105 protein-coding genes, 1 tRNA gene and 1 pseudogene (2 of these 107 running past the window's edge) are annotated in these 115,343 nt (G+C 62.7%); 65 read left to right on the top strand and 42 right to left on the bottom strand.

Annotated features, from left to right (window positions below):
• Both purH and AC1D75_RS26105 read left to right on the top strand, forming a co-directional pair.
• Window positions 1-1,029, top strand: the 3' portion of a protein-coding gene (purH, locus tag AC1D75_RS26110; RefSeq protein ID WP_495518210.1) for a bifunctional phosphoribosylaminoimidazolecarboxamide formyltransferase/IMP cyclohydrolase. Its footprint begins 537 nt before the window's first position; the window shows 1,029 of its 1,566 coding nt (coding positions 538-1,566); the start codon falls outside the window, past its left edge; it ends in the stop codon at window positions 1,027-1,029.
• 110 nt (window positions 1,030-1,139) lie between these two features.
• On the top strand, window positions 1,140-1,868 hold the full coding sequence (locus AC1D75_RS26105; protein ID WP_495518209.1) for a sulfite exporter TauE/SafE family protein: 729 nt from the start codon (window positions 1,140-1,142) through the stop codon (window positions 1,866-1,868).
• 94 nt (window positions 1,869-1,962) lie between these two features.
• Here the strand turns inward: AC1D75_RS26105 and AC1D75_RS26100 are convergent, their stop codons facing one another.
• Window positions 1,963-3,216: a CaiB/BaiF CoA transferase family protein gene (locus AC1D75_RS26100; RefSeq protein ID WP_495518208.1), complete on the bottom strand. Its 1,254-nt coding sequence runs from the start codon at window positions 3,214-3,216 to the stop codon at window positions 1,963-1,965.
• Window positions 3,217-3,369: 153 nt separating this feature from the next.
• Here AC1D75_RS26100 and AC1D75_RS26095 point away from each other — a divergent pair, with 153 nt between their 5' ends.
• The gene (locus tag AC1D75_RS26095; protein ID WP_495518207.1) at window positions 3,370-4,785 is read left to right on the top strand and encodes a sigma 54-interacting transcriptional regulator; all 1,416 of its coding nucleotides are present in this window, start codon (window positions 3,370-3,372) and stop codon (window positions 4,783-4,785) included.
• A gap of 16 nt (window positions 4,786-4,801) precedes the next feature.
• Window positions 4,802-6,805, top strand: coding sequence for a vWA domain-containing protein (locus AC1D75_RS26090; protein WP_495518206.1), 2,004 nt, complete (start codon window positions 4,802-4,804; stop codon window positions 6,803-6,805).
• Here AC1D75_RS26090 and AC1D75_RS26085 read toward each other — a convergent pair.
• Window positions 6,802-7,470, bottom strand: coding sequence for a response regulator (locus AC1D75_RS26085; protein WP_495518205.1), 669 nt, complete (start codon window positions 7,468-7,470; stop codon window positions 6,802-6,804). The two genes, AC1D75_RS26090 and AC1D75_RS26085, sit on opposite strands and share 4 nt — an antisense overlap.
• A gap of 139 nt (window positions 7,471-7,609) precedes the next feature.
• On the opposite strand from AC1D75_RS26085, the gene AC1D75_RS26080 reads away from it, so the two are divergent.
• Window positions 7,610-8,863 (top strand): sensor histidine kinase, encoded by a 1,254-nt coding sequence (locus tag AC1D75_RS26080; protein ID WP_495518204.1) that lies wholly within the window; start codon window positions 7,610-7,612, stop codon window positions 8,861-8,863.
• Here AC1D75_RS26080 and AC1D75_RS26075 read toward each other — a convergent pair.
• Complete coding sequence (locus tag AC1D75_RS26075) at window positions 8,818-10,650, bottom strand: NHL repeat-containing protein (protein ID WP_495518203.1); 1,833 nt, start codon at window positions 10,648-10,650, stop codon at window positions 8,818-8,820. The genes AC1D75_RS26080 and AC1D75_RS26075 overlap by 46 nt on opposite strands.
• Before the next feature lie 693 nt (window positions 10,651-11,343).
• Between AC1D75_RS26075 and AC1D75_RS26070 the strand changes: the two genes are divergently transcribed.
• Window positions 11,344-13,482: an MMPL family transporter gene (locus AC1D75_RS26070; protein ID WP_495518202.1), complete on the top strand. Its 2,139-nt coding sequence runs from the start codon at window positions 11,344-11,346 to the stop codon at window positions 13,480-13,482.
• A gap of 10 nt (window positions 13,483-13,492) precedes the next feature.
• On the opposite strand, the gene AC1D75_RS26065 is transcribed toward AC1D75_RS26070, so the two are convergent.
• The 3 genes from AC1D75_RS26065 to AC1D75_RS26055 form a co-directional block, all read right to left on the bottom strand.
• The gene (locus AC1D75_RS26065) at window positions 13,493-14,152 is read right to left on the bottom strand and encodes a DUF1707 SHOCT-like domain-containing protein (RefSeq protein WP_495518201.1); all 660 of its coding nucleotides are present in this window, start codon (window positions 14,150-14,152) and stop codon (window positions 13,493-13,495) included.
• Between the two features lie 71 nt (window positions 14,153-14,223).
• The gene (locus AC1D75_RS26060) at window positions 14,224-14,523 is read right to left on the bottom strand and encodes a transcriptional regulator (RefSeq protein ID WP_495518200.1); all 300 of its coding nucleotides are present in this window, start codon (window positions 14,521-14,523) and stop codon (window positions 14,224-14,226) included.
• Window positions 14,520-14,984: a hypothetical protein gene (locus tag AC1D75_RS26055; protein WP_495518199.1), complete on the bottom strand. Its 465-nt coding sequence runs from the start codon at window positions 14,982-14,984 to the stop codon at window positions 14,520-14,522. Before AC1D75_RS26055 ends, AC1D75_RS26060 begins: the two co-directional genes overlap by 4 nt.
• A 283-nt stretch (window positions 14,985-15,267) precedes the next feature.
• Between AC1D75_RS26055 and rpmF the strand changes: the two genes are divergently transcribed.
• The 8 genes from rpmF to AC1D75_RS26015 all read left to right on the top strand — a co-directional run bounded on the left by rpmF (window position 15,268) and on the right by AC1D75_RS26015 (window position 22,799).
• On the top strand, window positions 15,268-15,441 hold the full coding sequence (gene rpmF / locus AC1D75_RS26050) for a 50S ribosomal protein L32 (protein WP_482137664.1): 174 nt from the start codon (window positions 15,268-15,270) through the stop codon (window positions 15,439-15,441).
• 91 nt (window positions 15,442-15,532) lie between these two features.
• The gene (locus tag AC1D75_RS26045) at window positions 15,533-16,147 is read left to right on the top strand and encodes a trimeric intracellular cation channel family protein (protein WP_495518198.1); all 615 of its coding nucleotides are present in this window, start codon (window positions 15,533-15,535) and stop codon (window positions 16,145-16,147) included.
• A 114-nt stretch (window positions 16,148-16,261) separates the two neighbouring features.
• Window positions 16,262-16,948, top strand: a complete 687-nt coding sequence (locus tag AC1D75_RS26040) for a response regulator transcription factor (protein WP_482137668.1) — start codon at window positions 16,262-16,264, stop codon at window positions 16,946-16,948.
• A gap of 56 nt (window positions 16,949-17,004) precedes the next feature.
• Entirely contained in the window at window positions 17,005-18,462 is a 1,458-nt protein-coding gene (locus AC1D75_RS26035) for an ATP-binding protein (protein ID WP_495518428.1), read from the top strand.
• A gap of 227 nt (window positions 18,463-18,689) precedes the next feature.
• Entirely contained in the window at window positions 18,690-20,159 is a 1,470-nt protein-coding gene (locus tag AC1D75_RS26030) for a trypsin-like peptidase domain-containing protein (protein ID WP_495518197.1), read from the top strand.
• 76 nt (window positions 20,160-20,235) lie between these two features.
• Complete coding sequence (locus AC1D75_RS26025) at window positions 20,236-20,883, top strand: MogA/MoaB family molybdenum cofactor biosynthesis protein (protein WP_495518427.1); 648 nt, start codon at window positions 20,236-20,238, stop codon at window positions 20,881-20,883.
• A gap of 580 nt (window positions 20,884-21,463) precedes the next feature.
• A complete protein-coding gene (locus tag AC1D75_RS26020) occupies window positions 21,464-22,069 on the top strand; it encodes an MspA family porin (protein ID WP_495518196.1) in 606 nt (201 codons plus the stop codon).
• Between the two features lie 79 nt (window positions 22,070-22,148).
• Window positions 22,149-22,799, top strand: a complete 651-nt coding sequence (locus AC1D75_RS26015; RefSeq protein WP_495518195.1) for an MspA family porin — start codon at window positions 22,149-22,151, stop codon at window positions 22,797-22,799.
• Window positions 22,800-23,100: 301 nt separating this feature from the next.
• Here the strand turns inward: AC1D75_RS26015 and mscL are convergent, their stop codons facing one another.
• From mscL to AC1D75_RS25995, 4 genes are all read right to left on the bottom strand, one after another.
• Complete coding sequence (gene mscL / locus AC1D75_RS26010; protein WP_495518194.1) at window positions 23,101-23,982, bottom strand: large conductance mechanosensitive channel protein MscL; 882 nt, start codon at window positions 23,980-23,982, stop codon at window positions 23,101-23,103.
• A 98-nt stretch (window positions 23,983-24,080) separates the two neighbouring features.
• A complete protein-coding gene (locus AC1D75_RS26005) occupies window positions 24,081-24,752 on the bottom strand; it encodes an SAF domain-containing protein (protein ID WP_495518193.1) in 672 nt (223 codons plus the stop codon).
• 100 nt (window positions 24,753-24,852) lie between these two features.
• Complete coding sequence (locus AC1D75_RS26000; RefSeq protein ID WP_495518192.1) at window positions 24,853-25,179, bottom strand: FmdB family zinc ribbon protein; 327 nt, start codon at window positions 25,177-25,179, stop codon at window positions 24,853-24,855.
• Between the two features lie 81 nt (window positions 25,180-25,260).
• Window positions 25,261-25,839, bottom strand: a complete 579-nt coding sequence (locus tag AC1D75_RS25995) for a 5-formyltetrahydrofolate cyclo-ligase (RefSeq protein ID WP_495518191.1) — start codon at window positions 25,837-25,839, stop codon at window positions 25,261-25,263.
• A gap of 114 nt (window positions 25,840-25,953) precedes the next feature.
• Between AC1D75_RS25995 and AC1D75_RS25990 the strand changes: the two genes are divergently transcribed.
• From AC1D75_RS25990 to AC1D75_RS25980, 3 genes are all read left to right on the top strand, one after another.
• Window positions 25,954-26,886, top strand: a complete 933-nt coding sequence (locus tag AC1D75_RS25990) for a UTP--glucose-1-phosphate uridylyltransferase (protein WP_495518190.1) — start codon at window positions 25,954-25,956, stop codon at window positions 26,884-26,886.
• Between the two features lie 153 nt (window positions 26,887-27,039).
• Window positions 27,040-28,305, top strand: a complete 1,266-nt coding sequence (gene glp / locus AC1D75_RS25985; protein WP_482137687.1) for a molybdotransferase-like divisome protein Glp — start codon at window positions 27,040-27,042, stop codon at window positions 28,303-28,305.
• Window positions 28,306-28,366: 61 nt separating this feature from the next.
• The gene (locus AC1D75_RS25980; RefSeq protein ID WP_495518189.1) at window positions 28,367-28,969 is read left to right on the top strand and encodes a GNAT family N-acetyltransferase; all 603 of its coding nucleotides are present in this window, start codon (window positions 28,367-28,369) and stop codon (window positions 28,967-28,969) included.
• A gap of 22 nt (window positions 28,970-28,991) precedes the next feature.
• On the opposite strand, the gene AC1D75_RS25975 is transcribed toward AC1D75_RS25980, so the two are convergent.
• Complete coding sequence (locus AC1D75_RS25975; protein ID WP_495518188.1) at window positions 28,992-29,582, bottom strand: dihydrofolate reductase family protein; 591 nt, start codon at window positions 29,580-29,582, stop codon at window positions 28,992-28,994.
• Between the two features lie 267 nt (window positions 29,583-29,849).
• Here AC1D75_RS25975 and sepX point away from each other — a divergent pair, with 267 nt between their 5' ends.
• The gene (sepX, locus tag AC1D75_RS25970) at window positions 29,850-31,034 is read left to right on the top strand and encodes a divisome protein SepX/GlpR (protein WP_495518187.1); all 1,185 of its coding nucleotides are present in this window, start codon (window positions 29,850-29,852) and stop codon (window positions 31,032-31,034) included.
• A 44-nt stretch (window positions 31,035-31,078) separates the two neighbouring features.
• Window positions 31,079-31,151, top strand: a tRNA-Ala gene (locus AC1D75_RS25965).
• A 370-nt stretch (window positions 31,152-31,521) separates the two neighbouring features.
• On the opposite strand, the gene AC1D75_RS25960 is transcribed toward AC1D75_RS25965, so the two are convergent.
• Both AC1D75_RS25960 and AC1D75_RS25955 read right to left on the bottom strand, forming a co-directional pair.
• Complete coding sequence (locus tag AC1D75_RS25960) at window positions 31,522-31,662, bottom strand: hypothetical protein (RefSeq protein WP_495518186.1); 141 nt, start codon at window positions 31,660-31,662, stop codon at window positions 31,522-31,524.
• A 515-nt stretch (window positions 31,663-32,177) separates the two neighbouring features.
• Entirely contained in the window at window positions 32,178-32,861 is a 684-nt protein-coding gene (locus AC1D75_RS25955; RefSeq protein WP_495518185.1) for a TetR/AcrR family transcriptional regulator, read from the bottom strand.
• A gap of 101 nt (window positions 32,862-32,962) precedes the next feature.
• On the opposite strand from AC1D75_RS25955, the gene AC1D75_RS25950 reads away from it, so the two are divergent.
• Window positions 32,963-34,564 carry an MFS transporter gene (locus AC1D75_RS25950; RefSeq protein WP_482137716.1) on the top strand — a complete coding sequence of 534 codons (1,602 nt, stop codon included), beginning with the start codon at window positions 32,963-32,965 and terminating at the stop codon, window positions 34,562-34,564.
• Window positions 34,565-34,684: 120 nt separating this feature from the next.
• Here the strand turns inward: AC1D75_RS25950 and AC1D75_RS25945 are convergent, their stop codons facing one another.
• Window positions 34,685-35,167, bottom strand: coding sequence for a DUF4188 domain-containing protein (locus tag AC1D75_RS25945; protein ID WP_495518184.1), 483 nt, complete (start codon window positions 35,165-35,167; stop codon window positions 34,685-34,687).
• Between the two features lie 1,399 nt (window positions 35,168-36,566).
• Here AC1D75_RS25945 and AC1D75_RS25940 point away from each other — a divergent pair.
• A complete protein-coding gene (locus AC1D75_RS25940) occupies window positions 36,567-37,967 on the top strand; it encodes an aminotransferase class V-fold PLP-dependent enzyme (RefSeq protein ID WP_495518183.1) in 1,401 nt (466 codons plus the stop codon).
• Window positions 37,968-38,189: 222 nt separating this feature from the next.
• On the opposite strand, the gene AC1D75_RS25935 is transcribed toward AC1D75_RS25940, so the two are convergent.
• Together AC1D75_RS25935 and AC1D75_RS25930 are read right to left on the bottom strand one after the other, a co-directional pair.
• Complete coding sequence (locus AC1D75_RS25935; RefSeq protein ID WP_495518182.1) at window positions 38,190-38,420, bottom strand: hypothetical protein; 231 nt, start codon at window positions 38,418-38,420, stop codon at window positions 38,190-38,192.
• On the bottom strand, window positions 38,413-39,066 hold the full coding sequence (locus tag AC1D75_RS25930; protein ID WP_495518181.1) for a TetR family transcriptional regulator: 654 nt from the start codon (window positions 39,064-39,066) through the stop codon (window positions 38,413-38,415). The genes AC1D75_RS25935 and AC1D75_RS25930 overlap by 8 nt, the downstream gene beginning before the upstream one ends.
• Before the next feature lie 122 nt (window positions 39,067-39,188).
• On the opposite strand from AC1D75_RS25930, the gene AC1D75_RS25925 reads away from it, so the two are divergent.
• The 3 genes from AC1D75_RS25925 to AC1D75_RS25915 are packed head-to-tail and all read left to right on the top strand — an operon-like array spanning window position 39,189 to window position 42,153.
• Complete coding sequence (locus tag AC1D75_RS25925; RefSeq protein ID WP_495518180.1) at window positions 39,189-39,356, top strand: hypothetical protein; 168 nt, start codon at window positions 39,189-39,191, stop codon at window positions 39,354-39,356.
• Entirely contained in the window at window positions 39,353-41,281 is a 1,929-nt protein-coding gene (locus AC1D75_RS25920) for a linalool dehydratase/isomerase domain-containing protein (protein ID WP_495518179.1), read from the top strand. The genes AC1D75_RS25925 and AC1D75_RS25920 overlap by 4 nt, the downstream gene beginning before the upstream one ends.
• Window positions 41,278-42,153 carry an oxygenase MpaB family protein gene (locus AC1D75_RS25915; protein ID WP_495518178.1) on the top strand — a complete coding sequence of 292 codons (876 nt, stop codon included), beginning with the start codon at window positions 41,278-41,280 and terminating at the stop codon, window positions 42,151-42,153. Before AC1D75_RS25920 ends, AC1D75_RS25915 begins: the two co-directional genes overlap by 4 nt.
• Before the next feature lie 142 nt (window positions 42,154-42,295).
• Here the strand turns inward: AC1D75_RS25915 and AC1D75_RS25910 are convergent, their stop codons facing one another.
• From AC1D75_RS25910 to AC1D75_RS25900, 3 genes and pseudogenes are all read right to left on the bottom strand, one after another.
• On the bottom strand, window positions 42,296-43,072 hold the full coding sequence (locus AC1D75_RS25910; protein ID WP_495518177.1) for a glucose 1-dehydrogenase: 777 nt from the start codon (window positions 43,070-43,072) through the stop codon (window positions 42,296-42,298).
• A 10-nt stretch (window positions 43,073-43,082) separates the two neighbouring features.
• Window positions 43,083-43,235, bottom strand: a pseudogene (locus tag AC1D75_RS25905) (nuclear transport factor 2 family protein); the annotation flags it as partial.
• A 50-nt stretch (window positions 43,236-43,285) separates the two neighbouring features.
• Entirely contained in the window at window positions 43,286-45,283 is a 1,998-nt protein-coding gene (locus AC1D75_RS25900; RefSeq protein ID WP_495518176.1) for a flavin-containing monooxygenase, read from the bottom strand.
• A 277-nt stretch (window positions 45,284-45,560) separates the two neighbouring features.
• Between AC1D75_RS25900 and AC1D75_RS25895 the strand changes: the two genes are divergently transcribed.
• The 6 genes from AC1D75_RS25895 (at window position 45,561) to AC1D75_RS25870 (ending at window position 51,519) form a co-directional block, all read left to right on the top strand.
• Window positions 45,561-46,481, top strand: coding sequence for an alpha/beta hydrolase (locus AC1D75_RS25895; RefSeq protein ID WP_495518175.1), 921 nt, complete (start codon window positions 45,561-45,563; stop codon window positions 46,479-46,481).
• Between the two features lie 268 nt (window positions 46,482-46,749).
• Window positions 46,750-47,700 (top strand): SMP-30/gluconolactonase/LRE family protein, encoded by a 951-nt coding sequence (locus AC1D75_RS25890; protein ID WP_495518174.1) that lies wholly within the window; start codon window positions 46,750-46,752, stop codon window positions 47,698-47,700.
• 37 nt (window positions 47,701-47,737) lie between these two features.
• On the top strand, window positions 47,738-48,643 hold the full coding sequence (locus AC1D75_RS25885) for an SDR family NAD(P)-dependent oxidoreductase (protein ID WP_495518173.1): 906 nt from the start codon (window positions 47,738-47,740) through the stop codon (window positions 48,641-48,643).
• A gap of 29 nt (window positions 48,644-48,672) precedes the next feature.
• Window positions 48,673-49,905: a cytochrome P450 gene (locus AC1D75_RS25880; RefSeq protein ID WP_495518172.1), complete on the top strand. Its 1,233-nt coding sequence runs from the start codon at window positions 48,673-48,675 to the stop codon at window positions 49,903-49,905.
• A gap of 8 nt (window positions 49,906-49,913) precedes the next feature.
• Window positions 49,914-50,234, top strand: a complete 321-nt coding sequence (locus AC1D75_RS25875; protein WP_495518171.1) for a 2Fe-2S iron-sulfur cluster-binding protein — start codon at window positions 49,914-49,916, stop codon at window positions 50,232-50,234.
• Window positions 50,235-50,289: 55 nt separating this feature from the next.
• Window positions 50,290-51,519: an NAD(P)/FAD-dependent oxidoreductase gene (locus AC1D75_RS25870; RefSeq protein WP_495518170.1), complete on the top strand. Its 1,230-nt coding sequence runs from the start codon at window positions 50,290-50,292 to the stop codon at window positions 51,517-51,519.
• Here AC1D75_RS25870 and AC1D75_RS25865 read toward each other — a convergent pair.
• The 6 genes from AC1D75_RS25865 to AC1D75_RS25840 all read right to left on the bottom strand — a co-directional run bounded on the left by AC1D75_RS25865 (window position 51,516) and on the right by AC1D75_RS25840 (window position 57,588).
• On the bottom strand, window positions 51,516-52,517 hold the full coding sequence (locus AC1D75_RS25865; RefSeq protein ID WP_495518169.1) for an alpha/beta hydrolase: 1,002 nt from the start codon (window positions 52,515-52,517) through the stop codon (window positions 51,516-51,518). The two genes, AC1D75_RS25870 and AC1D75_RS25865, sit on opposite strands and share 4 nt — an antisense overlap.
• Before the next feature lie 11 nt (window positions 52,518-52,528).
• A complete protein-coding gene (locus AC1D75_RS25860) occupies window positions 52,529-53,218 on the bottom strand; it encodes a GntR family transcriptional regulator (protein WP_495518168.1) in 690 nt (229 codons plus the stop codon).
• A 62-nt stretch (window positions 53,219-53,280) separates the two neighbouring features.
• On the bottom strand, window positions 53,281-54,543 hold the full coding sequence (locus AC1D75_RS25855; RefSeq protein ID WP_495518426.1) for a CaiB/BaiF CoA transferase family protein: 1,263 nt from the start codon (window positions 54,541-54,543) through the stop codon (window positions 53,281-53,283).
• Between the two features lie 14 nt (window positions 54,544-54,557).
• Window positions 54,558-55,634 carry an acyl-CoA dehydrogenase family protein gene (locus tag AC1D75_RS25850; protein ID WP_495518167.1) on the bottom strand — a complete coding sequence of 359 codons (1,077 nt, stop codon included), beginning with the start codon at window positions 55,632-55,634 and terminating at the stop codon, window positions 54,558-54,560.
• The gene (locus AC1D75_RS25845; RefSeq protein WP_495518166.1) at window positions 55,631-56,794 is read right to left on the bottom strand and encodes an acyl-CoA dehydrogenase family protein; all 1,164 of its coding nucleotides are present in this window, start codon (window positions 56,792-56,794) and stop codon (window positions 55,631-55,633) included. The genes AC1D75_RS25850 and AC1D75_RS25845 overlap by 4 nt, the downstream gene beginning before the upstream one ends.
• Window positions 56,791-57,588 (bottom strand): enoyl-CoA hydratase-related protein, encoded by a 798-nt coding sequence (locus AC1D75_RS25840; RefSeq protein WP_495518165.1) that lies wholly within the window; start codon window positions 57,586-57,588, stop codon window positions 56,791-56,793. Before AC1D75_RS25840 ends, AC1D75_RS25845 begins: the two co-directional genes overlap by 4 nt.
• A 129-nt stretch (window positions 57,589-57,717) precedes the next feature.
• Between AC1D75_RS25840 and AC1D75_RS25835 the strand changes: the two genes are divergently transcribed.
• The 3 genes from AC1D75_RS25835 (at window position 57,718) to AC1D75_RS25825 (ending at window position 60,543) form a co-directional block, all read left to right on the top strand.
• Window positions 57,718-58,476, top strand: a complete 759-nt coding sequence (locus tag AC1D75_RS25835) for an SDR family NAD(P)-dependent oxidoreductase (RefSeq protein ID WP_495518164.1) — start codon at window positions 57,718-57,720, stop codon at window positions 58,474-58,476.
• Window positions 58,477-58,505: 29 nt separating this feature from the next.
• Complete coding sequence (locus AC1D75_RS25830; protein WP_495518163.1) at window positions 58,506-58,895, top strand: VOC family protein; 390 nt, start codon at window positions 58,506-58,508, stop codon at window positions 58,893-58,895.
• 85 nt (window positions 58,896-58,980) lie between these two features.
• Window positions 58,981-60,543: an FAD-dependent oxidoreductase gene (locus tag AC1D75_RS25825; protein ID WP_495518162.1), complete on the top strand. Its 1,563-nt coding sequence runs from the start codon at window positions 58,981-58,983 to the stop codon at window positions 60,541-60,543.
• A gap of 75 nt (window positions 60,544-60,618) precedes the next feature.
• Here the strand turns inward: AC1D75_RS25825 and AC1D75_RS25820 are convergent, their stop codons facing one another.
• Window positions 60,619-61,410: an IclR family transcriptional regulator gene (locus AC1D75_RS25820; RefSeq protein ID WP_495518425.1), complete on the bottom strand. Its 792-nt coding sequence runs from the start codon at window positions 61,408-61,410 to the stop codon at window positions 60,619-60,621.
• A gap of 648 nt (window positions 61,411-62,058) precedes the next feature.
• On the opposite strand from AC1D75_RS25820, the gene AC1D75_RS25815 reads away from it, so the two are divergent.
• The 11 genes from AC1D75_RS25815 (at window position 62,059) to AC1D75_RS25765 (ending at window position 73,699) form a co-directional block, all read left to right on the top strand.
• Window positions 62,059-63,258: a 3-ketosteroid-9-alpha-monooxygenase, oxygenase component gene (locus AC1D75_RS25815; RefSeq protein WP_495518424.1), complete on the top strand. Its 1,200-nt coding sequence runs from the start codon at window positions 62,059-62,061 to the stop codon at window positions 63,256-63,258.
• A 54-nt stretch (window positions 63,259-63,312) separates the two neighbouring features.
• The gene (locus AC1D75_RS25810) at window positions 63,313-64,497 is read left to right on the top strand and encodes an acyl-CoA dehydrogenase family protein (protein WP_482137788.1); all 1,185 of its coding nucleotides are present in this window, start codon (window positions 63,313-63,315) and stop codon (window positions 64,495-64,497) included.
• A 53-nt stretch (window positions 64,498-64,550) separates the two neighbouring features.
• Window positions 64,551-65,537 carry a VOC family protein gene (locus AC1D75_RS25805; protein ID WP_495518161.1) on the top strand — a complete coding sequence of 329 codons (987 nt, stop codon included), beginning with the start codon at window positions 64,551-64,553 and terminating at the stop codon, window positions 65,535-65,537.
• Window positions 65,538-65,612: 75 nt separating this feature from the next.
• Window positions 65,613-67,238, top strand: a complete 1,626-nt coding sequence (locus AC1D75_RS25800; RefSeq protein WP_495518160.1) for a flavin-containing monooxygenase — start codon at window positions 65,613-65,615, stop codon at window positions 67,236-67,238.
• Window positions 67,239-67,282: 44 nt separating this feature from the next.
• On the top strand, window positions 67,283-68,209 hold the full coding sequence (locus AC1D75_RS25795; RefSeq protein ID WP_495518423.1) for an alpha/beta hydrolase: 927 nt from the start codon (window positions 67,283-67,285) through the stop codon (window positions 68,207-68,209).
• Window positions 68,206-69,093 carry an SDR family NAD(P)-dependent oxidoreductase gene (locus AC1D75_RS25790; protein ID WP_495518159.1) on the top strand — a complete coding sequence of 296 codons (888 nt, stop codon included), beginning with the start codon at window positions 68,206-68,208 and terminating at the stop codon, window positions 69,091-69,093. Before AC1D75_RS25795 ends, AC1D75_RS25790 begins: the two co-directional genes overlap by 4 nt.
• A 77-nt stretch (window positions 69,094-69,170) precedes the next feature.
• Complete coding sequence (locus AC1D75_RS25785) at window positions 69,171-70,052, top strand: SDR family NAD(P)-dependent oxidoreductase (RefSeq protein WP_495518158.1); 882 nt, start codon at window positions 69,171-69,173, stop codon at window positions 70,050-70,052.
• The gene (locus AC1D75_RS25780) at window positions 70,052-71,737 is read left to right on the top strand and encodes a 3-ketosteroid-delta-1-dehydrogenase (RefSeq protein ID WP_495518157.1); all 1,686 of its coding nucleotides are present in this window, start codon (window positions 70,052-70,054) and stop codon (window positions 71,735-71,737) included. Before AC1D75_RS25785 ends, AC1D75_RS25780 begins: the two co-directional genes overlap by 1 nt.
• A gap of 267 nt (window positions 71,738-72,004) precedes the next feature.
• Entirely contained in the window at window positions 72,005-72,481 is a 477-nt protein-coding gene (locus AC1D75_RS25775) for a flavin reductase family protein (RefSeq protein ID WP_495518422.1), read from the top strand.
• Window positions 72,481-72,741: a hypothetical protein gene (locus tag AC1D75_RS25770; RefSeq protein ID WP_495518156.1), complete on the top strand. Its 261-nt coding sequence runs from the start codon at window positions 72,481-72,483 to the stop codon at window positions 72,739-72,741. The genes AC1D75_RS25775 and AC1D75_RS25770 overlap by 1 nt, the downstream gene beginning before the upstream one ends.
• A gap of 91 nt (window positions 72,742-72,832) precedes the next feature.
• Window positions 72,833-73,699 (top strand): alpha/beta fold hydrolase, encoded by an 867-nt coding sequence (locus AC1D75_RS25765; RefSeq protein WP_482144549.1) that lies wholly within the window; start codon window positions 72,833-72,835, stop codon window positions 73,697-73,699.
• On the opposite strand, the gene AC1D75_RS25760 is transcribed toward AC1D75_RS25765, so the two are convergent.
• On the bottom strand, window positions 73,679-74,374 hold the full coding sequence (locus AC1D75_RS25760; protein WP_495518155.1) for a Dabb family protein: 696 nt from the start codon (window positions 74,372-74,374) through the stop codon (window positions 73,679-73,681). The two genes, AC1D75_RS25765 and AC1D75_RS25760, sit on opposite strands and share 21 nt — an antisense overlap.
• Entirely contained in the window at window positions 74,367-74,714 is a 348-nt protein-coding gene (locus tag AC1D75_RS25755) for a hypothetical protein (protein WP_482137803.1), read from the bottom strand. The genes AC1D75_RS25760 and AC1D75_RS25755 overlap by 8 nt, the downstream gene beginning before the upstream one ends.
• Window positions 74,715-74,821: 107 nt before the next feature.
• Between AC1D75_RS25755 and AC1D75_RS25750 the strand changes: the two genes are divergently transcribed.
• Window positions 74,822-75,493, top strand: a complete 672-nt coding sequence (locus tag AC1D75_RS25750) for a PadR family transcriptional regulator (RefSeq protein WP_482137805.1) — start codon at window positions 74,822-74,824, stop codon at window positions 75,491-75,493.
• A gap of 27 nt (window positions 75,494-75,520) precedes the next feature.
• On the opposite strand, the gene AC1D75_RS25745 is transcribed toward AC1D75_RS25750, so the two are convergent.
• From AC1D75_RS25745 to AC1D75_RS25735, 3 genes are all read right to left on the bottom strand, one after another.
• On the bottom strand, window positions 75,521-76,297 hold the full coding sequence (locus AC1D75_RS25745) for an IclR family transcriptional regulator (RefSeq protein WP_482137807.1): 777 nt from the start codon (window positions 76,295-76,297) through the stop codon (window positions 75,521-75,523).
• Window positions 76,298-76,423: 126 nt separating this feature from the next.
• Entirely contained in the window at window positions 76,424-77,623 is a 1,200-nt protein-coding gene (locus AC1D75_RS25740; protein WP_495518154.1) for an NADH:flavin oxidoreductase, read from the bottom strand.
• Window positions 77,624-77,695: 72 nt separating this feature from the next.
• Window positions 77,696-78,328, bottom strand: coding sequence for a TetR/AcrR family transcriptional regulator (locus AC1D75_RS25735; RefSeq protein ID WP_495518153.1), 633 nt, complete (start codon window positions 78,326-78,328; stop codon window positions 77,696-77,698).
• Window positions 78,329-78,406: 78 nt separating this feature from the next.
• On the opposite strand from AC1D75_RS25735, the gene AC1D75_RS25730 reads away from it, so the two are divergent.
• The 4 genes from AC1D75_RS25730 to AC1D75_RS25715 all read left to right on the top strand — a co-directional run bounded on the left by AC1D75_RS25730 (window position 78,407) and on the right by AC1D75_RS25715 (window position 84,229).
• Window positions 78,407-79,270 carry an SDR family oxidoreductase gene (locus AC1D75_RS25730; protein WP_482137811.1) on the top strand — a complete coding sequence of 288 codons (864 nt, stop codon included), beginning with the start codon at window positions 78,407-78,409 and terminating at the stop codon, window positions 79,268-79,270.
• Window positions 79,271-79,431: 161 nt separating this feature from the next.
• On the top strand, window positions 79,432-80,673 hold the full coding sequence (locus tag AC1D75_RS25725; protein ID WP_482137813.1) for an ABC transporter substrate-binding protein: 1,242 nt from the start codon (window positions 79,432-79,434) through the stop codon (window positions 80,671-80,673).
• Window positions 80,674-80,705: 32 nt separating this feature from the next.
• Window positions 80,706-83,501, top strand: coding sequence for an ABC transporter permease subunit (locus AC1D75_RS25720; RefSeq protein WP_495518152.1), 2,796 nt, complete (start codon window positions 80,706-80,708; stop codon window positions 83,499-83,501).
• A complete protein-coding gene (locus AC1D75_RS25715; RefSeq protein ID WP_495518151.1) occupies window positions 83,498-84,229 on the top strand; it encodes an ABC transporter ATP-binding protein in 732 nt (243 codons plus the stop codon). The genes AC1D75_RS25720 and AC1D75_RS25715 overlap by 4 nt, the downstream gene beginning before the upstream one ends.
• 89 nt (window positions 84,230-84,318) lie before the next feature.
• Here AC1D75_RS25715 and AC1D75_RS25710 read toward each other — a convergent pair whose 3' ends face one another.
• Entirely contained in the window at window positions 84,319-84,840 is a 522-nt protein-coding gene (locus AC1D75_RS25710) for a nuclear transport factor 2 family protein (protein ID WP_495518150.1), read from the bottom strand.
• 214 nt (window positions 84,841-85,054) lie between these two features.
• On the opposite strand from AC1D75_RS25710, the gene AC1D75_RS25705 reads away from it, so the two are divergent.
• A complete protein-coding gene (locus AC1D75_RS25705; protein ID WP_495518149.1) occupies window positions 85,055-86,104 on the top strand; it encodes a hypothetical protein in 1,050 nt (349 codons plus the stop codon).
• 88 nt (window positions 86,105-86,192) lie between these two features.
• Here AC1D75_RS25705 and AC1D75_RS25700 read toward each other — a convergent pair whose 3' ends face one another.
• On the bottom strand, window positions 86,193-87,668 hold the full coding sequence (locus AC1D75_RS25700) for an FAD-dependent oxidoreductase (RefSeq protein WP_495518148.1): 1,476 nt from the start codon (window positions 87,666-87,668) through the stop codon (window positions 86,193-86,195).
• 202 nt (window positions 87,669-87,870) lie between these two features.
• Here AC1D75_RS25700 and AC1D75_RS25695 point away from each other — a divergent pair, with 202 nt between their 5' ends.
• Together AC1D75_RS25695 and AC1D75_RS25690 are read left to right on the top strand one after the other, a co-directional pair.
• Window positions 87,871-88,365 carry a hypothetical protein gene (locus tag AC1D75_RS25695; protein ID WP_495518147.1) on the top strand — a complete coding sequence of 165 codons (495 nt, stop codon included), beginning with the start codon at window positions 87,871-87,873 and terminating at the stop codon, window positions 88,363-88,365.
• Between the two features lie 126 nt (window positions 88,366-88,491).
• Window positions 88,492-89,283 carry an SDR family NAD(P)-dependent oxidoreductase gene (locus tag AC1D75_RS25690; RefSeq protein WP_495518146.1) on the top strand — a complete coding sequence of 264 codons (792 nt, stop codon included), beginning with the start codon at window positions 88,492-88,494 and terminating at the stop codon, window positions 89,281-89,283.
• Between the two features lie 24 nt (window positions 89,284-89,307).
• On the opposite strand, the gene AC1D75_RS25685 is transcribed toward AC1D75_RS25690, so the two are convergent.
• The 6 genes from AC1D75_RS25685 to AC1D75_RS25660 form a co-directional block, all read right to left on the bottom strand.
• Complete coding sequence (locus tag AC1D75_RS25685) at window positions 89,308-90,453, bottom strand: zinc-binding dehydrogenase (RefSeq protein WP_495518145.1); 1,146 nt, start codon at window positions 90,451-90,453, stop codon at window positions 89,308-89,310.
• Window positions 90,454-90,465: 12 nt separating this feature from the next.
• Window positions 90,466-91,584 carry a PDR/VanB family oxidoreductase gene (locus tag AC1D75_RS25680; RefSeq protein ID WP_495518144.1) on the bottom strand — a complete coding sequence of 373 codons (1,119 nt, stop codon included), beginning with the start codon at window positions 91,582-91,584 and terminating at the stop codon, window positions 90,466-90,468.
• A complete protein-coding gene (locus AC1D75_RS25675) occupies window positions 91,581-92,498 on the bottom strand; it encodes a metal-dependent hydrolase (protein WP_495518143.1) in 918 nt (305 codons plus the stop codon). Before AC1D75_RS25675 ends, AC1D75_RS25680 begins: the two co-directional genes overlap by 4 nt.
• Window positions 92,489-93,451, bottom strand: coding sequence for an alpha/beta fold hydrolase (locus tag AC1D75_RS25670; RefSeq protein WP_495518142.1), 963 nt, complete (start codon window positions 93,449-93,451; stop codon window positions 92,489-92,491). Before AC1D75_RS25670 ends, AC1D75_RS25675 begins: the two co-directional genes overlap by 10 nt.
• On the bottom strand, window positions 93,448-94,995 hold the full coding sequence (locus tag AC1D75_RS25665) for a flavin-containing monooxygenase (RefSeq protein ID WP_495518141.1): 1,548 nt from the start codon (window positions 94,993-94,995) through the stop codon (window positions 93,448-93,450). Before AC1D75_RS25665 ends, AC1D75_RS25670 begins: the two co-directional genes overlap by 4 nt.
• Window positions 94,996-95,147: 152 nt before the next feature.
• Window positions 95,148-96,164, bottom strand: a complete 1,017-nt coding sequence (locus AC1D75_RS25660; RefSeq protein ID WP_495518140.1) for an AraC family transcriptional regulator — start codon at window positions 96,162-96,164, stop codon at window positions 95,148-95,150.
• A 170-nt stretch (window positions 96,165-96,334) separates the two neighbouring features.
• On the opposite strand from AC1D75_RS25660, the gene AC1D75_RS25655 reads away from it, so the two are divergent.
• From AC1D75_RS25655 to AC1D75_RS25640, 4 genes are all read left to right on the top strand, one after another.
• Window positions 96,335-97,120 carry a thioesterase family protein gene (locus AC1D75_RS25655; RefSeq protein WP_495518139.1) on the top strand — a complete coding sequence of 262 codons (786 nt, stop codon included), beginning with the start codon at window positions 96,335-96,337 and terminating at the stop codon, window positions 97,118-97,120.
• Window positions 97,121-97,204: 84 nt separating this feature from the next.
• Window positions 97,205-97,801 carry a TetR/AcrR family transcriptional regulator gene (locus AC1D75_RS25650; protein ID WP_495518138.1) on the top strand — a complete coding sequence of 199 codons (597 nt, stop codon included), beginning with the start codon at window positions 97,205-97,207 and terminating at the stop codon, window positions 97,799-97,801.
• 102 nt (window positions 97,802-97,903) lie between these two features.
• On the top strand, window positions 97,904-99,232 hold the full coding sequence (locus tag AC1D75_RS25645) for an NtaA/DmoA family FMN-dependent monooxygenase (protein ID WP_495518137.1): 1,329 nt from the start codon (window positions 97,904-97,906) through the stop codon (window positions 99,230-99,232).
• A gap of 25 nt (window positions 99,233-99,257) precedes the next feature.
• Window positions 99,258-99,974, top strand: a complete 717-nt coding sequence (locus AC1D75_RS25640; protein ID WP_495518136.1) for an NADPH-dependent F420 reductase — start codon at window positions 99,258-99,260, stop codon at window positions 99,972-99,974.
• Between the two features lie 107 nt (window positions 99,975-100,081).
• Here AC1D75_RS25640 and AC1D75_RS25635 read toward each other — a convergent pair whose 3' ends face one another.
• On the bottom strand, window positions 100,082-101,146 hold the full coding sequence (locus tag AC1D75_RS25635; RefSeq protein WP_495518135.1) for an NAD-dependent epimerase/dehydratase family protein: 1,065 nt from the start codon (window positions 101,144-101,146) through the stop codon (window positions 100,082-100,084).
• 182 nt (window positions 101,147-101,328) lie between these two features.
• On the opposite strand from AC1D75_RS25635, the gene AC1D75_RS25630 reads away from it, so the two are divergent.
• Window positions 101,329-101,871 (top strand): hypothetical protein, encoded by a 543-nt coding sequence (locus AC1D75_RS25630; RefSeq protein ID WP_495518134.1) that lies wholly within the window; start codon window positions 101,329-101,331, stop codon window positions 101,869-101,871.
• Window positions 101,871-103,040, top strand: coding sequence for a zinc-dependent alcohol dehydrogenase (locus AC1D75_RS25625; RefSeq protein WP_495518133.1), 1,170 nt, complete (start codon window positions 101,871-101,873; stop codon window positions 103,038-103,040). The genes AC1D75_RS25630 and AC1D75_RS25625 overlap by 1 nt, the downstream gene beginning before the upstream one ends.
• Window positions 103,041-103,106: 66 nt before the next feature.
• Here the strand turns inward: AC1D75_RS25625 and AC1D75_RS25620 are convergent, their stop codons facing one another.
• A complete protein-coding gene (locus AC1D75_RS25620) occupies window positions 103,107-104,573 on the bottom strand; it encodes a lipocalin-like domain-containing protein (RefSeq protein ID WP_495518132.1) in 1,467 nt (488 codons plus the stop codon).
• Window positions 104,574-104,713: 140 nt separating this feature from the next.
• Window positions 104,714-105,223 carry a hypothetical protein gene (locus tag AC1D75_RS25615; protein ID WP_495518131.1) on the bottom strand — a complete coding sequence of 170 codons (510 nt, stop codon included), beginning with the start codon at window positions 105,221-105,223 and terminating at the stop codon, window positions 104,714-104,716.
• Window positions 105,224-105,788: 565 nt separating this feature from the next.
• Here AC1D75_RS25615 and AC1D75_RS25610 point away from each other — a divergent pair.
• The 7 genes from AC1D75_RS25610 to AC1D75_RS25580 form a co-directional block, all read left to right on the top strand.
• On the top strand, window positions 105,789-109,028 hold the full coding sequence (locus AC1D75_RS25610; RefSeq protein WP_495518130.1) for an ATP-binding protein: 3,240 nt from the start codon (window positions 105,789-105,791) through the stop codon (window positions 109,026-109,028).
• A 192-nt stretch (window positions 109,029-109,220) separates the two neighbouring features.
• Window positions 109,221-109,688: a hypothetical protein gene (locus AC1D75_RS25605; protein ID WP_495518129.1), complete on the top strand. Its 468-nt coding sequence runs from the start codon at window positions 109,221-109,223 to the stop codon at window positions 109,686-109,688.
• Window positions 109,681-111,141, top strand: a complete 1,461-nt coding sequence (locus tag AC1D75_RS25600; RefSeq protein WP_495518128.1) for a multicopper oxidase family protein — start codon at window positions 109,681-109,683, stop codon at window positions 111,139-111,141. The genes AC1D75_RS25605 and AC1D75_RS25600 overlap by 8 nt, the downstream gene beginning before the upstream one ends.
• A 673-nt stretch (window positions 111,142-111,814) precedes the next feature.
• Window positions 111,815-112,687, top strand: a complete 873-nt coding sequence (locus tag AC1D75_RS25595) for a universal stress protein (protein ID WP_495518127.1) — start codon at window positions 111,815-111,817, stop codon at window positions 112,685-112,687.
• 216 nt (window positions 112,688-112,903) lie between these two features.
• On the top strand, window positions 112,904-113,950 hold the full coding sequence (locus AC1D75_RS25590; protein WP_495518126.1) for an ABC transporter substrate-binding protein: 1,047 nt from the start codon (window positions 112,904-112,906) through the stop codon (window positions 113,948-113,950).
• 53 nt (window positions 113,951-114,003) lie between these two features.
• Window positions 114,004-115,008 (top strand): FecCD family ABC transporter permease, encoded by a 1,005-nt coding sequence (locus AC1D75_RS25585; protein ID WP_495518421.1) that lies wholly within the window; start codon window positions 114,004-114,006, stop codon window positions 115,006-115,008.
• Window positions 115,005-115,343: the start of an ABC transporter ATP-binding protein gene (locus tag AC1D75_RS25580; protein WP_495518125.1), read on the top strand. Its footprint extends 447 nt past the window's final position; the window shows 339 of its 786 coding nt (coding positions 1-339); it begins with the start codon at window positions 115,005-115,007; its stop codon lies beyond the right edge, outside the window. Before AC1D75_RS25585 ends, AC1D75_RS25580 begins: the two co-directional genes overlap by 4 nt.

The raw sequence follows: 115,343 nt of genomic DNA, 5'->3' as shown, positions 1-115,343 counted from the left end.
AAGGCATTCCGTCACACCGCCGACTACGACATCGCGGTCGCTGAGTGGATGGGTCGCGTTGTCGCGCCCGAGCCCGACAGCGAGTTCCCCGTCTGGGCGGGCAAGAGCTGGGAGCGCTCGTCGGTGTTGCGCTACGGCGAGAACCCGCATCAGCCCGCAGCGCTCTACGTCAGCAGCACCGAGGCACCGGGCCTGGCCCAGGCCGAGCAGCTGCACGGCAAGGAGATGAGCTACAACAACTACACCGACGCCGACGCGGCCTGGCGTGCCGCCTACGACTTCACCGACGCCGCGGTGGCGATCATCAAGCACGCCAACCCCTGTGGCATCGCAACCTCGGAGAACATCGCCGAGGCGCACCGCAAGGCGCACGCGTGCGATCCGGTCAGTGCCTACGGTGGAGTCATCGCCGCGAACCGGCCGGTGAGCCTGCAGATGGCCGAGCAGATCGCGGAGATCTTCACCGAGGTCGTCGTCGCCCCTGGATTCGACGACGGTGCGCTCTCGGTCCTGACCCGCAAGAAGAACGTCCGGGTGTTGCTTGCGCAGCCCCCGCGCCGCGATGCCGTGGAACTGAAGCCGGTGAGCGGTGGGGTACTGGTTCAGCACCGCGACATCCTCGACGCCGAGGGTGACTCGCCGGAAAACTGGCAGCTGGCGGCAGGCGAGGCCGCTGATGCGGCAACCCTGGCCGATCTCGAGTTCGCCTGGCGGGCCTGCCGCTCGGTGAAGTCCAATGCGATCCTGCTGGCGTCGGATCGGGCGTCGGTCGGTGTCGGTATGGGTCAGGTCAATCGCGTCGACTCCGCGCATCTCGCGGTGACGCGTGCCGGTGACCGGGCTCGCGGCAGTGTCGGTGCCTCCGATGCGTTCTTCCCGTTCCCGGACGGACTGCAGGTGCTCATCGACGGCGGCGTGAAAGCAGTTGTGCAGCCCGGTGGTTCGATTCGCGACAACGAGGTGATCGCGGCCGCCAACGAGGCAGGCATCACCCTCTACCTGACCGGGGCCCGGCACTTCGCCCACTAGCCCGCCGCAAACGCTCCATCAATACGAGGACGCTCCACAAATATGTGGAGCGTCTTCGTATTTCCGGAGCGTTTGCGGGGGGAGCGGGGGTAGTGAGGTAGGTTGCGGCGGTGGCGGAACTGGCGTTCTTGATTGCCGCCGGCTTCCTTGCCGGTGTGGTGGGTTACGTGACCGGACTTGCGTCTCTTGTCAGTTATCCGGCCCTGTTGCTGGCGGGCCTACCGCCGATCACCGCCAATGTCACCAATACGGTGGCGCTGATCCCGGTCGGTATCGGCAGTGCGACGTCGGCGCGGGCATCCATCTCGTTCGACCGACGTCTGTTCGCGTTGCTCGGTTGTGCCGGTGCCGGTGGTCTTGTCGGCGCGGTGGTCCTGTTGCTGACGTCGGCGAGCACGTTCGAGGCGGTGGTCCCGTATCTGGTGGCGGTCGCGGCCCTTGCGGTGTTGTGCCAGCCGATGATTCGCCGGATGTCCGGCCACCGCGACATACCCGCGATACTGCCCATCGCTGTGTTCGTCATCGCCATCTACGGTGGCTATTTCGGTGCCGGCGCGGGGATCATCTTCCTGGCCGTCTCACTGATCACCACGACGCAGACGATATGGCAGGCAACGCTGTTCAAGTCGGTGTTGCTGGCCGCGTCGAATGCTGTTGCCGCCCTGGTCTTCGTGTTCTTCGGATCAATCGACTGGGGTGCCGCGGCCGCGATGGGTGTCGGATGCCTGGCAGGCGGCTGGGTCGGACCACCGGTGGTGGCCCGGATCCCGGCGACACCGCTGCGAATTGCCATCGCATTCGCCGGTTTTGGGCTGGCGATCTGGTTGGCCTTCCGCTGACCCAAACCCGCAAACGCTCCGGATATACGAGGATGCTCCACAAATATGTGGAGCATCCTCGTAAATCCGGAGCGTTTGGGTGACAGCGGGTGGGTCAGAGGACGCCGTCGTCCTTCAACGCCTTGATCTCCTCGTCGTCGAGGTGCAGCAGTTCGCTCAAGACCTCGGTGTTGTGACGACCAGGGACCGACGGTCCCGCGTTGCGGATCCGGCCCGGGGTACCGGTCAGTTTGGGCACGATGCCCGGCCCGAGGACGTCTTCGCCGATTCGTTCGTCGAAGTGCGGGGTGATCATGTCCCGGGCCAGCAGTTGGGGATCGGTGACCACCTCGGCGACGGTGTTGATCGGCCCGACAACCACACCGGCCTCTTTGAGCAGCGCGATGAGATGGTCTTTGGGCTGTTCGGCGGTCCACTTGGCGATGATCTCGTCGATCTCGTCCTGGTTCTCTCCGCGGGCCCCGTGATCGGCGAATCGGGGATCGGTGGCCAATTCCGGTTTGCCCATCGCCGCGCACAGGCGTCGGAAGACGGTGTCCTGATTGGCGCCGATGACAACCATGCTGCCGTCACCGGTGGGGTAGATGTTCGACGGCGCGATGCCGGCGAGCCGGGTGCCGGAAGGTCCGCGGACCACTCCGCCCTGGTCGTAGTCGGGGATGGTCGATTCCTGAACCGCCAGGCAGGCTTCGTTCAGTGCCACGTCGACGATCTGGCCCTCACCGGTGACCGTCCGGCGGTACAGCGCGGCGAGCGCTCCGTGCACGGCGAACATCCCGGCGAGCGTGTCGCCGAGCGAGAGTGCGATGCGTGGCGGCGGCTGGTCGGGATAGCCGTTGAGATGCCGTAGTCCGCTTTCGGCTTCGGCAACCGACGCGTAGCCGGCGCGGCCGGCATCAGGTCCGGTCTGCCCGTATCCCGACACGCGGACCAGGATGATGCCCCGATTGCGTTCGCGGAGTACGTCGTAGCCGATGTCGAGTTTTTCAAGGGTGCCGGGACGAAAGTTCTCGACGATCATGTCGGCCTGCTCCACCAGCTCGAGAAAGATCTCGCGGCCGCGTTCGCTGCGCAGGTTCAGCGTGATGGCTCGCTTGTTGCGGGCGTAGACGGTCCACAGGAAGTGGTGTCCGTCACGTTCGGCCTGGCCCCAACCGCGCAACGGGTCGGGGGAGTTCGGCGCCTCGATCTTGATCACGTCGGCCCCGAGATCACCCAGCAGACGGGCACCGAAGGGGCCGGCGATCAGCGAACCCAGCTCGAGCACCCGGATCCCGTCGAGTGCCCCGGTGGGGACCGCCGGCTCGGATCCCGATGCCCCTGCTTGAGACGTTGTGGTGCTTGTCATCTCCTCAGTTTGTCGAATCGTCGACTGCAGGCGGCAATCGGGCTCGGCCGGGCGCGTCGCGAAGGCTACTCGGGATGGCTTCGGAAGGTGTCAGGAGTTCCTCTGCGGGCGTAACAAGTGCGCTTCCGAGCGCGGCCTCGTAGCGTAGAGGAGGTGAGCACACCCCACACGACGACAACCCGCTCGGCACACCCTTCTCCACGGACCCTCGGCGAACTTCGTGCCTCGGGTCATGTGCAGCGAAGCGTGAAGGACGAGATCCGTAACAACCTGCTGACCGCACTGCGGTCGGGCGTCGACCCGTGGCCCGGGATCCTGGGTTTCGAGACCACCGTGATCCCACACCTCGAGCGGGCCCTGCTCGCCGGGCATGACGTGGTGATGCTGGGTGAACGCGGACAGGGCAAGACCCGTTTGCTGCGGACCATAGTCGGCCTGCTCGACGAATGGACCCCGGTCATCGAGGGTTCTGAACTCGACGAGCACCCGTTCGAACCGATCACCCCGGCGTCGATCCGCAAAGCCGCGAACCTGCTGGACGATCTGCCGATCGGCTGGCGGCACCGCAGCGAGCGTTACTCCGAGAAGCTCGCCACCCCCGACACCTCGGTGGGTGACCTGGTGGGCGATGTCGATCCGATGAAGGTCGCCGAGGGACGGAGCCTGGGAGATCCGGAGACCATCCACTTCGGGCTCATCCCGCGGGCGCACCGCGGCATCCTCGCGATCAACGAGCTGCCCGACCTCGCCGAGCGCATCCAGGTCGCCATGCTCAACGTGATGGAGGAGCGCGACATCCAGGTTCGCGGCTACAGCCTCCGGTTGCCGCTCGACGTGGTGTTGATGGCCAGCGCCAACCCCGAGGACTACACCAACCGCGGCCGGATCATCTCCCCCCTCAAGGACCGTTTCGGTGCGGAGATCCGCACCCACTATCCGCTCGAACTCGAGGACGAAATCGCGGTCATCGAGCAGGAAGCCGACCTGACGGCGACCGTGCCGACGTTCCTCATCGAGATCATCGCGAGGTTCACCCGGTACGTCCGGGACAACCCGGCGATCGATCAGCGATCCGGCGTCTCGGCCCGGTTTGCCATCGCCGGTGCCGAAACCGTTGCCGCCGCGGCACTGCACCGCGCGGCGGTGCTCGGTGAGGACCTCGCGGTGGCACGCGTTGTCGACCTCTCGTCGGTGATCGAGGTGCTCCGCGGCAAGGTCGAGTTCGAATCGGGTGAAGAGGGCCGCGAGGTCGAGATCCTCGAGCATCTCCTTCGCAAGTCGACCGCCGACACCGTGCGAGAGCATCTCGGTGGCGTCGATCTGGCGACGCTGGTCACCGCGCTCGAGGCCAGTGAGCCGGTGGTGACCGGTGATCGGGTCTCCGCCAACGATCTGCTGACGTCGATGCCGGAGGGCACCGAGCCGGTGGTGAACAAGATCGCCGAGCGACTGGATGTCATCGACGACGGAGAACGTGCCAGTGCCCTCGAGTTGGCGCTCGAAGGTCTGTTCCTGGCCCGGCGGATCGGCAAAGAAGCCGACGGCTCCGGCCAGACCGTGTACGGCTGAACCGAGAGAAATCGACATGCCCCGCAATAATTTTCACCGCTCACGCTATCTGCGGTACACCGGTGGCCCCGACCCGTTGGCGCCACCGGTGGATCTGCGCGAAGCGCTCGACGCCATCGGCGACGACGTGATGGCCGGTGGATCCCCACAGTCCGCGATGCGGGAGTACCTGCGCCGCGGCAGCAAGAACATGCGGGGACTCGACGAACTGCGGGAGATGGCCAACAAGCGTCGCGAGCAGATCCTCAAGTCCCGCAACCTGAACGGGACCTTCGAGGAGATCCGCAAGCTGCTCGACGAGGCCGTGCTCGACGAGCGCAAGCAACTCGCGCGCGACCTCGATGACGACGCCCGGTTTGCCGAGATGCAGATCGAGAACCTTCCGCCGTCGACCGCGCAGGCGGTCCAGGATCTGTCCGACTACAACTGGCGCAGTCCGGAGGCGAAGGAGAAGTACGACAAGATCTCCGATCTGCTGGGTCGGGAACTGCTCGATCAGCGTTTCGCGGGGATGAAGGAAGCCCTCGAAGGGGCGACCGAGGAAGACCGGCAGCGCATCACGGACATGCTCAAGGACCTCAACGAACTGCTTGCCGCGCACAACCGTGGTGAGGACACCACCGAGCAATTCGATGAGTTCATGGACAAGCACGGGGACTTCTTTCCCGAGAACCCGAGCAACACCGAAGAGCTGATCGATTCGCTGGCGGCCCGCAGCGCCGCTGCGCAGCAGTTCTACAACTCGTTGTCGCCCGAACAGCGGGCCGAGCTCGAGCAGTTGTCACAGCAGGCGTTCGGTTCACCGGATCTGATGGGGCAGCTCTCGCAGATGGATTCGCAACTGCGGCAGGCTCGTCCGGGTATGGGCTGGGACGATGGCCAGAGCTTCGAAGGCCAGCAGGGGATGGGGATGGGCGAAGGTGCCGGCGCCCTGCAGGATCTTGCCGAACTCGAGTCCTTGTCGGATCAACTCTCCCAACAGTATTCGGGTGCACAACTCGATGACGTCGACCTCGATGCCCTGGCCCGCCAGCTCGGGGAAGACGCGGCGGTGGACGCCCGGACACTTGCCGAACTCGAAAAGGCCCTCAAGGAGGAGGGACTCCTCGAACGCGGCAGTGACGGCCAGCTGAAGCTCTCACCCAAGGCGATGCGTCAACTGGGGCAGTCGATCTTCCGGGATGTGGCCGAACAACTCTCGGGACGTCACGGTGACCGGCAGACCCGCCGAGCCGGATTGGCCGGCGAGCCGACGGGTTCGTCGCGGGAATGGGAGTTCGGTGATACCGAACCGTGGGATGTCACCCGGACCGTGTCGAACGCGGTGCTGCGCACCATGACCGAAGACCGTGACAAACGGCATGCCGGCAACGCGATGATCCGCGATGGTGTGCGGATCGACGTCCGCGACGTCGAGGTCGCCGAAACCGAAGCCCGCAGCCAGGCGGCGGTCGCACTGCTCGTGGACACGTCGTTTTCGATGTGGCTGGAGAATCGCTGGACACCGATGAAGCGGACGGCGATGGCGCTCAACCATCTGATCTCCACCCGGTTCCGCAGCGATGAACTGCAACTGATCTCGTTCGGTCACTACGCCCGGACCCTCGAGATGAGCGAACTCATCGGCCTGGACGGTATGCGCCAACAGGGTACGAATCTTCATCACGCGCTCCTGCTCGCGCAGCGGCACTTTCGTCGTCATCCCAACGCCCAGCCGGTCGTACTGATCGTCACCGACGGTGAGCCGACCGCGCATCTGTTGCCCGGCGGCGAGCCGTTCTTCTACTACCCGCCGCATCCGGCGACGCTCGGTGCCACCGTCCGCGAACTCGACAACGTCGGGCGGATGGGCGCTCAGGTCAGCTTCTTCCGGCTCGGCGACGACCCCGGGCTGGTCCACTTCGTGGATCAGATGGCACGCAGGGTGTCGGGACGCGTCGTGGCGCCCGACCTCGACGGTCTCGGTGCTGCCGTGGTTGGCGACTACCTCGGCGGAAAGCGACGCCGCAACAACCGTTAGCCCGGGCGACCGGGCCGGACCATGCCCTCCTGATACGCGGCGATCACCAACTGCGCGCGATCGCGTACCCCGAGTTTGGTCATGGCGCGGTTGACGTGTGTCTTCGCGGTCAGGGTGCTGATCCCGAGTTGTCCGGCGAGTTCGCTGTTCGACAGTCCGGTTGCCACCAGCATCACCACTTCCCGTTCGCGGGGCGTGAGCACGTCGAACGCACCGCGACCGCTGCCAACGGTGGGGTGTGAGAGGAATTGGGAGATCAGCAGTTTCGTGGCCGATGGTGACAGCAGGGCATCGCCGCGCGCGACGGTCCGGATCGCGGCGAGCAGGGCGGCCGGTGCGAGGTCTTTGCCGACGAATCCGCTGGCACCCGCTCGGAGCGCGAGCATCACGTACTCGTCCTGCTCGAATGTGGTGAGGATGAGGATGCGGCACTCGCGCAGGCGGGGGTCGTCGACGATCGCCTTGGTGGCCTGCAGACCATCGATACCGGGCATCCGGATGTCCATGACAATGACGTCGGGGATGTGATTTCGGGCCGCCCGCACCGCCTCTGCACCGTCTGAGGCCTCCGCCACCACCTGCAGTCCGGCTTCGCTGTTGATCAACAGGGTGACGGTACTGCGGAACAGCGCCTGATCGTCGGCGACGACGACACGGATCGTCATGGGCGGTCGCCGTCATCTGCCCGGCGCCCATTGGATTTCACGCCTTCAAGTTAGCGCGATCGTTGGGGTTGTGCATCAATTCGGTTGCCCCCGTCGCCGATCCGGATGATCCGTGGACTCTGCGAGGTATCGTTCGCGCGTGGATGTAGTCGAGCGGTGGGATCGCTTTCGCAGCGGTTGTCCCCGCGTGGCGCGAGTGATCGTGTGTCTGTTGGTGTTTGCGTTCGTGGTGTGGGCGCTGCCGTACGACCAACGCGCCGGCCGGGGCGGGGACGCCTCGCTCATCGGTGTGCTGTTCGCCGCCGCCGGCAGTGTGTTCGTCTACTGGCGGACCGATCGTCAGTGGCTTGCGCTGTGTGGAACCACTGCGATCGCCGCGGCGTACATGACTTTTGGTGATGTGTTCAATCCTGCGCTCGAGATACCGATCACGGTCTGCGGCGCTGCGATCGCCGCCACCCGGTCGGCGGCGGTGACGATTGTCGCGCTGATGGTGCCGTGCGGTGTGGTGCTTGTGGTCTCGCTCTTTGCGGCCTCGCCGTGGATGGATGTGGAGCGGATCGGCGCCGTGGGCTGGATCGGTATCGGTTTCCTGTTCGGAGTCCTGAGCCGGATCAGGAGGCGATACGTTGCAGCGGTCGAGTATCGGGCGGCGGCAGCCGAACTGATGCGAGACGCCGAGGCGCACACCAGGGTGATCGAAGAACGGATTCGCATCGCGCGCGACCTGCACGATGTGGCGGCGCATCATCTGACGTCGCTGAACATGCAGATCGGCGCAGCGGTCCACCTGATGTCGGTCGATCCGGAATTGGCCAAAACTGCCCTGACACATGTCCATCAGACCACCGAGACGGCGTTGAAGGACATCAAGGCCACCGTCGGAATGCTGCGGGAGGGGGCCGATGAGCCTGCGCTGCATCCGGTACCGGGGATCGCGGATCTCGACGACCTGCTCACGGACTTTCGCAGTCGTGGGATGTCCATCGACGTCATCCGCCAGGGTCGTACGCGATCGTTGGCACCGGGCACCGACCTGACCGCATATCGGATTGTTCAAGAATCACTCACCAATGCCGCAAAGCATGCCCGCGGTGAATCGGTGCGGCTGCGGCTGCGCTACGGCGTGGACACGTTGCTGATCGAGGTGGTCAACCGTGCGCCTGCCATCGGTGATTCGGCTTCACCTGGCTACGGACTGATCGGGATGACCGAGCGCGCCAACGTGGTTGGCGGGACGCTGCGATCGATCCGGGGATCCTCGGCTTTTCAGGTGCTGGTGGAGCTACCGATCGCAGCCGACGACGACAGTGCGATCACCGAGCGCACCGAAATTCCCGCCAATGATCAGCGTGGTGCAGGAATCGAGACCGGCGCAGCCATCCCCAGGTAGACGACGATGTGTTCGCCACCCGGATTGGCCTCCAACGGAACGTCTTTCCAGTTGTTGGTCACCCAGACGTTGCCCGATTGATCCACCGCGATCCCGGTGCTGCGTTCGAGACCGTCGAAGAAGTAACCGAGGCCGTCCGGTGAGAGCGCGTCGCCGGTCGACGATCCGGGCGGACAGGTCGAGGTATCGACGCCGCAGAAGCTCGAGATCCGCTTGCCTGCGAAGTTGGCCACCCACACATTTCCATCGCCGTCGGTGGTCAGACCCCAGGGCACCGTGACGCCGCCACCCTGCAGCGGACCGACGAGCATCTGGCCGTCTGGTCCGAGTGCGGCGACCGAACCGCTGCCACCGGTTCCGGTTGGGCGGTCGGGGCAGGGGAGTGTGATCACACCGGAGTTCGCAATCCACACATTGCCTGCGTTGTCGGTGGCCAGGCCCATCGGATGGTCCAGATGCGGTCCGCTGACCGGAGAGTTGGCACGCGGCTTGCCGTCGCCACTCAGAATCGCGATATTGTCGCTGACGATGCCGGAGACAAAGATGTTCTTGCCGTTGTCGACGATGTCGAATGGCTGATTCAGTCCGAGACCATTGAAGTTCTGGGCCTGATCCGGATTGCCGCCGCGGTACACGGTGACGCTGTTGTCGGCGCAGTTGGTCACCCACACATCGTCATTGGCAGAGACCTCCATGCCCTGCGGCCAGGTGACACCGCCCTGGGTGAATCCGGTGTCGTTCGGGGACAGCGGTGTTCCGTCCGGGGTGAACTTCGACAGCGAATTGTGCGGCGGTTGATCTTCGGTGGCGCAACCGGGTTCGGGTGCGGCGAAGCCGTAGTTGCTGACCCAGACATTGCCGCTGTTGTCGAGATCGATCCCGAAGCCGGCACCGCTCAGGCCACCGCCGGTGAACGGGGCTCCGTCGACGAGCTGGCCGGTGGGTCCGAACTTGAACAGCAGGTCGCTGCCACAGACCGGGGCTTGCGGGTCCGCGTTGAACTGATAGTTGTTGTCGACCCAGATGTTGCCGAGATGGTCGATCGCGAAGTTTCCAGGGCCGGAGAGCAATCCACCGCCACCATCGAATCGCAGGGCAAGTGTCCATGCCACCGGGGGAAGAGTCAGGACTGGCGTGTTCGGCGCGGTCACGTATTTGGAGAGGGCGAACAGTGGCAGTACGGAATCCGAAGGGCTCCGGGCGATCTGGGAGAATGCCCGGAGGGTGTCGGCGGGGCGGGCCGAACCGGCAACCGCGGACTCGGAGATGAGTTCGACGCAACGCCCGTGGTCGATCGAGCATGCGGCGTGCATGTCGGTGAGGCTGTTGAAGGTGGCGAGTGTGGACGTCTGAGATCCGTTGGGGGAGGTGGTCAGCACCCGGCCGAGTTTTCCGGTCGCCGGATCGACCAGGTTCGTGATCATCGCGGCGGAGTTGGAGATGCCCGGATCTGTTCCGTTGATCCCGGTGTTGTCGATGAACTGCGCCATCGCATATCCGGTTGCGACTGTGGTTCGTTCGCTCAGCACCACAAACGGTGATGATCCGACGCCTGCGACAGAGGCGAGGGTGGGCGCGGTGCCGTTGCTGGCCTTGGCGGGGCGGGCCAGCAGATAGAGGACCGAGCCCTTCGGTGGCTGTTCACTGACGCTCATCGCGAAGCCGCCGTCGGTGCCACTGACGGTGGTACCCACCTGTGCAGGTGCGCGCTGTCCTTCGACGCCCGAGATCCAGGCCGTGACATCCCAGTTGGCGTTACCGGCCGCCGATCGGACCTCGCCGTTCACTGTTTCGCCGATAACGGGCGTGGGCGCGGCCGTGACCGATGCCGAACCGGCAACAACTAGTAGGAGACAGCTGAAGACAATCGTCAGCGAACGAAAGGCATTGCGAGACAAAACGGACCACCTCATCACAGGATCCCGTGCGGACATGCCGGCACAGATCGAACAGGGGCCAACCTTAGCGCCCGGACGCGGATACCTGAGTCGGCTCAGCCGGTGCTCATGCAGCCCGGAGTCGTCCCCGGCTCAGAGCGTGCACGCAGAAAATGCCTGGCCCCGGCGCAAATTGCGGCTTCCGCCACGGTGATCGGGTCACCGGGGCTACTTCACATCGACCATTGCGCACATACTGCGACTGCAGTAGTGCGCCGGCCCTGTCTCTTCGTCGTGCTTGCGATTCGGTGGTGGGTGCACAACGCGGAATCGGTTGCCCTCGATCGCCGAACGCCCCTGTTCACGGGCTGAAAATGACAGTCGTCGAAGAGATGGTGTGAAAGTCTTGCTGTGAGGCGATCGATGACACCGGGCACTCGGTGGGGGGTCGATTCTGCTGCGCCGGAGCACAAAAGGATGTTGTCGTGACCTGCCGGATCGGTAAGCTGCTGTCGCCCTGGGTATTCACCGCGCAATCGCGAGGTGGCCCTTGTTCAGATGGGCTTCGCCGCTTCGCGGTCGGTACTCCAGGAGGATTCCAGAATGTTCGCGTTTATCGCCCGCTACGTGGTCACTCATCCTTGGCGGGTGGTGGCCGGGTGGCTGGTCGCCGTGGTCGCCATCATCGTGCTGTCGCCGAGTCTGGAGAGTTACACCAACGGCAACCAGCAAACCTTCCTTCCGGGATCCTTCGAATCGGTTCAGGCCCAAGACATCGCGAACACGGCCTTCCCCGGCTCGTCCGGTGCCTCGGGCTCTCTGGTGGTCACCCGCGACGACGGAGCATCACTGTCATCCGACGACCAGCAGACGGTCACGGGCCTTGCCGCGACACTGCAGTCCGACGCGATAGCCGGTGTCACGGGCGTCAATGCATCGCCGCAGTCGCTGTCCCAGGACGGCAAGGCCATGGCGCTTTCGGTCACGTTCGCCGGACAGCCCGGCGATGAAGCCGTCAACGATGCTGTCCCAGAGGTGCGTTCGGCTGCTGAGGCGCAACTCGAGGGAACCGGCCTGACGTCGGGTCTGACCGGCAACGCGGCCATCCTCGTCGACACCAACACTGCCTATGACGGTGCGGAGAAGATCATCACGATCGCAACCATCGTGGTGATCGTCGTGTTGCTCGGCCTGGTCTTCCGCAGCCCCATCGTCGCGATTCTCCCGGTGATCATCATCGGCCTGGTCTACCGCGCGGCGCAGGGCCTCACTGCCCTGGCCGCCGACCTCTTCGAGTTCGAGGTGAGCACCTCCCTGGATGCGATCCTGGTGGTGGTCCTGTTCGGTGTGGGCACCGATTACGTTGTCTTCCTTCTGTTCCGCTACCGGGAAGAGTTGCGTCGCGGTACCGAGACGATGGCAGGTCTCATCACGTCGGCATCGGTGGTCGGAAAGGTGGTCGCGTCGTCGGCGTTGACGGTGATCGGTGCCTTTGCTGCCCTGTTCCTCGCGAAGTTGGGGTCGCTGACGACCCTGGCGCCGGGTTTGATCATCGGCGTGGCAACGATGTTGCTGACCGCGCTGACGCTTGTTCCGGCCCGGTTCGCCATTCTGGGTGACCACTTGTTCTGGCCGCTGGGCCCTGGCAAGGATCCGAAACAGTCCGCATTCGGTGCCGTCGGTTCGCTGGTCGCGCGCCGGCCTGCGGCGGTGGTCGCGGTGGTGATCGTGGCGCTGGCCACGCTGGCCGTGTTCGCCACCGGATACAAGGCGACGTACAACACGCTCGAGGAATTGCCCTCGGACACAGCGTCACAGCAGACGTTCAACACCATGGCCGAATCGTTCCCCTCTGGCGCGCTCAGCCCCACCCAGATCCTGGTGAAGGCACCCGGACCGGTGCCGCAGGATCAGTTGTCGGCGATGATCTCGACGCTGGGTGCCGTTGACGGAGTGGCGTCGGTGGGCCAGCCGCGTATCAGCCAGGACGGCACCGCGGCGATGGTGAACGTCGTCCTCGGTGACGATCCCTATTCCACAGCGTCGCTGGATCTGGTCGAGGGACCGGTCCGCGATGCCGCCCACGCGTCGATCACCGACGCGGAGGTGTTTGTCGGTGGACAGACCTCGATGCTGGTCGACGTCCGGGCACAGCTTGATTCGGATACCAAACATGTGTTCCCGGTGGCGTTTGCGATCGTTGCGGTGATCCTCGGACTCCTGTTGCTCTCGGTGCCGGCGCCTTTGGGCTTGCTGGCGTGTGTGGCCCTGACCTTCGCGGCGACCCTCGGCGCGCTCGTGCTGGTGTTCTTGAAGGGCGCGGGTCTGGACGGCATCGACTTCTCGACCCCGATTGTGTTGTACCTGTTCGTCGTTGCGATCGGCACCGACTACAACATCCTGATCGCGGCACGTCTGCGCGAGGAGTTCAAGAACGGGTACTCGCCGCGCAAGGCGGCGAAGATCGCGATCGCCAATGATGCCCCGACCGTGGTCGCGGCCGGCACCGTGCTGGCGTTGACGTTCGCCTCGCTGGCCCTGACCGGGTTGAACAACCTGCAAGAACTCGGTGTCGGGGTGGCTGTCGGTGTCTTGTTGGCGTCGCTCGTGATGGCCCCGGTCCTGGTGCCGGCGCTGTCGATTCTGCTCGGCCGGTATTTCTGGTGGCCGTCGAAAGCGGGCACACCCACGTCGGACAGCGCAGGCGGAGTCGATCAGGCGAAGGAGTCGACCTCGGTCTGAGCGCCGCGGATCAGTCTTTCTTCAGCGACGGCGGGCTCTGGCCGGGCCGAGGGCGGCGAGCCACGCCGACACCGCCCAGGATTGCCAGCCCACTGATGGTGATGATCGGCGCGCCGGGGGATCCCTGTCCCTCGGCGCCGTCGTGGTCGCCGCCGAAGCCGCCCATGATTCCGATGCCGTTGATCCGGACGGTGGCATCGTGCGGGACGACGATTTCTATGCCACCCATGATGGCGGTGGCCCGGATCGTCAGCGTCGGAGACGTGAACACTGCGTCGCGGAGGTCGATCTCGACGCCACCCATGAGAGCAAAGGCGTTCAGGTGCTCACCGACCGCCGCCCGGCCTTTGAGCTCGGAGCCGCTCATGACGGCGATCCGGTTGAGGGTCACCTCGACGTCGGTGGGGTGGGTGGTGGGCTGTGCGGTCGGCGCCGTCGGCGGCCTGAGCTGATTGGTCGGCAGATCGTCGGTGAGGGCGTCGAGTTCACCGAAGGTTTTCGCCGCGATCGCCTTGTCGGCGCGTTCTTCGTACTCCGCCGGACTCAGGTGTCCCCGGGTCATCGCCAACGAGAGGATGTCGATCGCCAGACGGCGGTCTGCGTCGCCGGCTCGGACGTTGCTCAGGCTGGTGGCGGGTTCGGAATCTCCCGTGGGTGTCAGATCGCTCACCCGCTCACCGTAGTGGATGTTGTGTTGTTTTGGCGGAGCCGACCTGGACTTTCTCTCGCCAAAACAGCACATCATCGGGGGTCGGGGGCGCCGTCGAGCAGGATCTGTAGTGCGGTTCTGTGGGCGAGGTAGGCGCGTCTGCCGGACGCAGTGATCCGGTAAGTGGTGCTGCTGCCCCGGCCGTGGCCGACTTTCGATGGCGTGACGTAACCGGCCGACTCGAGGGCCGACATCTGCTTGGACAGGTCCGAGTCGGTGAGGTCCAGGTGTTCCTTGAGGAATTTGAACGACGCAGTGGTGCTGTTGGCCAGAATCGCCATGGCGGCGAGCCGTTTCGGGGCATGGATCACCGGGTCGAGACCGTCGATCATGCGAGCCGCACCCGAACCGCCGCCGCTGCCTTGGCGTAGCGCCGTTCATAGATCATCAGCCCGACGGTGATGACCACAAAGGCGACCACCGCTGCCGGCACAACGCCGGCGAGCCACCACACCAGGACGATCAACCCGACAACAATCGGCAGGGCCAGGAAGTAGCGATTCCACTCCACCCGGATCTCGGCCGGTGGCGTGCCCTTGCCTGGCATGGGAAAGGCGCCGTGCCGCCTGCTCATCCATCCGACGAACACGAACTCGACAACGATCAGAGTGGCAAGTGCTGCGAAGAACAGGGCCTTGTGTTCGTGCACCCAGGTGAAGACCCCGATCATCGCCGCCGCCCAGCCACCGACTGCGGGGTAGTACCACCACGGTGTCGGTGGATAGTCGACATAAGGTGCAGCTTCGGCGCGTTCGGCGATTCTCAGGAGTTCACGCGCGTCATCACTTTCCATACCGGAAAGCTTAGGAATAACTTTCCACTTCTGCAAGTAAAGGTGGGATCAACGGGCACGAAGTTCCTGGTCGGGCCCTGCATTCGGACTCGCTTTGGATTGGGAGGGGGGTAACCGGTACCCTCTAGAGGTTGTCGATGTCCGCTCCGACTCGCACCCACTATCCACCGGGTGCGCATCGGGTACCAGGCACCGCAGGACGAGTGCAGAAGTCCGAACGCCGAAACGGTGAACGGACACGCACAAACCCCGATACGTAAACGAAGAAATGAAGGGCTGAATCATGGCTGTACCGAAGCGCCGGATGTCGCGGTCGAATACTCGTAGCCGCCGCTCGCAGTGGAAGGCCGACAACCCGGTCTTGCAAGAGGTCAAGGTTGGTGGCGTCGCTCATCGCGTGCCCCGTCGCCTGGTCAAAGCTGTGAAGCTGGGCCTCGTCGATCTCGATCGTCGCTGATCTAGCCCCAAGGCTCAACACTTCAGGCTGGCCGTCGAACTGACGGTCAGCCTTTTGTTGTGCCCGGACCCCGAGGCGGGAAAGGCCTGCGGTGTTGCAGGACGTACTGAATTACGCGGGCATCGCGGTATTCGCATGCTCGGGTGCGCTGGTCGGCATCCGAAAAGACTTTGACCTGTTCGGGATCTTGTCGATGGGGGCGGCCACGGGGGTCGGTGGCGGAGTGATCCGGGACCTACTGCTCGGGATCACGCCACCCACATCCGTGCAGCACTGGCCCAATCTGACCATCGCGTTGATTGCCGGACTGGTCACCTATTTCTTCCATCCGGCTTTCAACAAGTTGTTCCGGGCGATCCTGTTCCTCGACGCGATCGGCATGGCCGTGTTCGCGGTCACCGGCGCATCTTTTGCCCTCGACCACGACGCGAGTGCGATGGCTGCCGTCCTCCTCGGTATCACCACGGCGATCGGTGGCGGTGTCCTCCGCGACATCCTCGCCAATGAGGTGCCGTTGCTGCTGCGCCCGACCGACCTCTACGCGGTGCCGGCGATGTGCGGGGCGCTGGTGGTCGTGATCGTCATCGGGCTCGATTGGCCGGAGTGGACGGGCCTGGTCGGCGGCGCAGTCGCGGCGGCCACGTTGCGGATGGCGAGTCTGCAGTTCAAGTGGCATCTGCCGACGGCTCCGCGGCGCCAGTCCTGACCCAGTGTCGGGATCGCGACCAGGTCCGTCGCAACGCGCTACCGAGGCGATGAAACGAGGCGCGCCGGGGGGATTACTCAGCGCTCTCTCAGCAGGTCACGTAAGACTGTTGTCATGCGCATTCTTGTTGTGGACGACGATCGCGCCGTTCGCGAATCTCTGCGCCGGTCCCTGACGTTCAACGGGTACACGGTGGTCACTGCCGGAGACGGTGTGGAAGCTCTGGAAAAAATCAGCAGCGAACGCCCCGATGCGGTGGTGCTCGATGTGATGATGCCGCGGCTGGACGGGTTGGAGGTCTGTCGTCGACTCCGCAGCACCGGCGACGATCTTCCGATCCTGGTCCTGACCGCACGTGACTCCGTGTCCGAACGCGTGGCAGGTCTCGATGCCGGTGCCGATGATTATCTGCCCAAGCCGTTTGCCCTCGAAGAACTCCTGGCGCGACTGCGGGCCCTGATGCGCCGCGCGACAACCGAAGCTCCTCCCGACTCGGAGGCGATGACCTTCGAAGACCTCACGATGGACCCGGTCACGCGAGACGTCACCCGCAACGAGCGGCCGATCAGCCTGACGCGCACCGAGTTTGCGCTTCTGGAGATGCTGATGGCCAACCCGCGGCGTGTTCTGACCCGTAGTCGCATCCTGGAAGAGGTGTGGGGCTACGACTTTCCGACGTCGGGTAACGCTCTCGAGGTCTATGTGGGCTATCTGCGTCGTAAGACCGAAGCCGAGGGCGAGATCAGACTCATCCACACCGTGCGGGGCGTCGGCTACGTCCTGCGGGAGACCCCGCCGTAGATCGTGAGCTGTGAACCGTGAGCCTTTACCATCGGCAGTCGTCCCCGACCGAGCCGATCACACCGCAACGTCCGACGAACCTGGTCCCGGCCAATGAATTGCCGAGGCAGATGCGTAAGCCGATGCCGCTGACCCGCACCATCTCTCTGCGGTGGCGCATCACCATCCTGGCCGCCACCGTCGTCGGTATCGCGGTGGCCGTCATGGCTGCTGCCGCTTTTGCGGTGGTGTACCGGGCGATGTACGCCGATGTCGATTCGCAGCTGACGAACCGGGCCAACGGGATGACCGAGTTGGCCCGCATCGGCGTCCTCGACGATTCGCCGGAGTCCCTGGTGGCCGGCACGGTGTACTCCACCGACATGTCCGTGGCGTTGGTCATGCCCGGCGGTCGGGGCTTCCAGATCGGGAGTGTGCCGTACGGCGACGCCGAGCAAGAGGTGGTCGATGGTGAATCCGAGTCGTCGTTGCGGACCTCGAACAACCAGCGGGTGCTCGCGCGCAAGCTCGTTGACGGCAACACCCTGATCATCTCGCAGAGCCTCGGTGACACCGACGATGTGCTCGGGCGGCTGGCCTGGGTGCTCGGGGTGATCGGCGGTTGCGGCATCATCCTGGCGGCGGTGGCCGGAACCACCGTTGCCAGAGCGGGTTTGAGGCCGGTGGCGCGTTTGACACGCGCTGCCGAACGGGTGGCCAGAACCGACGATCTGACACCGATACCGGTGATCGGCAACGACGAGTTGGCAAGACTCACCGAGAGTTTCAACCTGATGCTGCGCGCGCTGGCCGAATCGCGCGACCGGCAATCGCGGTTGGTCGCCGACGCCGGCCACGAGCTGCGCACGCCGCTGACGTCACTGCGGACCAACCTCGAACTGCTGATCGCGTCGTCCGAGCCCGGTGCCCGTGCCGTACCCGACTCGGACATGGCCGAGCTACGCGCCGACCTGATGGCGCAGATCGAGGAGCTCTCCACATTGGTCGGCGACCTCGTCGACCTCGCCCGCGAGGACGCCCCGGAGGTGGTCCACGAGGAGATCGACCTCGCGGAGGTGATCGATCGTTGCCTGGAACGGGTGCGTCGGCGCCGCAGTGATGTGGATTTCGATGTTCACGTCAGCCCCTGGTTCGTGTTCGGGGAGAGCGCGGGCCTCTCGCGTGCGGTACTCAACGTCCTCGACAACGCGGCCAAGTGGAGTCCCCCCGGATGTCCGGTGGTGGTCAAACTGGTCCAGGTTGCGCCCGATCGTGCCGAACTGACCGTCGCCGACGCCGGACCGGGCATTCCGCCGGAAGACCGGCAGCTGATCTTCGAACGCTTCTACCGCTCGACCGCGGCCCGGTCGATGCCGGGTTCGGGGCTCGGTCTGGCGATCGTCCGTCAGGTGGTGGTCCGGCACGGTGGCACTGTGGTCGCCGGACAATCCGAGGCCGGTGGCGCCCTGTTGACCATCACCTTGCCCGGTTCACCGACCGCAGCCGAGATCGCTCCACGCGTCGTTCAGCAGTAGACGGGCCGCGGTGCCGTGCGCAGGCGTGTCTTGCTTGGTCCGCGCTCACCGTCATTCGAGGGGCCGAACCGCTGATTGCCGACTCGAACGAGTGCGAGAATTGAGGGGCAAACCAACAGCGGCGTCTCAGCGACATCTCAGGCCGACGTAGCAGGGTATGTATCAGTGCCGGGTTTTGAGCGGCAACCGAGCGCAGCGGTGCGCGTGGCAGAAAGCAAGCGTGGGACATGGGCGGCAACGACGACAACGAACGCGAATCCGGCACCCCCGAGGGTGGCGGATTCCCGAATCAACCAGACGCCGGTGGTCCCACCGGGTCGGCGGGATGGGGGCCGGGCGGCAACGACCCCTACGGCCGCACCACATCGTTTGATCCCCGATCTGCGCAGCCGCCTTCGCCTTACGGGCAACAGACCGGCAATCCCTATGGCCCGCAACCAGATCCGCACCCGCAGGGCGCACATGCCGGACAGCAGTCGCCGTACCCCGGATTTGGATCACACAACCCGACAAGCCAATTCGGCGCTCCGGGAGATCCTCGCTCGGCCGGTCCGCAGTCGTATCCACCGGGGTCGGCGCCGGCCTCCAGGCCTGGCGGCCGGTCGGGTGGATTCAAGACCGGGATCGCCATCGCTGCGGTGGCCGTGGCATTGGTCGCCGGTGGTGTGGGAGGTGTGGTCGGGGCGAACATCGCCGATGACTCATCGGGCTCTTCGAGCAGCGAAGGCATTCTCGGTGGCGATCGAGACAATACGCAACCGGTAGCCGCTCCTGAAGGGTCCGTACAGGAGGTGGCGCAGAAAGTGCTCCCGTCGGTGGTGTCCATCAAGGTGATCGGCAGCCAGTCGGCAGGTTCGGGCTCCGGTGTGGTGCTCACCGAGGACGGCACGATCATGACCAACAATCATGTGGTCTCCGGTGCCGGTTCCAACCCTGAGGTCATTGTGGTCTTCAATGACGAAAGCACGGCCAGCGCAACGATTGTCGGGGCCGACACCATCTCCGACATCGCGGTGATCAAGGTCGACAAAACCGGACTCACCCCGATCCAGATCGGCACCTCGGACAATTTGGCGGTCGGCCAGGAAGTCATCGCGATCGGTGCACCTTTGGGTCTGGACGGCACGGTGACCACGGGCATCATCAGTGCCTTGAACCGGCCGGTGTCGACACAGGGCGCGGAAAGCGGTCAGGCATCGGTGATGGATGCGATCCAGACCGACGCGGCGATCAACCCGGGCAATTCCGGCGGTGCGCTGGTGAATGCGAACGGGGCACTGATCGGTATCAATACGGCCATCGCCAGTCTCTCCGAGGGCGAGACGGGTGGCAGCATCGGCCTCGGCTTCGCCATTCCCGTCGACCAGGCGATCCGGGTCGCAAACGAGCTCGAGAAGACAGGCAAGGCCACCCAGGCAGGACTGGGGGTGTCGGTGCGTTCGGGTTCGCCGTCGGCCGACGAGCCCGGTGCGTTGATCAGCGAGGTGCAGCCAGGTAGTGCAGCGGCGGATGCCGGCATCCCGAACGGGGCATTGGTCACCAGGGTAGACGACCGGGTCATCTCCTCGGGCGACGCCCTGATCGCTGCTGTTCGGTCATACGCACCCGGCGACAAGGTCAAAATCACCTACGAGGTGAATGGGCAGAGCAAAACAGTCGACGTAACCCTTGACACCCTGAATACCGGAGGCGGATAGCATCGTGAAATTCCCTGACCTGACAATCAGCGATCCGAAATCGACTGACACTGCGGTGGGCGGACGACTCCAATCGGTGTCGATCATCCCGACCGATAGAGTTCCACTCGGAGATAGTGACATCTCCGACCTGGGGATCGGCGAGGCCGATGTGGTTGCGGCCGATGCCGCGGCTGCGCGGCTTGCCGCCCAGGCGGGAGTGATCGAGGCGGAAGGAATTCAGATGAGGTCGTTGAACTTGGCCGAAGAGGATCTGGGACGGGCTCTGGTGGTCATCGTCGACGATCGCGCCGCGCACGGTGAAGATCAAGCCCTGATCGGGCCGTTGGTCGGAGAATTGCTCGAAGAGGCCGGTTTTCACGTGGACGCAGTCGTGGCCGTCGAATCTGACGAGGTCGAGATTCGTAACGCGCTCAACACCGCGGTGATCGGTGGCGTCGACTTGGTGATCTCCGTCGGCGCGGTCGGTGTCGGTGGACGAGATGTGGCTCCGGAAGCGACCGCAGACCTGCTCGACCGCAAGCTGCCGGGCATCGAAGAGGCCTTGCGTAGTTCGGGTCTGGCGGCGGGCGCGATGGACGCCGGTTTGTCGCGGGGATTGGCCGGCATCTCCGGGCAGACGATCGTTGTCAATCTCGCCAACTCCCGGGCCGCCGTCCGCGACGGGATGGCCACCATCACGCCGATGGCCAAACATCTCATCGCCTCGATCTCTGACTTCTGAATCAGGTTGTCGTGGCGGAGAAATCGGAAGGCAAACGCTCATTGTCGCGTGCGGAGTTGGACAAAATCTTCGGCGACGAACTGCCTGCGACCACCCGCGACGAGCGCTCCGACGGCGGGTGTGACGAAGCTCACAGGGGCGCGAACAGGCAGTCTGACGATTGGTTTATCGCCAATCGGCCGCCACATCACGAGTGAATAGCGTTTTAATCACAGCCCGGTCCTGCGGTTTAACGGATTGGTAACCGAATTTCATCCAGTATTGACAACTACCGCTGCACGCCAGCGAATCCCGGTGTTTAGGACACGCTTACTGCTAACTGTTGCTTGCATTCGCCCAGCGCACTAACGTTCCGCTCGATACGTCCAGTACCAGTGCGGGGGCTGGAAGTGTCCCGCGATGCGCCCCCGAGGGTGTTCGTGGAAGGACTGAAACGTACGGCTGGAATTAACTTCTGGGAAACGTTGGGCATGCCGCCCGTTAACGCATCCCGTGGATTATTCCGACCAACCGTCAGGTCACTTCAGGCTCACGATTTGGTTGAGTTTGGATTACACAGCAATCCTGTGAGAGGGAACGAATGAGCAAGTTCAGCATGTTCGGTCTACGCCGCATTGTCGGCGCTGGAGCCATTACCGCGGTTGCTGCCATCGGCTTGGCCAGCATGGGCGCCGGAAACGCCGCCGCAGGCCCGCTGGCTTCGGGCAGCAAGGTCACTGAAGGCATCGATGGCACCGTGATCAAGATCGAGCGCACCGGCGAGAGCGCTTACCCGGTTCCGTCGGTGGCCAACAACGGCGCAGGCCGCGCCGCAGAGGTCAACGGCAAGGTCAAGGTCTACTCGGGCGGCTCGGCGGGAACGCTGACCACCGGCTACATCGTGGGCTGCCAGGTCGACATCACCGGATTCTCGGGCGGTCTCGGGGCTAACCTGAACGTTCTAGCGTTGTCCGGTGGTGTCTCAGGTTCGTTGTCGATCCCGCTGAATCCGGGCCAGGCTGTTTTCGTGTCGCTGGGCAGCAAGGACTTCGACGGAACTGACGCGTCGATCCAGTACAAGAACCAGAGCATCGATGTGCAGCAGTGCGGTGGATACGCCCAGGCACGCGCCTTCTCGACCGTCGTCACCAGCGGTGACTTCGTTGTGAAGTCGACCCTCTACGGCCAGCCGTTCAGCCTCAACTGATCGTCGGCAGATAATCCCGCCCAAGTTTTGAAACACTTTTATCTGCCGCAAGCAGATTGATATTTCCGTAAGGGGAATCATGAAGAACACAACTTCGCGTCGTATCGCGGCGGCCGCCGGTATCGCCGGTGTCTCCGCTGTGGCGCTCGCCTCGATGGGCGTCGGCGCCGCTTCCGCCGGACCGCTTCCCGGTGGCAAAACCACCCAGACCCTCGACGACGGCACCTCGGTGACGGTCAGCCTGTTCGGCGAGAATGTCAGTTACACCCCGTCGATGGCTGCTGTCCCGACCAGTCGCAACGTATGGATGGACGGCAAGATTGCCGTCAACGTCTCCGGTGGTGCCGAAGGCGGCACCATTGAAGCTGGTTACCTTGTTGGCTGCCAGCTCCAGTTCGGTGCCTCCGCTGGGGCCAAGGGTGGCATTGGTGGAGCTTTCCCGGAGACCCCGGGTGGATCTTTCAACGTTGCACCTGACGAAGGCAAGGGCGACGCAGGTTTCACGCTTGCGCCCGGTGAAGCCAAGTCGTACCCATTCTTCGATGAGAGCAACGGCAGCGGCTTCGAATTCGAAGGTGCATCAGGTGGTCTGGTTTATAGCCAGGAGACCATCGGAATTCCCAGCTGCGCCGGATTTGCTGAGGCCAAGGCCTACGTGAAGGTGACCGTCGAGACCGAATCGACCACCGGCATCGTCACCCTGTGGGGCAAGCCGTTCAGCATCGGCTGATAGCAAGCCTGCTCGACAACTGAATATCAACGAAAGCCGGGACGCCACAAGGTGTCCCGGCTTTTGTTGTTCCATGCTGGGTTTGGTGTTCCGTTTCGAATGGCCTCGTTGGCGCTGAATCGTGAGTGCGAGCGGAGTTTCGTACTCGCGCCGCATTCTTGTACTGGCTTACACAGTTCTTCGTGTCGCCGGTGCAGTTGTGGCCGTGAAATCGGTCAGCGGCGTGAGACAGGTCGGGAAGAACAAACCGCCCGCACATAGAATGTGCGGGCGGTTTGTTTGTCGTTATGGGGGAAGCGAATTATTGGCTGTGCCGTCCCGGGCCGTCTTCGGGGCGCTCGGGCGGTGGCCCGTAGCCCGGGGGAGGGCCGGTCAGCGGATCGGGTCGGTAGCCGGGGTTCTGTGGACCGTAATCGGGTGGCCCGTACTGGGGTGGTCCCGGACGCTGTGGCGGCTGATTCGGGTTGTAACCGGGAGGTGGGCCTGTCGGTGGTTGGTAGCCCGGTTGGTAGCCGGGCGGAGGACCGCTCAGCGGATCATTCGTAGGCGGTCCCGCCGGTGGCTGGTGGGCAGGCGGAGGGTTCTGCGAGTACGACGGCGGACGACCGGCCTGTTCGGGCTGCTGGGCCGAGAACTTCTGGGTGCCTGCCTCCGATGCGCCGAGACCGCCGGCAGCTCCGGCAGCGCCCACCAGGGGCGCCGACGCGTGGCCCTCGTGGGCCCGCTCGATGTAGGCGTCGTCCTTATCGGTCTGTGTGCTCTTGGCCGCAGCGATCTTGGCCTTCTCCTCCGACGGATCTTTGCCTTGCAGAATATCGCGGATCTCGGTGAGTAATTCGGATTCAGACAAAGCGACCGCGTCGTCGCCGTCCTTGGCCGCGAACGCCTTCAATTTTTCGTAAGGCATCACAATAACGAAATACACAATTGCGGCGATGATCACGAAGTTGATGATTGCGGTGATCAATCCGCCGATATCTACAAACGTCTCGGAGTTGCCGTCGCGAATGGTGAATCCGAGGCCCTCTGCCGCATCTGTCCCTCCGAGTGAATTGATCAGAGGTTCAATGATGTTGGTGGTGAACGCAGTCACAATTGCGGTGAATGCTGTACCGACAACAACGGCGGTGGCCAGGTCGACGACGTTTCCCCGCATGAGGAAGTCTTTGAAACCCTTTAACATGTCATGGTCCTTCCCACCTGGGAAAACGCGCATATACGTGGGTACATTTTTCGATCTTAACCATCTATCGACCTCGATCGTGGATGGAACATGCGGATTCAATGAAAGACCACGGTGATCGGCGCGGCGAGCGTTGCGACCGCGACGCGGTGCGCATCCCGCTCGGGCATGGCCAAAATCGTCGGTCGGGTATCTCGGCCGGATCGCACTGTGCTGGGTGCGAATACAAGCGCCACCACGGCGTTCTTCACCAGAACCGTTGGAGTTGAGGGTGCTTCGCCATCGTTCGACTCGTCGATGCTCAGGACGTCCACCACGTCGCCCTCGCGGAGAAGGTCCACGATGGACGAGTCGGACAAGGTGACCGGGACGAGGCGGGCGTCGTCGCGACCCAGCAGGGCAGCGGGCAGGCGACTCGACAGCACGCGGGTGTCGGTGAATATCTCACCGGGATGAACAGGGCCGGTGACTGTTTGTTCGACCAGGTGCGAGGGATCGGTGATCGCGCCGACGGGGATCGCGGCCGCGTCGACTCGGCGGACCTCGAGGTCCGCGGAGGTCAGATGGATGCCGGGTGCGATCTCGCGGGCGGCAACGACGACCGACTGCAGCTCTTTGTCGCGCTGGGCGCTCAGGGCGGCCACGATCGCGATCACCACCAAAGCCGCGGCGCAGATCCGTCGGAGCAGGAGAGCGCGCGTCCAGCCGGGGCGAAGTGCATGCCTCAGGCGGTCGAGAGCGGTGGGTTGAAGCGGGTTGCGGTCGGCCATTGGCCGAACGCTAGGTCACTGCCGGTGGCGAAATCCGGTGCGTGCGCGCCTGCCCGGTCGAACTGTGGGCAGGCGCCGCCACTGTGGACAAACGCCGGTGTCAGGAGGCTGTTGCGGCCGGGGTGCTGGGGGCCGAAGAGCTGGTGGACGAGCTGCTGCCCGAGTCGCTCGACGATGACGATGACGACGACGAGGTCGATTCCTTCTTGCTGGAGGAGTCGCTGGAGCTCGCTTCGCTGCTGGTCGACGTCGACCGGCTGTCGTTGCGGTAGAAGCCGCTGCCCTTGAAGACAATGCCGACGCTGTTGAACAGTTTGCGCAGCTTACCGGCACATTGTGGGCATTCGGTCAGCGAATCGTCGCTGAACGACTGCACGATGTCGAAGCGGTTATCGCACTGTGTACAAGCATACGAATAAGTGGGCACCGAGGACCTCCGGAAGTATTTAGCCGAGAACTTTGTGGATTCTACAGCGCAGTTGGCACTCTAGGTTAACGAGTGCCAGGGTCAAGTTGTTCCGAGGCGGCGAAAGCCGTCTGACGGCGTCAGGCTCCAGCCCATCGGCACGTCCAGATCGTCTGCGGGGATCTCGTCGAGGACCTCATCGTCGTAGACGACGGCCACCAGGCGTTCGGTGTCGACCGACGGGATCGTCCGGTCGTAATAGCCCGCGCCCCGACCGAGGCGGACACCGCTGCGGTCCACGGCCAGCGCCGGGACCAGGACCAGATGGGCGGTGTTGATGATCTCGCTCGGCAAGGTGGCACCGGCGGGTTCCAGCAGGCCGAACCGACCGGTTGTCAATGAGTCAGGACCGTCGTAGTCCGACCAGCCCAGCGGTGCCGGCCGACCGGGGCTGACCACGGGGAGCAAGACCCGGTGGCCCTGCTCGCGAAGGGCGTCGAGCATGGCGACGGATCCGGGTTCGGTGCCGACCGGGACGTAGGCGGCAATCGTGGTGACTTTTTCGTCGGCCAACTGGCCGGTGTCGTCCAGATGGGCGATCCATGTCACAAGCCGGGCGTCCGCCGCCCGTTTAACCTGCGGTGACATATTCTCGCGAACCCTCTGTAGGTGTTTTCGCAAAGTAATCTTCGTAAAATTGATGGGTGCAGCCTCTCATCCGAAGCGTTCTGCCGATAGGTTTATCCCTGGATGCCGTTATTAAGCAAAGTAGGGTGGAAAATGATTGATGCGAAGATGAGTCCGACTGACGAGATGGAATACGAATCGGTCCCCGGAACACCCCCTATTCCGAGGACCGCAATAGTGCCTGCCGCCGGTTTGGGAACACGCTTTCTGCCCGCGACCAAAACGGTCCCGAAAGAGCTTCTCCCGGTTGTTGATACCCCGGGCATCGAGCTCGTGGCCGAAGAAGCCAAGGCGGCCGGCGCCGAACGCCTGCTGATCATCACCTCGCCGGGCAAGGATGGCGTCGTCGCCCACTTCGTCGAGGACCTCGTTCTCGAGCACACCCTGGAGTCGCGCGGCAAAGACAAGATGCTGGCGAAGGTCCGCAACGCGCCGTCGTTGCTGGAGGTCGCCTCGGTGATCCAGGAAAAGCCACTGGGCCTCGGCCACGCGGTCGGCTGCGTCGAAGCGCAACTCGACGACGATGAGGATGCAGTCGCGGTGCTGCTGCCCGACGACCTCGTGATGCCCTCGGGTGTGCTCGAAGTGATGGCGCGGACCCGCGCGCGGCGTGGCGGCACCGTGCTGTGCGCGATCGAGGTCCCCACCGACAAGCTCAGCGCCTACGGTGTCTTCGATGTCGAGGAACTGCCCGACGCCATCAATCCGAATGTCATGAAGCTCAAGGGCATGGTCGAGAAGCCGAAGGCCGAAGATGCGCCGTCGAACTATGCGGCAGCCGGTCGGTACATCCTCGACCGCGCGATCTTCGATGCACTTCGTCGCATCAAGCCGGGTGCGGGCGGCGAGTTGCAGCTCACCGACGCGATCGCGCTGCTGATCGAAGAGGGCCACCCGGTCCACGTGGTCGTGCACCGCGGCACCCGTCACGATCTCGGCAACCCTGGCGGTTACCTGAAGGCCTCGGTTGATCTCGCCCTCGACCGCGACGACTACGGTCCCGAACTTCGGGAGTGGCTCGTTCAGCGCCTTGGTGTCTAAGGTCCGCCTGAGAATTTTCGACAACGCGCCCGAACTGCCGGGCCGGTGAACCGATTCGGCCGTCGAAACCCGCTAACGTCATGTCTTGCGTGTGTGCAGACTCCCGTGCCATACCGGCTCACGTGGTCAGGGCGGGGTGAGAGGAGATGATCGGTGCGTTCGGTGGAGGATCAGCTGAGTCGGGTGACCGCTGCAGCGGTGGCACCTCGGCCGGTGCGGGTGGCGATCTCCGAATCGCAAGGTCTTCTCTGTGCCGAGGATGTGACGGCTGATCGGCCGCTTCCCGGTTTTGATCAGTCGGCCATCGACGGTTACGCGGTGCGCAGTGTCGATGTCGCCGAAGCCGGCAGTATCGCCGGCGACGACTCCGAGTCGCCGGGGGATCACGTGATCGTGGTCCTGCCGGTGGTCGGGGAACTCAAGGCCGGGTCGCGTACGCCGACACGGCTGCAACCGCGGCAGGCGGTCCGGGTGGAAACGGGCGCTCCGCTGCCGACCCTCGCGGATGCTGTGGTCCCGCGCCGCTGGACCGACGGCGGTCTTCCGAAGGTGCGTGTCGGTCATGCGGTACGCAGCGGCCAGTACGTCCGTCATGAGGGCGCCGATGTGCAGCCCGGTGATGTCGCCGTGCGGGCCGGGACGATCATCGGTCCGGCCCAGGTGGGTTTGCTCGCCGCGGTCGGATGCGAGCGGGTTCTGGTGCACCCCCGGCCCCGGCTGTCGGTGATCTCGATCGGTGGCGAACTGGTCGACATCGATCGCACCGCAGGCGGCGGGCAGGTCTATGACGTCAACAGCTATGCGATCGCGGCGGCCGCACGTGATGCCGGTGCGGACGTGAACCGGGTCGGCATCGCCGACAGCGAACCGACGCAGCTGCGCGAAATCGTTGAAGGACAACTGATTCGGTCCGAGATCGTTGTCATCACCGGTCCGGTCGGTGGCGCTGCTTCGGAAACGATCAGGGAAGCCCTTGCCGAACTCGGCGAACTCGAGATCACCAGAATTGCGATGTATCCGGCGTCGGTCCAGGGTTTCGGACAGCTCGGACGGGACGAGGTCCCGACATTTCTGCTGCCGGCGAACCCGGTCAGCGCGCTGGTGGCCTTCGAGGTCATGGTGCGGCCACTGATCCGGATCGCGATGGGCAAGCGTCAGCCGATGCGCCGGGTGGTGCGCGCGCGGACCGTGGGTGCGATCACCTCGGTCGAAGGTCGTCGCGGATATCTGCGAGGGCAGCTGATGCGCGACGAACAGACCGGCGAGTATCTCGCGCAGGTGATTTCCGCACCCGATGGCGGTTCGCATCTTCTGGCCGGGCTGGCCGAGGCGAATTGTCTGGTGATCATCGAACCCGAGGATGTGGAGTTGCGGCCCGGCGACGAGGTTGATGTGGCTTTCCTGGCTCAGCGCGGGTAGGACTGCAACTGTGCGTTCCTGGACCAGGGGGGATACGTCGCGGCGAGGGTGGCCGGCAAAGTTGGGACCGATCGGCGTGGCGGGTGGCACCGTCACGGTGCGGCCGGTCCGGCTGCGTGACGCGCGGGCGTGGAGTCGGCTGCGGATCGAGAATCAGAACTCGCTGATGCCGTGGGAGCCCACCGGTAGCGGGTTGTGGTCGGCGCGGCACAACCCGGCGGCCTGGCCCGGATTGCATTCCGTGCTCCGGGCCGAGGCAAGAGCCGGGAACATGCTGCCGATGGTCATCGAGCTCAACGGCGAATATTGCGGACAACTCACGGTTGGCAACATTCAGCGCGGTGCGCTGCGCAACGCCTGGATCGGCTATTGGGTCGATGCTGCGGTCACCGGTCGTGGTGTGGCCACCGGTGCCCTTGCCCTGGGCGTCGACCACTGTTTCTCGACCGTGGGAATGCACCGGCTCGAAGCGACCGTTCAGCCGGACAATGCCGCGTCGCTGTCGGTGCTACACAAAGTGGGGTTCCGCGACGAGGGGTTACTCAAGCGCTACATGGATGTCAACGGATCGTGGCGCGACCACATCCTCTTGGCATTGACCATCGAAGAACTGCCCGGCGGTGCCGTCGAAACGCTTGTGCGCGACGGGAGAGCAACGCGCTGACCTCGCCGGACCAGTGCTCTGGTCAGTCGAGGAAGTTGGATGTTTTCTGGCGGTACGTCGACACGATGTGGCCACCTGAAAAGGTCTGGACGTCTTCGAGGGCGAACTGCGTCGGGTTGAACCGTGTGTCGAACGCGGGACGCCCCGCACCGGCGACCACGGGGTACGTCTTGACCACCAGCACATCGATCTGGGGGAGTAGCTGACCGGCGAGATTTCCGCCACCGGCCAGGTAGATGTCCAGGTCGGAATCCGCGTATTTGAGCATGTCGACAGAGGCGGCGGGATCACCTCGGATCACCGTGATGGCTGGATCGTCCACGCGCAGCTCCCGGGACACCACATATTGGTTGAGGTGCGGGTACGGGCTCGTGATGTTCTGGGCCAACGCCGGATCGTAGGTGCGACGTCCCATGATGATGCTGTCGAATCTGGTCAATGGTCTGTCGGCGATACCGGCCTGCGCACGTACATGTCCTGGCAGAGCGTCTCCGAACTCGTCCAGCATCCACTGCATGTAGTCGTCGGAGATCGGATAGAAGTCCACCTCGTCGTCGGGTCCGGCGATGTAGCCGTCGATCGAAATCCCGATGTAGTACACAAGCTTCGGCATACGCTCCACTTTCGATCGATCTGGGCTACCGCTGACGTTAGTGGACTCGGCACGGCGTGTTCGACTGAATTCGACGATGCCTATCACGAGCTGATCCAGTCGCTGCACACTCTGTGCTCAGTCTCGACAAATCGAGGGGTTGTCGGCGCGTCTTCGCTGCTTGAACAGGCTATGGCCATAGCCTGGCTTGGAGCGCTTGTTACTGGTGTGACAAACGCGCACTCGACTGATTGGTCGAGCGAGGTTGCCGAAGGGAAGGAGCTGCCCATGCCGAACTCGCTGTTGTGGGTGTGTCTGGTGGCGATCTGGCTGTTTGTTTTGGTGCCGATGGTCGTGAAGTCGCGGCCGACCGTGCGCAAGACATCTGATGCAGCGCTGGCAACGCGCGTGCTCCACCGCGGTGGCCGGACCATTGCGAAGACCAAACGACGCATGGCCTCTGGCCGGCATCCGCACGACGCCGAATGGGAACCGCCGGTTCGCGAATACCGCAAGGTTGTTGCGAAGGGTGGAACCGGCACGGCCGTCAAAGAAGCCGACGTTGATGTCACCGAGGTCGACGAGGACGTTGACGTCGTCGACACCGAGGCTCCTGAGGTCGACAAGACCCCGGTGATGAAAAAGGTTGCCGTCGAAGCCGATTCTGCCGCTGATGTCGTTGATGCCGAGGTCGAGGACGACGCCGATACCGACATCGAGGCGAAAGCCGACGATGAGGCAGAGGTCGATGCTGACGTTGTCGACGAGGCTGACGATGTCGAGACCGCCGCAGCCGACGAGGACGATTCCGTCGCTGAGGTAGAAGACGACATCGAGGCCGAGATCGACGAGGACTCCGAAGAAGCCGAACTCGAAGACGGCGGGCTCGACGAGGCCGACCTCGAAGACGCTGAGTACGACGACGATGAGTTCGAGGACGACGCCGAATACGACGACCACGAAGATGACGACGCCGACGAGGAAGTGGCCGAAGACAATTCGGCCCGCCGAGCCCGCCGCGGCGGCTTCGACCCGGAAGCCGATCGTGAACGCAGCGACAAGCGCTACCGGTTCCGTCAGCGTGTGATGGCACTGCTGGGTGTCTTGGCTCTGGTCAGCATGCTCGCGGGCGTGATGGTCGGAACTGCCGGCTGGGTCGTGGCAGGCCTGTTGGTCGCCGGGCTCGTCGGCTACATGTTCTTCCTGCGCCGCGCAGTGCGCAACGAGCAGCGGATCTACCAGCAGCGGATGCGTCGTCTGGCCCGTGCCCGGCGTGAGGAAGAACAGCGTCGCGCACACCCGGAAATCGACCCGCGCGCCAGCATTCCCGCCCGCCTGCGCCGGCCCGGAGCGATCGTTCTGGAGATCGACGACGAAGATCCGATCTTCGATCATCTGCCCCGCTACGTGCCTGCCGCGCGCCTCGAAGACATCGACCGCGACCATTCCTACCGTCGGGTTGTGGGCCAGTAACGACCCAGTGTTAACCTGTTCAAGTTGCTCGCGAGGGCAACGAAGGGGCTATAGCGCAGTTGGTAGCGCGTCTCGTTCGCATCGAGAAGGTCAGGGGTTCGATTCCCCTTAGCTCCACTCTATCTTTGCAGTTCAGGTGCCATTTTAGCCTACTGTTGTTAGTTTTCCGTTTGGCTTACCGTCCGCAGTTTGTCCGCAGAATTTCTCGTCGGCGCCGGTTGTGGCCTTGTTTGGTGTCTAATTCGTCTCGAGACTTAGCCTGACAGATCACCGCGGACGCGCGGATCGTGAAGGGTTTTCCGTGCTCAGGCTGGATATGTCGATCTGAAATTATGCCGGTCGACGCGATTGTTTGGTTCTGACATCGTGAGGTGCGATTAACGGCGCCGTGTGGACATTCTCGTGTTCTCCTGAGACGTCGGCCAAGGTGTCGAATTGATAGTTCGGGACCCGGAGTAGCCCGGCGCGGCCGGCGGTTGTTCCAGGTTCATTTCGCGATGAGTGCGGTGATTTCGTCGACGGGCAGGCAGAAGTGCGCAGCGTGGCGCTCGTGATCTTCCGGGTTGCCCCACACCACGCCGTTGGCGTCGGTGACCGCGCGGTTGATGTTGACTAGCCGTCGGGTCATGTCGAAGCTGTGTGGGCATAGTGCGGCCATCTCGGCCAATCGGGAGTCCGGTGTGCGAGGGGAAACAGGATAACGATGGGCATCCAATCCCGATTGCGTCGGCTAGTGCGGGTATCTACGAACGACGCAGTGGGGGAGCGGTATTCGTGTTTGCCCCGGTGGATGACTATGCGCGGTTTCGGCGCTGCGTAACCTCTGCGTACCGAGTTACGTGCAGACTCCGCCTCGGTCGAAATCGGAGAATCCGCCACTCAAAGTGCTTGACCCCTAGAGGACTCGCGGGTGTGGTTGATAACCGCGCTTTCCGGCGCCTGCGCTAAATCCAATTAGCGCAGACGCCCAGCCACTCACCTGGCTCGATGCGTGACCGATGCGGGTGGTGCAACCCGTTAGCTTGATCCGACCTCTCACATAGGCCGGGCGTGGGACCCGAACGGTTTGTCTCCGGGCAGGGACTTGCAATCTGCGCCCTGACTGTGCGCCTCGTATCTGCACCTGGCGCCATCAAATCTCGGCTATTGCTGTGACCACCACAGCATGGCCCGTTCAGCGCTCGCTTCGGCGCGGGCGCGTTCGTCGCCCATGCCGACGAAGAGGTTGACCGCCAGGGGACGCAGCACCATCGCTACCGGGTCGGCGAAGTGAGCGAAGTGACCGGCGATTTCTAGGGTGACGAAACCGTGTACAGCGCTCCATAACTCGGCCGCGATCTGGCTGCTGTGGATGGGCGAGACCCGACCCGACTGTGCCAATCGCTCGCAGGCGTCAGCGAGCACTGCGTACGCGGTCGCGAATCCGTTGGCGGTCTTGTGTTCGGGGGATCCGACGTATCGATAGGTGCCTCGGGTCGACAAGCCGAACATCATGTCGTAGAGGTGGGCGTTGCTTTGGGCCACGCTGCGGGTGGACAGGGCGATGGCGAACAGCTGCACCCCGGGATCCGCGTCGGCGTGGGAGGCGGCCTCCATGGCTGCTGCCAGATCTGCATACCCGTGGGCCACCACATCCTGCAGGAGTTCTTTCAACCCGCCGAAATGGTGGTAGACGGCGATGGTGGAGATCCCGGCGGCGTCGGTGATCGTCCGAACTTTTAACTGCTCAGGGCCGAACTGAGCCAGCAGATCTACGGTCGACCGGATCAGGCGTTCACGTACCGAGTCGTCGGGCTCGGATTGGTGTCGCTCCTGCGCGCTTGCCACCAGGACATGGTTTCACACCGTCGGCGATGGGCCTTCTCGGCTAAGCGACCCCGGCCTCGGTGGCAGTGTCAATCCTGCTGTCGCCGTGTTATAACTTCATTATGCTGACCCTGCGCCAGTCCTCGACCAGGTCTGTCAACAAAACGGCCGTACTGATCACACTGTGCTTGGCGGTGTTCGTCGTGAACGTCTCGACGACGATCATCAACATCGCGCTGCCGACGTTGGCCACCGAGATCGGTGCGTCGACTCGGGATCTGCTGTGGATTGTCGATGCGTTCAACCTGGCGTTCGCGGCACTGGTTCTGGCGGGCGGTTCGTTGAGTGATCGATTCGGCCGCCGGCCGCTGCTGCTCATCGGTTTGGGGGTGTTCCTGATCGCGTCGATGGGGGGTGCGCTGAGCAGCGATTCCACGACGCTCATCGTGTGGCGGGCGGTGGCCGGTGTCGCCGCGGCGATGGTGTACCCGGTGACCCTGTCGATCCTGGCCAACGTGTTCACCGAGCGCTCTGAACGGGTCAAGGCGCTCGGTTTGTGGGGCGCTGCCACGGGCCTGTCCGTCGCGGTCGGACCGGTGGTCGGAGGTGCGCTGCTCGAATCATTTTGGTGGGGTTCGATTCTCGTGTTCAACGGCGCGGCCGCAGCGGTTACGCTGCTGTTCGCTCTGCGCTTCGTGCCTGATTCCCGCGACCCGGCTACCCCTCCGCTCGACTACGTGGGGCTGGTCTTGTCGACCGTTGCGCTCGGGACGCTGGTCTACTCGATCATCGAGGCGCCCGATCGTGGGTGGGCGTCGGTCCCGACCCTGGTTGGATTCGCGGTCGCCGCAATTGTCCTGATCGTGTTCGTGCTGCACGAGATCCGGGTGGAGCATCCGATGCTCGACGTGCGACTGTTCACGAACCTGCGCTTCACCGCGGCGAGCGGCGCCGTCACGAGTGCGTTCTTTGCGCTCTTCGGCTTCATTTTCCTGGTGACGCAGTACTTTCAGTCGGTGCGCGACTACGGGGCGCTCGAGACGGGTGTGCGGATGTTGCCCGTTGCCGGGTCGATCGCGGTCGCCTCGATGCTCGGCCCTCGTATCGCGGTCGTCATCGGCTCGAAAGTTGTTGTTGCGCTCGGTCTGGTGTCGCTCAGCGCTGCCTTCGGGTGGGCGTCGACGCTGTCCATCGACACCGGGTATTGGAGCATCGTTGGGCAGATGGTGTTGCTGGGTGCGGGTATCGGATTGACGAGTACGCCTGCAACAGAGGCGATCATGGGTGTCGTGTCGCCGGAGAAGGCGGGGATGGGCTCGGCGGTCAACGACGCCACCCGCGAATTGGGTGGGACGCTGGGTGTCGCGGTCATCGGGTCGGTGGCGCTTTCGGTGTACCGCGACCACCTGCACACCGGGTCACTTCCAGAGCAGCTACAGGAACCGGCACGCGAGTCGGTGGGAGCGGCCCTCGCAGCGTCCGAACAGGCCGCAGCGACGCTCGGACAACTCGGCGCCGACGTGGGAGCACGCTTGGCCGACACCGCGCGCCTGAGTTTCGTGGATGGCTTCACCACCGGTTGCGTGGTCGCGGGCGTGGTGACGGCCGTCGCGGCAGTGCTCACTCTGATCTACCTGCCTGCCCATCCCACTGCACCGGTTGGTGGCGACCCCGACAACAACAACGCGAAGGCGCCGGAGAACCCGTCAATGGTAGACGGATAGCCCCACACTTCGCGCGGGATCAATTATCGTGCAACGTGTTTCGTGTCGTTTGGATGCCATTGTTGATGGCGCCGGACGGACGGCCTGTGGAAGGGGCTCACGACGACCGGGAACACGACGTTACCGAGTGAATCTGCGTGAACCCAGGCGCTGCCTGGCGCGCATCGTGTCTTTGGTGATCGGTACCTGGCCGAGGGCTTTGGCAAGCCCGATCGGTGGCATGTCGCCGTAGATGGTTTCGCTGGCGGCGACCTCATAGGTCTCGTGCCAGATACCTACTGCGGCAACGGCCTTCTTCTCGCGTCGAAAGAACGCCTTCTGCGCCGGTCGGTGCAGGCGTGCCGCATCGGCTGCGTACGCGTATAGCGACTCGGTGTCCCGCCAGTACTGGATGGACGTCCCTCCGTCCTTGCCGAACACGGTGCGGTAGCCGAGTAGGCCGGAGTCCGGGTCACGCGAGAGTTCTTTCACCATGCGGTACTGCCCGACAAGAACAGGCAGCCACGCATCAACACGCCAGATCTTGTTCATGCGCATTCCCAGGAGAAACACGACCACGTTGTCGCCAGACGTACGATCGTGGGTCGTTTTAACAACCGTCATTTCACGCTCCAGTCTCGATAGTCGAACCCGATCCATCGACTATAACTTCGTTACATCAAAGCGCGCGGGTGATTTGGAGACTTGAGTTGTGTGTAGACACCGTGAGACGGGATGTGCGTGCTCCGACGGACGGATTCCATGTGGTCGGCATTTACCTGTGGTTAGCGGTCGTTCCTACTAGGAAAAGTGGACATGTGGCGAATGGCTGTACTGATAGCGGCGATTGCTCTTGTAGGGGTCGGATGCTCATCAGAGGACAGAACCAAGAGCTCGTCTCCTCCGTCGACTCCGAGCTCGACAACGACGACGACATCTGCAGCGCCATCCACGACGACGACGTTCCCGCCTCTGCCGACCCCCGCTCCCGAGCAGGCAGTTGCAGAGCCGACATACGAGGCTCCGGCCACCGTCGAACCGGAGCTCGCTGTTCAACCGGTGATTCTCGGTGACTACTACTCAACCCGGGGTGCTTCGGCGCCGACTACAGACGGGTTGACGGCGTTCTGCGCGCCTGGCCGGGACGGACGCATACGTGGGTCCCCGACACCGGGGTAGCGTCAAACCCGAATGCGCGGGAACAGCTGTCGGGCAATCCGCTGATTGCGCCGGGCGATATCTGTTACGACTTGTCCGCGACCGCCACTGATTCGCAGGGCCAGATGTTGTACTGCAATCCATTTTCCGATGAGGAAGGCGCCGTCAACGTCCTGCGCTGGAATCTGACGCCCTGACCTAGGTCGTTGGATCTCGCGTCAGGCCACTCTTACCGAATTCTCACAAAAAGCGTGCTACTAAAACCCTCCCAGCAATCTTTGAACTGTTTTCACGTTGGCCCCGGCGGACACCGCAATGCTGCCATTTCGCCCCACCGCAAAGCGGTGTAGGCCAGGAAACGAATAACCTCGGTGTTGCGCAAGGCCGCAAGCCTTGTGTGCAGCGGTATTCGGGCGCCGCCGTCGAGTTTGGGGAGCCGGCACCACAATCGTTCAATGTGACCTTCGATGGCTACTTCGCCACTGTAAGCCACCACGGGCGCCGGCCTCTGAGGTGAGGATGCCCGATTTGACGAGCGGTTGACGTCGCTTCTTCAGAGATTCGGGAGGCAGGTCGAATACCTCGGGCGCGGCGTCTGATCGACAACGGTGCGACGGCTTCCGGCCACCTCAGTCACGGGCAGTAATGCGGTCCCCACTCGAGACCTTCACCCATACGCATAAAGGGGATAGTGCACATCCCGGTAGGGGTGGTCGATGGGCTGCGGTTGTGCGGATGGGCCGGCGTGCAGGTCGTTCGACAGGGTGGGCAGACAACGAACACTGTGTCTTCACATGCAGTTGGGTTCGTGGTCATTTGTCTGTCACAAGAAAAGGTTACTTTGCAATCCTAATAAGTTGATTGTGTGTTGCGTACTTTGTCAACCGATGAATTGGAGTTCGAAATCAGTAGGTCGCATGGTGTGTCGAGAAGGGGCTTCTTGGGAGCCGTTGGGGTTGTGGGTATTGCCGGTGCTGCGTCCGCGTGCGCTGGGTCCAGCGCTGGGGAAATTCCAGATGCAGGCGGTTGGACGCCTGGAAGTCCGCGTCCGTTTTCTATTCCGAACCGACCCACGGAAAACCTGAAGGAACTTGCTTCCAACGAAGGGTTCTGGGATGCCGTCCGGGGCAACTACAAAATCGATGGCAGCATTGTCAATTTGGAATATGGGTTCTTTGGGCGAGCCGCGAACTATATCGAGGACACATTCTTTGACAAGTCGCTATTGATCAACACGTCGAACTCGAACTACATGAGGAGTTCGTACCCTGATGACGCCGAAGCTGTGCGCGCCCGGGTTGCGAGCGTCGCCGGAGTTGGTGTCGATGAGATCGCCCTGACCAGGGGAGCAACAGAGTCACTGCAACTGCTCATCACGAACTACAAGAACCTTCGACCGGGCGACGAAGTCCTCTATGCCGACCTCGACTACGACTCGATGCAGTATGCGATGAATTGGCTGCAGGACCGTCGCGGAGTCCTCGTGCGGACCATGAACATCCCCGAACCTGCGACACATGACTCGGTCATGGACGCCTATCGAGCCGCACTGATACAGTATCCGGCCGTGAAACTGGTTCTCGCGACCCATATCTCGCATCGAACCGGGCTGGTCATGCCGATCGCGGAGATCACGGAATTGGCCGAATCCCATGGTGCAGATGTCATTGTCGACGCGGCACACTCATGGGGCCAGATCCCCTTCGACCTGCCGGACCTCAAGGCGCCATTTGTCGGCCTCAACCTGCACAAGTGGATGGGTGCACCGCTGGGTTGTGGTGCGATGTTCATCCGCAAAGACCGGCTGGGCGACATCGATCGCGACCTTGCCGACGAGGACAACGGCCCGGATGATATCCGCTCCAGGGTGCACACGGGGACCGCCAACTCGGCGAACTATCTGGCGGTTCCGGCCGCGCTCGAGGTCCACGAAGCCATCGGAGCGGATGCCAAACAGGCTCGTGTCCAATATCTTCGGGACTTGTGGGTGAACGAGGTCGCCGGCCTGAACCGTATGCAGGTGCTGACTCCCGACGACCCGTCCATGTATGGGTCGTTGACGTCCTTCCGCATCGAGGGAAACACCACCAGGGAACAATCCACGGCTATCGTCTCGTGGCTGCGTGATGAAAAGGGCATCCTCACGGTGCGCCGTGGTGGCGTCGACAAGGGTGACGTCATTCGTGTGACGGTCGCCCCGTGGACCACCCCCGACCAGTGCGAGCAGTTATCGTCGGCGCTCAAGGAGGCGGTGACGATCTTCTGATGCATCGTGACGCCACGTCACTTCGCGTCTTCGTCGAGAATCGGTGCCATGGTTGCGGGGTGTAGTAGTTCAGGCCGCTGTGTCGGTGTTCGGTGGCGTAGGTGGGGAGAAACTGGGTGGTCCAGGTGCGGCGATGTGGTAGAAGGTGCGTTGCGAACATCCGATCACACCTTGGTCGAAGGCAAGCCAATAGGTTTGTACCGCAGACAGATTGGTATTCTTCTATTCGTCTAGGACAGCTGCGATGCGTTCGCGTTCGGCGGGCGATTGTGCTGCGGGTTGGTGGCGCTGGTTCTGCGGTATCGGTGCGGTGACCGGCCGATAGTTCTGGTAGCTGCGGGTGATGCGGTAGAACGTGGAGCGGGCCAATCCGGTCAGAGCGCAGTCACCCGATTGAGCCCACGGCGTTCGCCGGGCTCTCGCCCGGCGAGCGGTCCACAGCGACTCAGGCAAGCTCGTCAGGTTGCGGGTTCAGTTCGAGAATGCGGTCGACTGCGTCGTTGCCGAGGGTGACGAGTGTGGCCACCAGCTCGGCACGTTCGAGCTTCACGTCGCCGCGCAGCCAGAGCGCCACCCCCTCGGTGGTACCTCCGACCAGCACGCGGGCGATGAGTTGGGCTCGCGGATCGTCGGCCCGGTTGCCTGCGAGCAGGGTCAGCAGCTGGGTGACGAAACGGGCCACCGCGTGATCTCGTGCTGCGCGGAGCCCGCGGTTGCCGGGGGCCTCGAGATACAGACGTGCGACCCGTGGATCGTCGAATGCGGTGAGGATTTCTTCGACGGCGACTTCGATCAGTCGGGCTCTCGGTGCGTCCCTGTCGAGTTCCGCGGATGCTGCTGCGATGCGGTCGGCTACCTGCGCGAGCACGTCGGTCAGGGTTTCGCCGGTGAGGTCGTCGAGATTGGAGAAGCTCAGGTAGAGGTGCCGTTTGGAGACTGATGCACGCTCGCAGATCGCCCCCACACTCAGCGATTCGATGCCACTCTCGTAGTTGAGGTCGAGGACGGCCTCGGTCAGCCGGTGTCGGCGCGATAGGCGTCGCTCTGTGGCGCTTTGTCCACCGTAGGGCCGCCCAGCGGGCTCGGTCGTTGGCGTCACCTGCTCATAGTGCCATTGCGGGCGTCGACTGTTCCAGGTGCAGGTCCACACGTTGACGAAGAAACAGTGTGCGATCTACCCTAAGTGAAACCGAAACGATACGGTTTCAGAATGGAGTCCGGATGCTGTGCTGCACGATCTTGCTGCTGCTGATGGTTGGTCTGCGCAAAGTCTTCCTCGTAGCCGGTTCGTGGGCGGGGCGGGAGGTCTCGCAGGTTGCCGCGATGCCGCCGGCCGCACGGCGGGTCGTTACGCCGGAGCTGCCGGTGTCAGTGGCGGTCCAGCGATGAGCGCAACGCCGGCCTTGCGGACCGGTCGGTGGGTTCCGGCGCGTCTGTTGCCGCCGTCGCGGCCGCTGCTGTCGCCGGTGACCCGTGGCAAGTTCCGCAGAGTTGCTGCGGTGTACGCCCTTCTGTGGACTGGCGGATTACTGGTCGCAGCCATGGGCAACCATGTGGCCGGCGTCGCGGCCATGGGGTTGCTGTTCCCCGGCGGCGGTCACCTGGCATCGGGTCATGTCGCGCACGCGGCGATGGCGTTGGCCGCATTCGGGCTCGCCGTTCTGGTGTGGTGGATGATTGGTGCGGTCATCGCCCCGATCATCGTATGGCTGGCGTTCCTACTCGAAGCGGCAGTCACTCATTCTCATGCCCACTTGTCGATCACCTGGATCGCGATCACCGCCGGCCTGGTTCCGGGTGTGGTCGTGGTTGCGTTCGGTGTGCACGTCCTGCGTCACCGCCATCAGGTGGCGATCGCGCGGTCTCTGAACACCGAACTGGCAGATGTCACGTATTTTCAAACCGCGGTGCCGTCGTCTCCCGAACCGCCAGTCGGTGAAGCCTCGGCGGACGACTTGGCGCATCTCCGCTTTGCGCTCGACCTTGCGTTGCAACCGTTGTCGGAGTTCGCCGGTTTTGATCGCCGCGACCAGTTCCGTGAGGCGGCTCTTCGTTATCAGCTCAGCGTCTTGGGCTACGCGCTGTCGATGTACCGCTACACGCGGACCCCGGCGTTTTCCGGGTATCTGGCCGAAGCGCAGGAGAGGTCGATCCTGAAAATGGGGGACAAGCGGGTCTGGGGCTACTGGGCGCTGGAAAATGCCTGGGGGCGACTGTCTCTAGGTCGAGATCCGGTCAACAACAACGACAACGTGATGCTGACCGGGTGGCAGGGCGCCGCAGTCGGAATGTACGAGAGTTTCGGCGACAGCAGGTTCTCGCGTCCAGGAGGGCTGACCTACACCTGGTCCGACGGACAGCAGTATCGGCACGACTTTCACGACCTCGCTGAGTCCATCCACCGCAATATGCACCGGTCGGCGTACACACTGTTCTCCTGCGAACCCCGCTGGATCTACCCCGTATGCAACACCTTTGGGGTGAATGCCCTCATCGCCCATGACCGACTACACGGTACGAGTTTTCATGCCGACCTCGACGAGGCCATCGCGCGTGCGTACGAAGACGAATTCGCGCGCCCGGACGGAAAACTCATCGGTGTTCGTAACGAGAGCCTGGGGCTGTCATGGAACATCTGGGCGAGCGAAGGTGTCAGTCTCCCCACGACCTATTGGATGAACGCCTTTCTGCCCGATCAGGCCCATCGGGCGTGGTGGCTGACGAAACGGGATTCGTTGGAATTCGACGGGGAGCGTTTTCTCCTCCCGCGGACAGCGGCCAACCGATGCGATGCCGGCAATTACTCCTTCGGTAGTGACTCGTTCTCCCAAACCTTTCTCTCGCTGACAGCGCGCGAGATGGGAGACAACGAGATCGCCGACACCGCATTCGCTTACGTCGATGAGAAGGAACACGTCGAATGCCACGCCGGCGTCGCGCGGTATGCAGGATTGTCCACGCAGGGCAACCTGTACTCGCTGCTCTCACGGTTCGCGCGGCCGTCGGCCAATCGCGACTTGATCGGCGCGGGCCTACCCGGCCATTGGCTTTCGGGCCCCCGTCTCGCCAGCGCAGCGTACCCGGACGTTCTCGTCGCCCGCGCCGTCACCGATGGCCGGGCACTGGACCTTGTTCTCTATCCCGGCAATGGCGGCACTCGCGCAACGCTGGTGGTCGATCAACTCCAGCCGCACCGCCGGTATACGGTGCCGGGATCGCTCGAAGCGACAGTCGATGCAGACCACAACGGCTGCGCCCGAATAGATCTAGACGTCGAGGGACGCACCGTCGTCCGAATCGAGCCGACCTCATGACACTGCGCCCCGGCTACCTCGTGTCTCGGCAGATCGAAGAAATGGATCCGGTCGCCGATGCTGACGAAATCGCAAGGCTGTCGCTGGTGACACTGCACGGCAATCCCGCACTGACCTATGCCTTGTTCACCGTCGCGTTTATGAAACAGGTCGCGGTACCGACCATGGCTCGAATTCTGCACCGCCGCGGAGGTGGGGACATCATGCAGTTCCCGGCCCAACGCAACGACGACACCCTGCTGTTCTTCGGGCAACTGCTCGATCACGGACCGACTTCCCCGACCGGACGAGCGTGGATCGATCGCCTCAACCAGATTCACGCACATTTCCCGATCCGCAACGACGACTCGCTGTACACGCTCTCGACCCTTGCTCTCGATCCCCACCGGATCACCTCCGACCTCGCGCATTCGCCCTTCACTCCAACAGAATTGGAGGCGCAGTGGCACTTCTGGCGGTCGGTGGCCGAGCTGCAAGGACTCCACGGCGTGCCCGAAACACGCGACGGACTTCAAAAATGGGCATCGTCCTACGAGCAGCGCGAGTTTGCATCGAGTAGTGAAGGGCGCGCCGTCGCGAGATCTCTCATCGACGCCTTTGGGGACCGTGTTCTGCCCGGGTTCCTGCGGAAGCATGCGGATCAGATCATCGCGGCCTTCTGTCCACCGAATCTTCGCGACGTCCACGACTTGCCCCACCCCTCGCGGGCATTGCAACTCGCGACGCGAGTGGCAGTCGCCGGCTATGCGCGGTCCACTCCGATACGTCTGGTCGACCTCGACCGATCCATGGTCGAGACCTTTGGTGTCCGGAAATACGGCGAGCGAAAGCCGTCAGAAGTTGGCTACCGACGGTCGACGCGCGGCAGTTGACGGTAGCGACGGTGCCGCTGCTGCCAGTTGAAGGATGGCCAGCCCTCGCCGGACAAGATGTTCGGTGAGGGCTTGCCGGTGTCAGCAGCCGATTCTTCACTCGCTATGTCGATTTTCGACCGGTCGATTGTCAGAGCTGGTTTCAGAGCTCCGGACCGCCGGGTAGGCCGGCATGGTAGTGCCCGGCGGTCCAACCGCCGTCGACTGCGATTTCGGCGCCGCTCATGTAGCTGGCTTCATCGCTCGCGACAAACGCGGTTACGCGTGCCACCTCTGGCGGTTCGCCGATGCGGCGCAACGGAACCCGGGCGTAAGCGGCAATGAGCGTGTCTCCGGTTTCGCCGGTCGGGTTACCCATCGGTGTGTTGATTCCGCCAGGGTGCACGGAGACCACTCGGATCACCGGTCCCAACTCCAGGGCCTGCGCTTTCGTCAGACCGCGAACCGCCCATTTGCTGGCCACATAAGGACTCATCCCGTTGGTGCCTCGCAAACCGTCCAGCGACGAAATATTGACGACGACACCTGAACCGGATTCCCGCATGGTGGAGGCGACAGTCTTCACCCCCAACATCGAACCCATGATGTTGATCGAGAACAATCGCAAAATCTGTTCGGGAACAACGTCTTCGACGCCGACGAAATATTGGATTCCGGCGTTGTTCACGAGAACATTTACCTTCCCGTGCGACTGCAGAGTATGCGAAAGTGTCCTTTGCCAGTCGGATTCGTTGCTGACGTCCAAGCTGCAGTACGACGCTGCATCACCCATCTCGGCGGCGAGAGTTCGACCCGCATCTTCGGCAACATCGGCGATGACGACCTGGGCACCCTGTTCGATCATCACCCGGACTGTGGCCGCCCCCATGCCCTGTGCGCCACCGGTGACAATAGCGACTTTTCCTTCTAACCTGTTCACTTCGTGTTCCTTTCACTGTCTGACGGTGAGCGCCCTCGAGCTCGCCGGTACCCAGATGCATGTCGGCCACGTAACTCCGACTCGTCGCGGTATCACCGGTGACATCGATGAGCACATTCCCGATCAAGTGCTGGCTTGGCCCGCATTCGTCGAGGAACCCACGCTGCTGTCGGTGAACATCAACCTGGCTCCCTCACAATCAGAATGTTCCTATCAATTCGATGCGCGGCGGGTGAACTGCAAGTCCTCCGGGTGCGGTTCCCGAAGCATCGTCCAGTAGTCCACGAGACGCCACGGACATGGGACAATGGGACGGCCCTGGCTGTTTCGGTAGTAGCCGGTCGCGTCTTTGCCCGGATGTGCCCACACTGTCTTGTCCAGCGCTTCGTCGACTCGATGGTTGTACTCCGCAAGCGCTTCCGGTTTGACGTCCATTGCTGCATAGCCGTTTTCAACCAGATACTGCAGACATTCGACGATGTAGTGGACGTGCTCTTCGCTGGTGATGTTATGGCCGGCACCGTGATTCGGTGCTGCGTTTGGTCCTGCGGTTACGAACAAGTTGGGAAATCCGTCGATCTGAATGCCCATATAGGCACGGGGATCGTCGCCGTCTTTCCACCTGTCGGCCAACCGTTCTCCATGACGGCCGGTGATGTCGATGTACGAGGCGTACTCCACCTTGAATCCGGTGGCAAGGATGATGACATCTGCGGCTATGAACTCACCATTGCTGAGCGTCATACCGTCCCGGTGTACTTGGCGCGGAGACGTCCGGTGCAGCGAAACATTGTCTCTCTTCAAAGATTCCAGGAATCCAGGGTCTTTGACAATCCTCTTGGAATAGGGCCGGATGTCCGGCGTCAGTTTCTCACGCAGGTCTGGTCGATCCGGGAACGACTGTTCGAGATACGCAAGAGAGACCTGCATGACCAGGTCGTTCTTGGGTGACACCGATAGGTGAGTCGCGGCCCACTCCGGATCGATCCGCGCATTCATGTACAAATTGTCCGAAACGAACCAGTAAGCCCTCAGTCGAAACCAGTTCTGAAAGAACGGGAGATGGCGCATAGCCCACCTCTCGGCCGGTGGCACCTCGTTGACGACGGTCTTTTCCGGCACTATCCAATGGGGACTGCGGACGACGGCAGTCAATTGAGCAACGTCGTCGACGATGTTCGGAATGACCTGCACTGCAGTGCAACCCGTGCCGATTACAACGACGTTTTTGCCCTTGAGGTCGAGCTCTGGATCCCATTCCGCGGTATGGATGACGGTGCCGTCGAACTCAGTGAGTCCCGGGATATCGGGAATGTTCGGGGAGTTGAGAACGCCCAAGGCAGTGACAACTGCGGCAGCCGTATGTGTCTCCGGGGCAGCGTTGGCTGACTGGGTGACGACCGTCCATCGCTGGCAGGATTCATCCCATTGTGCCGACAGCACTCTCGTCGACAGGCGGATGTTCGGTAACAGGTCGTACTTCTCGGCGACCGCGTGCATGTAGTCGAGGTACTCCGGACCCGCGGGGTAGTAGCGGGTCCAGTCCGGATTCAGTTCGAATGAGTATGAGTAGTAGTGGCTGGGGGTGTCGACCGCGGCGCCGGGATAGATATTCCGTGACCACGTGCCACCGATGTCGTCGCGGGCTTCGAATACGGTGTAGCCGAATCCGGCTTCGCCCAGTTTGATCGCCGCATTCAGCCCAACCATCCCCGCGCCAAAGACGATGACGTCGAAGTCGGTGGGGGGTGTTTTGGTGACGGGCACATGACGGCGGTCCAGCTCGAAACCTGCCTGTTCCATCAAGAGGGGGATGAACTCGTCGTCCACCGGGCCGGCCGTGCACAAAGACGCCATCCGCGCGAACAGCTCGGAGTCGGGGACTCCGAGCGTCGCTGACAGATCTGTGGTGAGTACTTGCCTGGCGCGCGCGCGTATCTCGTCGGCGACCTCGGCCGGATACTGTCCAGGGGCCAACGCCGCGGGCCCCGCACCCGCACCGTGTTGGGCCTGCGATCGGGTTGCTTCCTCCTTTAGTGCCGTCTGCGCCTTCGCCAGTTTGTCCTCGAACTCATCGAGCAACGACAGATCGCCGGTTACGTGCACCATCGACATCAACAGCGGGGCGGGCTCGGCTTCATCGATTGCAGACATCAGCGCATCGTGGGTGATCTCCGCGGATGTGGAGACCTCGCTGGGAGTCGTTGTCATCAGGGTCCTTTCGATTGATCACCGCGACGAATCGGATCTGGAATCGCGAGCTGAAACAGCTGACTCGGCACACCGCACGAAGCGGGCCGAGGTTAGAGGTGCACGACCCTGGGCGGGTCGCGTTACTGCCCAGTTGTACGGGTTCGTCGGTTCGCCGGGGGATCCATCTCCCGCTGGACGGGAACGTTTGGACCGCTACTCCGGTGCGGGTTGTCATGCTTCACAGGTATCCGGTGAAACACGGAAAGCGTCCTCGTCGACAGAATCGGAGCGAGCCATGCCATTGTCGCCTGAAGCCCAGCAGATCGTAGATGCGGCCGCGACGCGGTTTCCCGGTGGAATGAGCGCCATGTCGGTGGCAGCCTTGCGCACAGCGCTGGATGTCGGCGCCGTTGTGCCCTCGACAACGATCCATGAGCGCTTTGACCTCCGTGTCCCCAGCGCGAGCGGCGGTGTGCCCGTCCGGGTATATCGACCGTCGTCTGAGGCCGAACTGCCTGTTGTGCAGTGGATGCACAGCGGGGGATTCGTGATCGGAGGCCTCGACCAGAACGACGAGTATCTGCGTCGGCTGTGCAATGCGGCAAATGTGGTGGTCGTTTCGGTCGATTACCGGTTGGCACCGGAACACCCGTATCCGGCTGCGATCGAGGATGTCCGCGCAGTCTGGGAATGGGTCATGACCAGTCCCGTCGAACTCTGTGATCGCGTCAAGTCGATCGCGATCGCCGGCGAAAGTGCCGGGGGCACACTCACGCTGGCGCTGGGGCAGCAGCTAAAGGATGAGAACAGATCTCTGCCGCATGCGCAGATCTGTTTCTACGGAACTGCCGAGACCAGGATATCCAATCCGGACCTTTCGACGAGCCTGCTCAGTCCAGAGGACTGTGAATGGTTCTGGGATCAATACGTGCCCTTGGCAGCGGATCGCAGGAACCCGTACGTCAGCCCCGCCTGCGCTACGGATTTGTCCGGTCTTCCGCCGACACTTGTGGCGACCGCAGAGATCGACGCGACCAGAGACGCAACGGAATACCATGCTCGACGCCTCGAGGCCGCCGGCGTGCAGGTTCAACTGGTGCGGTACGACGGAATGATGCATGGTTTCGCGACCATGCTGACGACCTTGGAACCTGCCGCGAGGTTGTTTGATCGGACGGTGGACTTCCTGCAGCGGAACCTCCACGACCGAGTCTGACCACCCACACCGGCGCAACGGTTCGAGACAGTGTCGAGCAGGTGGTTGGCTTCCATTGAATGGGATGACTTGGTTTCGCACCTCACAGCTGAGCTTATGGTCATCCATGAAGCAAGTGTGACCCACTTCACGACGAAGCGGGCGCCCAAGTTGAAACCGTCTCACGGCGAGTGTCGATCAACGGCGAAAACTGTTGGTGTGTAGGTGATCAACGTTGATGCCCCGTCCGGGTCCTTCGGGGCCCGTTTTCCTCGAAAGGTCTTTCACCATGACCAATGCTGTCGGCGAAACCGTTGCTGCCGCCATCGCAGATGCCAAGGCACGCCTGTTTGAGCCTCGGAAGATCTCGAGCGGGTACTCCTGGCCCGAATGCCCACGGTGGCATAGCAACACCTTCTGGTTCACGGATATGTACACCGGCACAATCAAGAAGCTCGATGCCGATGGGCGGGCGACGGTGGTCATCGACGCCAACGGTCGCGCCGCAAACACCGCTGTACCAATCGTTCTCGGTGGCTTCGGATGGCTCCCCGATGGCAGGCTCATCGTGAACTCGATGCACGAGAAGCTCGTTCTGGTCCATGGAGGTGGCGCACCTGATGATCTGTCTGTCTATGCAGATGTCTCGGAGTTGTCACTCGCGGCCACCAACGACATGGTGGTGGACGCCGACGGCCGCGCCTACATCACCCAACTCGGATTCGACCTCTTCAAGGGCGATGAGCCGGTGGCCTCACCGCTGATAGTCGTGGAGCCGGATGGTTCGGCGACAACGCCGGCTGGTGTGGGGCCGCTCATGTGTGCCAACGGGATTGCCCTGAGCGCAGACGGCACGAAGTTGTACACCGCGGAGGTGATGGCCAACAAGATCACCGTGATAGACCGATCACCTGATGGAACTCTTGGAAATGCAAGAGATTTCGCCTCCTGCCCGTTCCTCCCGGACGGAATCGGACTCGACGACGAGGGTGGGGTGTGGGCGGCCATGCCGGGTAGTGGTCACGTCGTTCGTTTCACCGAGGATGGCATCACCGATGCAATCGAGTTGCCCCTCGCGGAGGGTGTTGCGTCGGCATGCCTCTTGGGTGGACCCGACCGCAGCACGCTGTACATGACCGTGGGGGTCGAGGTCTACGACTTCGAGAAGTCTGCACGTGAAGCGCAAGGAACCATCTGGGTGGCCGACGTCAGGAATCGCGGCGGCGATACCCGTCCCTGAATTCAATCTCCAACGGCAGAAAGTCAAGGAAATCAGCATGGAAACATTGGACTTTGCGCAGAGAGTTGTGATCGTCACCGGAGCGGGCCGAGGCATCGGCCGGGCGCACGCACTACTGCTGGCATCACGCGGTGCATCGGTGGTCGTCGGAGACCTCGGTGCCTGCACTGACGGCTCGGGTACCGATGGTGACGATCCGGCAGCTGAGGTGGTCGCAGAGATCATCGCGGCCGGTGGCAGAGCAGTGGGGTGCACGGGCGACGTCTCTACCGATGAGGGCGCATCCGAACTCGTGCAAACCGCGATCTCGTCGTTCGGGCATCTCGACGCGGTCATCAACAACGCCGGAATCGTACGCACCGCAGCCTTTCGGGACGTCCCCGACACGGAGTACCAGCGCCACCTCGACGTCCACTACTTCGGGACGTTGCGCGTGTGCCGCGCAGCCTGGCCGTATCTGGAGGCGTCGGGGTCAGGGCGGGTGGTCAACACGATCTCGCAGGCGATGTTGGGCAACCCGGGAATGGCCCACTACGGCGGATCCAAGGGCGCCGTGTTCGGATTGACCCGCAACCTGGCGATCGAGGGATACGAAGCGGGCATCCGGGTGAATGCGATTGCACCCGGCGCAGGCACCCGTATGGCCGAGGCCTCCGCTGACACGTTGTCACCGGAGATCATGGAGTACATGCGGACGGCTCTGCTGCCGGAACACGTTGCACCGGTGGCGGCTTATCTCGCCCACGCATCGTGTGAGGTGACCGGGGAGGTCTTCAACGTGGCCGGAGGAACCGTCAATCGTCTTGCGCTGCTGAACACCGTGGGCATTCACGAACCGGGACTGACGGTCGAGACGGTTGCCGAGAGGATCGACCAGATCATGGCCATCACTCCCGACGCCGTGCCCCAAATCGTCATTCCGGCGCAGTTGCCGGTGTCCTGATTCATTTTCCAGCCTGATCGGAGTCACCCATGAGCACAACGGAAGCCACCGCCCCACAGACTGAATATCCATTCGGACCGGTCACCGCGGATGACGCGGTCGATCGGTATCGTGCGATCGCAGCCGATCGGCCGATGACCAAGATGACCATGCCCATCGGAGGTGACGTCTGGGTGCTTCACCGCAACAATGCCGCCCGAAAGATGCTCAGTGACCCCCGCTTTGTGCGCGAACCGTTCCGGACCGGCGAACGTCAGATCCCTTACTTCGTGGAGTTTCCCGACTTTCTGAAGAGCACCATCCAATTCGAGGATCCGCCGCATCACACCAAATTGCGCAAGCTCGTCCAGCGGGCGATCTCACCCAAGCGTGTGAAGGCGATGCGCGACTCGGCCGTCGAGTTCGCAAATCAACTGATCGACGAGATGGTCGCCAAGGGTGCGGCAGCTAATCTCGTCGCGGATTATGCAGTGGCGCTTCCCATCCAGATGATTTGCAATCTGCTCGGGGTGCCGCCGGAGGATCGGGCAAAATTTCAGAAGTGGAGTTCGTCGACCCTCGCCACGGCGAACATGCCCGAAGAAGAGGTCACCGCGAACATGACCGAGTTGGTCGTGTACATGATGGCATTGATCGACGAGCGCCGGCGCGAGCCCCGTGAGGATCTCTTGAGCGACCTCGCCAACGCTCGGGACAAGGACGACAGCCTCACCGACGGCGAGATCTTGCCGATCGCGCTGATCCTCATCATCGCGGGATTCGACAACACGGCCAACTTCATCTGCGCCGGAGCGCTTTCCTTGCTGCGCAATCCCGACCAGTTGGCGATTTTCCTGGAAGATCCGGACGGTGTCGCGCCGACAGCGGTCGAGGAAGTCCTTCGTCACGGACGCATGGCGCTGGGGGAGACGGTCACCGGTGGAGGTGGTCTCGTGCCGTTCGTCGCCACCGAGGACGTCGAGATCGACGGCATGGTGATCGCGAAAGGTGAAGCGGTTCTGGTCGACCCGGCTGCGGTCAACCACGACGGCATCTCGTTCGAGCATGACGAGAAGTTCGACATCCAGCGCAGCCACAACCCGCACCTGACCCTGAGCTACGGGCTGCATCATTGCCTGGGCGCGCCACTGGCACGTATGGAGATGCAGGTAGGGCTGGCAGAACTGTTCAAACGTCTGCCGGGTCTTGAGCTCTCCGGTGATGCGGTCATCGATCAGGACAACCTGACGCTTCCGATCACCGACATGCCGGTGACCTGGTAGGAGAGCTGATGCCCAAAGTGTTTTACGTCGAGCCGGATGGCTCCGAGCGGGTCATCGACGGCGTGGTGGGTGACTCGGTGATGTCGACCGCAGTCCGAAATGGTGTGCGTGGCATTGTCGGCCAATGCGGTGGCACACTGTCCTGCGCCACCTGTCACGTGTATCTCGCACCCGACGATCAACAATATTTCGGGGGACCCGGCGAAGACGAGGAAGACATGCTCGAGTGCACCGCGGCCGATCGCGGGGACACATCACGGCTCTCATGCCAGCTCGAACTTCGCGATGGCATCGATATCCACGTGACGATTCCCGACGAGCAGGTCTGAGAGCGTGCCCGACACACATCCTGGGGAGGGTTTTTCTGCGAATGATGTTGTGGTGGTGGGTGCGTCACACGCAGCAGTGCATTTCGCCGACCGTCTTCGAGCCGGCGGCCACGACGGAGCGATCACGCTGGTGTCGCAGGAGTCTCACCTGCCTTACCAGCGCCCACCGCTGTCGAAGTCCTGGTTGAAAGGCGAGGCCACCGAGGAGAGCATTGTCCTGCGTAGTGCGGATTACTACGCGGACAACAATATTGAGCTCATCACCTCCTGCCGGGTGCATCGCATGACTCGCACCCGCAGCGGTGGGGTGATGCTTGCTATGCGGTACGCGGACGGAAGAGCGACCGAACGCAGGTTCGGCCGTCTCGTACTCGCCACGGGTGCCGGTGCCCGTCGGCTGGCGCTGACCGGCGCCGATCATCCGGATGTTGTCGTTCTTCGAGACCTCGATGACGCCCGCCACCTGGCCGCGCGTATTCCGGCTGGACCGCTGGTGGTTATCGGTGGTGGCTTCGTCGGACTCGAGGTCGCTGCGACAATGCAAGCTCTCGGGGCCGATGTGACCGTCGTGGAGGTGGGCCCTCGCTTGATGGGACGTGCGGTTGGCGCCGGGACCGCCGAATTCATGCGTCAAGCGCACCGCGACATGGGCGTTCAGGTGTTACTCGGCACCCAACCTGCCGAGATCTTGACCGGGCCAGACGGCATCCATGCGGTGCGCTTGTCCGACGGCACTGAACTTCCGGCGTCCACGGTACTCGTCGGAATCGGTGCCGTACCGCGCACTGAACTCGCCACTCAACTCGGCCTGGCCTGCGACAACGGCATCGTCGTCGACGAGCGATGCCTGACCTCCGACGGTTCGACCTTGGCGATCGGGGACTGCACGATGCAGATCTCCTCCGACGGAACCCGGACCCGGCTGGAGTCGGTGGACAATGCGATCGAGCAGGCCAACGCAGCGGCGAGGACGGTACTCGCCGCCGCCCGGCACACCCGACCGGCACCGTGGTTCTGGTCTGATCAGGGGGACTGGAAGATCCAGATGGTGGGCAACGCGACGGGGCACACTTCGGTGGTCACCCGTACAGACCCGGCGAAGCCGCGACGATTGGTCACCTTGTATTTCACCGGCGATTCGTTGACCGGAGCCGAGTGTGTGAACGCGCCCGCCGATTTTGTTGCCCTGCGCTCGGCGTTGAGCCGGGGACACTACCCGACGCGGGAAGTGCTGGCGGACAGCATGATACCGCTGAAGACGCTCTTGACCGCCGCGAACAGCTAAGCAACGTCCGGTGCACTGAGCTGCCGAAAACGGGCGGCGACGATCGCGCCGACCTCGCTCACAGCGTGTCGGGCACGCGCGACGCTCGCGGTCTGCATCGCGAAGCCGTGACCGACGCCCGGGTAGCGCAGTAGTGCGGTCGGCACGCTCGCTTCGCGTAGGCGGTGACCGTAGTCCTCGACCCCATCGCGCAGTGGATCGCCGTGGCCCACAGCGATGACTGCCTGGGGTAGTCCCGTCAGGGATGTCGCCGTTGCCGGAACTCCGTAACAGTCGTCCTCGGCCGGATCGTCGCCGAGGTACAGGTTCTTCATCCAATCGATGTCCTTGGCGCTGAGAAAGGGACTGTCACCGAATTGGTGCATGGAGGGGCGATCGGTGCGCCGTTCGACACCGGGGTAGAACAGGACCTGCTGAAAGACGTCTGGTCCTCCCGCGTCCCGGCTGCGTAGCGCGGTCGCGGCGGCGAGTCCGCCGCCGGCGCTGTCGCCGCCGACACCGATGCGGCGCGCGTCGACACCCCATTGTTTCGATGTGTCGTGCAACCAGGCCAAGGCGGCAAAGGCTTCGTCGTTGGCCACCGGATACGTATGCTCGGGCGCGAGCCGGTAGTCCACATTCACCAGCACTGCCGCGGTCGCGTCGGCGACCTCGCGGGCGAGCCGGTCGAATGAGTCGAGCGATCCCATGATCATGCCTCCGCCGTGGTACCAGACCAGTGCCGGAGCGTGCGTCTGCGGGGCCGACCAGGGGTGATAGACCCGGACCGGCAGTAGGCCGTGGGGCCCATCGATGGTGGCGTCGGCGACTGTTCGCATCGACGGTCCTGGCGGTCTGACGATGGATTCCAGTGTTTGCCGGGCGGCGACGACGCCCACGACGTGCATCGGCCGCGACCCTGCCTCACGCATGCGGCGGACGATCGCCGCGACGTCGGGATCCCAAACGCCTTGATCCGGGTCGTCGGTGTTCGGCAAATCGGTGGTGTGCGCGCTCATGGGGGTCCTGTTCAGAGTTCGGGCCGGGCTGGGCCGGTGGGTGTGGACCCGGTCGCCCGGAGCATGTTCCCGGTGCTGGCCTCGCCGCCTCGGCGATGTTCGTTCATTAGCTCGATGAGTCGTTTGTTGTCGTGCTTTGCCAACGCTTCGATCATCTCGTCGTGCTCGGCCACCACGCGGCGGCGAACCTCGGGATCGTAAAGGTAGGCAGCGTGATACGGCATGGCCATCGTCCACAGTCTGCGCAACTCGGCGATGACGAGATTGAGCGGTGACTGCTCGAAAATTGTGAAATGAAATGCCTGATTCTGTAGGCGCATGTCCAAGATGTCGCCTCGATCGGCGGCCTCGGTGACCTTGTCGCCTTGCGTACGGATATGGGTGAGCGTGGCGTCGTCGAGGTGTCCGATGGTCGCGATGACCTCGCGTTCGAGGGCCGCTCGCATGAGGTAGATCTGATCAAAATCGGTCTGCTGCAGCCTCGCGACCGTATATCCGACGTTGTGGACATGCTGCACAAGGCCTTCTGCGCTGAGTTGACGCAGTGCCTCGCGAATCGGGAGGCGGCTGACACCGAGGCGCTCGGCCATCTCCTCCTGACGGATCGGTTGGCCGGGCAGCAATTCGCCGGTGACGATCAACTTCTCGAGGGCGTCGACCACCCGCTGTGCGGCCCGAGTGACTTCTTTTCGCTCAGGCATGACGTGTTGGCGGTGTCAATCGATACAACAGAACGTCTCCGGTCGGTGGGGGTTGTGCGCGATCATCCGAAGATACCCGCCGATCGGAGCTCGGCGAGATGGTCCGGGGTGTAACCCATCGCAGTGAGGATGTCATCGGTGTCTGCGCCGAGAGGTCGCGCCGGCCGAGGAGAACGATGTGGTGACCTGCTCAGCGAGATCGGAACGCCCACGCCCCGGAATTCCTCGGTGTCGACGAACAGGCCTCGATGCGTCACCTGAGGTGACCGTAGTGCCTCGTCGACGGTGTTGACGGGGCTGGCCGCGACCCCCGCAACCTCCAATCGGGACGCCAGCTCGCTACGGTCGTGGCGGGCGATTCGCGCAGCCAACAGCTCCACGAGGGCATCCCGGTTGGCGTGCCGTTGGCCGTTGTTCCGGAATCGGGGATCGGTTGCCAGTTCGGGGATTCCGAGCACCTCGGTCAAGGCTTGGAACTGGCGGTTGTTGGCCGCGCTCACGAATAGATCCCCGTCCTTTGCGCGAAAGACCTGGTAGGGCACCACAGTGGGATGGAAGTCGCCGGTGCGCCGCGGGATTTTTCCGCTCTCGGCCCAGTTCGCTGCATGTGGATGCAAAAGTGAGATGACCGAGTCGAGCAACGTCATATCGACGAGTTGACCGAGCCCGCTGCGCTGACGTTCGAGCATTGCGAGCAGAATTCCGCTCACCGCCAGGTTTGCGGCGACGATATCTACGATCGGTACTCCGACTCGGAGCGGACCACCGTCGGCGTAACCGTTGACACTCATCAGGCCACCGAACGACTGGAGTACGGCGTCATATCCGGGTAGCCCACCCATCGGTCCGTCGACACCAAAACCGGTGATCCGACAGTAGATCAGCGCCGGGTTCGCCTGGGCGAGCACAGTTTCGTAGTCGAATCCCCACCGGGCCATGGTGCCGGCCTTGAAGTTTTCCACGATGACATCGGCGCCGGCGAGCAGGTGGCCGAGCAGTTCGCGACCCTCGTCGGTGCTCAGGTCGACGCAGATGTTCTCCTTGCTGTGGTTGAGGCTTGCGTAGTAGGCGCTGCTGGTGTTCGAGTCCACGAAAGGTGGCCCCCATCCGCGTGTCTCGTCACCGGTCGGCGCTTCGACTTTGATCACCTCGGCGCCGTGGTCGGCAAGTGTTTGCGCGGTGTAGGGGCCGGCCAGGACCCGGCTCAGGTCCAATACGCGGACGCCACTGAGGACACCGTTGTCCTCATGCGAATCTGCGGTCCGCCAGGCGGACCTGCCGCAGACCGCGGGCCATTCGACAGCACTCGCGGTGTTGCCTGAGATCTTCGTGGTGGGCTTCACTGCGGCTTCTCCTCTGCGGTCGATTCCAGGCCAACCACCGCATCCCACAGGTCGACCTGATTGTCGAGAACCTGTGCTGCAATGTATTCCGCCCATCGGCGTTCAGAACCATGTCGATCACGCCACGTCCACAGGGACGTCGTGAACCTACCAAGGCGATGCTCGGAGGTGAATCCGATCGCGCCATGGATTTGGTGGCCGGCCGCGGCAACCTCGCGGGCTGACGATGATGTGATGAGCTTGGCGACGGCAATCGCCATCGAGGCGTTGCCGGATCCCTTTGTCTCGACCGCTGACGCGGTTGCGGTGTCGACGAAGGCGGTGAGAGCTACCAAGCCTGCCAGTCGCTGTTGGATGGCTTGGAACTTGGCCAGTGGCCGTCCGAACTGTGTGCGTTCGGTTGCGTAGCGGCATGTTTCGTCGCGGATTGCACGCGTCACCGCACCCAGCGCGACAGCATAGGCGAGCGCAGCTCGTTGATCGAACTCCGTACGATCGATCGGTGACGGCGCGTGAAACAGTGTGGGGGTCGCGGCGAAGGTGACCGTACCCACCGAAGCTCCGAGCAGGTCCGTCCCTGGCGCCACGGTGAGGCGGTCATTCGACAGATCAATGACGGCTACGGAGGGGTGGTCGCCGGCTCCCTTGCCGGTGAGGAGCAGAACGAGGGTGTCGGCCGCCCCGACGTGGACGACGTCGGTGACGACACCGTCGAGTACAACTCCGGTGCCGGACTCGCGGGCGAGGCAACGATCGGCTGCCACCGCCACAGTCGCGGTACCCCCCGTGAGTAGGTGACCGGCTGTAGCTGCCAACCAGGACGCAAGGATGGTGTGCTCCAGGTATGGTGTCAGCGCGCCCTTTTCGGTTATCGCCGAGAGCACTGCCAGGGCGTCGGCCAGATCACCGCCGCTCCCGCCGGACTCTTCGGGTATGCCGATAACGGTGAAACCCGCATCGGTCAGTGCTGCCCAGAGCGCGATGTCCACCTGTCCGGGTGAACGGGTGTCAATACCGAGACGATCCACCATTGCGTTTGCCGCAGAGACCAATTCGGCAGTCAACTCAGTCATCGGACCCCCAGTCCTCGGGCGACGATACCCCGCAGGATCTCGTTGGTGCCTCCACGTAGCGTGAAAGCTGGTGTGTGCAGGACGCTGGTCGCCAGAAGATGGGCGAATGGAGTGCCGCCCACACGCATGGCGGTTGGTGCACCCGATGACCGGATGGCCTCGACGAGGTCGCCTTCGAAGGTGGAACCGAGATCCTTGACCATCGCGGCCAGCGTGTCGGGCTTGCCGCCGGCAGCCAACTCGGCGGCCACCGCCAGGGACATGCGGCGCAGCGCCCATGCACGCGCGGTCAGAGTGCCCAGCGTCACCCGTTGTTCGTCTGTCGCGCCGTCTCGACGCAGGAGTTCTGACCACGACCGCAGGAGCGGCATCGTGGACAGGTAGCGTTCGGGACCCGAACGCTCAAAAGCGAGTTCGCTCATCACCTGCTGCCACCCGCCGCCGCGCCGGCCGAGTAGCGCATCGGATCCAACTTGGGCATCGTGAAAGATGACCTCGTTGAAATGTGTAGCGCCATCGATACTTTGGAGTGGACGGATCTCGATGTCCGGGTTTGGTAGGTCGACGACGAACTGAGATAGCCCTTCGTGGCGGTCTCCTGCTTCTCCATCGCTACGCGCCAGCAGCACCATTGCGTGGGCGAGGTGGGCACCTGTGGTCCAGACCTTGGTCCCGCTGATCGACCATGAACCGTCCGCATGACCCGTCGCCCGTGTCCGGACGGCTGCCAGATCCGATCCCGCGTCGGGTTCGCTCATGCCGATGGCAAAGAAGAGCCGCCCCTGCGCGATACCGGGTAGGTAACGCTCTTTCTGCGTCGCGGAGCCGTTTGCCAGAATCCCCGGAGCCATCTGGCGATCGGCGATCCAGTGCGCGGCAACGGGGGCCCCGTGGGCCAGCAGCTCTTCGGTCACTACGAATCGTTCGAGTGCACTGCGACCGTGGCCTCCGTGGACGGCCGGGATGGTCATACCGAGCAAGCCGTGTTGCCCTAAGCGCCTACTGAAGGCAGCGTCGAATCCGGTCATCCAACTGTCCGTGGTGGGAGTGAACGCTCCAGAGTCGAGTTCTGCTCTGAGGAATGCCCGGACCTCGCGCCGTAGACCTTCGAGCTCCGCATCGGTGATGGTGGCCGTCGACGTTGCTGGTGTCGTGGTCATGAATGCCGGGGTCCTCGTGAAGACCAATTGCTCTGACCCTTGCGGGACATCGACCACATCTGGACGCCGCGCTCGATCTCGAGTGCCGATGACCAGCTGACTCCGGGTGGGCCGAGTTCCAGTCGGGCACTGATCATCACGCGTCGGGTCAATTCAGGATCCGCGGCCGCCGGGCCGGTCAGTTCACCGATGTAGGAGTCGATCTCGTCGTCTGGAACAGCCGCGTGCGCCAACCCGCGTTGCACGGCCTGTTCGCCGGTGAGGGAGTGTCCGCAGGCGGCCATCGCGACGGTCTCCGACCAACCGACCGCACGCCCGAGCAAGGCGAGGTGACCGCCTCCAGGGTGGATGCTGCGCGCCAGGAAACCACTTTCGAGAACGGCATCGGGAGTGATCACCATCAGGTCGGCGGCCATGGCCAGGTTCAAGCCGGCTCCGACGGCGCCTCCTGTCACCCGGGCAATTGTCGGTACCGGCAGGTTGCCGACCCGCACGAATGCGCCGTAGACGGCAGACGTGCGCGCGACCGCGTCCGGTGATGCCGGATCCGATGAGGAGGCCGCGAGATCACGGGTGTCGGCGCCACTGCAGAAGTATTCTCCCGCAGCGCTCACCACCACCGCACCTATGTCCGTGTCGCGTTCCACCTGATCGCAGAATTCGCCTATCAGCGCGGCCATCTCGAGCGTGATCGCATTTTTGCGCCGTGGATTGTTCAGGGTGAGGTGAGCGACACCGGCGGAGACCGCGGTGAGAATCGGAGCCGCGACCACCGCGGGTTTCTCGGTTGTCATGTCGGCCACGCTAACAGATTGGATACTAAATAGAATCCAATATTGATTGACAATTATGCGCCGCTCCAGTGAACTGGAGCACATTCGTTCGAGACGACGAGCCGCTCGCGGCCGCGACAAGGAGTGCATGTGTTCAGCTTGGAAGGTCAGATCGCGTTGGTGTCCGGTGCGGGGCAAAGTGTTGGCGAGGGGATCGCGAAAGTACTTGCGCGCCAAGGAGCCACGGTCATCGTCAATGACTTGTATGCGGATCGGGCGGAGAAGGTGGTGGCGGAGATCATTGCAGAGGGTAACGCTGCGATCGCCGCCCCGTTCGACGTGACCGACCTGGACGCGGTCACCGAGTCGGTCCGCGGCGCCGAGAAAGAGCTGGGTGGCCACGTCAGCATCCTGGTGAACAACGCCGGCGTCGCAGAAGGGCGTAACCACAGTCCTTTTCGGGAGCTCTCGCCGCAGCAGTGGGCACCTTCGATCGATCTCAACATCTACGGTGCGATGAACTGCATCAAGAGCGTCATCGATGGAATGTGCGATGGGGGATGGGGTCGTATCGTGCAGATCTCTTCGGGCTCCGCCCGCACCGGGCAGAACATCAATGTATCGATGTATGCCACCGGTAAGAGTGGGATCGAGGGGTTCATCCGGCACCTCGCCGCTGAGATCGGGCAGTTCGGTGTCACCGCGAACATCGTGGCACTCGGCCATCAGAAGAACCTGGAGGAGAAGATGTCCGCGGAGGCGATCGAGAACATCCTTGCCACCATCCCGATCGGACGTCTGGGAGACCCGATCGAAGTAGGGGCCTTCTGCGCGTATCTGTCGTCCAATGAGGCGGGCGGCCTGACCGGCCAGACGCTGGACTTCAACGGAGGGTCACAGACCCGATGATCACGAGCGTTGATCCTGTTCCGAATATATTGTCACTCACCGCTATCCGGGTTTCTGACCTGTCGAGTTCGCTCGATTTCTACACGGCTGGTTGCGGCTTCGTACGCGGAGCAGAGTTCGGCACCCCGGAGTATGAGGTCGTGGTCGTCCGGGCTGGAGCAGCCGGGATGGAACTGATGGCGGCCCGAGACGGACAACCGATCGCCGAGGCCGATCACGGCAACATGTTCGTCAAGGTGGTCGTCAACACCGCAGACACGGCGGCGCAGGTTGCGTGCGCGGTGGCGCACGGCGGCACCGTGGAAGTGCCTGTCACCGTGTTGGAAGAATACGGGGGAATGGTGATCGCGATGGTCCGTGACCCGGACGGATACCTGGTCGAGTTCACTCAGAAACCACGAGCCGACCAGGACCACTGAGTGGGAACCTCCACGTCGCAATCGTGCTGCCGCGCTTAAGGTCACGCAAATCTCAACGAAGCGCAGCGACAGGGAGTATTTGACGATGGACTGGGACAAGTCGTACGACGTGGTGGTGGTGGGTTCGGGCGGAGCTGCCCTGGCAGGCGCTCTGGCGGCGGTTGCTCGTGGACTGTCGACCTGCGTGATCGAGAAGACCCACCTGTTCGGTGGGACCTCGGCATATTCCGGGGGAAGCGTTTGGCTGCCCGGGAATCATGTCCTGGCCCGCGATGGTGTCGATGATTCGATCGAGAAAGGCCTGACCTACTTCAGCGCGGTGGTCGGTGGCCACACTGCACCAGAGGTGCAACGGGCATTCGTCGAGACCGGTCCTCAGGTTGTCGAGTTCCTCGAGAGCTCGGTCGGAATCCCCATGGAACACCGGCCTTTTCCCGATTACTTCGATGCTCCCGGGCGCAGTGCGAACGGGCGCAGCATCTTTGCGAAGTCGATTTCGGCACTGGAGTTGGGCGACCGATTGGCAGACATTCGTCCGACGGTGGCGCAGGATCAGTTCGGTGCCGAGGTCGACCGCTCGGTGCTGGACGGGGGCCAGGCCTGGATCGCTCGTATGGTGCAGGCCTTGGACAACTCGGATAACGCCGATCTGCGACTCGAGACCGCCGCGCAGCACCTCCTGCAGGATGAGTCGAAGCGCGTGATCGGAGTTAATGTACAGACAAGTGACGGCCCGAAGCAATTCCGTGCGCGGGCGGGTGTCCTCCTCGCAGCGGGTGGCTTTGAACGCTCCGCGACGTTGCGCGCAACACACCAGCAGATGCCAACCGCCGATTGGACGTCCTCGCACCCGGCAACCGGTGGCGGTGACGCCCTCGAGATGATCCAGGAAGTCGGTGCGGCCACGGCGTTCCTCGACCAATCGTGGTGGTGCCCGGCGACACTGTTCCCGAACGGGCATGCCGCATTCACGCTGGGTCTGCGGGCGGGAATCGTCGTCGACTCGACGGGTGAGCGGTTCGCAAACGAGATGCTCCCGTATGACCAGATGGGTCGGGCGATGCGCAGCCGGATGGAGCACGGTCAGGGTGATGCATTCTGGTTCATCTTTGACAACCGGTTCGGTGATGACCTGCCCGCCATCTGCATGCCGATGCCCGAGCCGGCGGCGTTCGAGGAGGCCGGACTCTGGCACACGGCCCCAACCGTCGGTGCTCTCGCCGAGAAGCTGGGTCTGGACCCGGTCACGCTGGTCACGGCGGTCGATCGCTTCAACAGTCAGGCTCGCGCCGGGCGTGACGAGGACTTCCGTCGCGGCGAGGACCCGTTCGGTCAGTTCTTTGTGGGCGCCAACTCGGCTGGTCCCTGTCTGCAGCAGTTGGACGGCTCGCGCTTCCACGCGGTGCGCCTGGTGCTCGGCGATCTCGGCACCAAAGGCGGCGCAGTCATCAACATTGACGGTGCAGTGATGCGGGAGGACGGTTCGACCGTTGCAGGGCTGTTCGCCGCGGGGAACTCGTCGGCGTCCATCTCGGGTGCGGCATATCCTGCCCCGGGGGTACCGCTCGGCACGGGCATGGTCATGGCATACCGCGCCGTTGCGGTGATGGCCGGCGCAGTCAACGCTGCTACCGCGACGTCGGAGTAGTGCAGGCCCGGACCGCGGTGGTGCCGTTGTGCCAGCCGCGTCCGGGAACCGCGCAGACGGGACAGAAGTCTCGACTCAGTGCGTGGCGAGGTCCGCCGCCACACAACTTTCCCAGATCTCGCGTGCGGCGACACGAAGTGGCCCAACCAGTTTGCGGTAATCCAACGACATCGCCGGGCCGCAGACCGAGAGCCCACCGAGGTTGCCGTAGATGTGGTCTGGCGGTCCGATGGACACGCCCACGCACCCGATGCCCGGGAATGCTTCACCGCGATCGAAGGCGGCACCGCGATCACGGATCAGACCGAGTTCGTCGTCGAGTTGCCGACGCGAGGTGATGCTCTGGCTGGTCCGACCGATCGGGCTACCGTCCTCGTTGAGGCGTAGATCGCTCCACAATGCGGTTCGCTGGGCTCCTTCGGCGTGCGCGAGCATCACTTTGCCCGCGGCTGTGAGGTGTATCGGTATGCGCTGCCCAACCGCCGAAGGTGTTGCGCCCGAAGCGCGGCCGTTGACCTTGGCGAGATAGATGGTCTCTCCGCCGACCGGGCCCGCGAGCTGGATGGTGAACCCGGTGCGCTGAGCAAAGGTGTGCATCAGGGGCCGGGCACGCTGCAGAAGCCGGTTCTGGTTGAGCGCAGCCTGACCCATTTCGTAGGCCTTGGCGCCGAACTCGTATGTCTGCTCCGGCGTACGCGCCAACCAGCTCTCGGCGGTCAGTTGTTCGAGCAAACGGTGCACGGACGAGCGGGGGAGCCCGGTCCGTGCGGTCACCTGAGCCAGTGTCAGTGGACCGGCTCCGTTGAACGTTTCCAACACCAAAGAGATTCGTCCGACAACCGACACTGGACCACTGCCGGTGCGTATTCTGCTCACTCGATCTCCTGACCTGCTGAATCATCTGTGATGGGGATCACGGTACCGTGTCCGCCGCGCAGCTGAAACCGCATTGGTGGACGGGACGTGTCAGGCCTGACGTCCGGGCGGCGCCTCACGACCATCGAACGGTCGGCTCAGGCCCTGCGCATGTGGCCGTACTGTTCGCGGATTGCCGATCGTGGCACACCCGCGCGATCGATCGTGTTCGAGCCGACGGAACCCGACAAGCCGGACTTCGGCTATCGCGCAGGCCAGTTCATCACAGTACGGGCACCTGTGTCCTCTGAGCTCGGGGGATGTGCACCAGACCAGCAACGAGGTTCTTGCCGCCGAAGACATCGCGGACGGCCACATCCTGGCGTGCCAGGCAGAGCCGTTGACCGAACGAATCACGATTGAGTACGGAGATCCCGAAAAATTCTGCTACTGAACATGTTCGGTGACGCAGTGTAGGAATTCCGCCCGATCCTCGAAACGTCGGGCCGGGCTCGCAGCACATGGCATCCCATTCTTCGGGAGACGTGCATCACAGGCTCTCAGTTGCTTGGGAAGCTGATCACACCAAGACGCAGAAAGTCATCCCGATCTGCGCCAGCACCGCCGGCACGTAATCAATGCCCGACTCAGGAGGTACCTGTGAGTTCCAGCCCCGACATTGCCGAGGAGATACGCGTCATCGACAAAGGTGCTCCACCCGCGCGGTTTGCCCGCGGATGGCACTGCCTGGGCCTCGTCCGAGATTTCAATGATGGGAAGCCGCATAAGGTTGCTGCCTTCGGAACGGATCTCGTGGTATTTGCCGGCGAGGACGGAAAACTCAACGTGCTCAACGCGTATTGCCCCCATATGGGTGGCAACCTGGCCGAGGGCATGGTGAAGGGGAACACCATCGCCTGCCCATTCCATGACTGGCGATGGCAGGGCAACGGAAAGTGCGCGGCAATCCCGTATGCGCGTCGCGTACCCCCGCTTGCCCGCACAAAGACCTGGCCGACCATGCAGGCCAGCGGGCAGTTGTTCGTGTGGAACGATCCGCAGGGCGGCAAACCGCCGGAGGAACTGGCCATCCCCGAGATCGCGGTGTATGGCGACTCCGGTTGGACGGATTGGGTGTGGAACTCGGTTGATGTCGAGGGTTCGCATTGCCGGGAAATCGTCGACAATGTGGTCGACATGGCACATTTCTTCTACGTGCACTACGGCATTCCGACCCACTTCCAGAACGTCTTCGAAGGGCACACGGCGACACAATTCATGCGGTCGATGCCTCGGGCCGATGCCGTCGGAGTGAGTGATTCAACCAACTATGGTTCCGAGAACCGCTCGGATGCCACATATTTCGGGCCCTCCTACATGATCGATCAGCTCTGGGGTGCTGGTGGGGATCTCACGGGCGAACCCGGCATGTACCTGATCAATTGCCACTACCCGATCACCCCCACATCGTTCCGCTTGCAGTACGGGGTGATTGTGAAGAAGGCGGAGGGGATGGCTGATGAGGCTGCCAACGACATTGCCAACGCCGTTGCCAACGGGATCGCGATCGGATTCGAACAGGATGTCAAGATCTGGAAGTCCAAGTCCCGCATAGATAACCCTCTGCTGTCGGAGGAGGACGGGCCCGTCTACCAGCTCCGCCGTTGGTACGAACAGTTTTACGTCGACGTCGAGGACGTCACACCAGAGATGGTGAATCGCTTCGAGTTTGAGATCGACACCGAGCGTGCCGTGAACAGTTGGCAGGCCGAGGTGGAAGAGAATCTCGCCGCCGGCCGCACGGCCTTCGGTGAGAGTGTGTCCAGCCAGTCCGAACCTGCGGCCAATACCAACGCCTGACAACATACCGGCCGCCCGGTCGGCGGTTCCATCCATCTTGATTCAGGAGTCATCATGACCCACGAAGTGCTTGACAACATCGAAGCGATCGCCGACGAATTGCGCGCGGGCGGAGCCGAAGCGGAGTCCCTTGGCCGGTTACCCGACGATATGGCGAAGAGCCTGCGCCATGCAGGGATCATCCGCATGTTGCAACGCAAGAAGTACGACGGATTCGAGGCGCATCCGCGGGAGTTCGCCGAGGCGGTGATGCGGACGGCGAGCCTGTACGGCTCGGCAGGTTGGGTCGGTGGAATCGTCGGGGTTCATCCGTGGCAGCTCGCGTTTGCGGATCCGAAGGTGCAAGACGAGGTGCTCGGCGACAACAGCGACACCTGGCAGGCATCGCCGTACATGCCCGGAGGCGTCGCAGTACCTGCTGATGGAGGTTATGTGCTGAACGGCCGCTGGCAGTTCTCTTCGGGCACCGACCACTGCGACTGGATCTTTCTCGGTGCCATGGTGGGCGATGCGAAGGGTGCTCCGATCATGCCCCCGCAGGGTCTGCACGTCATCCTGCCTCGCACCGATTACGAGATCGTGGCCGACTCATGGGATGTCGTCGGACTGCGTGGGACCGGCAGCAAGGACGTGATCGTGAAAGACGCATTCATTCCGAGCTACCGGGTGATGGACGCAGGGAAGGTGATCGACGGAACGGCGGCCAAGGAGTACGGAGCCACCGAGACCCTGTACCGGATGCCGTGGTCAACGATGTTTCCACTGGGGATCACGTCAGCCACCATCGGTATCTGCGAAGGGGTGTTGGCTGCCGGAATCGTGTACCAGCGCAACCGTGTCGGTGCGGCCGGCAACGTGATCAAAGACGATCCCTACGTGTTGCATTCGCTCGGTGAGGCAGCTGCGGAGATCGATGCCGCACGGCAACAGGTGCTGGCGAACGTCGACCGGGTCTGGGACCTGGTCGATGCGGGCAAGGAAATCGACTTCCCGATGCGCGCCGAGATCAGGCGTAATCAGGTTCGTGCGGCGTGGCGTGCTGTCCGTGCGGCGGACGAGATCTTCGACCATGCCGGCGGGAACTCGCTTCGAATGGACAATCCGCTGCAGCGGTTTTGGCGTGACGCGCATGCCGGCTTGCATCACGCGATCCATGTCAGCAGCACGCCCTATCATGCCGCTGCGATGGCCTCGCTGGATGTCGAAGTGCCTGCGGGTCCTCTTCGGGTGATGATCTGAATCCTAATTCGGCCGGCCGCTCACCACACACTTTTTCTTGAAAGGAGTCTCCGATGACTGAGATCAGAGGACTCGGTTATGTCCGGGTCCAGGCGACCGACATCGAGCGTTGGCGCACTTTGGCTTTCGATGTTCTCGGCTTTGCGCCGGGTTCGGGTGTTGAAACCGACGCCCTGCACTTCCGGATGGACGAGCGGGCGTCCCGGCTCACGGTCGAACCAGGCGATGTCGACCGGGTCACGGCAGTGGGATGGGAGGTGCGTGACGGGCAGGCGTTGCGACGATTGGCAGCCACTTTGGACGATGCCGGTGTCGAATACCATTTGATGCCACAAGAGTTGGCTGATGCGCGCCGCGTAGAGAGCGGCCTGTGCCTGACAGATCCGGGTGGAACTCCCCTCGAGTTCTTCTACGGAGCAGTGCTCGACCACAGCCCAGTTGTGACGAAATATTCGCAGACGTTCATCACCGGTGCCCAGGGTCTCGGCCACGTGGTGATGCCGACGGCGAACTTCGACGAATCGTTCCGGTTCTATACAGAAACACTGGGGTTCTTGTCCCGCGGCGCGTTTCGAATGTCCCCGGTGGGAGTCAATCCTCCGATGCGCATCCGGTTCATGGGAGTCAATCAGCGCCACCACAGTCTCGCACTGATGCCGGCGATGGAAGGTCGAGACCCGGGAGTGATTCACGTGATGGTCGAGGTCGACTCGCTCGACGCGGTCGGCCGCGCCTATGACGAGGTGGTGAAGCATGATTTCCCGGTCTCTTCGACGCTCGGGCGGCACACCAACGACAAGATGATCTCCTTCTATGTCCGGGTGCCGGGCGGTTGGGATATCGAATACGGCACCGAGGGCATGTTGGTCGACGAGTCGTACTACACCGCTGAGGAAATCACGAAAGACAGCTATTGGGGTCACGAGTGGTTGTGGGCCAAAGAGATCGCCGCCGCGCAGAAGGCTGCCGGTACCGGAGACGGTGACATTGAACTCGCAGTCGATGACTCCGAGGCGCAGAGGGTTGACGTCAGCTCCTGAGCTGCCTCTGCAAAGTGAATTACTTTGTCTACCTTTTGCACAACGATCGAAGATCTCAACAAGGATGTGAGCGGTGTGACTACCCAGGACAGCGATTACGACGTCGTCGTAGTCGGGGCCGGATTGTCCGGTTTGTACGCGGTCTACAAGCTACGTGAGCTCGGTATGCGGGTGCACGGCTTCGAATCGGCCGAGGGAGTGGGTGGTACCTGGTACCACAATCGTTACCCTGGTGCGCGCTGTGATGTCGAAAGCATCGACTACTCCTACTCGTTCGACGCCGAACTCCAACAAGAGTGGACGTGGACCGAACGGTTCGCGACGCAACCGGAGATTCTGGCCTACCTCGAACATGTTGCCGACCGGCATTCTCTGCGCGGAGCATACGATTTTCTGACCCGCGTCATGTCGGCCGTCTACGACGAGGACAGGCGCTTCTGGATGGTCACCACGGATACTGGAACAACGGTGACCACCCGCTTCTGTATTTTTGCGACCGGAGTGTTGTCAGCGACAAATCTGCCCGACATACCGGGCCGCGATTCGTTCGGCGGCGAGTGCTATCACACAGGCGAGTGGCCGCATCACGAAGTCGATTTCCACGGCAAACGAGTGGGTGTGATCGGCACGGGTTCTTCAGGCATCCAATCGATCCCGGTGATAGCCCAAGAGGCCAATGAGGTTGTGGTCTTCCAAAGAAGTCCGAACTACTCGATCCCGGCCGGTAATCGGCCGTTGACGCAGGAGTTGATCGACGAGATCAAGGCCACCTACCCCGAGCGTCGGCGATTGTCCCGATCGAGCGGTGGCGGAACACCGTTCAACGCCAATCCGCGAGGGGCGCTCGAGGTCGACGAGGCCGAACGCACGAGGATCTACGACGAGTGGTGGCAGCGCGGGGGATACCTGTTTGCCAAGGCGTTCCCGGACCAGACGGCGAACCTGGCAGCCAACGACACCGCGCGTGAGTATGTCGAGGCGAAAATCCGTGAGATGGTCGCTGACCCGGAGATTGCGGATCAGTTGATACCCGACGATCATCCGATCGGTACCAAGCGGATCGTCACCGACGACGGTTATTTCGAGACGTTCAACCGCGACAACGTGACACTCGTGAATCTGCGTCGGACGCCCATCGAGGAGATCATCGAGACCGGTGTTCGGACCTCTAGCTCGATGTACGACCTCGACATGCTCGTCTTCGCGACCGGTTTCGATGCGATGACCGGCGCGTTGGCGCGCATCGATATTCGTGGTCGTGGCGGCAGGACCCTGCAAGAGGACTGGTCGGCCGGTCCGCGCACGTATCTGGGCCTGACCGCCGCCGGCTTTCCGAACATGTTCATTCTCACCGGCCCAGGTAGCCCCAGTGTGTTGGCCAACATGGTGCTGGGTGCGGAGCAGCACGTCGACTGGGTGGCAGGATGCCTGAAGCATCTTGCAGAACACGAGCTCACCACCATCGAGGCGTCCGAACAGGCGGTAGACGGATGGGTTGCTGAATGCAACGCGAAGGCTGCGGGAACCTTGTTCCCGCAGGCGAATTCGTGGTACATGGGTGCGAATATCCCCGGCAAGCCGAGAGTATTTATGCCATATATCGGCGGCTTCGGAAACTACGGCTCTATTTGCGACGAGGTCGCTGGAGCCGGCTACAAGGGATTCGTGCTCACCGGCGCCGCAGACGAGGCGACGCGTTGAGCGCGGCGAAACGCAGACCGGACCTCCATCCGGAAGTCGAAGCGATGCTCGCGGCGTTGGAGTCCGGGTTTCCTGACGTCACTGCGTACTCTCCCGTGGAGGTACGCAAGATCATCGTGTCGCGACGGGCACCGCTGACCCGCCAACCTGATATGAAATCGGTGCGCGAACTCGAGATCGCCGGGCCAGGAGGCGCGCTCGAGCTTCGTGTCTATATCCCACATTCTGGCGACGAGGTCGTGAAACCGGTCATCGTGTTCGCTCATGGGGGTGGGTTCGTCTTCTGCGACCTGGACAGCCATGACGAATTGTGTCGATCCATGGCCGAGGCCGTCGGAGCGATCGTGGTGGCGGTCGACTACCGGCTGGCACCGGAGCATCCCGGGCCTGCGGCCATGGAAGACGTGTACGCCGCCGTGCAGTGGGCCGCGGCGAATGTCGCGGATCTCGGGGGCGATCCGAACCGGCTCTTCGTTGTAGGGGACAGCGCCGGGGGCAACCTGGCAGCGACGGTGTGCCTGGCGACCCGCGATCGCGGCGGCGCACCGATCGCCGGTCAGGTGCTCATCTATCCGGTCATCGACGACGACTTCACCACCGAGTCGTACGCGAAGTACGGGGAGGGCTACTACAACACCACCAGCGCCATGCAGTGGTACTGGCAGCAATATGCTCCGCACGGCTCGCACAGTCCGTACGTGGTCCCGACACGGGCGTCGTCACTGGCGGGATTGCCGCCGGCGATCGTCGCCACAGCCGAACTGGACCCGCCCTGCACGTCGGGAGAGAACTATGCGCGACGTCTTTCCGGTGACGGGGTCCCGGTCGTGGTGCACCGATTCGAGGGACTGTTCCACGGCTTCCTAACGTTCCCGAGCCTGTCTCTGACCGCGACGGCGCGCGTCGAACTGTGGAACATGATGAAGACGCTGCTGGGGACTCCACGACGTGCTGGTCGGAGGGAGCTATGACAGAAAAGCTCGCGGGTCGAACAGCTTTGGTGACGGGTAGCAGTCGCGGTATCGGTCGCGGAATCGCCTTACGCCTGGCGGCGGAGGGTGCGACGGTGGTTGTGACGGCTCGATCGTCGGCACCGTCGGCGTCTATTCGCAACGGCGAGCGGCACATCCTTGGTGGTTCCCTGGATGAGACCGTCACGGCGATCGAAGATCGCGGGGGTACGGCCGTCGCGATGCCCGCAGATCTCGAGGACGGGGCTCAGCGGGATCAACTCATCGAGTCTGTGGTCGACCGCTTCGGCGCCATCGACATCCTGGTCAACAATGCCGGCTTCGCCGACTATTCGACCATCGACGAAATGTCCATGGACACCTTCGACCGGACCATCGAGCACTACCTGAAGGTGCCTTTTCGTCTCAGCCAGATCGCCATCCCACATATGCGGAGGCAGGGTGGCGGCTGGATCGTCAACATCGGATCGTCCACCGGTCTCAGTCCTATCAGGCCGTATCGCGAATACAACAAGACCTCCGGCGACGTCATCTACGCAGCGGCAAAGGCCGCGCAGCACAGGCTCACCCAGGGGCTGGCGGCAGAGTTGGTCGACGACGGAATCGCGGTGAATGCGGTAGGTCCATCGACCGCCATCATGACCCCGGGCGCGCAGACCTTGCTGCCGGAGGGCTATGAGACCGAGCCGGTCGAGTACTTGGCACAGACGGTCCTGGAGATGTGCACCGTTCCGGCTGCCGAACGGACCGGACTGGTCGCGTTCAGTCTCCACTATCCGTGGGCGACCGACACCCCGGTGATGTCGCTCGACGGCCGGACCGAACTCCCGCGCAGAGAACCGCCGGCCTGGGCCAACCCGAACATCAAACCAACCGGACTGTAGCCGCTGATGTGCACCACAGCGCACCTCCGACTGACATCGCCATGTGGGGATGGTCGGACGAGACTTCAAGGAGTGAAATGACTTTCGCAGAGGAACGTTATTCTTCCGGTACCGCGGTGGTCACCGGAGCGGCATCCGGAATCGGGGAGGGCCTGGCCAGGCATCTGGCGAGACTGGGGATGACGGTTGTCATCGCCGACCTCAATGCCGATCGGGCGGCGCTGGTTGCAGCAGAGATCGAGGACTCGGGCGGAAGGGCATCATCGTTCGGTGTCGATGTTGGTGACGCCGTGGCCGTGGAAACGATGGCTGCGGACGTGTTCTCGCGCTATGGATCTGTCGAATTGCTCATCAACAACGCCGGCGTGGAGTCGGCCGGACTGCTCTGGGAGATCGAGCCGACCCGCTGGCAGCGTCTCATGCAGACCAATGTCGACGGAATGTTCTTCTGCCTCAGATCTTTTGTGCCCCGGATGATCGAGGTCGGCACAGCGTCCTGTATCGCCAACCTGTCGTCGGTTGGCGGTCTCAATGCGGTTGCCGTGCAGTCGCCGTACATCGTCAGCAAGCATGCGGTCCTGGCAATGACCGAATGCCTGCACCAGGATCTATCCATACTGAATGCACCTATTCAGGTGAGTGCTGTAGTGCCACACTCCATTCGGAGCGAAATTTTCGTGTCGGCGCAGCGGGAGTCACCCACCACGAACCCGATCGCGAATGCGGTTTTCGAAGTGATGCAACGCGACAATGTGGAGAAGGGGCTTGATGCGTTGCTCGCTGCCGAGCACATGATCGAGCAGATCGCCCGCGGCGACTTCTGGATCTTCTCCGATGACCAGTTGTGCGCGGCGGCCATGAAGCGCCGAGGTGATCAACTCCTCGCGTTCCGGCCGCCCGCCGATCCACGATCCATGCTCGACCGCATGGGCGTGCTTCTCCCGAAAGAAGTTTCCTGATGAGTTCAACAGAAGATCTGAAGACACGGGCCCGCCAAGTGGTGGATCTGTTGGTGGTCGGAGCCGGAACCGGCCTGGCGGCCGCCCTCACCGCCCACGAGGAAGGACTTTCCGCACTGGTGGTCGAGAAGTCCCCATACGTCGGTGGTTCGACAGCGCGGTCGGGTGGAGCCTTCTGGATACCCACCAATCCGTTGCTCGCTGCGGAGCAACCGGGTGACGGAGTCGTGGCCGCCGACTACATCAAAGCCGTGGTCGGTGACTCGGCCCCAGCAGATCGCGGCACCGCCTTTCTCGAGAACGGCAGAGCCGCGGTCGAGATGCTCTCGCGCATGACGCCGATGAAATTCATGTGGGCCAAGGGGTATTCGGACTACCATCCCGAACGTCCCGGTGGTTCCGCGATGGGGCGGACGTGCGAGTGCAAACCGTTTGACGCCTCGGTGCTGGGGGCCGAGCGAACGCGGTTGCGGCCGGGATTGCTGGAGGCGCCACTGCCGATGCCGGTCACCGGAGCCGATTACAAGTGGTTGAACCTGATCGCGAGTCGGCCTCGGCAGGGATTGTCGCGAGCCCTCAAGGCTCTCGCACTGGGCGTCGGCGGGATGGCTCTTAAACGGGAATACATGGCGGGTGGTCAGGCTCTGGCCGCCGGGCTGTTTGCGGGCGCGGTCCGGGCGCAGATACCGATCTGGACCGATACCGCGTTGCTGCGACTGATCGTCGATGACGAAGGCCGGGTGAGCGGCGCCGTGGTCAACAGAAATGGCACCGAAACCGAGGTCGTCGCGCGTAGAGGAGTCGTGCTGGCCACCGGCGGTTTCGATCACAATGTGGAGATGCGCAACAAGTTCCAGTCGGAGCGGTTGCAGCCACACGCCAGTCTGGGGGCCACGAGCAACACCGGCGACGGCATCAGGATCGCGCAGGAGGTCGGCGCTGCGATCGGACTGATGGACCAGGCGTGGTGGTTCCCGGCAGTGGCCGCCCTGCCGGGCAGTGAGCCCGCCGTATTGTTGGCCGAGCGTTCGCTGCCGGGATCGTTGATCATCGACCAGACTGGGCGTCGCTTCATCAACGAGGCGAAGGACTACATGTCGTTCGGTCAGCGCGTGCTCGAGCGCGAACACATGGGTGATCCGGTTGAGGACATGTGGCTGATCTTTGATCAGAAGTATCGCAACTCCTACCTATTCGCCGGTGGTATCTTCCCGCGGCAGCCGTTGCCAAAGTCGTGGTACGACAATGGAATCGCTTACCGCGCCGACTCGCCGGCGGAGCTCGCCCGGTCGATAGGGGTGCCAGAGGCAGAGTTTGCGGCAACCATTACGACTGTCAACGCCGACGCGAGGACCGGGGTGGATCACGAGTTCCACCGTGGTGAAAGTGCTTACGACCGTTACTACGGCGATCCGTCGGTCACTCCGAACCCCAATCTTCGTCCGCTGCAGGGACCTCTCTTCGCGGTCCGTATGGTCCTCAGTGACCTCGGTACCTGTGGTGGCGTGAGGGCTGACTCGAACGCTCGGGCGTTGCGCGAAGACGGTAGTGCAATCAGCGGGCTGTACGTGATCGGCAACTCGGCGGCGAACGCGTTCGGTACGACGTATCCGGGCGCCGGCGCGACCATCGGTCAGGGCTTGGTTTACGGATACATCGCAGCTCGAACCGCCGCGTCGGCATGACCCGACTACGCACCGCAGTGCAAGTGGTGAAGTGGTGGTACGGGGACGGGTCCTGGTGTGATCCTCGCATGTTCACCCCCCTTGAAGCACTTCCGCCCAGCGCGATACCGAGCCCGGCGCCGCAGGTGGTCCGATCACTGTTGTACGCGAGGCAGATACGTTGAAAGAACTGTGAGGAGCATCGAGATGACATGTACTGCGGACGGGTCCGGCGATCAAGCGACGATCCATGTCGGTGCGTCCATTCCGGTCGTAACACCTGACGTGATGCGTAGTGTCCTTGGGCATTTCGCAACGGGTGTGGTTGCGATCACCGGTATCGACCCGGAGGGGAACGTGCCAACTGGCCTGGCGGCCAATTCATTCACGTCCGTCTCGCTCGATCCACCGCTGGTCGCGTTCTGTGTGGCGGCCACGAGTAACTCATGGCCGCGGGTGCGAGCGGCCGGGCGCTACACGATCAACATATTGTCGGAACATCAGGAGAGCATCTGCCGGCAACTCGCTGTTCGGGGCCCGGATAAGTTCAAGGGCATCGAATGGACACCGTCGCCCTCGGGTGCGCCGGTGCTCACGGACTCTCTGGCGTGGATCGAGGCAGAACCCGAAGCCGAGTATCCCGCCGGCGACCACACCATCGTGGTATCCAGGGTTCGACACCTGCACGCGGCAGATCATTCACCGCTGGTCTTCTTCAGGGGCAAATATGAACGCGTGGGCACAGGCCTGGCCGGTGATCGGTGATGGCGATGCAACCGCTCGATTGTGAGCTGTGCGGACACCGTTTTCTGGTGGAGAAGTTCAGTGCGGTGCACACGTCGATCCAGTGGACTTCGGACGCGTCCCTGTGCCCTGAGATCGCCAATTCGAACGATGAGATCGGCCAACGCAATCGGTCGTGCGGTGCACTGCGACGCACGATCGACCGAGCCGTGCGCGACGCTGCGTTGTCGGAGTCAACGGTTGAACTCCCGGCCGGTACGCGTATCCCGCGCCTGCACTGATTCGGCTCGGTGGGTGGGCTCAGGGAAACTCACCTGCCACTCATTGGGATCTTTTGGTACAGAGACGGTTCGGCGATGGCACGCTCAGGTTATGAGTACATCGTATGAAACATCCACTGCCCCTGAGCTGTTCGAGATGGAGACCGAGAACGGCATCCTGCGATACCGTGAGGTCGGTGAGGGGCCGCCTCTGTTGCTGCTGCACGGTTCCGGCCCGGGGGTTACCGGCTGGCGAAATTTCGGCGCCAACGTACCGACGTTCGCGCAGCATTTCCGCACCCTCGTCCTGGAGTTCCCCGGGTTCGGGGTCAGTGACGATTTCGGTGCACCGCATCCTATGATTTCTGCCCAGGCGGCGGTGAACGCGTTCCTCGACGGTCTCGGTATCGATCGGGTCCGGATCATCGGCAATTCGATGGGCGGGTTTGTGGCAACCGACTTCGCACTGCAGGCGCCCGAGCGGGTCGAGCGACTGGTCACGATTGGTGGCGCCGGCACCGGTATTTTCAGCCCGGCCCCCGGGGAGGGGATCAAGCGGCTCAGCGAATTCGTCGAAGAGCCGAGCAAAGACTTGCTCATCGCGTGGTTGCACTCCATGGTCTACAACCCGGCATTGGTCACTGCAGAGCTGATCGAGGAACGGTGGCAGCAGGCGACCGATCCGGCGACACTGGAGAATTCGCGGCGAATGTACGGCCGTGCCGCTCTGGCGCGTATGGCTGAAGCAATGCGGAGTACGGAGACCACTCCGAATTGGGCACGATTGGGCCGTCTCGATGTCCCGACCTTGATCACCTGGGGACGGGATGACAGGGTGAGCCCCGTCGACATGGCACTGCTCCCGATGCGACTTCTTCCGCAGGGAGAAATCCACATCTTCCCGAATTGCGGGCACTGGGTGATGATCGAACAGAAGGCGGCGTTCGAAGACGTTGTGTCAGCTTTCCTGAAACGTTGACAGCGGCGCCGGCGCCGCCTCGATGAGCGGCGCCGGTGACTCGCAAAAGCTGTGACACACGCGATGTTTGACGATGTAGTCGGTGCTCTCCGGATCGAAGAAGGGGTCTACGTGTGCCCAGTGAATCGGGTGATACATGTACGGGCCGAGCAGGTCTTCGATCTGCTCGAACTCCTGCTCCCAGACGTGCGTCCACAGGGTGCTGCCCTCGGCGATGGTGACATGACTGAGCTGCCAGGCACGAATCTGACGAATGTGCAGGGGCATCCGTAGTGTCGCAGCTTCGAACCGTTCCAAGGCGAGCTTCGATGCAGAGTCGTCGACGCAGATCAATAAAGACCGGTAGACGCGTGGTGTTCGGGTCGAATCGCGTCGGCCGGACCGATTGTTCTGGTGACCGTCACCTGAGTACTCCACTCCGTCGACGTGGTCGATCAGTGGGCCGGCGGTCACTGCATCGAGTCGGGTGCGAACCGACTGCCAGGCCTGCTCGTGGTCGAACTGTAGGTGCACCAAAACGTCACCGCCGTTGCGGACACCGGGAAGCGTGGCCGACACCAAGTCGGTTGTGGTCGGCATCGAAGTCACGGCGGCCTGGATACTTTCGATCACAGCTGACACCGCGGCTTGGTCCATCGGGTCGACAACGTGAATCAAGCGGGTGATCTTATACATCGCATAGCCCTTCGATGTCGTCTGCGTCGGCTGCCATTGAACGCGTGCGTTCGAAGATCAAGGGATCGACCGTTTTCCACCACTGGGAGGGAACCGGATCGTGTCGTCCGTTGACCGCTGCGCGCCACCACTCCTGCGGTCCGGCCACCGTCCAGGTCACGGTGACGGTGTGGCCCTCGTCCTCGATCCATACCGGTGGGCTCACGAGCACGCGGTCGAGGGTCATCCCGCGGTCGACTGCGCCTGGTGCATACTCGTTGAGGTAGGCGCCGATGAAGTCTTTGGTGCTCCCGGGTCTGGTCACAACGCGGTCGACGATGTAGATGGTTCGGTCGTTCATGAGAGAGACGGTATTGCCTACGCCGTCCATCGCCGTTCGGCTTTCCCAGTGGCCGGGAGATACGTGATTGCCGTCGTTGCGTGGAATCCCTTGTAAGATCGGAGTTTATGTCGGGCGACGAGCAATTTCCGAACCTTCCCGCGACCAGCTGGGCGGTCCTGGGAATGCTGTCCTTCGGTGAGCAGCTCACCGGCAACGACCTCAAGAAATGGGCAGACTGGAGCATCGGGTTCTTCTACTGGAGCCCATCCGTCAGTCAGGTTTACGCAGAGCTGAAGAAGCTCGAAGAACTCGACTTGGTCAGTTCTCAGATGGTGAATGAGGAGGGCGTGCGTGGCCGCCGTGTCTACGGGATCACGGAGACGGGCCTGAGCGCTCTGCGAAGCTGGTCGCGCGACGCGCAGGTCGAGATGCCGGTCCTCAAACACAATGTGATGCTTCGGCTGTGGATGGGGCACCTTCATGAACCCGAACAGCTCAAAGATATCGTCGCGGTCCATATCGAGAACCTCAAAGACATGGCGCGGCGAGCAAATTTGCACGCCGAACACTCGGAGTCGGAGCCGGGCTGGGCATTTTCTGAGATGAGCCTGCGGTGGTCGAAGCGGTACTACGAAGCCGAAATCGCGCTCGCCGAAGAGCTTTTGGATGACATCGACGAGGCAGCTGCCAAATACCGGCTCGCTGCAAATCTGGATGGCGATGGAATGCCAATCCCTCGTCGACCGGGAATCTGGCGCACGGTCGGCGAGGGAGACGGCGAGGGCACGGAGCGCTGAACTTCGGCCGGCCGAGCGACGCCGATATCAGTCCTCGGCCAGGACGCTGGCCGCGGTGGGGAGCGAACGCAGTAGGTTTCGTCGCTGCAAGGTCGGGGTGACCCGGACGCCGACGGACATACTGCGCCATATTGCGTGCGTGGTGAGTTGCACCGGCGTGATCATCCGGCTGTCGAAAGCCATTGCGCGCATGGGTCCACAGATCGACACCGCAGTGGTTGCTTCGCCCACTGGCCCTATCGGAGAAGCGATACAACCGAAGCCGGTCAGTGCGCCGCTGCGCTCGGTGGCGATTCCGCGTTCGCGGATCAAGTCGTCGCCGGGTTCGTTCCGACCTCCGTACGCCAGCAATGCCTTGCCGAGGGCAGAGCGCACGGCCGGAAGGCGGCCGCCGACTCGGGTCGGGACCTGAGCCGCCAGCCGGCCTCCGATCTTCTCGAGATAGACCACGTCGTCACCGTCGAGAACGGCAAGATGCACGACCATCCCGGTGGTGCGGTAAAGCTGTTGCAGATGCTCCGCCGACGCTGCATGTACACGGTCCTGGTGCACGGCCAGTGACCCCAGTTCGACCAAACGGATGCCGAGGCTGTAGTCCCGCCCCTGGCGTCGCAACCAACGTAGCTGGACGAGCCGATCGAGCATCCGGTGAGCGGACGAGCGGGGGAGTCCGGTGCGAAGCACCACCTCCACGAGGCTCAGGTTGTCCCTGCCATCGAATGCGTCGAGTACCAGCGACAACCGGTCGAGGATGGCGGTGGGAGCCGATTGGCTTTCCTCGGACAAGTCCTGGGTGACAGTCACAACATCACTCCTGTTCGCTCATATACGTCACTGACATGGCTATTTCTATTAGTAATATGCCATAGCGGCGCGCTTTTGTGAAGCAGATCACCGCTGTGGCGACGGCGATGATCGCGAACTGTTGCACTAGGGGGCGGCGAGTGGGCAATTGGTCCCGGTAAAGATGCTGGCCGCGCACAAGTTGCAATGGATGCATAGCGAGCGCGTCGTCGCGTCCTTCTGAATGCGATTGATCAGATCGGGCTCGCGGAGCAAGGCCCGTGCCATCGCCACGAATTCGAAGCCGTCACTCATCGCGGTATTGATGGCGTCGAGGTCGGTGATTCCGCCTAGAAGGACGATCGGGAGATCGAGCTGTTCGCGGAACTGCCGTGCATACTCGCGAAAGTACATCCGCTCGTAGGGGTAGTGCTTGAAAACTGATCTGCCGACCACCTTTACGCCGAGCTTGAAGATGCCCTTTTGTGTATCTGCCATCGCCTGCAACGGCACGTCTCCGCGGAACAGGTACATCATGTTCAGAAGTGACGAACCTCCCGTCAGTTCCACGGCGTCGAGATGCCCGTCCTCTTCGATCATGCGGGCGAAACGCAATGACTCGTCGAGCCATAACCCTCCAGGAACCCCATCGGCCATGTTCATCTTTGCCAGGACTGCGATTTCACCGTCAGCCGCCTCGGCAACAGCCTCCAGAATGCGTCGCGGGAACTCGGCTCGGTTCGCGAGCGACCCACCCCAGGAGTCCTTGCGTTTGTTGATCTTTGGACTGAGGAACGAACTCGCCAGATAGTTGTGGCCCAGATGTACCTCGACGGCGTCGAAGCCCACGTCGCGGGCGTAACGGGTGGCCTGACCATGGTCTGCGATGACCCTGCGGATGTCGTCTTCGGTCGCGGCGTGATCGAAGCCCATGGCCAATGAGTTGAAGCGCGTCGACGGAGCCAGAGATGGTGAACCATTCGAGCGAGCATTTGCCACCGGACCTGCGTGCCCGATCTGGGCGGAGACCTTTGCGCCGGTGGCATGCACGGCGTCGGTCAAACGACGTAGCCCGCTCAATGCTTCAGGGCGCCAATAAACTTGGTCTCGCTCGGTGCGGCCTTCCGGGGACACCGCAAGGTATGCCACGGTGGTCATTCCGACGCCCCCTTTGCCGACGGCGACGTGGAAGTCGATCAGATCGTCGGTGACGAGGGCACCGGTGGTGACCCCTTCAAAAGTCGCGGATTTGATGATGCGATTTCGTAACTCGATCGGACCGAGTTTCGCCGGCGTGAGCGGATCGGGAATCGCGGACAGATCCGCGCGTGTCTCGATGGATGTCATGAAAATGAACTCCTTCTTCTTGGGCTGTGGCGCAAAGGATTCGGGGAATGTGGTAGGCGACAACTCGCCTGATCAGCGCGTCCTGGACGCGGGTGTGGTGGGTATGCGGATATCCATCCAGCCGAGCATGGCGTCGACCGCATCGGCCGGATCGCCGTCGGCGCCGTCCTTGGCCCATTCCAGGAGCGCCAAGAAGGTCGCGGCCTGATAGGCATTGGCCAGGGCGCGGCACGTCGAAACCTGAGCTGAAGGGATACGGCGATGGATGAAGAGTGCCAGCTCGTCGATCCACGGTTTGTATGCGGCGGGAGCCATGGCAACAAGCTCGGGTTCGCCGGAGATGAGTTGAAGCCAATCGGTTCCGATGCGGCGGATGCGGGGGTGGTGGGACACCGAGTGGGTCACCGACGTCCGGATGGCATCGCCGATCGGTAGTGATCGGGAAACGGAATTCAGGGCCTCGCGGAGACGCTCGGTGGCCGGAGCGACACCGAGCCAGGCGATTTCGGCTTTGGAGGCGAAGTGGCGTGAGAGGGTTCGGCTGCTGATGCCGGTGACGGCTGCCAGGTCTGCCCAGCTCGTACTCGCATACCCCCGCTCGTTCCACAGTTTCAGGGCTTTCTCCGCCACCACGGCGGCATCGATCACCGACGGACGTCCTCTGTTGTTGCTCCGGGGTGATCGGGTCTGACTGAGGCCTGGCATGTGACCAGGACAACATTTTTGTCCTAGTCTGTCAAAAAGCTGACGGCCTCCGGTCGTCGCACGATGCAGGGAGTGGCAATGGGTGTGTATGTGGTGACCGGCTCGGCCTCAGGGATGGGACAAGCGGTGGTCGATGAGCTCCGCGCCGACGGTCACACTGTGATCGGGGTCGATGTCGGGGAAGCTGAGATCCGGGTCGACCTGTCGACCGCGGCCGGGAGGCAAGAGGCTGTGGAGCGGGTTCTGGCCGTGGCCGATGGCCGACTCGACGGCGCCGTTCTCGCGGCGGGGATCGGGCCGACTCCGGGAAAGGGGCGCGCGCGAGTCATCTACGAGGTGAATTATCTCGGAGTTGTGGAATTGCTGGAGGGCTGGCGCGACGCCCTGGCCCGTGCGCAGACCGCGAAAGTGGTGGTGTTCGGTAGCAATTCGACGACAACAACACCGGCTGTTCCGCGGCGCGCCATCCGGGCTCTGCTTGTCTCAGATCTGGACCGTGCCGAACGGGCCGTGGCGATCTTCGGCAAGGCGGCACCGTCGATCGCGTACGCCGCCTCGAAAACCGCGGTGAGTCGGTGGGCGCGCCGCGCGGCGGTCACACCGGAATGGGCTGGAGCCGGCATCAGACTCAACGTCCTGGCGCCAGGGGCGATTGCCACACCCCTGCTCCAGCGCCAATTGGCAACCCCTTCGGAAGCCAAAGCGATTCGCAGCTTTCCAATCCCCGTCGGTGGATTCGGTGAGCCGAAGGAGCTGGCCCGTTGGGTGGTGTTCATGTTGTCGGATGCCGCGAATTTTCTCTGCGGGAGCGTGATTTTCGTCGACGGCGGTTCGGATGCCTACTTCCGTGCCGATAGTTGGCCCAAACCGGTACCTGTCGGCCAAATCTTCAGCTACGCGAGGCGATTTCGGGGTCATACCGGGCGAAACCGGATCCTGTAGGAGTCGTTCTCCCAGTGACCGGGAGCACCTATGAGTGCATCGGCAGGCCATCCGCTCATAATCGACCGCTGCCATCTACACGTGATGCGCATCACGGGAAACGACCCGCTGCGGCGACTGCCGCAATCATGCGGGTGGTATTTGCAAAGGAGTCCTGTGTCATGAAACTCGGAAACCGAAATCTTCAACGACGAACCTTCGCCGGCGCGGTTGCGTTGCTATCCATCGCAGCGCTCGGTGCCACGGCCTGTAGCAGCGATGATGCGAGCGGGAGCAATGTTGCCGCCGCGTCGACGACGTCGTTGCCCAGTAACCCGGCCGAAGGCTCGGCGGTGAAGATCGGATTCGTCTCCACGGAGGGCGGTGCAGTTGTATCTCTGCCCGAGGTGCGACAGGCGGCCGAAGCTGCTGTGGAGTATGTGAACAACAACGGCGGTGGCCTCGCCGGCCACCAGGTCGAATTGGTGGTGTGCAAGCAGCAGGAGGATCCGACGTCGGCGACCAACTGCGCCAATCAATTTGTGGAGAAGAAGGTCGCCGCAGTGTTGTCCGGCGGCACATCTCAGGGACCGGCGATCGTACCGATCGTCACTGGTGCAGGAATCCCGTACGTGACGTTGAATGGGGTGTCTGCAGCCGAACTGACGTCGCCAGACGTCGCTGCACTGGGTGCGGGTCTACCTGGGACGATCTCCGCCATGGCGGCCGCCGCCAAGGATCAAGGCATGAAGAGTTTCACCATCTTCGCCAGTGACGGTGGAGGACTGGGCGCAATCATCGGCGCGATGGGTAATCCGATCTTCAAAGCTGCGGGCGTCGGACTGAATGTTGTCCCGATTGCGCTCGGTGTCCCCGATCCCACCCCGCTCGTCACCGCCGGTCTCAGCGAAAAGCCCGATGGTGTGAGTATTGTCGCCGACGCCGCGACCTGTTCGTCGGTGCTCAAGGCCATCCAGACGTCGGACCCAACGGTCAAGAAGGTCCTGCTCCCCACCTGCTTGGAGCCTGATGTGATCAAGGTCGTCGGCATCGACGCGCTCAAGGGCAATATGGGAATCACCGCCACCGACTACCTGTCGGATCGTCCGGATTCGGTGCTGTACCGCTCGATCCTGACCCAATACGCACCTGATCTGTCAGTCACGGGCTCCGGAGCGCTCGGCTACCAAACCGTGATGGCGGTCATCGCCGCCACGAACGGCATCACCGGTGACGTCACCGCCGCCACCATCAAAGAGGCGCTCAAGTCGGCGCAGAACGTCGAAATGCCCGCTGGCGGCGGAATCACCTTCACCTGCAACGGAACTGCATTCCCGCAAATGCCCTCGATCTGCTCCAACCAGATGCTGCTGGGTGAAATCAACGATGACGGTGTTCCGGTCAACCCCACGGTGACCGGCTAAATCGACACATCCTTTTTGCGAGAGAGAACATCATGACTGACCATCTTGCGTACCTGGCGCTCGGGTTGGGTAACGGCGCCGTATATGCCGCCATCGGCCTTGCGCTCGTCATGACCTTCAAGAGTTCGGGGGTCGTCAACTTCGCTACCGGCGCGGTTGCTCTGTATACCGCCTATACCTACGCGCTGTTGCGCACAGGTGAGCTGATGGTCCCGATACCGGGGCTCCCCAAGACGATCGACTTCGGTCGACCTCTTGGGGTGGCCCCGGCCATGGCGATCTCTCTGGTGATCGCTGCAGCGCTGGGAATCTTGTTCTACGCAGCGATCTTCCGGCCGATGCGCAATGCCTCCACCGTGGCGAAGGCGGTCGCTTCGATCGGCTTGATGATCGTTCTCCAAGCGCTCATCGCGCAGCGGGCGGGAACCGGATTGGTGGCAGTCGAACCGATTTTTGCGCTCGACACGATTTCGATCGGCGACAGCACCATCCCCACCGATCGGATCTGGCTGGCCTTGGCAATCGTTGCCCTGGCCGTGATTGCCACTCTCGTGTTCCGGTACACCAGGTTCGGTGTTTCGACCGAGGCCGCAGCCGAATCAGAGAAGGGCGCCTACCTGACCGGACTGTCGCCGGACAAGATTGCCTTCAGCAACTGGGCATTGTCTTCGGCCGTCGCGGGCCTTGGCGGCATCCTGATCGCGCCGATTGTCGCGCTGAATCCCGTCGCCTACTCGATGTTCATCGTCCCGGCTTTGGCGGCGACACTGGTCGGGAACTTCTCGTCCATCTGGTTGACTGTGATCGCGGGCATCGCGATCGGGTCCCTCCAGGCAGAGGCGACCAATCTCCAGGCGACACTCGACTGGTTGCCCAAAACTGGTGTTTCCGAGGGGATCTCGTTGATCCTGATCGTCGGATTCCTGGTGGTCAAAGGAAGGCCGCTGCCGGATCGAGGAAGCGTTGTACGGCAAGCGCTGGGTCGGGCAATGCGCCCCGACCACCTACTCATCCCTACCGTGGCTGCCCTCGCGGTGGCGGTGATCGCACTGTTTGCGACCTCGGGCAGTTGGCGGGCAGCAGTCATCACCAGCATCATCTTCGGGATCTTGGGGCTCTCCCAGGTCGTGGTGACGGGATACGCCGGCCAGGTCTCACTGGCACAACTCACGCTCGCCGGAGCGTCGGCATACTCTCTCAGCAACCTCACGTCCGACCTAGGTGTGCCTTTCCCGATCGCCCCGATTCTCGCCGCTGCATGTGCGACTGTGATCGGCGTGGTGGTCGGACTTCCGGCACTCCGTGTCCGAGGTTTGCCGCTGACCGTCGTCACGTTGGCGCTGGCGGTCTTCCTCGAAGCGTTCTGGTTCCGTAATCCCTCACTCAATGGCGGAGTGAACGGCGCACCCATCGATCCGCCAAAGCTTTTCGGTATCGACTTCGCGATCGGTGCGGGCGAAAACTATCCACGCATCCCATTCGGGCTGATGTGTCTGGCTGTGCTGACCGCCGTTGCGTTGGCCGTGGCCTGGCTACGACGCAGCAGCCTGGGCACCGACATGCTCGCAGTCCGTGCCAATGAGCGTTCCGCCGCCGCCACCGGGATCAACGTTTCAAGGACCAAGTTGATCGCCTTCGCGATCGGTGCGTTTATCGCCGGCCTCGCGGGTGCGATGATGGGCTACCAGCAGACGTTGGCCACACCTGAACCATTCATGGTGTTCGTCGGCATCACCCTGTTCGCGGTTATGTACGTCGCCGGAATTTCGTCCATTACCGGCGGGATACTCGCCGGCATCATGGCACCCGGCGGCCTTCTGTACCTTTTCGTCGATCGATTCCTGAACATCGGTGACTATTACGCGGTAATCAGTGGGCTCTTGCTCATCATCACTGTCATGCTCAATCCCGACGGGATCGCGAGCACCCTGCCGAGGCTTCCGCTGCCGACGCTCGGTAGGAGAAGCAAGACTGAAGACGTTGTCGCACAGGAGATCAGCACCACCGATCTGGCCGCAGCCGCGCCTGTTGGCGGGGAACCGTTGCTGGTGATCGATGACGTCACCGTGCGCTACGGTGCGGTCACCGCCGCATCGGAGGTCTCCTTCGAGGTTCGTCGCGGCGAGATCGTCGGTCTGATCGGACCCAATGGTGCAGGTAAGACGACCCTCATCGATGCAATCACCGGGTTCGCGCCGGCGACGGGCTCCATGCGTCTGGGAGATATCGACCTCGGGGGCAGACCGCCGCACGCTCGCAGCAGGGCCGGATTGGGGCGCAGTTTCCAGGACGTCGAGCTCTATGACGACCTGACGGTGGCGGAAAACGTCACTGTGGGTGCGACGCGGTCGCAATCTTCGTTGGGCGCGGGGGAGCGGGTCCACAGAGTGCTGCATCTTCTCGGGCTGTCCGAACTGGGCGCTGCCGAGGTTGCATCGCTGTCACAGGGACAGCGGCAATTGGTATCTGTGGCACGGGTTCTCGCCGCCGAACCTGTGGTGGCACTGCTCGATGAACCGGCCGCCGGACTGGACAACAATGAAAGCCGTTGGCTCGGTGACAAATTGCGGGCGGCGCGTGATGCGGGTACGTCTATTCTGCTGGTGGACCACGATATGGACCTGGTGCTCACCATCTGCGATCGGGTTGTGGTCTTGGACCTCGGTCGGGTGATCGCTGACGGGCCGCCGAGCGCGATCCGCACAGATCCGGAAGTGCTCCGTGCCTACCTGGGGGTTCCCTCCGATGAGGACGTCGGCACCGATGTGGTGGCCGACAAACTCGCGCCAACGAGTCCCGTACTCACATCACAGGAGACATCGTCATGATTGCACTGGAATGTCGTGCGCTCACCACCGGCTACACGAAGCAGCGGCCCTGTGTCCGCGCAGTAGATCTGACGGTGAAGGCGGGAGAGATCACCTGCCTGCTCGGTCCGAACGGTGCCGGAAAAACCACGTTGTTGATGGCACTCGCGGGCCTGCTGCCGCGGTTTGATGGTGAGGTTCTGGTCGGCGACCACGCCGTCCGTGGCGGTAACCCGCGTGACGCTGTCCGGTCCGGATTGGTACTCGTGGCGGATGACCGCGCGCTGTTCCGAAGTCTCAGCACGGAACAGAACCTGCGGTTGGCTGTGCCCGAGCGTTCCCGGCGTGCCGGCGGGATACGCGAAGTCATCGAGCATTTTCCCTCGCTGGAGAAGCGTTTGAAGGTCGATGCCGGTCGATTGTCGGGTGGCGAGCAACAGATGCTGGCCATTGGCCGCGCAATCCTCCAACGTCCGAAGGTGCTGCTCATCGACGAGTTGAGCATGGGCCTGGCGCCAGTAATCGTCAACGAAATCCTCTCGGTATTAAGAGATTTTGCTACAAACGACGACATGGCGGTGGTGCTGGTGGAGCAACACGTACACCTGGCGCTGCGCGCAGCAGACCGGGCCGCGGTGCTGGTGCACGGCAGCATTGTGCTGGATGATTCCGCCGAATCCCTCCGGTCTGATCCTCGACGGATCGAGGCCGCCTATCTGGGGGAGACCGTTACCACGGTCGCACGATAGCGCGACGTCAAACGATTGCCGGGTCGGTGAGTTCTTGAACTCATCGACCCGGCAATGTTGTGTTCGCGGGTCCCGAAAGCGGTTACAGGTCAGCGGTCTGCGGGCACGGCATGGGGCATCGCGGTCTCATACCAGTGGCGTTCGGCGTCGTTGAGGGTCCCCAATTCCAGTGCGCGCCTGCCCCAGCCCTCGATGAGCCCGATGAACTCCGCCGGATCATAGATGTCTTCCTCCGACGAGAACTTCCCGTCGCCCGCATATGTCAGGATGCTGATGTTGTCCGAACCCATCGCTGAACCGTCGCCCGGATCTCGCATCAAGTTGTTCAGTTTCACCACGATGACCCCGTTGACATCGTCGATGAGATGCCAATAGTCGGGGAATGACGTCATCGCCGACCCGGGGAACTGGGCCAGCGTGGGTTCGACCCAGGCCCAGATGGCGTCGTGTCCGGTCAAAACACCCACCATCTGCTCGTGGTAGGTGGCATCGGGTGTGAACAGGTCGACGAACTCGCGCCAACTGCCTTGTCCCGAAGCTGCTCGAGTGACGGTGGCGCGCCAATGCTGAAATGCTGATTCCAATTCGGTTCTGTCCCACGATGTTGTCATGCTCGGACGCTAGTCATCCGGAAGGTCCGCGGTACCGGACGATAACCGGTCAGTGGGAGAACTGCGGATTTCAATCATCCTGTTCAACAGCGTGATTCGATCTCTCCCGTTGCGTGGGACGACGTTCAAGACCTGCGTCGCAGTCAATTTACCGTGGTGCTAGTCATGCTCACCATTCGGTGGGTTTCGTCTGGATACAAAATAGGAGCGCTCCATGACAGCCACGCTCGAACGGCACCCGATGACCCCGGTGGCGCCGCCGTCGATGATCCAGGATTTCTATACACCGGACGAGATTGCGACCCTCACGTCGGTCATTCGGGACAACGCGCCCTGGCGGTTGATCCTTGCCCATCACTTCGCGTCCACCGAGGAGTACCTTGCCGTGTCAGGCGGCAACAACCGTCGATCAGATGCCCGGTTGTCCGATTTCGTGGCGCCGGTCTTCCGTGGATTCCTCGGCAATGACGGAGTGGTCCTCTATCCGGAGCTGAATGACATCTATTTCGGCCGTAAGCTGCTGGACACGGCAAAACAGTTGCACGGCGCCAAGTACGGGATGGCACACGACCTTCTGTTCAACATGTGCGGCCCGTCGCACAGCTTCGATGCCGGCCACTTCGACACCGGGAGCTTCCGCGGAATCGGATTGCACAATGCACCGCTCTGGCTGCTGGCGGTGATGTTCAAGTCGGGGCTGTTCGACGCCTGGGAGGTCAAGACTGCGCAGGTGATCACTTACTTCTACAACTCTGACGTCGACGGTGGATTCACCTACTGGCCCAAAGGGCCCGACCGGTCACCAGAACGCTTCGCCGCACCGTTCTGGAATACAGCGATACTGACCGATAATTCGCGCATGTACCACCGTCGTGAATCCAGCGGTCCCCGGGATCGGCGCGATCTACCGGGTTTGGACCTGTCGTCGACACTGCACAGCGTCGGTGATGACGAGTGGTCGATTCGCAACGGCGATACAGAGATCAGCCATGTGAAAAACGCCGACATGAGGATGCTCGTGCACTACACCGCATTGCTTTTCGATGATCTGGCGGACGTCAAACGCTACCAAGATCACACAGATGACCTCACCATGGAGAAGGCCTTCGGGATGCTCATCGCAGACCTGCGAGCGAAGGGTGTCACGGTTCCCGAACCGAGCGAGCCCGGTACCGACACAGCGTTCATCGCGCAACTCACCGATTTCTACAAGATGGCTCCCCGTTCCTACCCTGCGGAGGCGCCGTTGGAAGTGCGCAGCTGACCGCACGAGCAAAGAACCATCCCGGACGAGCGTCCGGGATGGTTCTTTTTGGTCGTGTGGCTTCTGAGCGTGTAGTTCCCGTCGGTGATCAGACTTTGAGTGCCGCCGCGGCCTTGCCGGCGCGTCGACCGAAGAAGCTACCGTCTCCCAAGCTCGCGCCGCTGGCATAACCGCCGGCACACACTCCGGATGTACAGCGGCCGGCGGCGTACAGTCCGGGTATCGGTTCTCCGCTGACGTGGAGGACCTCGGCATCAACCGTCGTCTTGAGCCCGCCCAGGGTGAATCCACCCACCATGCCGCGCAGGTCATACGCGGCGATGGGCGTTGTCAGCGGTTTGACCCATTCACTCTTTTTGGAGAAGAACGGGTCCGACGACGTGGCCGCCGCATGACGATTGAACAATTCGATCGTCGAGGTCAGGCCGCCGGTGGGAAACCCCATTTCGCTTTCGAGTTCTTCGACGGTCTCGCATACCCAGGTCGGCGTTCCCCGCATCACCGCACTGGTTGATTCCGTTTGCGTGGCCTCCTCGAATGAGGCCTCGTCGATCACGAGGAATGCATCACCACCTTGGCGGAGAAGGGTTTCTTGCGCAATACGGCCCGGGTAGGTGTCCTCGGCGACGTAACGCTGACCGCGTGCGTTGACGAGAATTCCACGTGCCATCAGTTGAGGGTCACAGAAAATCGCAACCTCTGTTGCATCCATGTGAGAGGTGGCGGCACCCAATGCCTGACTCATTCGGATCGCCTGTCCATCATGGCTTTCGATCGATGCCGCCGGTCTGCCTGCTATCCGCGGTGCATGGTCCTTGAGCATCTCGTCGTTGTAGGCGAAACTTCCGGTCGCCAGAACCACACCGCGGCGGGCGCGGATCGTGAGGTCGGCCCCGTATTGGCGGGCCACCACTCCGGTAACGCGTCCATCGTCATCGATCACGAGAGACTGCGCGCGAGTATCGAATACCGTTCTGACACCGAGCGCTTGTGCGCACTCGATCAGCGGTTTCATGAGCATGTGACCACCGGTCTGTTCCCCCTCGGCCTCGGCTGCTTTTCGGGGAAGATGCCCGCGGGGTGCCGGTGGGATGAGGGCATTGAACGGTGCAGCGTTCTCACCGCCGGAATACATCAGTCCTTCACTGTGAGGGGGCTCCCAACCCGGCTCACCCCAGAACGATTCGTCGAAGACAACCCCGGCATCAATCAACCAGTTGTAGTGGGCGACGCTTTCCTCGCAGTAGATGTCGACTTTGCCCTCATCGACGCCCGGGCCCAAGGCGCTCTTCATGAATGCCTTCATGTTCTCAACCGTGTCGTCGAAACCCAACGCGCGCTGCAACGGTGTGCCGCCGCCCAAGTAGACGAAACCACCGGACATGGCGGCGGCACCGCCGCCGCCACCGAGCCGTTCCAGGACCAGTACGTCAGCACCGGCGCGCGCGGCCTCGATCGCGGCTGCGACTCCAGCTATCCCGAAACCAGCGATCACGACGTCCGCTTCGAGTGACCAAGTCGCCACGGTTGAAGATCTCACTGGCTTGAGGGTCGGATCTACCACGGTGCCTCCTAGTTGCGTGTTTCATCAAAGTAGGTCAATGCGCACCCTTGTGCGCCAGAGGTACTCCCTCTCACCGGGAGTGGTTGTGCCCGAGAAGATCTCTCTCCCGCTGTATGGGCACCCCGGGTTGTCAGGGGCTCGCGGCTCGAACACCATGTGGGATCAGCCAATCAGATGGTTCCCGCCAGTCCCAGGAGTTCCCATGGTTTCCGGTCTCGAAGAGCGTAGCGTTTCCGCAGTTGCGATCGAACTAGCACAACTCGTGGGTGCCTGGTGGTACCACTACGACGAATGGCATCCTGAAATTCTGCGTGGAATGCTGTCAGATGATGCAACTTTCAGTTCCCGTACCGATAGCGGCGCAACAGAATACGAGGAGTTCGTGCGAGCCGACATCGCCGGTGCGGACGCAGTGATGGTGTGGCAGGAGGATCATCGAATCAATAGCCCCTATCCGTTGCGGCATTGTGGCTCCAATGTGCATGTCACGAGTTTTTCCGGTGACGTGGTGGAGTTCGCGTCATACATTTTTGTCACCAAGATCGTCGACGGTAGGCCGTTGTCGTTGTCGACCGGAACTGCCTGTGGCGCAGTGCGAATCACCGACCGCGGACTGTTGATGCACCGGCTTGACGTCGTTCTCGACACGACAGATTCGGTGCCCTTGGCGGAACGCGCGAATGCTGGCAGGGCGTGATGGTGGCCGACCGTCACGCGGCTTTCCAACTGCCAGAGGTCGGAATGGGTCGTATGAGGAGCAATTGGGCGCTGTCCAACGGCGCTGTCCGAGCAGGGTGTCGGCTGACAAAGTGAGGCATGGACGATGAGGATCGCTGGAAAGGTGTTTGCGCTGACCGGAGCTGGAAATGGCATAGGCCGTCAGGTTGCACTCGAACTACTCGCACGGGGCGCTCGAGTTGCTCTGATCGACCGGGATCAGGCCGCATTGAACCAGACCCGGGAACTGTCGGGTCCGGACAGCGCGCGGGTGTCGACACACGTGGCCGATGTCAGCGATCCCGAAGTGGTCGACGACCTACCTGCGCAGGTGATCGCGGAACACGGTCAGGTTGACGGGCTCCTCAACGTCGCGGGGATCATTCATCGTTTTGTTCCGTCGGCAGAACTCGAGCGGCATGAGATCCGTCGGATTGTTGATGTCAATTTCTGGGGAACCGTACACACGACCCTCGCGTTCCTCCCGGAGCTGCGGAAGCGGCCTGAGGCCGCCATCATCAATATCTCGAGCCTTTCCGCTCTCGTTGCCTTCGCGGGCCAGACGTTCTACAGCGCAACGAAGGCGGCAGTGAAGCAGTTCACCGAGGGCCTGTATGAGGAGCTCATCGATTCGAACATCACGGTGACGGCAGTCTTTCCCGGCAATATCAGTACGGATATCAGTGGAAACTCGGGTGTGACGATGATCGATGCGGGCAGCCGAAAGGTTCGGTCGACAACACCGGAGCAGACTGGTCGCGAAATCGTCGACGCCATCGAGAAGGGTAAAGCTCGACTGTTGGTGGGGGCCGATGCGAAGCTGTTGGGAGCGCTGACCCGACTGGCACCGGTCATGACGATGCGCCTTGTCGCCAAGCAGATGAAGAGCGTGCTGTGAACCCGGCGGGGCCCTGCTGCACTCTCACCGGGACGGATCGATGAGGATTTTCGCGTGGCGCTCGGGATCGCCGAGGTCGTTGAATGCCTGTGCGACGCCGTCGAGGCCAACGGTCGCCGTGTGCAGCGGCGACGGGTCGACCTTGCCGGAGGCGATCATGCCCAGCGTTTGGCTGAATTCTGCTGGGTCGTAACCGAAGACGAAGCGCAGGTCGATCTCTTTGCTGAGGGCAACAGCTGGGCGGAACTTGTCGACTTCGGTGCACATTCCGACCACTGTCACCAGCGACCGAAGCGGTGCGTTGGCGATTATGTGATCGATGATTCCGGAGACGCCGGCACATTCGAAGACGACTGGACCGCTCGGAGATTGGCCGAGTCGATCGGCGCCGAAGAAGATCTTCTCCACCGAGGCGAATGGGATCCGGCGCACGGCTTTGGTCATCTTGAGTGCGAAAGCGAGGAGTTCCGGCGTCGAGTTCACCGGGTCCTTGAGTGTGATGGTGTCCCAGGGCGATTGGACCTTGGGGTCGACGACCACATCGGCACCGCACTGGGTGGCGAGCTTCCGCCGGCCGGATGAGAGATCGGAAGCGATGACCGTCGTGACGCCTGCAGCCTTGAGCATCAGGATCACCGCCAGGCCGATGGGACCGCAGCCGATGACGACGGCGGGGCGTTTTTTGCTGATTCCCGATCGACGGACCGCATGCCGTGCGACGGTGAGCGGCTCGGTGAACGCGGCCTTGTCGGGCGAGACACCGTCGGGAACGGGAAATGTCAGCGCTTCCTCCACGAGGGTGTATTCGGCATAGCCACCCGCTGCGTGAATGTCGAAGCCCGTCAGATGCATTCCGACCTCGGTGCGAAGGATGGGCAGCGCCGTAACCGTCGTACCTGCAGCCCAACGGCCCCGGGTCTTCGGGCCGTACGACACCACCTCGCCGAGGAACTCGTGACCGAGAATGACTTCCTGGTCCGGAAGGATCGCTGTCGTGTAACCCGATTCGAGCATCAACGCATTCAACTCGGAGGCGTCCTTGGTGGCGTGCAGATCCGATCCGCAGATCCCGGTCCGCAGTACCTTGATCAGGATTTGTCCCGGACCTGGTTCGGGTGTCTTTACCTCGCGAACGCTGAGCTCGCCCTCCGTGCAGACAACGGCCTTCATCGCGTCTATCTCCTATGCATCGATGGAAATTGAGCCCTGCGCGCGAGAGACGCACAGGATCATGTGGTCATCGCGTTCGTAGTCGGTCAGAACATTGTCTCGGTGCTCGACCTGGCCGTCCAGTAGCCGCACCTTGCACGTTCCGCAGAAGCCTTGTTGGCAGGAGTAGGCCTGTCCTGGCTTGGTCCGCCGAATCGCCGTCAGAGCGGACTCGTCGGACTTGACCTGTACCTCCACGCCCGTGTTGGCGAGCCGGATGGTGAACGCCTCTCCGCCGAGAACTGGTGGTGGGCTGAACCGTTCGTAATGCAGTGTGTCGATCTGCGGGTCCGGAATCTGTGCGCGAATTGCGTCGATCATCGGTGCCGGCCCACATGTGTAGAGCGCGGCACCGGTTGGTGCGAGGTCGATGATCTTGCCGGCGTCGGGTGTGCCGTATTCGTCGTCGGGCCAGATGTGGACTTCGTGGTTGCCCACGATCTGGCTGATCTCGTCGAGAAAGGGCATCGACGCTCGGTTTCGGCCGGTGTAGATGAGGACGTACGGGTCGCCTCGACGAGCCACGTCGCGCAGCATCGGCAGAATGGGCGTGATCCCGATACCGCCGGCGACGAAGACATACCCGCGGGGAGAGTTGATGAACGGGAACGCGTTACGTGGACCCTTCAACGTCAGTTCCTGCCCGACCTCAAGGGTGTGGACCTCTGCCGAACCTCCACCACCACCGCGGGATTCGTCAATGCGGCGGACCGAGATGCGATAGGTGCGTAGATCGTCGGGGTCGCTGTTGAGGCTGTACTGGCGCGTCCGGCCGGTGGGTAGCACGATGTCGACATGGGCGCCGGGATCCCAGGCCGGGAACAGTTGTTGGTCGGTGCGGGTGAACCACAGCGTCCGGACGTCGCTGGCCTCTTCGCTGACGTGTGCAACCCGAACATGTAGTTCACGATCGACGGTGGCCACCGGCGAACGGCCACGGGCCGAACGCTGGGCGGCTTTGGTCCACCATTTCCCGGTCACCGTCTCGAAGAATCGGAAGACGAACGCGTCCGGGATATCGGTTCCCGGCGTGTAGCGAACGGGCTGATCGCCCCTTCCGCGTCGATTCGGTTGGTGTGTAATTGCTCTCATGATGTCTGGGCGTCCGCAAGAGCATCTGCACGCATGGCCGCGGGCGACTTCGCCAGATAGGCGACGGCCTGCGATGTCGAGCCCTCATGGGACGGATGATACGTCGGCAGGAAATACTTCCAGGATGCCTTCGCGAAGGTACCCAGGCCGGGAACGATGTGACGGACCTCGGCCCACATCAGTTTGACGATGCTGGCGCGGGGTCGCTTCGCGGAGGCCGGGATCGTGGGATCGTTCGCCGTCATGAACTTGACGCCGCGCCACCACAGAGAGAACAGCAGGATTCCGCCCACCGCATAGGTGCGGACCCGGCGCCAGTACCGGCCGTCGATGTGCTTGTAGACGTCGTACGCGACGGTGCGATGTTCGACTTCCTCGGCTCCATGCCATCGGAGCAAGTCCAGCATCGTCTCGTTCGATTTGAGCTCGTCGAGCTTGGGGGAGTTGAGGCTCCAATTGCCCAGTACTGCAGTGAGATGCTCGACCCCGGCGACCAATGCGGCACGCTCGATCAGCCATTCTTCCCTGGCCTGGCCCTCGAGGTCACGATCCCCGAGCACCTTGCGGAACATGTCCTCGATTTCCGCGACGTACGGCCTGACATCGAGACCGTTGGCGTTGAAATAGTCCTGCACCCCCTGATGGGAGGCGGCGTGGACGCCTTCCTGCCCGATGAACCCAACGATGTCCTCATGTAGCTGGTCGTCCTGAATCATCGGCAGAATCTCGCTGAACACCTTCACGAACCAGCGCTCACCCTCGGGGAGTAAGAGATGAAGGACGTTGATGTAGTGCGAGGAGAAGCGCTCACCCGGAATCCACTCGAATGGCAAACCGGCCCAATCGAATTTCACGTTGCGGGCGTGCAGTGCGACCTTGCTGGGATCGCCGTGGCGCTGCGATGTCATGGCCATCTCGAATCTCCGTTCTGGTGCTTCACACCGGTGCTGATGAACTCGGTGACGATGGCTGTGATCAGGGTGGGGTTCTGCTCCACCACCCAGTGGTTGCCTGGGATTTCGCGTATACGCAGGCTGTCCACGAACGGTTTTGGTGCTTCGAGTCCGAGGGGAACGGTGACGTGCGCGTCATCGGTCGGGGCGAGAACCTGCACCGGACACACCGCTCGAGTGGGTCGTGGTGTGAGCAGGTGGCGAAAATTGGCGCGGTACAACTCGATTCCGTTGATCGCGTCGCGCCGGGACCGACGTCCGGACGGGACCTGACGGTCGGTCGGCACGCCGACGTTCTCGGATCGGGAGATCAACTTCTCGACGACACCTCGCCGAACCAGCAATTCGGGGAGGAACGGCAGTTGGAACGCAAAGATGTACCAGGAGTCGGCGAGTTGACGGAGGAAATCGCGTGGATGACGGTGCCCACGGCGCAACCAGGCGCCCGCCATGTCCAGGCTCGGGCCGGAGATGGACGTGAACGACATGAGTCTATCGGCGAATGCTGGATCAGTTGCAGCGGACCAGCTTTGGATCGATCCCCAGTCGTGGGCGATCAGATGGACAGGTGCGTCGGGACTCGTCAGGGAGATGACGGTCGCGAGATCGTCGCGTAGTTGGGACATCGCATACCCGTCCCGCTTGGCGGGTTGGCCTGATGCTCCGGTACCGCGCACGTCGTATGTTACGACGTGGAAGTCGGCGGCCGCCAGAGCGATTGCCGGTTCCCAGACCGAGTGGTCGTCGGGAAACCCATGGACGAATAGTGCCGAGGGCCGGTCGGTGTCGCCGTACTCGTAAATCGCGAGCTTGACGCCGTCGGTGGCGTCGGCGAACTGCGTTGGCTCACCTGGCTGAGTGGCATTGTTGGCGATGAGTGCGGGGGTCCCGTGCATGGTCGGTTCGTTGGTCACTGGATGACTTCTTTCACTTGTTCGATGGCGTCGTCCGCAAAACCGGCGGCATGTGAAGCGGCCGACGTGAAGCGAAGCTCGGGGTCGTCGATCGGGTCCTTGCCGAGGACGATCCGGTCGCGGTTGAAGTCCTGGGGAGCCTGCCACGGTCCGTGGGCGCCCTGCTTGGGGAACAGGTGCATCGCCCGGTTGATGTAGCCCGCGTCGAATTCGATGAACCGCTTGACCTGCATCGAACTGTCGGAGACGACGGGTACGACGCTGGAGTAACCGTTCTCGCTCATGTGGTCGAGAAGTCGGCAGAACCACTGTGCGACGAGGTCTGCCTTGAGAGTCCATGAGTGGTTGACGTACCCGACGGTGAACGCGAAGTTCGGGAGATCACTGACCATTACGGTCTTGTAGATCACGTGGTCGGGTAGGTCGATGGGCCGGCCGTCGACCGCGAATGCGATCTTTCCGAAGGGCACCATCTTCAGCCCCGTAGCGGTGACGATGATGTCGGCGTCGAGCCGCGTACCTGATTCGAGTTCGATCCCGGATTCGGTGAACCGCACGATCTTGTCGGTGACCACCGCGGCGCGACCCTTCGCGATTGCTTTGAACAGGTCCCCGTCGGGGACCATGCACATGCGCTGGTCCCACGGGTCGTATTCCGGATGGAAGTGGGTATCGACGTCGAAGCCCTCGGGGAGCGCGGCAACCGTCATCTTACGGACGAGCACCCGAGCCTGTCGTGGGAATTTCCGGCTGCCCTTGTAGACGAGATTTCCTTTGTGAATGCTGATCTCGCGAGAGATCGAGTAGGCAGTCTTCTCGGGGAGGATCCGTCGGAGTGTGTTCGCGATCGGATCCTTGCGCGGGATGGGGATCACGTACGACGGGGACCGCTGCAGCATTGTGACGTGCTCGGCGTTCTCTGCGATCGACGGCAGAAGTGTGACCGCGGTGGCGCCACTTCCGATGACCACGACTTTCTTGCCCGAGTAATCCAGGTCTTCGGGCCAATGCTGCGGGTGGATGATCTGGCCCCCGAAGTCTTCACGGCCCGCGAACTCCGGCGTGAAACCCTCAGCGGCGTCGTAATAGCCGGCGGCGGAGAACAACATCGACGCGGTCACGTCGACTCGGACTCCGTCGACGGCACGCTCGAGTGTGACCACCCAACGCTGCTCGGGTGTCGAGAAGTCCGCCTGGACAACCTTGAAGCCGAGATGGATGTGGCGTTGTAGACCGTTTTCGCTGACGGTTTCCTGGAGGTAGTCGAGGATTTCGTTGGCGTCGGCGATCGAGTTGTCGCGACGCCACGGCTTGAAGCCGAATCCATATGCCTGCAAATCGGAATCAGAGCGAATCCCGGGGTAGCGGAACAGATCCCACGTGCCGCCGATTGATTCGCGCGCATCGACGATTGCGAAGGTTCGGGCGGGCTGTGAATGCTTGAGGGTGTATCCCATCCCGATCCCGGCCAGGCCGGCGCCGACGACGAGGACGTCGACGTGATCGAATGCGACGCCTGAATCAGGCGCAGGGGCTGTAGGCATGTCAACTCCCGTAGTTGAGCTTCTGTGTGACGTTGCCTACAAGCGTCGCAAGAGGGCGGCGTTATAACTTGTCTTCAGGCGACATAGATTTGCCATTTGACGACAGCGGCTCGTTCCGCGGTGCGGCGGAAGCGTCAGTTCGGCCTGCCAACCTAGAGGATCGGATCCTCCGGGCGACTGCCGCGTCGCCGTTTGAGCAGGGCTCGCGGCGACTCGCCGTACCAGCGGCGGCAGGCACGGGTGAAGCTGCTCTGCTCGGCATAGCCCAGGGCCGAGGCGATCTGCGAGGCCTGCAAGCCGGTTGCGGCGAGCTCCCAGGCGCTCGCCCGTCGAACCTCGTCGAGAATTTTCTCGAAGGTGGTGTCTTCGGTCGCCAGTTCGCGTTGCAGCGTGCGCTCGTGCAGCGACACCGCTCGGGCCACCTGGTTGAGGCCGGCCTCGCCGACCAGGAGTAAACGCCGCGTGACGTCGCGGACATGCTCGGCCAGTGCTACGCCGGAATGGACCCGGGCCAGGTATTCCTGGGCAAGTGTGAGTGCGGCTTCGTCGCGATCCGCGATGGCACGGGTGAGATGTGCCGGCGACAGGTGAATGGTGTTCTGGCTCTGCCCGAACTCGGCCGGGCAAGCAAACACATCGAAGTAGGACTCCAGTGGTGCGAGCCGTTCATGCTGGAACGTGACCTTTATCGGCCCCACTCTGTCGCCGATCATGACGTTGATGGCGTTCATGGCCAGTGCCTGGTTCTTCTCCACCATCTGGCGCCGGTCGAAGTCGTTGTGGAGGATCGTCGAGTACGAGTAGATCGCCGATCCCGGCGACGTGGTCAGCCGCGCGGTGTCGGCGGGCGCAAGGTTTCCGACGAAACGGCAGAAGTTCGTGATCGCTTCGCCCACTGTCTCGGCATTGCGCAAGATGACGCTCAGCGGTCCCAGCGATGCGATGCTCTGCATGCCACCGAGTCGCAACCCGAAGTCGAGACAATCGAATTCGCGAGCTGCGTGACCAAGTACCGCAGCCGCGTCTTCGTAGCGGACATACCGGTCGAAGTCGCCGACCGCGAGCGGATCGATGCCCCGCGACCGGAGAAGGCTGTCGGCATCCCCGCCGAGTTCGGTGATGAGCTCATCTGCCCGGGAGATCAGCGAACCTCGCGTCAAGACAGCCATGAATGACAGTGTGGGGGGCAGTGTCGTACAAAGACAAGTTCGGTCTGGGTGGTACCCAACTGCCGCTGAACGGTGTTGCACGCTCGTGCTACAACGATCATATCTCGGCGACGCTGATCGAGCCCTTGAGATCTTCGTTGCACCAGAGGTATTCATCAGGAGGAACATTCATGCCGACGTTTGCCGAGGTCATCAATCCGTTCGATGCGGGGGCAAATTTTGTTGTCCCGGAGTCGTGGACCCAGGGTCGCACGGCGTTCGGAGGCCTCACCGCGGCCTTGGCTGTCGACGCGGCCCGACAGGCTCACGGCCCGGACCTTCCCCCGCTGCGATCGGCGCAGTTCGCGTTCACCGCGCCGGCTGTCGATTCGGTCCAAATGGCCACTCGCATGGTGCGACAAGGTCGTTCGACCACAAGCATCACGGTGGAATGTACAAGCCAATCTGAGGTCGCATCACTGGCCACGTTGGTGTTCGCACGTCCACGTGCGAGCATTGTCGATCACTCGTCCATTACTCAGCCCGATGTTCCCGGACCCGATGAGTGCCCGCCGTTCGCGGAGGCTTCATCGTTGCGGCCGACGTTTGTCGAAAACTTTGATATCAGGCGCGCCGGAGGAACCACACCCCTGTCGAGGGCCGATCGGCCCGAGTTCATTGCCTGGGCCCGCCATCTGGACGCGACCGACGTCGACCCGCATGTTGCGGTGGTGGCGCTTGCGGACTGCCTCGCTCCCGCGGTCACCACCTCGTTCGTGGAGTGGGCGCCCATCAGCACCATGACCTGGACCCTGCACTTCTGTAGCGACATCGTCGCCGACCCGTCGGGATGGTTCCTCATCAGATCATCGAGTGACTACGCAGCGAACGGCTATTCGTACCAGACGATGGCGGTCTATGACGCGGACAAAACCCTCGTCCTGACCGCGACGCAAACGGTCGCGCTCTACGCCTGACGCCCGGCGCCTCCGGAGAGTTTCTCCGCTTAAGCTGGGGGTCGATGTCGGGAACTTCTCGGCGTCGAAGGAGGGGGGCCGGGTATGGCTGAAGTGAAGACAGTGTCGCGGCGCCCGCGCGCGGATGGTGAGAGGAATCGCGCCCATATCCTGGCGGTCGCGGAGGAGGTGTTCTCGGAGGAGGGGATTTCGGGCTCGATCAACGAGATCGCCAAGCGTGCCGGTGTCGGTGCGGGCACCCTGTATCGACACTTTCCGTCTCGGGATGCGTTGCTTGCTGAGTTGCTTCGCAGTCGTGACGAAGAGCTGGCGGCTCGTCGGGACGCTATCGAGGCTGATGAGTCGGATTCCGCCTCAGCTCTTCAAGAATGGCTCGATGCGGTAGCCCAATGGTCTTCGGCGTTCGAGGGCCTGCCGAATCCGTTGCGCGAGGCGCTGACTCAAGAGACGTCGCCTTTGGCGCTCACCTGTGAAGGGTTTGTCACCACCACTGAGCACTTCCTTGACGCGGCCCAACGGGATGGGGCGGCGCGCGGCGGGGTGCGGGGTCGCGAGTTGTTCCTCGCAGTGCTCGCGATGTCATGGGTCAGTGGTGCCGCCATGGCGGACGAGACGTCGTCGGAGGCGTTGCGGGCGTTGATGCGATCGGGCTGGGCCCGATCTGCAGACACGCGGCAGTAAGCGCGTAGGCGAGGTGTGATTCGACCTGAGCTTGCTAAGCGGAGAACCTATCCGTAACGTCGAGCGCAGCGGAGAGCCTCTCCGGATAGCGAGGTTTGATCGATGGATAAGCCGCAGATGCTGCTGGCCATGCAGTTGGTAGGCGGATACGGCAGCGAACCGGGTGCCTGGCGGTTGCCCGATGTGAACTTGGACAGCCACACCGACATGGACGCCTACGTCCGCTTCGCGCGAAGCGCAGAGCGCGGCAAGATCCAGTTGCTGTTTTTCGCCGATACGCCGGCCTTGGACATCGATCTTGCGCGGCAACCTTTGAATTACGTGCTCGATCCGATTGTGGTGATGACGGCGATAGCGCGGGAGACTTCACGGATCGGATTGGTGGCGACAAGCTCGACGACGTTCACGGAACCGTTCAACCTCGCCAGGCAATACAAGGCGCTCGACGTGATCAGTCGCGGCCGCGTCGGTTGGAATGCGGTGACTACCTCGAGTCCTCAGGCGGCGGCCAACTTCGGTGCCGCTATTCCTCCGCGGCAACAGAAATACGAGCGGGCCCACGAGGTGATTCAGATCGTCGAGTCTTTGTGGGGCAGTTGGCAGAAGGACGCGTTCATCGGTGATGTCGAACGCGGCGTTTACGCCGACCCCGACAAGGTGAGTCCAGTGAATCTGCGGGGCAAGTACGTGGCTGCGCGGGGCCCTCTGGCCATTCCGCCGTCCGAGCAGGGGCAGCCGGTGATCTTTCAGGCCGGTGGTGGGCGGGAGGGGATCGAGTTGGCCGGCATGTACGCGGACGGTGTGTACGCCAACCCTTACACCATCGAGAGTGGGCGTGCGCAACGGCAAGCGCTGCGTGCGTCCGCGGTCGCGGCCGGCCGTGAGGCGGACGATGTGAAGATGTTTGCCGGGTTCATGCCGACCGTCGCCGATTCGAAGGAGGATGCACTGGCGCGGCGTCGTCGTCTGGATGAGTCGATCGATCTCGAACAGCGCGTCGGATACCTGGGAGCAATGTTGGGACTTCGGTTGAGCTACAACGATATTGATCGCCCGGTCTCCGGTGCCATGCTCGCTCGTGCCGTGGCCAACCCTGGCGATCCGCGATCGGAACGGGCGCTCGAGGTAGTCCGAGAAGGCTGGTCGCTGCGAGATGTCATAGCGCACGGCGTGATCGACTATCACCCTGTTGTCGCCGGAACGCCCGAGGATATCGCCGATCACATGCAGGAATGGTTTGAAGCCGGTGCGTGCGATGGCTTCTCGATCGCCGTGGACGGTCTTCACGACGGCGTGAACGCGTTTGTTGATCGGGTTGTGCCGATCCTGCAGGAACGCGGGATCTTTCACTTTGACTACGACGGTCCGACCTTGCGAGACAACCTCAAGGCCGCACCACGCTACGGGCGCGATGCGCGCGTATCGCACTGACCTCCAAGAGAACAGGGCACACATCATGACAACACTGGGAATCATCGGTAGCGGAAACATCGGCACTGCAGTCGCACGGTTGGCGGTCGCCGCCGATATCAACGTAGTGATCGCCAATTCGCGAGGGCCCGAGAGCCTTACAGGTTTGGTCGAGGAGCTGGGACCCCGCGCTGCAGCGGGCACCATCGAGGAAGCCGCGAACGCGGGGGAGGCCGTGCTGCTCAGTATCCCGGCCCACGCCTACAGTGCGCTGCCCAAGGGGTTGTTGAGCGGGAAGACGGTACTCGACACCGGAAACTACTATCCGTCTCGGGACGGCCGCATTGCCGACCTCGACTCGGGAAAGGTCAACCAGTATCAGTGGAACCAGCAGCATCTGCCTGATGCATTTCTGGTGAAGGCGTTCAACAACATTCTTGCCCACCACATTCCGCAGCTGGCGCGTCCGTCCGGTGCTTCGGACCGCAGCGCCCTGCCCATTGCCGGAGCTGATTCTGATGCGGTCGCTCTCGCCGCTGGTCTGATCGACCGCCTGGGTTTTGACACCCTCGATGTCGGATCCGTTTCGCAGACGTGGCGTTTTGAGCCGGAAGCGGCCGGTTACACACAGGTCTATCTTGCCGATCCGAATGTGCCGGTCGAAGAGTTCATGACCGCTCCGGCCGCGCCGGTATCGAAGGAGAAGCTCCGCGCGGCACTCGACGCCGCCACACCCGTGGACGTCGCCAACCGCACATTTTAGAAAGATGTAGGAGGTACGAGCCGGTGTCAGCGGCGGATTACGTACCGCTGCCGCCGATGATCACTGAAGGTCTGCCATCCGGATACACCTCGACACGAGGCGTCACTTCACCGATCGCGCCGTCCCACGCCCTGAGCGATTTCGTTGAGGCGGCGACGGGCGCTGTCGGGAGCCAGTGGTTCGGTATTGAGCCCGGCACCTGTGCGCATACCGGATAACACCTCCTCGAGTGCGTCCCGCGCGGTGAATCGTGGGTTCCAATCGAGTTCGCGGCGAGCGCGGTCGCTGTTCATCAGAGGTATACGCAACACGGTGTCGAACAAGCCTGGCGAAGCTGGCACAAGATGGGCATGCCATCCGGCCCAGATCCCGGCACGAAGCACACTCGCAGGGACCGGGACTACCCGGGCGCCGAGCATATCGGCAAGAAAGCGTCCATCGACGACCTCGTCGGTACACACGTTGAATGCACCACTGACCGGTCGGACAACGGCTTCGGCAAATGCCTCTGCGACGTCGGAGCTATGGAGTACTTGAAACGCCAGGCCAGGTGTCTGCGGCACCGCGGGTATCAACGAATCTCGGATCAATCGCCGGGGCACGAAGGGTCCCAAGAACAGGCGTCGCTGCGACGTCGATGACTCGCGTTTGAAGATGAAGCCCGGTCTCATCCGGACGAGCCGCAGCTGCGGGGTGCGGTGCTCGAAATCGTCGAGCCATCGCTCAAGGTAGGCCTTCTCCCGCGGATAGGCGGCTCCCGGCCAACCATGGGTGGGCCAGCTTTCGTCGACGGTGGTGTCTTTCGGACCTGGCGAATACGCCGCGACCGACGATGAGTAGACCACTGCGGACACCTTCTCCTGCGCGGCAGCTTCGAACACTCGCATCGCTCCGACGACGTTGTTCTCCCACGTCACCACCGGGTCGTGGGTCGGTTGGAAAATCCAGGACAGGTGGACGACGACGTCAGCGCCCCGGACAATTCCTCGAAAATCGTCGACGGCGGTGTCTGCGACGATGAACTCGGTTTTCGGAACGGCCAGGGTGGTTCGTCGACGAGCGACGCCGCGAATTGCCGCGACCTCGGGGCGTTTGCCGAGTGCCGCGATGACACTGGTTCCCACATTGCCCGTCGCGCCGGTGACGACCACAGTCAGCCCGTGCTTGCTCATTGTCACCGGATACCCACATGCGGCCGTCTTGACACCGGCAACTGCGTTCGCACGGACTCGATGCTCGTGGGGCCACTCCGCAGATCGCGGCGGAGCCCAAACGCCTGGCTGCAATGGATGCAGACGTCCGAATTAAATAGACGTGTCGTTTGTCAACCGGGGCAGTCGGGTAGTCGTCCGGCATGGACGCAAGCGGACCAGCCAGAAAGATCGCGCAACAGGCGGTGGCAACCGCGAGCCGGGTCGCCGCAAAAGCAGGTGGCGGCCGGGATCCGGACAGCCTGTCGACGCCCGTCAGCCTCACCATTGCCGCTTCCGAAGCGCTGGTCAGGGCGGTGTGGCAGGACCCAGAGAAAATCTCTCGAATTCTCGGTGACGTGGCTTCGGTCAAGGCGACGAACGACATCGTCATCTGGACCTTCGACGTCGACGGAGCGTCGACAGAAGTGAAGACCACTGTCGCCGAGACCGAACACGAGCTTGTGTTCGAGCGAACCGAGGATCAGGATGTGCCACCGTTGGCACAGGTCCGTACGGCTGCCGCACCAGGCGATCTCGGGACTGTCGTCTCGCTGCAGCTGTCTCTTCCAATACCGGGATTCGTCTCTCGCACCGCAGCTTTCGCCATTCTGTACCGCGCCAGAGCGCTGATCCAGACTGGCGAGATACCCGCTTTGGCACCGCTTCCGGCCGCCCGTCCCGCCACCTCCGGAAAGGACCTGTGATGAAGGCACTGTGTTGGATGGGCGTCAACGAGTTGAGCGTCGAAACCGTCGCCGATCCCACCATCGTGAATCCCCACGACGCAATCATCGAGGTGGGTTTGACTACGACCTGCGGGTCGGATCTCCACTTTTTGTCCGGTTACATTCCTGGCATGCGTGAAGGCGATGTCATCGGCCATGAGTTCATGGGCCGCGTCGTCGAAACCGGTCCCGAGGTGTCGCGGACGCGCGTGGGCACCCGGGTTGTGGTCCCTTCGTTCATCGGCTGTGGGCAGTGTCGGTACTGCGAAGACGACCTGTACTCCCTGTGTGACACCACAAATCCCAACGCGGAACTACAAAGGCCGCTACTGGGCTACCCAACGGGCGGAATCTACGGCTACACACACCCTTTCGGTGGATACCAGGGGTCGCACGCCCAGTACATCCGTGTACCGTTCGCAGACACCAACTGCTTTGCAATACCCGACGGCGTCACCGACGAGCAGTCGTTGTTCGTCTCCGACGCTCTGCCCACCGGGTACATGGGAGCCGACTTCTGCGATCTGACCGGCGGCGAGACCGTCGCTGTGTGGGGTGCAGGCGGCGTCGGCTTGATGGCGGCAGCCAGTGCACGAGTGCTCGGCGCCGAGCGGGTCATCGTGATCGACCAGATCGCGGAGAGACTGCAACTGGCACAGGATGTGGTCGGAGCCGAAACCCTGGATTTCTCTTCGACGGACAGCGTCGTGGACGCGGTGCGTGAGATGACCGGTGGACGGGGGCCGGACGCCGTCATCGAGGCGGTGGGCATGGAAGGCGTGACCGACGGAGCCAAACACTTCTACGACAAGGCCAAACAGGCACTTCGCCTGGAAACCGACCGTGCGGCCGCGCTGCGGGAAGCCATCATCGCGTGCGGGAAAGGGGGTACCGTCGCGATGCTCGGCGTATACGGAGTCACCGACAAATTCCCCACGGGTGCGCTCATGAACAAAGGTCTCACCTTGCGCACAGCGCAGCAGCACGGACAGCGTTATGTACCGGCTTTGTTGGCTCTGATCGAGTCCGGGCGCCTCGACACCAGCTACCTGATCACACACGAGATGCCGCTCATCGACGCGGCCCGAGGATACGACCTGTTCAAGAACAAATCTGACGGATGTGTGCGGGCTGTTTTTCGTCCGTGAGGTGGCCTTCCGAAGGCTCGCTCTCGCGCTACTCCGAATTAGCCGAGCACCGGGGCCTCGCTGGCGTCAGAACGCCTGCTCGATCCACGCGTCGCCCGAGACCGGCTTGCCCTGGAACGTGCCCACCGGGTCGGCGGTGCCCTCGTAGATGGGTGCGCTGCCCACGTTGAACTCCTGGTCTTGGAGTCGCGTCGTGACGGTGATGTCTGCATCGAAGGAGGGGATCTCGACGCGGAACTGCTGGGCGTAGCCGTTCCCGCTGTCCGGGCTCGTCCACAGCTCGCCGACCGGCGTCACCTTGCTCGCGACGTAATAGATGTTGCCGTCCGCATCCTGCAGGGTCGCGTAGGCATCGACCGAGACGTCGATCTGCGGTTTGTAGCCTTCGGCGATGATGCCTGCGTTCGAGATCGTGTAGCCATTGTCGAGTTGCATGTCTTGCAGTAGCCAGCGAACGCGGGTGTCGGACGTCTTGCCGCCGAAATAGCCGTACTCGTGGTCCATCCAGGTGGTGCCCTCGACCGCGAACTCCTCGCCGTCGACGGTGATCGTGCCCGATGCCGCGAGCCTGGTGTAGGAGAGGTAGTAGTTGTCTTTGGTGATGTCCTGTGTCGTGGCACTGGGCTCAATCCCTGTGCCCCAGACGTAAAACGGACGCCCCTGCTGAGAGAAGGTGAGATCGAATTCGACCTCGTCGAGTGTCTTATCGTCGACGAGCAGCGCCTGCACAGCGATGTTCCTGCTCGGGTCTGCCTGAGGTGCAGTCATCGATACGTAGTTGCGGACGGCGACCGCGGTGGCACCCTGGCCGTCGCCGCCGGTGAGAGTCACGGTAGGCGTGGTCGTGTAGCCGGTGCCCGGCTGCAGCAGGGCGACCTGGCCGACGCCGCCGTCGGCATCGAGGATGGCGATGCCCGAGGCGCCGGATCCGTCGCCCTCGATCTTCACGTCGGGGGCCTTCGTGTATCCGGATCCCGCGTCCGGCACGCTGAAACCGCCGACCGCCCAGCCGGGATCACCGAGCTTCGCGTACCAGTCCTTGTTCGGATCGCCCTCTGCCCAGGTCGCGACGTCGAAGGCTCCGAAGGGGGTCGGCCCGTACACCTGCGTGCGCTGGTAGTGGCGCTCGTTCTTGATGTCGCTGAGGGAGACCTGAGTCATCGCGAATTGCTGACCGGTAAAGGACGCGGCGTTGATCTCGAAGCCGAACGTCCGGTCGCCGGCGCGGAGCGTGCCGATGTGCCACCACCATTCGGTGGGGGCACTTTCGTGGCGGTACATGTCCTTGGGCACGCTCAGGACGGCGTTCTCCTCGGGTACCGGGTCGGGTTTGGTCGTGCCGGTCCATATCGGGTTGGCCGGGACGGGAACGCTCGGCGCGGGGACTGCGCCCGAAACGTTCGATGCGGTGACTACTCCCGAATCATTCGGCGCGGCAACTTCTTCCGCGCCTCCGCACGCGGTCAGCGCCGCCGTGAGTGCCGCGACGACGCCGAGCGCAGCTGCGCGGGCTTTCACGGAAGTTTGTGTCATTTGGCTGTTGCTCTCTGCGATACGGGCATTCTGCTGAAGTCCATGCGATACCCGAAGTCTCCAAAATGATTGGTGGGCAATTCGTTCCAGTCTTGAGCGTTGTTGAACCGTTGTTGAACCGAGGATGGCGCGGCACGACCCTAGCGAAGACTGAATTCGAGTTGCCGACCACCATCACGACAGTAAAGTTGTTGTTTCCCAGGCGGTGCCGGTGTAGGAATGCACCGTGCGTCCGCACCGCGCGGTCCGTACTCCACCGCGAATGCACCCCATGGTGCCCCTTCGATAGTGCGCACGGTGTATTTGATATCCGCGGAGCCGGGGCACGGCGGGGTGGTGTCCGGCACCGCTGATACTCGCAGGGACGAATAGCTGCGCAGCCGATAAGCCGAGGGGTCCTCGATGCTGACGCAGTTGTAGGTGCCCTCGATCGTTATGTGCACTATCTCACGACCCAGGTCGTTGAAACTGATCCAAACCGGTTGGTATTCACCTTCGCCCGGAGGGCCAATGCCCGACGATCCGGTGTCGAGCGACTTGATGATGTCGGCGATCGGCGACGCCGCTGCCATTCCTGCCGTAGCGGTGGCGCTGACCCCGATGGCCACGATCAATGCGGACGCGCCGCGCATTAGCGTGCGAACTGACATGAAATGCTCCCTCAACTCCTGAAGTGCCGAACATCGGCGCTTTCGCGACCGACGTTATGGAACGCCTGCATAGAAATTGCAACAACGGGTCTGTCCGCGGTCCATGCGCCTCAGGAGGGTTCTCGGCCTGAGCAGGTCTTAGCTGTTCCGAAAACCGTCGAAGTGATCGCAGGCAGATTGTTGGATCGCTGATTTCGCGGATATGCAAAAAAGTTGCACCGCAGAAGTTTCCGCGCTTTTCAAGCGGCCGTCTTTGGCGCTGATTTGGTTTTGTTATGCAAACATAGTTCTCATGCCCGCGTCGGACCGTGTGACCATTCAACTGATCGGAGAGATCTCAGTTCGATGTGGTGACCGCGTGGTTGATCCCCAAATTATCGGAGGTCCACGCTGTTCTGAGGTACTCGCGTACTTGACGGTCAACAGGCAACGTGACATTCCGATCGACGAAATCGGGTCGATCCTGTGGCCGAATATCCGGCCACAGTCGTGGAACTCAACGGTGCGCACGGTGATCTCGAAAGTGCGTGCAACGCTGGAAGCGGCGAATGTGCCAGGCGACTGTATGCGATCGCGTCGTGGTCATATCCAGTTTGTACTTCCAGAATCGGTCCGAGTTGATCTGGAGTCCATCCGGACCGTGTGCCACAGCGATGATGAGGCCAACTGGGTGCGGGCGGACCGCGCGCAGGCTGCGCATCGGCTCCTTGCCGGCCCGGTGCTGCGTGGTGTCGCGGGGGACTGGGCGGATGCGGTCAGAACCGAGTGTGAGCAGCTTCGTCTGCAGGCTTTGGATATCGACGGCCAGAGCTCGTACGAACTCGACGCATTGGATCGCTCCGTGTCGTGTGCGGAGTTGTTGATCAATCTTGATCCGTTACGAGAGCGTGCGTACCGGCTCGCGATGCGTGGCTACCTCCGGCTCGGTGATCGAGGACAAGCCCTGGATGTGGCAGCACGGTGCCGGAATAACCTGTCGCGTGACCTGGGCGTCGATCCCTCGCCGGAGACCGAACAACTGTTTCTCGAAGCGTTGAAGACCGAGACTGCCTCTGTCGCAACACCGCCTGGCGGGTCATTCGACGGTCCTGACAGTGGGGGCAGCCCCAAAGTCCTGGTGAGCCTCGACCGCGAACTCGACATCATCGCCTCCGCGTGGGAGAAGGCTGCCGGTGGCGTGGGCCAGTGCGTAGTTGTCACCGGCGATGCCGGACTGGGCAAGACCACCCTCATTTCCGAAGCGATCGATCGCGCACAAGCCTTGCACTGCGACGTTCTGTTCGGTCGGTGCAGCGAGGACGCGATCATTGCATTCGAGCCGTTCGTGGAAGCTGCCGGTCGCGAACTCGACGCGATGGGAGTTGCGCAGGCGCGGCAGTGGCTGAGTGAGAATGGCTCTGACATTTTGCGGTTGATTCCGCACGTGGCACGCAGATTCGATGATCTCGCTCCGAGGGCATCTGCCGGCGATGATCGGTCGCAGATGGTGACCGCGGTCCACCAGTGGCTCACTGCTCCGTCACGATCAGTTCCAACGCTCCTTTTCATCGATGATCTGCATTGGGCGTCGAGTGCAACGCATTCGCTCCTTCGCTATCTGCTGCAGGTGTGTTCGACTCAGCCCGTGTGCTTTGTACTCGCAGCCCGCACACATGCTCTGGATGATCCAGATCTCAATACGACGCTCAACACCGCCACCCGGTTGGGTGAGGTGCACCGGATCTCCTTGAGCGAGTTCACCGTCGACGACGTTCGTGAGATGGCATCGACCCTGGGATCAACCCTGGATCCGGCGGAATTGCACGCGCGTACGAATGGGCACCCATTGTTCGTGACTTCGCTGCTTGCCGCCGGTCCGGCAAACAACAGCTCAACGCTACCGACATCGGTGATCGAATTCGTGCGTCGCGCCGAACATGGTCTCGGCTCTGCCGCACAAGATCTGCTGCGGCTGTGCGTGGTGATCGGCATGTCGGCGCCTCGATCGGTCGTGCGCCTGGCGGCGGACACCATTGTCGATGATGCCGAGTTCTCAGAAGCCCTCGACGAACTCCTTCGCACACGCCTCGCGACCCTCGTCGAGTCCAGGCAACACGCACCGGCCAGTAGTCGGGGAATGTACTTGTCCGCCACCACTGATGACACTGTTGCGCTGCGACACCCATTGGTTCAGGAAGTGGTGTACTCGGACATCTCGCCGGGAAAGCGCGCAATGCTGCATTCGCGCGTCGGACATGCATTGGCTCAACGTGGGATTCACACCGACCCGGAAGACTACGCGCGTGTGTCCTACCACCTGAGCCGCGGACTGACCACTGACCGACATCGCGCAGCTGTCTTCGCGCGGCAGGCCGGCGACCAGGCTTTCGCCCTCGGTGCCTATGAAGATGCGCTGGCACACTACATCTACGCCGCGGAACAAGTCCCGGACGGTGAGGACAGCGACCGTCATTGTCGGATGCTGATCGGGATGGGACGCGCCCGCCGCGCGCTCCGTGATCCAGGTGCCCGGGCGGCCGCGCTGGCAGCGGTGGCGATGGCCCGCCGCCTGGGTGACCGTGCGCTCCAGGTCGATGCGGTGCTGGCCAGTGGGCGACGGGGGATCGAGTTCGTGCAGCGCTATGAGGTCGACAACGAGCGCGTGGACGTCATCGATGCCATCTGCACGGATATGACCCAGACCGGCCAAGATTCGTCCGCCGACTTCGCAACTCTGTTGTCCCAGCTGGTTATCGAGCATGCGTGGGACGACAGCCGATCTGACCGCGACCGAATGCTCGAGCAGGCGGCCGGCATCGCCCGCCGGCTCGGAGATGGTCCGCTGCTCGCCAACGTATGTGTTGCCGCGCTCATCGGACTGCGGATTCCGCACAGCCACACCATGACCACTGCAGCTCTGCGCGAGTTGAACAGCTTTGTCGATTCACACGCCGGTGCGTTGCCTGATGTGACCACCGTGGTGTGGTTGTCGCGGGCCCGGCTCGAAGAGGGCGATCTGATCGGCGCCCGATCTGCTCTCGATACGATCACCGACGCACACATCGATGGTGATCCCGAACTGGAGTGGCTGGTCAAATACGGCCGACTCGGTGTAGATCTGGCTGCCGGTCATCTGGACCGGGCGCAGGAGCAACTGATGCAGATTCGCGCGATTCCGCCGTCACCGGTTGATACCGGCTATTACGGCAGGCTGCTTCCGGCGTTGACCGCCCTGGGGACACTCCGCGGGAGTCTGCAGGAAGTCGTGGACCAATCCGCCCTGATGCGTGCTCATTTCGATACGAACCACACGTTGCGGCCGGCGTTGGCCGTTGCCCTACTCGACATCGGTGAGCGCGATGGCGCAGCCGACCTCCTGGAGTGGTACACCCCAGAGCGTATCGCCGGCATTCCGGTCGACCCCATGTGGCTGTCAACGGTGACCCTCATCGCCAGGGCCGCAGCCGACCTGTCCGCGGCGGAGTTGTGTGAACAGCTCTATCAGCGTCTCGTGGATCATGCCGACTGCACGGTGCTGACATGGGCCAGCCTCTATGGCGTGGTGCACCACCACCTCGCCCATCTGGCCCTGGGTTTCGGTGATCTCCCTCGGGCCGGTTACCACGTCACTGATGCACAACAGGCCCATGCTGACCGTGGATTCAGTGGATGGGAAGCCGAATCGAACTATCTCGGACTACGAATCGATGCCGCCCAAGGTGCTCTCGACCAGGCGCAGGCGGCGCGGGTTCGCGCGCAGGCAGCACAGATCGGCGCCACCGCGGTCGTTCGCCGGATCGACGCTCTACTCTCCGGTCAACCATGACGGTGTCCGATGGCAATGCTGCAGGGCAATTGCAAAATATACGCACTTTGTAGCTGTACTGAATCCGGTGTGCGGAGATCCAGGCCCGCGCGAGACCCGAAATGGACGTAGATATGACCTGCTCGATGCTGTGGTCGGTTGCAAGTGTCTCGTGAACGTGTGATCGGCCGACTTCGGAAGTCAGGCGTTGGTGTGGCGCTCAGTGCCGTGGCGTTGACACTGATGGTGAGTGGATGCACCGATTCCGGGTCCGGAAGCCGCGACGGGTTGAAACCTGTTCCGACCCGGACCACACCGGCCGCGACATCGTTGGCCCCCGCCACCGACCCTGGTGGGGCGCTGGCGGTCAACGACTTCACCGTCTTGCCGAACTTTGTGTGTCTGAAGGATGTACCGGCCCGAGTGGTTGTGACGGTCGGCTGGAGTGCGCCGTCGGCGACGGAGGTGACGATGTCTCTCGATGGCCAGATACTGCCGGTCGGGATTCAGGACAACCTGCCATATCAAGTTCCGGCGGGCGGACCGACCGGCATCGGAGCAGCAGTTGTCTTCGCCTGCGACGGAACGACTTCGCACACCATCGATATCGAGTGGACAGCGCCGGGAATCCTACCGGCCTCTCGTACCGTCACCGTCACCAAGGAGTCCAACGATGGCTGATGCCACGTCCCAGGCCGGCTCGGTCAGCCGACGCCGGTTTCTCACCGGCAGCGCCGCACTGATCGGTCTGCCACTACTCGGGGCCCCGTTGCTGTCCGCGTGCGCATCGGGCAACGCCGCCTCGGACGGCGCGACCTGGTTCGAGCCGAATGTCCGAGCGAGTGAGAACGGTACGCTGAGGACTCAACTGCGCGTTCGGGATTCCGATGTCGCCTTGGGCGGTGGGAAGGTCCAGGCGGTCACGTATGAGGGGACCTATCCGGGACCGACACTGGATGTGCGTCCAGGCGATCGCATCGAGGTCTCCTTGATCAATGAGATCGGCGAGCCGACCAATCTGCACACCCATGGGTGGCATGTCTCGCCGAAACAGCCGAGCGACGATGTCTTGCTGGCCGTGGAGCCGGGCGAGACCTTCGACTATGCCTATGATCTCCCGTCGGACCACTCGGCCGGAACGTTCTGGTATCACTCGCATCAGCACACGCTCAGTGACACACAGGTTTTCGGGGGCTTGTTCGGCGCCCTGATCGTGCGTGGCGAGCTCGACGAACTTCCGGGTGTTGCGGGTAGACCCGAGCGGCTCCTCGTGCTGAGTCAGACCGAAATCGCCGACGGTCAGATGGTTCCGGGTGACAAGAGCTCGAACAACCTGCAGCAGACGTTGGTCAACGGCACGTTCCAGCCGACCACCGAGATCGCGCCGGGAGAAGTGCAGCGTTGGCGAATCATCAACGCGAGTTCTTTGTTCCTGCGACTGCAGCTCGACGGACATCCCATGCACGTGATCGCCATCGATGGCGACGCACTGACCTCCGTCGAGACACGCGACGTCATCGAGGTGGTCCCAGGGGGACGAGCAGATGTGCTCATCGGGGGAGCCGACGAGGGAACATACCAACTGCAGTCCCTGAGCTGGGAAGAGTTCGGCCCCTTCTATTCATCGATGGTCCCGGCCCCGATGCCGTTGCTCACGTTGGTGTCGCAGGGTGACCGGCAGAGTCCCGAACCCGTTCCCACTGCACTGCTGCCCTTCGACGACCTTCGCGACGCCGTCATCGATCGCAGACGCGAATTCGTCTTCGAAGAGATGGAGCCGCGTGGTACCGGCGACATCGAGCACTTCATGTATTTCATCAACGGCACCACGTTCGATCACCACGTTGTCAACGAGACCATGACACTTGGTGACACCGAAGAGTGGCATTTCATCAATCGGACCTACGAACCTCACCCGATTCATATACACGTCAACGACTTTCAAGTCGTTGCGATCAATGACGAGCCCGTCGACCAGCAGCACTACCGGGACACCGCGATGCTCCCGCCGTTCGGTAGCCTGACCATCCGGCACCGTTTCGAGGACTTCACCGGCCAGTTCGTCATGCACTGCCACATCCTGTTCCACGAGGACCACGGCATGATGCAACTACTCGAGGTGGTCGATCGATAGTCGTCTCATCGAGGTGACCGGGCAAACTGAAGAACAGGGCTTTGATCGGCCGGTTCTGCTTTGTCGAGGTCCAGGCCGCCGAAATAGTGCGCAAGGAAAAATGCCGTCGCAACCCCACCGGCGACAACGGCGATCTCATCCCGGGCGGTCCTGGGACGCCGGCGTACTAGCGCGCTGCCGACAGCGAAGTTGATCGCGCCCCATCCGACATTCTCGATGGGGGAGGACAGCCCGACTCCCGGCGGCTTTGCGAACGGGGTTGGAAACCTCTGGCCGGTTATTCCTTTGACCGTGTGGGGGACAGTGTTGACGAGCAGGGCGCCCGCGATGAATCCCGAGATCGTCCCGGTCGTAGTGCGAGCAAACGTCACGTGTTGTCTCCCTTGATGAGTTGGTGAGTCCGAGGCTACTGGAGCAACCGGACATCTGTTTTCTCCACGCGCAGAACGGATATCGGCCAGTCGTCGCGATGGACCAGTGGCATGACATATGCGCGCGGCAGTTCTTGTTCGAGACCGCTGGTCGACCAGCGGTTGGACAACGCTCGCATCGGCTCAGAGCGAGCTGGACACGTTTCGATGTTCGGTTTGCGGTTCGCCTGCAACCGGCGAACAGATCGGCGATCGTGGAGTGACCGCATGGTGGACGATCTCAGCTGCAAAGGAGATAGGTAATGGCTACGTTGAACGCGCCGGTAGTGGTGGCAGTCGATGGCTCTGAGCACGCGCAAAACGCGCTGATGTGGGCCGCCGCCGCCGCAATACGCGAAGGTCGGACGTTACTGGTCGTCACGGCGGTCGGCACCATCGTGGCCGGCTACGCGCCGGGCGTGGTGATGACCCAAGACATAATCGACACTCTCCACGACGACGCCCGCCGCATCGTGGACGCCGCTGTCGGGACGGTCAAAGCAGCCAATCCCGACGTCGCAGTCGGGGGACAGGTGTTCGACGGTAAACCCGCGCTGGTGCTGCGCGAGATCTCCAGCTCAGCGCACCTGCTGGTCGTCGGTAGTCGCGGGATCGGCGGAGTCACCGGCCTGCTGCTCGGGTCTGTCAGCACCGACGTGTCCGCTCACGCCGACTGCCCCGTCGTCGTGGTTCCCCAGCGACCTCCCACAGCCGGCCCGGTGGTGGTCGGTGTCGATGGCTCTCCCAACTCGCAGGCAGCATTGACCCACGCCTTCATCCAAGCCGACGAGCTGAATACCTCGCTGATCGTGGTGCGTGCCGATCCAGGATTCTCCCGTGGCGGGGACGACGGACATCCTGAAGTCAGTCAGCAGGTCCACGACGAAGCCGCGGAACGCCTCGGCGTACTGATGGCCGGCCACCGCGAGGACCATCCCGATGTTGCGGTCGAAACGCGCATCGCTGCCCAGGCCCCCGCGCCGTACCTCGTCGACACAGCCCGTGGCGCTCAACTCATCGTGGTGGGCAGCCGCGGCCGCGGTGGGTTCCGTGGACTGCTCCTCGGCTCGGTCAGTCAGGCCATTCTCCACACCGCACCCTGCCCGGTGATGGTCGTGCACGCACCCACCAGGTAGTCCCTGCGGCACAGGCGCAGACGACCGGCGCGCGAGCGCCGTATATGGTTGCCGAGGCCGCCCATGCGGCCACGATCAGCGAGGGAACCCGGTGTGAATCCGGGACTGACGCGCAACGGTAACGACCTCGAATGGGGTCGGAGTCCGGTTACTCACTGATCGGTTCAGAAGTTCCTCGGCTCCGCGACTGGGCCCTGATGTAGGAGTTACCGTTTCATGCGCACATCTCGGCGGCACATCGGTGCCACCACCCTGACGATCACCTCGATCCTGCTCCTGTCGGCATGTTCGTCGACGGCCGATGAACCGGTGTCGGAGATGGGTTCAGGCGGGTCTGCCTTTCCGCTGACCATCGAGAACTGCGGTCATACCGTCACCATCGACGCACCACCACAGCGCGCGGTGTCGCTCAACCAGGGGTCCACCGAGATCCTGCTCTCGCTCGGGCTCGCAGATCGGATGGTCGGCACCGCCACCTGGACCGACCCGGTCCGCGAGAACCTCGCCACCGACAACGCCCGCGTGCCGCGCCTGGCCGAGAACAAACCCTCCTTCGAAGTGGTCCTCGATACCGAACCCGACTTCGTCTCAGCATCTTTCGGTGGGACACTCGGACCCGGTGGCGTCGCCGACCGAGATCAGTTCGATCAGCTCGGTGTGCCCAACTATCTCTCGCCGACGGACTGTGACGGCAAGACCGACGCGAGCGTCAACGCCGACGGCGCCCGCACCGACCCCCTGCGCATCGACACCGTCTACAAGGAAATCCGCGACCTCGCAGCCATTTTCGACGTCCGAGACCGCGGTGAGGCGTTCGTCGCCGAACTGCAGCAACGGTTCGAAACTGCCACGGGATCGGTGGACGCCGCGGGTGTGTCGTTGGCGTACTGGTTCGCCGACACCAAGACCCCCTATATGGCCGGCTGCTGTGGCTCGTCGGGCATCATCACCAATTCTGTTGGCGCCGAGAACATTTTCGCCGACACCACCAACGAATGGCCTCAGGTCAGCTGGGAGAGCATCCTTGATCGGGACCCCACCGCCCTCGTGCTCGCCGACCTCAGCAGGCGCAGCATCGACGGCGACGCCCTCGACAGCAAGATCGCGTTTCTCGAATCGAACCCGGTTACCCAGCGGCTCACCGCCGTTCGCCACAAGCGATACATCGTGGTCAACGGCGCCGACCTGAACCCGTCGATCCGCACCATCGACGGTGTGGAGAAGGCAGCGGCCGCGCTCGAACAGTGGGGACTGGCGCGCTGACCGCGGTCAGCACCCACCGCGAAGTCCGACCGGCACGGACCGATTCCCGCCCACTGCTCGGGATCCTCCTGCTGGTCGGCCTCGTGGTGCTGGCCCTGTCCGTCGCGATCGTCATCACCATCGGCCCCGCCAGCCTTTCCGTAGGTGACGTTTACGCGGTGGTGCTCGATCACCTTGGCCTCGGCAGTTCGGGAGTCAGCAGGATCAAGGACGGCATCGTGTGGGAACTGCGACTCCCACGCACGCTGCTCGCGGCCGTCTGCGGTGCCGGGCTGGCGTTGTGCGGGACGATCATGCAGTCGTTGCTGCGCAATCCGCTCGCCGACCCCTTTGTTCTCGGTATCTCTTCCGGGGCGTCCACGGGCGCAGTGGTGATCGTTGTCCTCGGACTCGGCGCCGGAGCGGTGTCGCTGTCGGTGGGCGCGTTCCTCGGCGCTGTTCTCTCCTTCGCCCTTGTGATGTTGTTGGCCGTCGGCGCGGGTGGCGGAATGTCCCGGGTGGTGCTGGCCGGAGTGGCCTGCACACAACTGTTCTCGGCCCTGACGTCATTCATCGTGATCTCCTCGGCCGACGCCGAGCAGACCCGCGGTGTGCTGTTCTGGCTCCTCGGTTCGCTGTCCGGGGCCGACTGGACCAACGTCATGCTCTGTGGCACGGTGACCCTGGTCGGCCTCCTGGTGTGCCTGACGCAGTCTTCGGCGCTGGATGCCTTCACCTTCGGCAACACCGCTGCTTCGTCTCTCGGCATCTCGGTGCGCTGGGTTCGGATGCTGTTGCTCGGCATCACGGCACTTGTCACCGCGACCCTGGTGAGTGCGGCCGGGGCGATCGGGTTTGTCGGTCTCGTATTGCCGCACGCTGCCCGGTTCATCGTCGGCCCACAGCACAGTCGGTTGCTGCCCACCGCTGCGGTGGTCGGCGCGATTTTCATGGTGTGGGTCGATGCGCTGGCCCGCACAGTCTTTGCGCCCCAGGAAGTTCCGGTCGGTGTCGTCACGGCCCTGATCGGTGTTCCTGCGTTCGCACTCATCCTCTTCCGGATGAGGTCGAGCCAATGACGCTGTGTGCCAAGAATATCGAATGGAGTCGAGGCGGACAGTTGGTGCTCGATGGAGTGTCCCTCGACCCCGTGAAGGGTGAGACCATCGGGTTGCTCGGCCCGAACGGCTCCGGAAAGTCGTCGCTGCTGCGGGTGCTCAGTGGAATCGCGGTCCCGGATATGGGCCGCGTTCTCCTGGACGACGTCGAGATCAGGAACCTGCGACGTCGTCAGATCGCCCGCCGGGTGGCAACGGTCGACCAGCACTCCGACACCGAGGTCGACATCACTGTCCTCGACATCGTGCGGCTCGGCCGCATTCCGCACCGTGGAATCTTCGGTGGTGACGAGTCC

The organism is Williamsia sp. Y712 (assembly GCF_059445525.1).
This window is presented reverse-complemented; position numbering and strand designations above follow the sequence as displayed.

Coding starts and splice junctions, on each gene's coding strand:
- AC1D75_RS25695 (WP_495518147.1), top strand. CDS start 87,871: ATGGTTTCCGGTCTCGAAGAGCGTAGCGTTTCCGCAGTTGCGATCGAA.
- AC1D75_RS25780 (WP_495518157.1), top strand. CDS start 70,052: ATGAGTTCAACAGAAGATCTGAAGACACGGGCCCGCCAAGTGGTGGAT.
- rpmF (WP_482137664.1), top strand. CDS start 15,268: ATGGCTGTACCGAAGCGCCGGATGTCGCGGTCGAATACTCGTAGCCGC.
- AC1D75_RS25630 (WP_495518134.1), top strand. CDS start 101,329: ATGGACGCAAGCGGACCAGCCAGAAAGATCGCGCAACAGGCGGTGGCA.
- AC1D75_RS25685 (WP_495518145.1), bottom strand. CDS start 90,453: ATGAAGGCCGTTGTCTGCACGGAGGGCGAGCTCAGCGTTCGCGAGGTA.
- AC1D75_RS25660 (WP_495518140.1), bottom strand. CDS start 96,164: ATGGCTGTCTTGACGCGAGGTTCGCTGATCTCCCGGGCAGATGAGCTC.
- AC1D75_RS25690 (WP_495518146.1), top strand. CDS start 88,492: ATGAGGATCGCTGGAAAGGTGTTTGCGCTGACCGGAGCTGGAAATGGC.
- AC1D75_RS26060 (WP_495518200.1), bottom strand. CDS start 14,523: ATGATCGACGGTCTCGACCCGGTGATCCATGCCCCGAAACGGCTCGCC.
- AC1D75_RS26030 (WP_495518197.1), top strand. CDS start 18,690: ATGGGCGGCAACGACGACAACGAACGCGAATCCGGCACCCCCGAGGGT.
- AC1D75_RS25990 (WP_495518190.1), top strand. CDS start 25,954: ATGAGTCCGACTGACGAGATGGAATACGAATCGGTCCCCGGAACACCC.
- AC1D75_RS26090 (WP_495518206.1), top strand. CDS start 4,802: ATGCCCCGCAATAATTTTCACCGCTCACGCTATCTGCGGTACACCGGT.
- AC1D75_RS25915 (WP_495518178.1), top strand. CDS start 41,278: ATGACACTGCGCCCCGGCTACCTCGTGTCTCGGCAGATCGAAGAAATG.
- AC1D75_RS25950 (WP_482137716.1), top strand. CDS start 32,963: ATGCTGACCCTGCGCCAGTCCTCGACCAGGTCTGTCAACAAAACGGCC.
- AC1D75_RS25740 (WP_495518154.1), bottom strand. CDS start 77,623: ATGACATCCATCGAGACACGCGCGGATCTGTCCGCGATTCCCGATCCG.
- AC1D75_RS25875 (WP_495518171.1), top strand. CDS start 49,914: ATGCCCAAAGTGTTTTACGTCGAGCCGGATGGCTCCGAGCGGGTCATC.
- AC1D75_RS25920 (WP_495518179.1), top strand. CDS start 39,353: ATGAGCGCAACGCCGGCCTTGCGGACCGGTCGGTGGGTTCCGGCGCGT.
- AC1D75_RS25675 (WP_495518143.1), bottom strand. CDS start 92,498: ATGGCCATGACATCGCAGCGCCACGGCGATCCCAGCAAGGTCGCACTG.
- AC1D75_RS25840 (WP_495518165.1), bottom strand. CDS start 57,588: ATGACAACCGAGAAACCCGCGGTGGTCGCGGCTCCGATTCTCACCGCG.
- AC1D75_RS25750 (WP_482137805.1), top strand. CDS start 74,822: ATGTCGGGCGACGAGCAATTTCCGAACCTTCCCGCGACCAGCTGGGCG.
- AC1D75_RS25635 (WP_495518135.1), bottom strand. CDS start 101,146: ATGAGCAAGCACGGGCTGACTGTGGTCGTCACCGGCGCGACGGGCAAT.
- AC1D75_RS25755 (WP_482137803.1), bottom strand. CDS start 74,714: ATGAACGACCGAACCATCTACATCGTCGACCGCGTTGTGACCAGACCC.
- AC1D75_RS25890 (WP_495518174.1), top strand. CDS start 46,750: ATGACCAATGCTGTCGGCGAAACCGTTGCTGCCGCCATCGCAGATGCC.
- AC1D75_RS25845 (WP_495518166.1), bottom strand. CDS start 56,794: ATGACCACGACACCAGCAACGTCGACGGCCACCATCACCGATGCGGAG.
- AC1D75_RS26055 (WP_495518199.1), bottom strand. CDS start 14,984: ATGGAAAGTGATGACGCGCGTGAACTCCTGAGAATCGCCGAACGCGCC.
- AC1D75_RS25725 (WP_482137813.1), top strand. CDS start 79,432: ATGAAACTCGGAAACCGAAATCTTCAACGACGAACCTTCGCCGGCGCG.
- AC1D75_RS25850 (WP_495518167.1), bottom strand. CDS start 55,634: ATGACTGAGTTGACTGCCGAATTGGTCTCTGCGGCAAACGCAATGGTG.
- AC1D75_RS25960 (WP_495518186.1), bottom strand. CDS start 31,662: ATGACCCGACGGCTAGTCAACATCAACCGCGCGGTCACCGACGCCAAC.
- AC1D75_RS25600 (WP_495518128.1), top strand. CDS start 109,681: ATGGCTGATGCCACGTCCCAGGCCGGCTCGGTCAGCCGACGCCGGTTT.
- AC1D75_RS25730 (WP_482137811.1), top strand. CDS start 78,407: ATGGGTGTGTATGTGGTGACCGGCTCGGCCTCAGGGATGGGACAAGCG.
- AC1D75_RS25805 (WP_495518161.1), top strand. CDS start 64,551: ATGACTGAGATCAGAGGACTCGGTTATGTCCGGGTCCAGGCGACCGAC.
- AC1D75_RS25865 (WP_495518169.1), bottom strand. CDS start 52,517: ATGAGCGCGCACACCACCGATTTGCCGAACACCGACGACCCGGATCAA.
- AC1D75_RS26100 (WP_495518208.1), bottom strand. CDS start 3,216: ATGACAAGCACCACAACGTCTCAAGCAGGGGCATCGGGATCCGAGCCG.
- AC1D75_RS25760 (WP_495518155.1), bottom strand. CDS start 74,374: ATGTATAAGATCACCCGCTTGATTCACGTTGTCGACCCGATGGACCAA.
- AC1D75_RS25650 (WP_495518138.1), top strand. CDS start 97,205: ATGGCTGAAGTGAAGACAGTGTCGCGGCGCCCGCGCGCGGATGGTGAG.
- AC1D75_RS26015 (WP_495518195.1), top strand. CDS start 22,149: ATGAAGAACACAACTTCGCGTCGTATCGCGGCGGCCGCCGGTATCGCC.
- AC1D75_RS25825 (WP_495518162.1), top strand. CDS start 58,981: ATGGACTGGGACAAGTCGTACGACGTGGTGGTGGTGGGTTCGGGCGGA.
- AC1D75_RS25925 (WP_495518180.1), top strand. CDS start 39,189: ATGCTGTGCTGCACGATCTTGCTGCTGCTGATGGTTGGTCTGCGCAAA.
- AC1D75_RS25640 (WP_495518136.1), top strand. CDS start 99,258: ATGACAACACTGGGAATCATCGGTAGCGGAAACATCGGCACTGCAGTC.
- AC1D75_RS25590 (WP_495518126.1), top strand. CDS start 112,904: ATGCGCACATCTCGGCGGCACATCGGTGCCACCACCCTGACGATCACC.
- AC1D75_RS25785 (WP_495518158.1), top strand. CDS start 69,171: ATGACTTTCGCAGAGGAACGTTATTCTTCCGGTACCGCGGTGGTCACC.
- AC1D75_RS25860 (WP_495518168.1), bottom strand. CDS start 53,218: ATGCCTGAGCGAAAAGAAGTCACTCGGGCCGCACAGCGGGTGGTCGAC.
- AC1D75_RS25885 (WP_495518173.1), top strand. CDS start 47,738: ATGGAAACATTGGACTTTGCGCAGAGAGTTGTGATCGTCACCGGAGCG.
- AC1D75_RS25645 (WP_495518137.1), top strand. CDS start 97,904: ATGGATAAGCCGCAGATGCTGCTGGCCATGCAGTTGGTAGGCGGATAC.
- AC1D75_RS25625 (WP_495518133.1), top strand. CDS start 101,871: ATGAAGGCACTGTGTTGGATGGGCGTCAACGAGTTGAGCGTCGAAACC.
- AC1D75_RS25770 (WP_495518156.1), top strand. CDS start 72,481: ATGGCGATGCAACCGCTCGATTGTGAGCTGTGCGGACACCGTTTTCTG.
- AC1D75_RS25720 (WP_495518152.1), top strand. CDS start 80,706: ATGACTGACCATCTTGCGTACCTGGCGCTCGGGTTGGGTAACGGCGCC.
- AC1D75_RS26040 (WP_482137668.1), top strand. CDS start 16,262: ATGCGCATTCTTGTTGTGGACGACGATCGCGCCGTTCGCGAATCTCTG.
- AC1D75_RS25655 (WP_495518139.1), top strand. CDS start 96,335: ATGCCGACGTTTGCCGAGGTCATCAATCCGTTCGATGCGGGGGCAAAT.
- AC1D75_RS25705 (WP_495518149.1), top strand. CDS start 85,055: ATGACAGCCACGCTCGAACGGCACCCGATGACCCCGGTGGCGCCGCCG.
- AC1D75_RS25765 (WP_482144549.1), top strand. CDS start 72,833: ATGAGTACATCGTATGAAACATCCACTGCCCCTGAGCTGTTCGAGATG.
- AC1D75_RS25900 (WP_495518176.1), bottom strand. CDS start 45,283: ATGACAACGACTCCCAGCGAGGTCTCCACATCCGCGGAGATCACCCAC.
- AC1D75_RS25710 (WP_495518150.1), bottom strand. CDS start 84,840: ATGACAACATCGTGGGACAGAACCGAATTGGAATCAGCATTTCAGCAT.
- AC1D75_RS25665 (WP_495518141.1), bottom strand. CDS start 94,995: ATGCCTACAGCCCCTGCGCCTGATTCAGGCGTCGCATTCGATCACGTC.
- AC1D75_RS26005 (WP_495518193.1), bottom strand. CDS start 24,752: ATGGCCGACCGCAACCCGCTTCAACCCACCGCTCTCGACCGCCTGAGG.
- AC1D75_RS25895 (WP_495518175.1), top strand. CDS start 45,561: ATGCCATTGTCGCCTGAAGCCCAGCAGATCGTAGATGCGGCCGCGACG.
- AC1D75_RS25595 (WP_495518127.1), top strand. CDS start 111,815: ATGGCTACGTTGAACGCGCCGGTAGTGGTGGCAGTCGATGGCTCTGAG.
- AC1D75_RS25610 (WP_495518130.1), top strand. CDS start 105,789: ATGCGATCGCGTCGTGGTCATATCCAGTTTGTACTTCCAGAATCGGTC.
- AC1D75_RS25795 (WP_495518423.1), top strand. CDS start 67,283: ATGCTCGCGGCGTTGGAGTCCGGGTTTCCTGACGTCACTGCGTACTCT.
- AC1D75_RS25615 (WP_495518131.1), bottom strand. CDS start 105,223: ATGTCAGTTCGCACGCTAATGCGCGGCGCGTCCGCATTGATCGTGGCC.
- AC1D75_RS25620 (WP_495518132.1), bottom strand. CDS start 104,573: ATGACACAAACTTCCGTGAAAGCCCGCGCAGCTGCGCTCGGCGTCGTC.
- AC1D75_RS25945 (WP_495518184.1), bottom strand. CDS start 35,167: ATGACGGTTGTTAAAACGACCCACGATCGTACGTCTGGCGACAACGTG.
- AC1D75_RS25810 (WP_482137788.1), top strand. CDS start 63,313: ATGACCCACGAAGTGCTTGACAACATCGAAGCGATCGCCGACGAATTG.
- AC1D75_RS26070 (WP_495518202.1), top strand. CDS start 11,344: ATGTTCGCGTTTATCGCCCGCTACGTGGTCACTCATCCTTGGCGGGTG.
- AC1D75_RS25715 (WP_495518151.1), top strand. CDS start 83,498: ATGATTGCACTGGAATGTCGTGCGCTCACCACCGGCTACACGAAGCAG.
- AC1D75_RS25680 (WP_495518144.1), bottom strand. CDS start 91,584: ATGAGAGCAATTACACACCAACCGAATCGACGCGGAAGGGGCGATCAG.
- sepX (WP_495518187.1), top strand. CDS start 29,850: ATGCCGAACTCGCTGTTGTGGGTGTGTCTGGTGGCGATCTGGCTGTTT.
- AC1D75_RS25975 (WP_495518188.1), bottom strand. CDS start 29,582: ATGCCGAAGCTTGTGTACTACATCGGGATTTCGATCGACGGCTACATC.
- AC1D75_RS25775 (WP_495518422.1), top strand. CDS start 72,005: ATGCGTAGTGTCCTTGGGCATTTCGCAACGGGTGTGGTTGCGATCACC.
- AC1D75_RS26085 (WP_495518205.1), bottom strand. CDS start 7,470: ATGACGATCCGTGTCGTCGTCGCCGACGATCAGGCGCTGTTCCGCAGT.
- AC1D75_RS26020 (WP_495518196.1), top strand. CDS start 21,464: ATGAGCAAGTTCAGCATGTTCGGTCTACGCCGCATTGTCGGCGCTGGA.
- AC1D75_RS25735 (WP_495518153.1), bottom strand. CDS start 78,328: ATGCCAGGCCTCAGTCAGACCCGATCACCCCGGAGCAACAACAGAGGA.
- mscL (WP_495518194.1), bottom strand. CDS start 23,982: ATGTTAAAGGGTTTCAAAGACTTCCTCATGCGGGGAAACGTCGTCGAC.
- AC1D75_RS25790 (WP_495518159.1), top strand. CDS start 68,206: ATGACAGAAAAGCTCGCGGGTCGAACAGCTTTGGTGACGGGTAGCAGT.
- AC1D75_RS25880 (WP_495518172.1), top strand. CDS start 48,673: ATGAGCACAACGGAAGCCACCGCCCCACAGACTGAATATCCATTCGGA.